Origin of the sequence: Paenibacillus xylanilyticus (assembly GCF_013359935.1) — a bacterium.
GTDB classification, from domain to species: Bacteria; Bacillota; Bacilli; order Paenibacillales; family Paenibacillaceae; genus Paenibacillus; species Paenibacillus xylanilyticus.
Genome location: NZ_JABMCB010000190.1, coordinates 403,701 through 519,043 on the forward strand (window position 1 = coordinate 403,701; position 115,343 = coordinate 519,043).

Below are 115,343 nucleotides of genomic sequence, written 5' to 3' on the forward strand. Positions count from 1 at the left end.
AGCACATCATAATATACGAAGGTGAACACGCACAGAAGCACAACGCCCCATCCCGCACGTTCAACCGACCTGAACCGCTTCAAATGACCCAACATAACCAGCAGAATACCCTCGATGAGCCAGCCCATGGACAGCCACTTCGCCCCAAACTGGAACGGGATCATCAGAATGGCAAAGGTCAGGGATGTGATGTAGAACAAAAGCAGCGTTTGCTTCTCCTGAACCATATTGCGCTGTACCCATCGGGCAAGCCCAAAATAAACCAGGCAGAATATAAGCGCCAGCAAGCCTTGCGCGTCATCCCAGCCTTCGGCGTCAAAGAGCACATACAGCATCAGGCAGCTGATGCTTGTATTCATGGCCAGCAGGGCAAAGTCCCACCAGGTCAATTTCACCCGATGCTTGAATGGATACGCGAGGGTAATGCCCAGATACAGCGCAAACGTAACAACAGCATATCCCATGCCCACAACGTGGCTTGGCGAAAGCCACAAAAGGATTAACATGGACGGTGTATTGAACAGAAAACTGATGTAATGCACGATCGGCCAGCGTTTGCCGAAGGATATGAGTACAATAATGCCGTTAAGCAGCAGCAAATAAATCATGGCCACGTACACAGAATTTCCGCTGAGACCGAAGTAGGCCATATACGAGAACAGGGGCAGATAACCACCCACCAGACCCAGCGAGCAGATCGTCCTGGACTGATATCTTAGTGACAGCAGGACAGACACCGCCGAAACGAGCACAGAAAGTCCAAGACCCGTATATAAACCGATAATATGGAGCAGAAAATAACTGTAGAAAATGGAGCCGAACAGAACGGAGATTCCGCCGCCAAGCAATCCCATTGCAAATGTCCGATGCTTGCGCCGAAACAGCCACTCTCCCCCGGCAAGCATCAGCACACCAAGCAGAAAGAAGGCGCCGCCTTTCATCTCATCATTGAACCAGGTAGAGTACGAATACTGGAATGCTGCGCCAACGCCGAGAATAATAAGCAGAATGGCAACCTTATTGATCCAGCTTAGTCCAATCTTCATCTCCATTCGGTTCTGGCGAATCCGGCGCTGAATGGTCTCTTCACTCAAGCCTTCCTCCGCCATATGTTCGTAGCCATGCTTCATCTGCTGACGTACCGCTTCTTCCCGTTCCCATAGCGTTTGTCGGTGTAATTCGATTCGTTCCTTTACCTCTGCAGCCAGATAAGCAATTCTCTCCTTAAACTCATCGGCATCTCCCTGAAGCTCTTCTGAAGCTTTGTTGAATAAGGCATTCATGTTTATTTTGGTACGATGTTCATGAGCTTCCAGCCGGTCATTATGTACACCCGTCTTTCCGCGAAAGTACGTCTCCATCTTCTCCTGTGATACCCTAATGAGGTTCAGTTTCTCATCCAGCATCTGTTCGGATAGAGCCATTCGAAGACGGGCATTCTCCTCCTCCATCTTGCGTGCACGCGTCTCCAGCTGATGCAGCTTCTGCTTATGAGCTTCAACCTGCTCATGAAGCTGTTCATTCTGCACGATCAGGTCATCGGACTGATAGTCCTGAAGCAGGGAGTTGTATTCTTTCACCAGCTGCCTCTGCTGTTCCTGAACCTGGCGAAGTCGATCTTTGAAGTCCTTCATAAGCTTCCTCCGTTGGTCGATGTTGATTTGTTTCCCTATATTTTACTATAGATATGCGATAAAATGAGCCAAAAGTTCGTTATATCCATTTATCCGCCTATATTTCATTACTACACAGCAAAAACCCCGGAAGCCATTCGCCTCTCGGGGTTTACATCAGAACTATTTTACAATCCGGACAGCTCTAAGCCGCTTCGTTCTCATTCGCTGACTCTGGCTCCATAATATCGGTAGCATCCGGATCCAGCCAATTGCTCAGCATGGTCCGCACATGCTGCAGATCGTCCTCCGACAGATCATAATACCATGTGCCACTGCGGGTTGCGCCTTCACCCTTCAGCATGTAGTTGCTGATCGTTGGCGCGCTGTCTTTCATATATAAGGACTCGGCAAAGTTCACGATGAAATCCGAGCTCATATTCGTTGTAAAATTCGATCCGGCAATCTTGATGACGTCCGGGATCTTGGTCAGATTTTTGACCTCTAACGCACGATTCATGAATGCACTTAAGAAAATCCGGTGACGCATCGTCCGGTTAAAGTCGGAGTCCTCCCGGTATCTTACATAACCCAGCGCTTCTTCGCCGCTATAGATGGGTTTGTTCGCTTCCACAAACAGCTTCTCATGACTTTTGAGTTTGTTCTCAATATTTTTCTTAATCGGCAGTTCAACGCCGCCAACCGCATCAACAATATCCTTAAGTCCGTTAAAATTAATCGCGGCATAGAAGTCCACTTTGTTTCCCAGCAAATTCTCCACCGTATCCATTGCCATCTTGGCTTCGCCATGGGCATAGGCTGAATTAATCTTCGACTTCACATCCCGCCCGACAATCTCGGTATAGGAGTCTCGCGGAATGGACAGCAGCAGCACTTTATTGTCGTCCGGACGCACGACGGAATAGATCATTGTATCCGAACGGCTTGGTTCATTATCCCGTTGATCAATCCCCAGCAGCAGCAGCGAGAACGGATCGGTATGTTGCACTACAGGGGCTTCCGCATCCTGGTCTCCAACCGGCTTGTAGGAATCGTCCAGCGCTTCCTTCACCGTACCTGAGGCAAATAGTTCAAATGCCAGCAGGACAAGCTGTTTTTGGTAGACATATCCGAGTCCTCCCAGCACGATCAGTACACTAAGGGTAATGATTAGGGGTTTCTTCCATCTCTTCTTCGGTTTCTTCGGCTTCCGGCGGGTTAAATGTGCAGCACTGTTATCCATCATGTCTCCTTTAATAACGGGTTCTTAGAATCATTTAACTATATTAATAACACGTTTTCAATAGATTACGTTATAATCTGCTATACAAGAACTGACACAGAGGGAGCGATGAAAAATGGAATATCGACGTTTGGGCAATAGTGGTTTGCGTGTATCTGCACTTGGACTCGGTACGAATGCCTTTGGCAAACGCGCGGATGACGAGGCTTCGACACGTATTATTCATGCAGCGCTGGATCAGGGAATCAACTTTATCGATACCGCCAACATCTACGCCGGAACCGAATCCGAACGCATTATTGGACAGGCCCTGCAGGGTCGGCGGGAAAACGCAGTGCTTGCCACCAAAGCCGGACTTCCCCGGCATGATGGTCCTCATGGGCGGGGTTCCTCCCGCTATCATTTGCAGCAAGAATTGGAACAGAGCCTCCGGCGTCTGCAGACGGATTACGTGGATCTGTATCAAATTCACACATTTGATCCGCATACTCCGCTGGAGGAAACCTTGCGAACACTGGATGACATGGTCTCCTCTGGTAAAGTTCGCTATATCGGCGCCTCCAACTATGCAGCCTGGGAACTCATGAAAGCTCTCGGCACCAGTGAATTGAAAGGGCATGTGCGCTATATTTCCACTCAAACCAGCTACTCCCTGGCAGATCGTACCCCTGAGCTTGAACTTGTACCAATGTGCTTGGATCAGGGCGTCGGCATCATCCCGTATTTCCCGCTCGCAGGTGGCATTCTGACAGGAAAATATAAGGGACAAGCAGGCATTCCTTCCGGCTCCCGTGCGGATACCGATCCATCCTTCAACCGGTTCCTGCTGGAGCATAATATCAGATTAGGAGAGCAGGTAAGCGAGAAAGCATCTGAATTCGGTTGCTCTCCAAGTGTTCTGTCGCTCGCCTGGCTGCTGGCTCGTCCAGCCGTTTCAACGGTTATTGTTGGCGCCACGCGTACCGAGCAGCTTGAGCATAACCTGGCTAGTTTGAACCTGGAGCTCACGCATGACATGATCGCAGAGTTGGATCAACTTAGCGACTCGTTCCGTCATGGTGAGCCTTTTGCCTCGTATCGACTGAATTAAAAAAATCAATAAAAAACCTCCCGGCTCATGGTCTTGGAGGTTTTCAATGTTGGTATGTAGCAGGTGTCAATTCATCTCACCTTGCTTCGCTAGGTATATCATTTTTATAAGCATGACAGCATCACTCAATTTATTATTCCGATTTATTTTTGATAAACTCTCGCATGATGTCCATATACTCTTCCTTACGATCACTTACCAGGTCAAAGAATTGTCTGTCGGCCTCTTCAACAAGCTGAATTCCCTGATTGGCCAGTTCCGTGCCTTCCGGCGTTGTGGTAATAATGTTCGCACGGGTATCGGTTCGGTGCCTACTGCGATGGATCAATCCCCGCTTTTCAAGCGCTCTAAGAACCTGGGAGGTCACATTCACATCCACGTTGGCAAAATGCGCAAGCTGAACCTGGGTAACGCCTTTCCCTTCTGTGTCCCTTTCATTCAGCCATAAGCAGCCATGCAAAAGTACAAATTGCGGCGGAGTTAGTCCCAATGGATCAAGCGCCCTGCGCACTTCTTTCTGCCACATCGTTGTGACCTGCCACAGCAGGTGTCCTGGACTTTCGTGTGCATTTTTATACTGTGAACTCATCTCGTTAATTCCTCCATCACTGTTGCCTTGAGACTTCTTTTATGCTTTGCACTCCAGAGAAAACAGAATGCTGTCTAATCGTTAACGTGAAGGGATGAATTGCTTCACCCATTGTCCGAACCCCTGCGGATTGCGGCTCTGGATCAGGACCGTGCCCTCACCTCTGAATCGGCATACCAGCCCTTCACCACTGGTTACACTGGATAACCACCCCTGCGATGCTTTTTCGATATGATACTCCATATATTGGGGCCAGGCAACCAAGTGCGCGTTATCTACAATTACTTCTTCTCCTGCTGCCAGATGAATGGCATGAATGGCACCGTAGGAAGACAGAAATACCGTGCCTTTCCCGCTGATCTCAATGATGAAGAAACCCTCTCCCGAAAAGAGTCCCTTTTTCAAATTCTGCATTTTGCTGTTCACCTGGATACCTTCTGTCCCGGCCAGAAATCCATCCTTTTGTACATAAAGCGAATAGGAACCATCCAATTCAACAGCTTCCACATCCCCCATGCTGGTAGGTGACAGCAAAATCTCTGCAGGCCCTCCTGCAGCGGTTAACTCCTGAAAAAAGAACTTCTCACCACTGATCATTCGTCCGAATCCGGCAAACATGCCGCCTTCTGCGGATCCTTTCAGCTGAACCGTTGGTGTCATGGATACCATGGCACCACTCTCTGCCTTGAATCGTTCTCCACGCTGCAAGCGAACCTTGAGCATGGCAAAAGCACCCTCATGCAATATCTCATAATTCATTGCTTGATCAGCTCCTTGTTCTCATCCGAATCAAAATGGTTTAATCCATTGTCCTCCAGCACGGCTGCTTTGTCCCCATACTCCTTCACGATATGCTGCTCTCCCCAATTGCATAGTGCATTAAGAATAGGTTCCAAACTTTGTCCATACTCACTCAGTTCATACTCTACCTTAGGTGGGACCTGGTTATAGACGATCCGATTCACGATACCGTCATCTTCAAGCTCACGCAGCTGCTGCGTCAACATCTTTTGGGTAATGGCGGGCATAATACGCTTAAGATCGCTGGTGCGTTTTTTGCCGTGCGTAAGATGACAGAGAATGACACACTTCCACTTGCCACCGATAACCTCAAGCGTAGCCTCGACCGAGATATTGTATTTTTTTCTGATCATAATATGCTTCCTCCCCTAATGGATTTGAATTGTAATCAAGCAAAGCTATATAGGCACCAAAAAGTACGTATGGTACTAAAAAGTACGTATGGTACTAAAAAGTACGTACTATTCATTTTATACCGAATAATTCATAATAGCATTTGCCGGTACGTAAATCTACATTCTGGGGAGTTGAGCAAGACATGTTACAAGATTCCAAACTCAGCACGTGGGCGCTGCTGGCGCTCGCCATCAGTGCGTTCGCCATCGGCACCACAGAATTCATCAGTGTTGGGCTGCTGCCCCTTATTGCGGGTGACCTGGGCATTTCCGTCACTACAGCGGGATTGACCGTTACTTTATATGCTTTGGGTGTGACATTCGGAGCGCCCATCCTGACCTCATTAACTTCAACCGTGTCACGCAAGACACTGTTGATGGCCATCATGGTGGTTTTCATTGCAGGTAACACGATGGCCGCACTATCCAGCGGCATTACATTGCTGCTGATAGCCCGAATCATTTCGGCACTGTCACACGGGGTATTTATGTCGATTGGTTCCACCATTGCGGCTGATCTTGTGCCTGCAAACCGCCGCGCCAGCGCGATTGCCATTATGTTCTCGGGACTGACCATCGCCACCGTCACCGGGGTACCCCTCGGTACACTAATTGGTCAACACTTAGGCTGGCGCGCTGCCTTTATTCTCATCGTTGTCGTGGGCATCATTGCATTGATCGGGAATATGATACTCGTTCCTTCCACCCTGCAGCGTGGAACACGCACGGCATTCCGCGACCAGCTGAAGCTTGTAACGGGTGGACGACTGCTGCTTGCCTTTGCCATTACAGCTGTCGGATATGGAGGTACATTTGTTGTCTTTACCTACCTGTCCCCGCTTCTGCATGACATTAGCGGATATTCCGAGAAAACCGTAGCAGCCATTCTGCTGTTATACGGGATCGCCATTGCCATTGGTAACATTATCGGCGGCAAAGCGGCCAACCGTAATCCGCTGAAGGCACTATTCTATATGTTTATCGTTCAGACCATCATTCTGGGCATACTGTACTTTACCGTCCCATTCAAGCTCGCAGCATTACTCACCATTATCGGAATGGGTCTGCTGGCCTTCATGAATGTACCTGGTCTACAAATGTATGTCGTGACACTTGCCGAACGGTATGCTCCTCAGGCTAAAGATGTGGCATCTGCCTTCAATATCGCTGCCTTTAACGCAGGTATCGCCATAGGTGCATATTTGGGCGGGGTCATCACCGATTCCATTGGTTTGGTGCACACGACATGGGTCGGTGCAATCATGGTTCTTGCTGCTGTACTCCTTACGGGATGGGCAAGAGCATTAGAGCGCAGGTCGCCTGCTGCATAATGGTCTGAATAAAAACAGGAAAGTTCGAAACACTGCGTTTTCAGACTGCTCAGGTTCGTGGGTTCATAACCCTGGTTTAAGGGAACCGGTTTCACATGGTATTGTATTATACTATAATACGTTGAGCCCTATTTAATCTACCCTGATTTAATTTTGCAGGATCAGATTAATGTTATTCGAGAATCACTAAACAAATTATGATATACACTAGGAGGACATCTCATGACAGCACAACATTTACAATCCACAGTCGCTCTGCATAACGGCGTTCAAATGCCTTGGTTTGGACTTGGCGTATTTAAGGTAGAAGAAGGTTCAGAATTAATAGAGGCAGTCAAAAAAGCGATCCAGCACGGCTACCGCAGCATTGATACTGCCGCAATATATGGCAATGAATCCGGTGTCGGACAAGCGATTGCCGAAGCATTGAAAGAGAACAACCTGAAACGTGAAGAATTGTTTGTGACATCCAAAGTATGGAACGCAGATCTTGGATATGAAGAGACACTCGCGGCTTTTGATACGACACTGAACAAACTGGGACTGGAATACCTGGATCTGTATCTGATTCACTGGCCAAAAGCAGGCAAATACAAAGGTGCATGGAAAGCGATGGAGAAGCTGTACGAAGCAGGCCGAATCAAAGCCATTGGCGTAAGCAACTTCCAGATTCATCATCTTGAAGATCTAATGCAGGATGCAAAAGTGAAACCGATGGTTAACCAGGTGGAATATCACCCTCGTCTTACTCAGGTGGAGCTCAAAGCCTTCTGTGAAAAGCATGGCATTCAGCTTGAAGCATGGTCACCGCTGATGCAGGGTCAGCTGCTGGACAACCCGGTAATCACTGAGATTGCTTCGGCCAAAGGCAAATCCGTGGCACAGGTCATCCTGCGTTGGGATCTGCAGAACGGTGTCATTACCATTCCGAAATCCACCAAGGAACATCGGATTGTGGAGAACTCTTCCATCTTCGACTTTGAATTGTCCAACGATGAGATGAATCGGATCAGCGCTCTCAATGAAGATGTTCGTGTGGGACCAGACCCGGATAACTTCGAATTCTAAAATGAAACACATATAAGCCTCCATACTCCTCGCCATATTGCGGGAGTGCGGAGGCTTTTTCTGATATGGACATATCATACTACTCTTATAGAGAAGCATAACCACAAAGAGGCCACTCCTGTGGCCGGGAGTGGCCTCTGCAATCACCTATTTAACTATTGAAGCTGCCACAACGCGGCAACATTGGAAGGTTCCCACCCCGGTAAGGAGGTATGGGACTGCAAACATTTATACGTCTTGCCGTTATACGTCACCAGCTGCCCTACCGTGTAGGCCGTATTAGCCTGCCAGGCGGAAACGCCGGGATTCGTCGTACTGGCAGCAGTTTTCACGGTCAGAGCACTGCTTGCAGCAGACACATTACCCGCAGCATCCTTTGCTTTCACCGTAAATGTATACGAGGTATCGGCCGCGAGCCCGCTAATTGCTGCCGTCGTTCCGTTGACAGTTGTCGCGAGCACCGATCCGTTGTACACCTCATACACCGTTACACCAACATTGTCAGTGGATGCCGTCCAGCTAAGCGTTATGCTGGAGGAGGTTTGCCCCGTCGAGACAAGGTTCGTTGGCGCAGTTGGTGCCTGCGTATCTCCTCCTGGCTGAGCTGTAGTGCTTACGGTTACGCTATTACTGGCTGCAGACAGATTACCTGCCGCATCCTTTGCTTTTACGGTAAAGGTATAGGAAGTGCCCACTGCAAGTCCATTGATGGTTGCGGTCGTTCCGGTAACGGAAGTCGCAAGATTAGCGCCATTGTAGATGTTATAACCGGTAACGCCAACGTTATCCGTCGAAGCGTTCCAGGCCAAGGTTACCGAGCTTGCCGTCACTCCTGTAGAGCGGGCATTGCCCGGTATGCTCGGTGCTGTCTTATCTGCGGGTGGAGTTGTGCCCCCGGTAGACAGATCCGATTTCAGCTTGTTTTGCAGTGTCTTGTTGCGGTCACCGCTTAGCTCCCAGAACATCGCCCCGCCAAGTCCCTTGCTCTTGATATAAGCAGTCTTATGCCCGATGGACTCCGCATCATCATAGCTGATAAAACGCTTGTTGGAGGCATTATAGAGATATGGCACTTTGGCTGTATCGTTCCAGTAACGCGTATACCCGTTTTTGTTAATGTAATTGGCCTCCAAGTCATAGAAGTCAAAGGAACCTGCTTCCCAAGTCCCTATGGAAGAACCACCCGAGCACGTCTGGTACTGGCCGTTATTGGCCTGTGCGCATCCATCCCAGCCGCGGCCGTAAAATGGAACCCCCAGCACCAGCTTGGCGGCCGGTACGCCTGCATTCAGATGACCTTGTGCTCCGGCAGTCACGTTAAAGGTATCCACGTCCGGTATTCCGGCGTTTGCAGCTGCAGGGTCGGCATTCAAAGGTGCATTGTGTGCGCTGATTTTCTGCCAAGCCCCGTTAAAATCATATGTCATGATGTTAATCCAATCGACAATGGAGGCGATGTTCGCAAGCTCCGTATTGGCAGCATAGGTTGGAGATGCTCCACTGGCAATCGTAAGCAGGTACTCTTTGCCGTCAACGGCTTCTGCCGCATCCAGCTTTTCGCGGATTTTGCTTAGGAGCAGGGTATAGTTCTGCTTATCTTCAGGACGTTTACTGTTACCGTCGAGCCCGCCTGATACCGGGTATTCCCAGTCGAGATCCACCCCGTCAAAGTTGTATTTCCGCAGGAAATCGACGGCAGAGTTCGCAAAGACCTCACGGGTTGCTGCTGTCGCGGCTACATCGGAGAAGCGGTTGGACCACGTCCATCCTCCAACGGAGATGATCGTTTTCAAATTTGGATTGATCTGTTTCAGCTTGTTAAGCTGATTGATATTCCCTGCATAGGGCTGATCCCATGTGTCGCCTGCAAATTGTTTGCCTGTATCAATCCATGGATCGCCAAGCACAATCGTTCCGTTCGGCACATTGATCGGCTGGCTTTTCTCATCCTGGCAGCTCCAGGTCACGGGATTGGGTCCTGAGGGATCCGGATTCCCATGAATCCCGTTCCAGCAAATATCGGCAAAGGCATAGTTGATATGCGTCACTTTGCTGGGATCAATATCGGTTACATTGTAGCTTCTTCCGTACGCAGCCCAGGCAGGATAGTAACCGACAATTTTATAACCATCTGCGGCTTCAGCCGTTCGTGATTGGAGCGTAAATGAAGGGATTATGACAGATAAGAGCAGGGACAGACCGAGGAAAAACTTTGCAGTTTTCTTAAAAACAGCGTGTGCAGTTATATTTGGCATTTAGTACACAGCCTCCTTTGTCATTTGCGTGCTAAAACCATTCAGGAAGGAACGATGGGCGTTCGAGAACTGATTGTTTGTATACGCATCCCAGTTAATGGACCAGGTCATAATGCCCTTAAGGTCCGGATAACCTGCTGGCTGGCGCAGGGTATAGGAGCCGCCGTATGATACACCTTGGATCAGATAATTTAAAGCCTTCTGAAGCTCGGCTGGTGTTGCATATCCTCCTCCTGCCGCCTGCTGGGATGCCGGTACACCAATCGCAATCTGATCTGGACGCAAAGGGCCAAAGAATGAATTGGCATTTCCGCCTACATTAAAGCCTTGAAGCAGCATCTCGGCCATGGCAACATGGAAATCTGCTGTTCCTTGAGCATAGGAGCGTCCATCAAGCCCTACCATGGAACCACTGTTATAGTGCTGTACGTGGAGTAAAGTCAGATCATTACGCAAGGCATGAATAACGGGAAGGTATGCTCCCCAAGGACCGCCATAAGACAAATAACCACCCTGAACATAAGCCGTCTCCGGTGCAGCCGTAAGTATAAAATCACCACCGAAATGCGACTTGACCGCCTTCACACCCTGAATAAGATTAACGATCTTGGGTGTTGTCGGATTACGGAAGTCGGTATCCCCTGCATTCAGAGACAGGGAGCTTCCTTCAAGGTCGATATCCAGGCCGTTGAAGCCGTAAGTCGAAAGGATGGATTTCAATGACTCCTCGAACTGCTGCTTCTTGCCTGCATCCGTGAGCTCAATCGTGCCGTTTGCTCCTCCCATGGAAAGCAGCACTTTTTTTCCCTGGCTCTGAAGGTAGGCAATATCTGATTTAAATTCAGCTACGGTGGCGTTATAGGGAGTAAATGCAAGGGTGCCGCTTCCGGGTGAAACCGGTTCGGCAAAGGAGACATTAATAATGTCGTACGCTGTGGACACGTTGCGAAGTCTAAGATTGGTAGAGCCATTGTCGAAGTTGTGCCAGTAGCCAATTAGCCATTTGCTGCCGATTGGCCCCGGATTAGGAGCTCCGGTGGAAGTCGTTACGCTGAGGGTATTGCTTACAGCGGACACATTGCCTGCAGCATCTTTTGCTTTTACTGTAAAAGCATACGTAGTGCCGCTCGTCAGCCCGCTTATTGTAGTCGTTGTAACTGTGGTACTCGCCACGAGAGCACCGTTTCGGTACACATCGTATCCGGTTACCCCCACATTATCCGTGGATGCATTCCAGGTAAGCCGGACCGAGGTCTCGGTAACAGAGGATGAGGTTAAGCCTGCAGGGGCCGAAGGTGGGGTTGTATCCGGACCTGGCGTCTCTCCTCCTTCGCCGGGGCCATCCCCTACATATGTCCACAGTGCAAGGACTTGAGGAGGCTCCCATCCGGTCAAAGCCGTATGGGACTGAATGCATTCATACGTTTTGTTTTGATATGTTACTAGGTCTCCCTTCTTGTATGCGGTACCTGCCTGCCACTCGGCGGCGGCGTCTGCTCTCGGTGCAAACCACGAAATGATCAGAAGAAATGCCAAAGCGATTATGATAACCGGGCGGAATCGAACAGCTTGATTCAAGCAAAATCCCTCCTGTATTCAGCTTGTTTTCACCTTCCTAAAGCTTCACGGATGCACTTACATGTGATCTGCGACGATAAGAGCCTGAACCAATAATCTATATATACGTTTTTGCTCACCCCTCTCTCTTGGCATCGGACCTTCCCTTGGCTCGTGTTTTTAGAATATGACATCCAGATTTTACAGGGAATTTACAGATCCTCATCTGTATTTAATCAGTAAAATGCAAATGAGATAAGGGATAAATTATTCTTTTGGGGGGCGAAAAATTTAACATGACGCAAAAAAAAGGCCGTCTGCCAAGTCCATGAAGGACTTGAAAGACGGCCTTGCAGCAGGTTCCTGCCATAAAGATCAAAGGCATGAACCCCAGAATCCGAATCAATAAGGTTAGCTAAAGGGAAGCCAGCCATCTGTGCCGGAGAGGATGTGAGACACCGTATACTCGGATGCCTGCTGTTCATTCAGAATGGTTGCCCACGGCACTCGCCCTGTTCTACTCCCTGCTCCCGGACCGGTACTGTTATATTCAGCGTACACCGCGCTGGCTTCCGCATCGGGCTTGTTCCAGTTATGCCAGCCCTCCTCCTTCACATGAGCACCAATCCAGCAGTTCAGGAAACACACCTTGGCATGATTTCGCCACGGCCTGCCGAGATATACCGATTGCGGAGGTGCATTGCTGGTAAGAGCACAATCGATGAAGACATAACCGTAACGGACGTCTTCTGGTGTAGAGGCCGCAGTAATCCAGCCATTCACCTTCTCCTCTGCTGCAGCATGATCAGATAAACGATTCTTGGCAAAGATTTCACAATCCTTGAATACGGCTGTAGCGGAGCCAAAAATAAAATCAATGTCACCTTCGATGTAACAATCCTCATAATACTGACGCAGTCTCCGGCGCTCCGCACCATCGCGCGGCCCTCCGAAAGAGGCCCGATCCATCGGCTGTTCCGGCAGCGGCCCGGTGAAGATGGTATCCTGATGACCGATAAAGCGGCAACGGCGGAAAGCTGCCCGGTCCCCATCCACATACACGGCAAGGGCCTGCCCAACATCCTTGCCGGGACCGGCGGAATTGACGAAGGAAAGCCCCTCTGCCGTAAAATCATCCGCGCCGATAAAAGCCGTATAGGAATGAAAGGTATAATAGAACTCCCCGTCAGGGAACTTCTTCAGCGCGTAATCATCATACGAAATAACCGTTTGGTCCGCTCCCTCACCGATCAGATGAACCATCGGCTTCTCAATGTGCAGCTTTTCATAATAGATCCCTTGCTTGATACGAACAATGGTCTTCTCGGCACATGGGTCTGGTATGGCCTCAATCGCAGCCTGAATCGAAGTGAAATCACCGCTTCCATCCGCTGAAACCGTATAATATCGGGTACCCTTAACTCTGGATATAGGCTCTCTCATGACAATTGGCCTCCTTATTTTAAAGGTCTGCACACGGCATGATGAATACGTTTACACAAAATTTCCCCCATCTTAGCAAAGTCCAAGTGGCTTGACAACATTAAAATACCTGTGACTACAATACAATCAGGATATACCACGGATAACGCGGAAGGAAGGAATACGCCATGATTATTGATGTACAACATGTGACTTGGAAAAGAGGACCGATCACCCTGCTGAATGATGTCAGCTGGCGTTTCAACGATGGAGAACACTGGGCGCTGCTCGGCCTGAATGGATCCGGCAAGACCACGCTGCTCAACATGATCACCGGTTACCTCTGGCCAACCGATGGTACGATATCGGTACTTGGACATCAGTATGGGGATGTGGACCTGCGCGAGCTGCGTAAATCCATTGGCTGGGTCAGCTCTTCTCTCCAAGAAAAGCTGCATGGCACAGACCGTACCCAATATGTCGTAATTAGCGGCAAACATGCCACGATCGGATTGTACGATAAACTTTCGGATGAGGATCTGGATCAGGCCCGGGAACTGATGCGTACGCTCGGCTGTCAGCATCTGTGGGATCGCGAATATCGTACCTGTTCTCAGGGTGAGAAGCAGAAACTTCTTATTGCCAGAGCTCTCATGGCGAATCCGCGCGTTCTCATTTTGGACGAGCCCTGCAATGGGCTTGACCTGTTCTCCAGAGAACGGCTTCTGGAGAGTATCAGCGAATTATCGCAGCGACCGGACTCTCCTTCCCTAATCTACGTGACCCACCATACCGAAGAGATCCTGCCTGTGTTCAGTCACAGCCTCCTGCTGCGGCGGGGTGAGGTCGTGAATAGCGGGTTAACCCCCGAGGTGATGAACGCTGAAGTGTTGAGTGACTTTTTTGAAGCACCTGTGGATGTGGAGCGACATGGAGAACGCGTCTATGTGAGGGCTGCGGAAAAATAACAGCTCCTTCTGTACATATACACAGTTAAGCACAGAAACAGCCCAAAAAAACTTATCCACATGTGGACAGTTTATTGGGCTGATTTGTGTTATTAGATCTATCCACAGCCTGCTGTGTGTTATTTACGTGCAGATAGGAATAAAAACAGCGGAATTCGCTGTCTGCGCAGATAGGTTTCCTCATTCACGAAATATTGGCGCTGTGGTGTAGACTCTCGCAAATGCTCCACGTGGAACCCTGCCTTTTGTAAGGCCATATAATATGATTCAATGGAGCGGTGCATCTTTTTCACGGAACCCCCGAGCCATTGCTGCTCACGATATCCCTCCACAAAATACTGATCAACAATCCAATTGGTTCGCGTCCCGGAGGGCTGCAAAGTGGATGTAATGACCGGATGTTCCACTGAAAACACGAATCTTCCATTGTCTTTCAATGCGCTGTATATGCTGCGGAACAAAGTATCCGTATCCTCTATGTAATGGATAGCCAATCTGGATATAGCCAGATCATATTGATTCGCTGGATACGTCCAATCTTCCATAAATGCATGCTCAATCTGCGCATTCATGCCCTTGACTGTTTCCTGAGCTGTACGGAGCATATTTTTCGAACCCTCAATACCAGTGTACTTCGCACCTCGATGATCTGAATCAAGCAATTCAGCCCCAAATCTCGCATCTCCGCAGCCCAGATCAAGAATGCTTTTGCCTGCTACGTCTCCGATCAGCTCCAGCATGACGGGCTTTTCCAATGTATCGTTGGCATTCTCCTGCCACTGGGGCGTTCCATATACTTCTCGAAGTTAGCCTCTTGATCATAAAAATCCGATCCCCGTTCACTCATTGCACAACCCTCCGTTTCTATTCTCCGAAAGAGATTATACCTATTGTCCAAGTGTTCTACCATAACCAAAAAGGCTGCTTCTGGACAGATCAGAAAACAGCCTCTTGCATATAGGAGTGAACTCAGCCGAATCGCTGCGTTTTGTACCATTTGGTTTCTCTACGGAACAGTTTATCCCCAATGAGAGAAACAAACGCCTTAACGGAGATGACCAGAAACAGCTGGGCATATGTGAAATAGGAAAGACAAGCCACAATAAAGTTTTGAGTATTGCTCTGTCCAATATCCGCTGAAAGTGCAAGGTTAATTTGCAGAACATAAATGTAATACATAAGTGCCCAAGCAATAACAAGGTACACATATACGTCTCCTGAAAACTGGAATGGAGAAATGACATTGGGATTAAACAATGCGATGACCTGATATACAAGGTTAGAGACAAAGATGATATCCGAAACAATAATGGCGATCATAAACCAGAAATAACTCGCAGCATAGTACAGGACATGCAGTTTAATTCTCCAACTCGTACGGTCGAACAGATGCTTAATATTATCAATAACAACCTGATAATTCCCCTTGGACCAGCGTTCGCGTTGTTTCATATAAACCTTCAGCTGCTCTGGCTCCTGTTGATAGGCCTCTGCTTGGGGCGCTAGCGCAATAAGCTGACCACGGGTAAGGATATCGAACGATACCGCGGTATCCTCTGTAATGGCATCCGGATCCCATCCACCAATTTCACGGATTAGATTTGCCTTGATGATATAGTTGGTGCCTGGAATGGTTCCTAGTTTAAATAACTCCCATAACCCCGTGTGATGGACACGTTGAACTGTTACAAGCTCCAGATTGATACATCTGGAGAGGAAATTCTGCCCCCGGTTGCGAGCCTTGTTGCGTCCAAATACAGCGCCTTGCTTCTCCGGATTCTCCAGAGCTTTCTGTGTCAGAAACATTAATGCATTCCGTTCAGGAGCGGCGTCTGCATCATAAATGCAGATCCATTCCCCCCAGGCCAGTTCGAGACCATCATTCAGAGCTCCGGATTTCCCCCCTATACCTTTACGCTCCAGGATCGTAAAATCCCGGTCAGCATAACTACTCTTCGCTTTAAGAGCCTTAAGCCGTTCTGCTGTATCGTCCGTACAATTATCTGCAATAACAATGACTTGAACTTTATGTTCCGGATAATTCAAGCGTAAGATATGCTCAACGGTAGAAACAATAACGAGTCCCTCATTATGTGCAGGCACCATAACCGTTACTGTCGGGTAATGATCCATATTCTCAGGAATTTGGATCCCCTTTTTCTCTTGTTTGTTAATGAACCGAATAGCCCCGGCCATGATAACGATAGATTCAGTAACGGATATCCATATACTAAGAATGGACATCAACAGCAGGAAATCAGCCATTCAACTTCCTCCGATCGTATTTCCTGTTGATTTTGCCTCGAAAACGCAGCGTTGCAACGGTTAAGATAAGTATAGTAATCGTAAAGAAACTGCTGACGATAATGCAGAGCGGAACAAACCATGTTAAATAATTCACTGGACTACGCCTCCTCCTGCATCTAGATGTATTCTCCAATGAGATCTGTCTCTGTGTTCCGTTCAAGGGCAGCAATAACGGCATCAATATCCTCATATTTGCTGAACTGTTCCTTCTGAAAAACAAGAGCGCCTGATCGAATGACCGTCTGCAGCTCATTTCCCTTTTTATCTATAAATTGCAGGTCCATCATGGCTTTTTTGATCCGCTCTGTAAGCACAGGCAAATACTCCACATTGGTCATCGGACAGAGAATGACGAATCGTCCACGATCTACAAAAAATTTATAATCCTCGAACCGAATTTGCTTCTGGATGGTATTCGACAACTCGAGCAGAAACTGCGCATACCGAACAGATCCAAGTGATTCCAGAACCAGTGGCAAAAATTCAATCTTGAACATGGCCATGCTGAATGCATACTGCTCGGAGTACCTTCTTGCCAGGTTACTTTGCTTAATAACGGTATCTGCAAGGGCCTCTTTATTGCCAAGGGTGGTATCCAGATCGAGCTCCGGATTGCGGTCCTGCAGCTCCTGAAGCCGCTCCATGACACGGGCACTGCGGACCAAGCTTGCTTTAATAAAAGCAGCAACTGCCACATTGGCTGGTATGAGCAGCCACCACGAAAACGTGAGCACACTCACATCGGCATAGGTCACAAGCCATACAAAGTAAGAAACCAGGTATACGAACCCGGCGACGACAGACACCCCGACAGGGATCACAAAGCCAAGGACCAGCGCGCCAAGTGACACAATGCTAAATATGACGTCCAGTGTGGTGAAGCTCTGATTCATGTAAATTTTAAGATAGATGACGAGCTGCTGAATTACTGCTAATCCGATCAAACTGGCATAACCCCATGCGATCCGACGAATAGGTGCTTTGTTCCTCATAGTTTCCTTCTCTCCGATGTTTTAAGTTAAGTTATGTCCCCACGTATTTCCGCCAAATTATGACATAGATAGACATTTGTATCCTACCATATCTATACCCATATAAAATGACAGAATGATTACTTTTTCAGGAACTTTCGTAATTCTGTCTCTCCAAGCAGGGGGAACAGATTATCGAACATATGGGTATTCCCTTCGAATACATATCCACCTGGATAATTCGGATCCTGACCGCGCATGGCGATCATATGGTTATACAGCTGTTTGGCCCATTTGGGATCACCTGTCCGTACAGCAAGCAATATGGCAAGTCCATAAACGGAGGGCGATTCATAGGCTACACCAGGTGTACGATTGATACGTTCATACTGTCCAGGCAACTGATGACGGGTTTCGAATTCCTTTTTCAGAAAAGCAATAAGCTTGTCCGGTTTCCGATTTGTCGAGGTTAAATGATTCGCCACGATGAGCTGATCGATCAGGTTTACCTTGTCGTCATATGTATACGCTTTGGTTACAACGTTGAACGTTTTGGGATAAAATATTCCGTCGTCCGGCATGCTTCTAAGCAGATACTCGTATTTCGCGTACGTCCCGGACTGCAGCATTTCATGTTGTTCCATCTGTTGGAGTGCCGGCAAATCTACATATACCAAACTTAATGTATCCGGAGAATACCCGCCTTTGAAATAATGGAAATCAACAAAATACCCTTCATTCTGAACCGATTGATTCAAGGTACGGGATATTTCGGCGGCGGTGGCCACTTTCGCTTCTCTGCCCTGCTCCCATTGGTCTGCAGCCTTCAATAAGGCGTCTACAATTCGAAAATCATCACCCAACGCATTGGTGGTCACATGAGCTTTCCCCTCCGTATCCAGCTTCCAGGCAATATATTTCTGAGGCATCAGGAAATAGGTCGTCAGCAGTTCATAACTCTGTTCAAATAATGTCTGATCATTCTTGGCAACCGCGTATTGCATCCACAACCCAAGTGATTCCGACAAGGCCTCTCTGCCGGCAACAATATCAGCTTGCTCGGAAGCAGCATCCTGCAAATAGGAAGCCAGTGTACCGTTCGGATTGGTCATATGATTCTGGACAAATGAAACCGTAGGGGATATTTCGTTCATCACGAGCCTCTCCTTCAGGAACAGGAAAGACAAGGCTCCAATGCTTGCTGCAGCAACGAGTATCACGACTAGCCATGTCCATCTTCTTCGCTTGATGCTCTTCATGATTTCCTCCTGTGCTATTAAATCTGTGGAGAAACCATTCTTCTCCTTGAAATGAGATCGGCTAAGGTCTGGGATGTAGGGATCAAGGATGTGGGGTCTGCTCATTCGAACTCATTCATGTAGGCCCGGCGGCCGCCCTTTTTGACAAACTTCCAGTCAACTTCAATATTGTGACGCATCCGGCGCAGAAGATTAACGGCCAGCTGAATCTCTTCTTCTGTCAGTCCCTCCAGTGCAACCTGATCGGAGTGCACACCTTCTCTTCGAATGAAGGCCCATGCGTCGAGCCCAGCCTCCGTTGGATATAATTGCTTGTTCTTCTTATTACCCAATGCCGCCTTCTTGACGATAAAGCCATCCGATTCCAGCTTGCTGATCGCTCTGGCTGCTGTGGTCCGGTCCACTTTGATCAATTCAGCCAGCTGGTTGGGAATGATGCCAGGGTTTTCGCATATGCGATACAGATACAGATACTGTCCACGGGAGAGGTTCAGATGTTGAAATTCGACATTGCTGATGGAATCCAAACAGCGCGCTATCATGCCAATCTCGCGCAGCACTTCTTTTTTCTCAGTCATTGTACGCACGCCCTCTTATCATTTTTGTTGCATTCGCAACATAATTAGTGATATAACTACATTTAATTCATCTTAAAAATGAACTATAATGACCTTATCATTTTGGAGTATCCTATTTTGCTTTTGTACCAGTTTATCATGCCTGAAGACATTACTATCGGCCAAAGGAGAACATTCATGAATACCACCGTTGTTGAAGTTGATAACCAGGAATTGCTCGACGCTTGCTTCGCAATCCGCACCGCCATCTTTGTGGAAGAACAGGGGGTTCCTGCAGAAGATGAATTTGATGCGTATGATGCGCTGGGCACGGAAGCCCGCCATATTCTAGTTTACGTGGACGGTGTACCCGCCGCATCCTCCAGGCTGCGTGTGGTCGAGAATGTTGCCAAGCTGGAACGAATCTGCGTAATGCTGGATTACCGCAAACACGGCCTCGGCCGGGTGCTGATCGACAAACTGGAACAAATGGCACTGGGTCAGGGGCTTGAGAAGGCCAAGCTGCACGCCCAGGTACAAGCCTCCGGGTTCTACGAGCGTCTTGGTTATGCGGCAGCCTCAGACGTGTTTATGGAAGATGGCATTCCTCATCTGTTGATGACCAAAATGCTGAAATAGATATCAAAAAACGCCTCTGCACTCACTTCTCAGTGAGATACGGAGGCGTTTTTGTCTGCTTATGCTTTACCGTGCCGTAAACTCATTTCAAGAATCGGTTATCCCAGTGCCAGACGGCCCGGCTGGGATTCAGCGGCATTATTTTTCATCTGTTTGCTGCGCAATTGCCCGCAGGCGGCATCGATATCGGTACCATGTTCCATGCGTACAGTTGCGTTGATGTTATTTTTCTTGAGTGTATCATAGAAGCCCAAAATGGATTCTTCCGTACTCCGCTGATATTGACTGTGCTCATCGACCGGATTGTATGGGATCAGATTCACGCTAACCATACTTTTACGGCTGGACAGCAGTTCAGCCAGCTCAGCCGCATGCTCTCGCTGATCATTAACATCACGAAGCAGAATATATTCGAACATGATGCGTTTGTTTGTGGTAGCCAGATAATAATCAACTGCGTCCATCAGCTGTTCAATCGGGAAGGCCCGGTTGATCTTCATGATGTGGGTGCGCAGTTCGTTATTCGGTGCGTGTAAGGAGATCGCCAGGTTGACCTGCAAACTGCTGTCTGCAAATTCCTTGATCTTGTCAGGCAGACCACTCGTGGAGACGGTAATCCGTTTGGCGGCAAGCGCCAGTCCTTTGCGATCCTTGATGACTTCGATGAAGTCACTCATGTTCTGGAAATTGTCAAACGGTTCGCCAATGCCCATCACGACAACGTTCGTCACCCGTTCGCCTTGACCAGCTGCATCGAGATATCGCTGCACATGCATGATCTGTTCCACAATTTCGCCAGCGGACAAGTCACGGCTTTTCTTGATCAACCCGCTCGCACAGAAGCTGCAGCCGATATTACAGCCCACTTGGGTGGTTACACATACGGTAAGTCCGTATTTCTGCCGCATCAATACGGTCTCAATCAGGTTGCCGTCCTGCATCCGCAGCAGAAATTTCACTGTACCGTCTGCCGACTCCTGCTTCACATGTTCACTCAGCGAGTTCATGGTGAAGTGCTCCGAGAGAACATCCAAACATTCCTGACGGACATCGGACATCGCGGGGAAATCATGTACTCGCTCCTGATACAGCCATTCCCAGATGCGGGAAGCACGGGATTTCTTCTGCCCGTGCTCCGGCAGCCAGGAACGCAGTTGCTCTAATGTTAATCCATATATGGATGATTTGTTCATTGTATAGTCCTCTTTTCGCAAAAAAGCATATGGCTTATCGGTCTTATCAAAAAACCTCTACTCTGTATTGTCCCAAAATTAACGAGGGAACACAAGGGCTTTTGCATTTCTTCCAAGAGGTTTTATCTATGGCAAATCTGCACAATGGACAACGTTCATCCCTACCCGATCTTCATGCTTAGAAGTGGATGATTCCCGATGTGTGCAGCAGAACGAGAACGACGAGGATGGGTGCCACGTAACGCAGCATGAACAGCCAGATCCGGAACCAGCCTGCATTCAGACCGGAAGCCTCCGCTGCCGTTTTCCAGAAGTATCCGGCAAAAATGGTAACCAGCAAGCCACCTACCGGAAGCATGATATTGGATGCCATGAAGTCCATCCAGTCAAACACACTCTTCGAGCCAATCGTCCATTCAGGCAGCAGACCAAGGGATAGAACGGAAGGAAGACCTACGATAAAGACAGCTAGTGAGATAATCCATACCGCACGGCTTCTGCTCCAGGACAGACGTTCCATGAAATATTTAACCGGGACTTCCAGCAAGGATACCGCCGATGTCATGGCCGCGATAGCCAGCAGGATGAAGAATAGTCCGCCGAACAGGAACCCAAGCGGCATCGCCGAGAAAGCAGCCGGAAGAGCTACAAAGATGAGCGATGGCCCCTGGTCCGGTGCAATGCCAAACGAAAAGGTCGTTGGGAAAATAATCAGACCGGCGATGAATGCATAGATCAGGTCACCCACACCGACAGCGACAGTTGCCGCACCGAGTGATTGATTTTTATCCACATACGAACCATATGTTATGAGAATACCCATCCCCAGTGACAGGGAGAAAAAGGCATGCCCAAGGGCAACAAGCGCCGATTCAGTCGTCAGCTGCGAGAAGTCAGGATTCAGGAAAAAGGAAACTCCTGCACCAGCTCCCGGCAGGGTTACCGCACGGATCATCAGGATAATGAGCAGGACGAGCATCGCCGGAATCAGTACCTTATTGAACTTCTCAATACCGTTGGATACCCCTTTGGCAACAATCCAGCCCGTAATCAGAACGGCAACCAGCTGCCACACAATCGGCATATAGCCGCCTACAAAGTCACCGAACTGTCCCGCATAATCCGAATTGTTATAAAGGGTGCCGCTGAAAGACGTAATTGCATATTGCAGCGTCCAGCCCGCAATGATGACGTAAAAGGAAAGGATGATAAACGGCGTCAGTACTTGCAATAAGCCTGCCGCAAGCCAGCCCTTATGTCCACCAGCCTTAATAAAGGCCGTAGCCGCACTCCCTCTGCCACTTCGTCCAATGGCAAGTTCCGCAAGGAGAACAGGCAGACCAATAAGCAGCAGACACACGATGAAGAGCAGGAAAAACGCAGCCCCCCCGTTTTCTCCCGTAATATACGGGAATTTCCACATGTTCCCCAGACCGACCGAACTACCGATGGCGGCTAGAATAAACCCGGCGCGCGAGAAGCGCTCACCTTTGCCAGTATTGTTTTGCTCCAGGTTTGGCTTACTAAAATTCATCGTATCTACTCCATCTGTTCTAAAGTTTTCCCGTTATTATATAACAGTCCTCGTGTCAGGTCATTCGAAAATCGAAATTTATCGAAATGTTATTTATTTACATCTAGTATCAGATAGATTCTTATTCTGCATTCCACCTCCATTACAGTATGGGACAAATGTGAACCCTCCAACCCTAACGCCAATCCTGTAAGTCATGAAGACTTCATCTAACTCTCCAGATTACCATTTACAGGCACAAAAAAAGGATTACGCTTGCCATACCCATGGCGGCAACGTAACCCTTCTCCAATCTTCATTTAGAGCGATTTAATCTCAAGCAACTCATATTTGATGACGCCCATCGGCGCATTTACATGAATGACGCTGCCCACTTCTTTGCCCATAATTTCCTTGCCGAGCGGGCTTTCGTAGGAAATCTTGTTGTTCGCAACATCGGCTTCGGCTGGGCCGACCACTTGGTATTCAATCTTTTCTGCAAATTCAATATCATTAAGCAGCACTGTTGAGCCAATGCTTACTTTGTTGGAATCCACATTATCCGAAGTAATGACTCTTGCCTTGGTCAGCATCTTCTCCAGAATCAAAATGCGGGTTTCCATAAATGCCTGATCATCTTTGGCTGAATGATACTCACTATTTTCCTTCAGGTCCCCGTAACTGATCGCAAGCTTCAGACGCTCGGCCAACTCTTTACGCTTCACCGTCTTCAATTCCCTCAGTTCGTCCTCCAGCTTTTCCAAGCCTTCCTGTGTCAAAATCACTTCATCATTAGCCATTTTTCCATCTCCTAATCCTGCTTTCTATCTATATTCTAACCTATATCCACTCCAAACGGTTAACATACCCGAGAAAAAGAAATTCATCCCTCGTTCATTTACGTTCTTCGCCATATAACTGTACCGGTACAATCAAGGCAATTTTACGTATCCTTTTGATCCTTCCGCTCCTACAATAAACTCATGGCCAGCTGCTTGCCTTTTATAGTGGCCAATGAATTGATGGGGGTGATTCTGCTTGAACACATTGGCACATTCGGATCTGATGTCCTATCTGAAAAGGATCGGCATTAATCATATTAAGCCACCAACACTGGAATTTTTGTCCGAACTCCATCGTGCACACGTACAGTATCTCTCTTGGCAAACGATAGATATTTTTGCTGGACGTCCGGAGGGTATTCATCCTGCGGATTCAGTCCAACTTATTCTGCAAGGACGCAGCGGATATTGTTTTCATCTGAACGGTGCATTCAGCATCCTTCTTCGTTCACTTGGCTATGCCGTACAGTGGCATCGGGCCGGAGTCCAGCCCCATGGCGAGCAGCCGCGAGTGAACTCGTTCCATCTTGGGCTGTCTGTACTTCTGCCGGAGACTGAATCGGAGGCTACGCACTGGATTGTGGATGTTGGTCTGGGCGGCATGCCATTCGAACCTCTGCCACTTCGTTTTGGAGCCTACGGTGCAGCACCCTTTACCTACAACCTAACATCTTCTGCTGTTGCTTCTGGGGGATGGCGTCTCGAATATGAACCGAATGGACCCAGTGAGGGCGTCGACTATGCCCCAGAAGTGGTTAACACCCTGGATGAGTTCATCCCAAAACATGAATTCTATAGTCGATCTGCCGAGTCGCCCTGGCACAACGTTTTCCTTCTTCGTCAAAGAGACGCTGTAGTTAGCAGCGAACTGCGCGGATGTATGCTGCGAACCCATAGTACAGAAGGTATTAAAAAGACCGAGATCCAGAGCTATACGGAGTGGAGAGACTTATTGGAGGCGACCTTCCATGAACCGCTTGTACGATACAGTGAACTGGAACGCAGAGAGATGTGGGAGCGCATTCGAACTGTACATGAGGTGTGGAAGAGAACGCAATCGGTTTAAGGAGAACAGAGGGTGGATGAGGATACAGATGGATAAAAAGGGAAGTTCACAATACGTGCCGAATATATCGTCAGGTGATAAATGATGATAACTATTCAAATTCTGCGTATTCCCGCAGAAATATCAAAGCAATATTGGGATACCTTCCTGTCACTCGTTTCGGATGAGCGGCGGCAGCAGGCTTCGCGTTTTATACATCAGGCAGATGGCTATCGTTCTGTATTGGGTGAGGTTTTAGCTCGTGTGACTCTGGGGAAGTTGACGGGAAGAAGGCCTGACGAACTTTCTTTTACTCGTAATGCCTACGGCAAACCATCCCTCACCAGCTATCCTGACCTGCCCTTCAATCTATCACATTCTGGTGATTGGGTCGCAATGATCTCGGGAGGCAGCAATTCACTGGGCGTGGATGTGGAGAAAATAGCGCCTATCGACATGAAAATTGCAGAACGCTTCTTCTCGCCAAGGGAGAGCCGCCATCTGGCAGCAGAGCCCGCAGAACAACAGATGGAAACCTTTTATCGACTGTGGACGCTGAAAGAAAGCTATATCAAAGCTGTTGGCATGGGATTATCCATGCCGCTGGACTCCTTTTCCATGGTGCGCAGCAGCGAAGGAATCTGGCATTGTCCCGAAGCCACAGCCTATCGTTTTCTCAGCCAGCGTCTGGATGAGGGTCATATGCTGGCAGCTGCCTGTTCCACAGAAATGGAACTCCCCACTCAACCTGATGTAATTACCATCGAAGAGCTATATCAAACTTTCCTGTGAAGGAGGGAAATCAATCCCTTCCTTCTTTTTTAATTTTCATTAAATAATACATTTCCCCTTTTAAAACAAAATTTTCAAAAAAAGATTAACACCTTGTCCATTTAATGGTACTATAGAACCACTTGGACGAGACATAGGTCAAACAGATCAGGCTTTTATAACTAGATTCTAACTTACATACTTTGTTGATCCTCGATTCTCTCTCCGATTCATTATTTTAGAAGGAAGTGGACAAATGCATATCTTTTTGCAAAACAGTGCCGGTGTGACCAAAAACGTCAAAGTTGGTTTTAGCTGGACAACATTATTTTTCGGGTTTCTCCCTGCTCTGTTCCGTGGTGATTTAAAATGGGCTGTTATTATGTTTTTAATCGCAGCTGCTCTCGGAGCCTTCACTTTCGGTATCGGGGCCTGGGTTAGCGGGATTGTATTCTCATTCGTTTACAACAAAATTTATATCAAAGAATTGCTTGAAAAAGGCTACCGGCCTGCAAATGGTGAGTCTCAAGCGGTCTTGGAAAGAAGCCAAATCATTGCTCAAGCAGTATAATTCAATGAATGTTTTTAAAGTAACTAGCAATAACGATATTTTAGAAATTATCTTGTAGATATTAAATAGCAATAATCTAGAAATGACAAAACCCCTGGCAAATTAGCCAGGGGTTTTTGGTATGCATTTACTAGATCTGCTGCCAGTGCCAGATAACCAACCTTCGTTTGCACCGACGAGTCTGGTGATAAAAGCGTCTTTCAGCACCGTCCCCATCCATGGCGACCATAAACATCGATCGGACGTAGACGATACTGACAATCGCCTTGGGGTGGAGTCTAAGCCTCATCCGCCAGCCTCTTGAACCACCCCTGGCATACCCGTTTCATCACAGAGACTTAAAGGCTTCAGGTCGGTCCACTGCTCGGCAATGTAATCGAGACATACCCGGCGTTTCGCCTTGCCCAGCATCTGAGTCCAGCCTGCGGGGACCTGAATGGATGCGGGCCACAGCGAGTATTGCCCCTCCTCATTGATTAATACCAGATAATTGCTGTCTTCTTGTTCAAAAGGGTTGCTCATCGGCTTATCCTCCTATTTAAGATGAACTTGGGGCTGGTTCAGCATTTCCAGCTTGGCTGTAAGCGTCTGGCATATTTCCGCCAGTGGTCCAGGCTGGCATAGATCCTTGTGACGGCAGGCAATATCATGCCGTTCCATGCGGCCTCCAATATAGGCATCCCACATCTCTGGATCAATGGGGTCAAACCAGTCTGGAATAATGGTTGAACGGAAGAAGATCAGATCTCCTTCGAATCGGGAAGGCGTGTAAGCCCCCAGAATCCGTACGGAATTTTCATAGGTTTTCCGCAGCTTCATAATCGTTTCTTCATCCAGACTGGCCAGTGCACTGCCTTCACTGCGCAGAATGCGCATGGCTGTTGCCATATCCAGCGGACCATCTCCAATACTGTCAGGATCATATCCACCCAATGCGAGCAAAGCGGTAAGAGCCTCCTCTTCATCCGGTTCCCCGCGAATCGGGAGATAATGACTTGGATAGGCGTCCAACATGGCCAGGAACTCCACCTCTTCTCCTTCGGACTGAAGCTGCACAGCCATGGCCTGAGCAACGTTGCCTCCAAGAGACCAACCCAGCAGGCGGTAAGGTCCCTCAGGCTGCACCGACCGAATATGGCGGATGTAATCTGCAGTCATGTCCTCCAGCGTAGCCGGAAGGGTCTCGTACTCGGCAATCCCGCGAGCCTGCAATCCGTAGATCGGGTATTCCATACCCAGATGTTTCATCAATCCGGCATAACACCAGCTTAACCCTCCTGCAGGATGGACACAGAACAGGGGAAGATGCGCTCCGTGTGTGCGAAGAGGCAGCAGCACCTGAAGTGAGCCTGTTCCCATCTCCGAATCCATTTCGAGTCGCTCGGCCAGTCCGGCAACAGTCGCCGTTTCAAACAAAATGCCAATCCCCGGCTCCTTGCCCATGGCCTCGCGAATACGGCTCATCAGACGAACAGCAAGCAGGGAGTGTCCGCCCAGTTCGAAGAAACCATCATCAATACTGACACTGCGCAATCCCAACACTTCGGCGAACAGATCACACAAAATCTGCTCTTGCGGGTTACGCGGTGCACGGCCACCGGAAGTCAACTGCATTTCCGGTACAGGCAATGCTTTGCGATCCAGCTTGCCGTTGGCGGTGAGCGGTATGCCCTCCATCGTCACAAACGCAGACGGAACCATGTAATCAGGGAGACTTGCTGACGCATGACGACGAAGTGCAGCAGATTCGGGTCCTGAACCGGTCTTCGAGGCTGGAACAATATACGCCACAAGACGTTTATCTCCCGGCTGGTCTTCGCGGACAATGACAGCAGCCTGAGCAACATCGGAATGTCGAACGAGTACAGCTTCAATTTCGCCAAGCTCAATGCGAAAACCACGGATTTTCACCTGTTGATCGGCCCGGCCCAAATAATCCAGCGAACCATCATGGAGTCTTTTCGCCAAATCTCCCGTCCGGTACATGCGGGTTCCTGCCGGACCATAGGGATCTGCAACGAATCGTTCTGCCGTAAGATCCGGTCTGCCCCAATAACCTCGGGCAAGGCCTGCCCCGGCCACGTACATCTCACCTATTACTCCTGCAGGCACTGGCTGCAGATGATCATCCAGTACATATACCCGAAGATCCGGAATGGCGCAGCCGATCCAGCTGCTGGCTCCTTCCGCGACGCTGCCTGCATGCAGCTCCTGATAACTGACATGAACCGTGGTCTCCGTGATGCCATACATATTAATCAGTTTTGGTGCAGCGTCTGAGTGGCGCTCATACCAATCTTCCAAACGACCAAGCTCAAGAGCCTCGCCTCCAAAGATCACATAACGAAGTCCAAGTTTCTGTCCCCATTCCGGATGTTCCCGATCTGCCTGCATCAGCTGGTAGAACGCCGACGGCGTCTGATTCAATACCGTTACCTTTTGCTCGGCAAGAAGCTGCAGAAATGCCCCTGGAGAGCGACTAATGTCATGCGGTACAACGACAAGCCGGCCGCCATGGAGCAGTGGGCCCCAAATTTCCCAGACCGAGAAGTCAAAAGCATAAGAATGAAATAACGTCCATACATCACTGGCTTCAAACTGGAACCAATGCTGTGTTGCCTCAAATAACCGGATTACATTGGCATGAGGGATAACCACTCCCTTGGGTTTGCCGGTCGAACCCGAGGTGTAGATCATATAAGCCGGATTTAGATGAGACACACGTCCATTGCGTTCACCATCTGCCGGATTTCGTTCATCCTGAACAGCCAGCCTCTGCATCGTTTGTAAATCATCCAAGTTCATAGATTGTACAGCTTCCATCAGAGGAAGCAGGGACTCCACTTCCGAATTCGTAATCATCACGCTCGGAGCTGCGTCTGTCAGCATATGCGTCAATCGATCCGATGGATAATTCGGATCAATTGGCAGATAGGCAGCGCCAGCTTTTAACACGGCCAGAATACCGACGACCATATCAATGGAACGGGGCAATGCCAGAGCAACCATCTGTTCGGGAGCTACACCTTCTGAGATCAGCAATCTTGCCAGCCTGTTCGCTCTTGCATTGAGCTCTTTATAGCTAATGACCGTTTCCCCTAAGCTCACTGCTGGTGCATCCGGGTTGACCGCTGCCTGAATTTCAAACCGTTCGGCAATGGTCAGCCTGGATTCAGATGCTTCATTCGCTGTAAACGTGCATTCCTGCTCCAAATATGTACGCTCTGTGGGTGTTATCACATTAAAGCGGCTAATTCGCTCATCCGTCTGCTGTACGGCCTCCTCCAGCACCTGGATCAATCGAACCACAAGTTCAGCCGCAGTAGACTCCCGGAAGAGGTCCGTGCTGTATTCCAGCACCCCTTCGATCCCTGCTGGGGAACCGTTATGCTCACGTTGTTCAGTGAACTCCAGGGTCAGATCGAATTTGGATGAGCCTACGCCGTGCATACTCGTTTGCGATGCAGCACCAGGCAGATCCAGCTGAATGTCTGGCGTATTTTGCAGAACCAGCATTACCTGGAAGAGCGGGTGCTTGGAGCGGGATCTGGACGGATTCAACACCTCAACCAAGCGCTCAAAAGGCAGATCCTGATGTTCGTAAGCCGCCAAGTCCACCTCACGCACACGCGCCAGCAGCTCCTGGAACGTGGGATCCCCTGAGGTATCTGCACGCAGCACAAGTGTGTTGATAAACATACCTACCACTTCGTCAAGTGCATCATCGCTTCGTCCGGCAATTGGCGTCCCAATCGCAATATCCGTACCCGCTCCCATACGTGTAAGCAGGACCGACAATGCCGTATGCAGCACCATGAAGAGACTGACCTTGGTTTCCCTAGCTATGGACATAAGCTGCTCATGCAGTTGCTGATGAATGGTAAAAGGGATCGTCCCGCCTCGGTAGGTGGAGACAACCGGACGCGGATAATCGGCAGGAAACGTCACTTGCTCCGGCAAACCATCCAGATGACGTGTCCAGAATTCAAGCTGCCTGGCAATCAGACTGTCCGGTTGACCTTCATCGCCAAGCAGTCTCTCCTGCCACACCGCGTAATCGGCATATTGAATGCGCAGAGGTTCCCAGGAAGGTGCTGATCCCTGAGCACGTGCCTTATATGCTCGAGACAAGTCTCGCATCAACGGCGACAGGGACCAGCCATCTCCGGCAATATGATGAAGCAGTAACAACAGCACATGCTCGTCCTCGCTTGATGAGAACAGCTCGGCACGAATGCCTGGTTCACTCGAGAGTTTGAAGCTGTAACGGGAAGCCTCCGTCAAAAGTTCATCCAGATCCTCCACAGCTTCTCTTATATGGAGATCCACGCGAACGTCTGTTGCATCCAGAATGGTTTGACTTGCTGAACCAAGCTCTGGCGGATATAGCGTTCTCAACGTCTCATGACGATCAACAATATCCTGGACCGCGGCTTGAAGCGCATGTACATCGAGTTTCCCTGATAACCTAGCCACGAGCGGAATATTATACGTAGGATTTGGGCCTTCCAGACAATACAGGAACCATAGACGCCGCTGAGCGAAGGAGAGAGGAATGTCACCTTGGCGTGGAACAGGCTGTATCAGGGGTCTGACTGACTTCGCCTGATCCAGCCTCTTGGCGAGGCCTGCTGCAGTCGGTGACTCAAATCCACTGCCAATATTCAGCTCCGCGCCAAATACATCCCGAATCCGAGCCGTTATTCGACCCGCAAGCAGGGAATGACCACCCATTTCGAAGAAATCATCGTCAATACCTACCCGAGCAACACCCAGAATCTCAGCGAACAGACTGCATAGGATCTCCTCCTGAGGCGTCCGCGCCTCTCGCCCATTCGCATGAGACAGCACGGAAGGAGCAGGAAGCTGCTTGCGATCAATCTTTTTATTGGGAGTCAGCGGCATTTCGGAAAGGTTCATGAATGCAGACGGCACCATGTAATCCGGCAGTTCATCTGCCACATATGCCCGAAGTGAGGACAGATCCACCCCCGGCAAATATGCGGATTCCGAAACAACATATGCTGCCAGCCGCTGATTTCCCGGTTGATCCTCACGTGCCATCACGGTAACCTGGGCTACGCCCGGATATCTGGAAATCACGGATTCAATCTCTCCCAATTCGATACGGAAACCCCTGATCTTGATCTGGTGATCTGCCCGGCCCAGATAGTCGATTGAACCATCCGGCAGCCACTTCGCCAAGTCTCCTGTTCGATACATGCGGCTGCCTGCTTGCCCGAACGGATTGGCTACAAACCGCTCGGCAGTCAGATCAGGTCTTCCCAAATAACCGCGAGCCAGCCCATGCCCTGCGATATACAGTTCCCCGGCAACTCCCGGAGGGACAGGATTCAGACCCTGATCCAGCACATACAGCTGTGTATTTCGAACCGGTCCGCCAATGGACGGTTTACCCGTTGATTCAAGCGCCATGGCGGCAGCTGTGGAATAAATCGTGGTCTCCGTCGGACCGTACTGGTTATTAACCCGGCAGCCCATTTCCTGCAAAGAAAGCTTCAGTTCCTCCGAGAGAGCCTCTCCACCGGTAATGACCGTCAGACCATCGAACGAGCCAGGCTTGCTGGTCACCAGAGATTGCCACAATGTTGGCGTGGCTTGCATGATGGTTGTTCCTTGCCCTCTCATCTGGGCAGCTAGCGCCACCGGATCAAGAATGGTTTCTTTGTGAGCCAGATCAAGCCTTGCTCCTGTCGTAAGGGGCAGAAACACTTCCAGAACAGAAATGTCAAAAGCAATCGTAGTGACTGATAACCAGTGATCCTGCGGACCAACCTTCAGTCTTGGCTTCATATCCTCCAGCAGATTCGTCAGCCCCAGATGGGTCACCGTCACACCCTTGGGTTTACCCGTTGAGCCTGAAGTATAGATAACATAGGAGGGATTCAGCGGCGACGCCGCTTTTGTCAGATCCTCTGGTTCTGGATTGCTCCCGGACTGGCGACTGACTTCTAGCACAACTTCCGGATCATCCATGACCAACAGGGGAACGTCAGTCATTTTCGGCAGACCGGACAGATTGTGATTAACCGTGACCAGACATGCCGGACTAGAATCCTCAAGCATGTAAGTCAGTCTCTCTTCCGGGTAATCAGGATCAAGTGGCAGATATGCTGCTCCCGTCTTATGAACAGCCAGAATGGCAACCACAACCTCCAGAGAACGCGGCAGAGCAATGGCTACAATCTGCTCAGGTCCCACCTGATAATGCTGGATCAGCTCATGGGCCAGATGGTTTGAACGCTCATTCAGCTCGGCATAGGTCAGAGATTCGCCTTCAAACGTTACTGCCGTGGCAGAAGGCGTTCGCCGAACCTGCTGTTCGAACATCGCTGCCGAATTCCGTTCAGGCACGGCGTGCTCCGTCTGATTCCATTCTTTCAGTACCTGATTACGTTCTGTCGGAAGCAGCACTTCCATTTGACCGACATACTGCTCTTCTATCCCTTCCTGCATCATCAAATCGAGCAGCTGCAAATAACGGAGCTGATGACTCAGCAATTCCGATTCACTGTAGACCGAAGGATTAGCGTCAAAATCAATACGAAGTCCATGACCATGCCCTTGGTCAACGACATGAATGGACAGGTCATCCACCGGACCCGTAGACAAGTTATGAATCATCCCGCGCTGCCCAGCGAAATTCAGCTCATGATGAAATGGCATGACATTGATCATCGGTCCAAACAATCGGCGGTTCTCTCCGAGCAGCTTCAGATCACGCCGCAGATCCTGATGCCGATAACGTTGGTGCTTACGCACAGCCCGAATCTCCTGCACAATCTGTTCAGCCAAGGAAGACAAACGCATGTCAGGTTCGACATTTAGCCGGAGCGGAAGCACGTTCATAACCATCCCTGGAACACGCAAGGATGCAGAGCCGAGCCTGCACATCACTGGCAAGGCCAGAACCACGTCTGTCGTACCGGTGATTCGATGCACATATATGGCTGCTGCCGCAATAAACAGGTCAGGCCAGGTCACCCCGTACCGGGCTGCTGCTGCCTGAAGACGATCGCGATCGGGCTGCGTGAGCTCAGTACTTTGCCGCAGGAAGTAGTCGGCTGTGCGTGATGCCTTCTCACCCAGGCTTACGACGTCCGGTTCATCCTTGTACCGCTCCATCCAAAACTTGTGATCCCGCTCTCTATCTAAAGATTCAAGGTAGGCTTCGTCTTCCTGAATGACGGAAAATAGCGGGCCGAACGCCCCTGTGCCCAGCGTCTTCACAGCGGTTCCACCTTGTATCCTTGCCGTATACAAACTTGCTACCCTTCGGGTAATTAGCGAAACGCCATATCCATCTATGGCAATGTGATGCACACGCTGGTACCAGTAAAAGCATCTCTCATCTACCTCGAACAACGCTTCGGTAAATACTGGTCCTGTTGCAAGATCGACGGGACAAGCCAGATCCCGCTGCATCCACGCCATGGCCGCCGCATGTGGGTCCTGTTCCCCACGAACATCCAGTACATGAAACGGCCAATCATCATGATTCTGGTTCAGCGACTGCCATGGGAAATGTTCGTTCTCACCGTAAATCATATTTAACGATTCCGCTTCCGAAACGGTTTGACGAACACTCTGCTCGAACTGTTTTATATCCACACTGCCGTGAATCACCACGTATTCACCTGTGTTGTACATGGGGTTGTCCGGATGCAGCTGCTGGGCAAACCAGATCCCGGACTGGGCGGCCGACATGGGCCACGTGCCATTCCGACGCTGCGACAAGTTCACCGCCCCGCTCAAAAGTAATCTCCGTTTGGCAGCGCCCTATGTGGCTGCGCATCCAGCAGTACTGTCCATGAAGCTAACGTTGGCTGCTCGGCCAGATCAACAAAAGTCACTTCTGCTCCTTCCATACGGAAACGCTCAGCAAGACTCATGATACGAATGGAATCGAGTCCCCAGATCTCAATCAGGTCATCATGCTCGCCGATCAGGGATGGTTGCTCCTGCAGCAGTTCGGCGACCTGTACTCTCAATGATTCAAGCCTCGCCGCAACCCCGCTGTCTGTACTTGTCCCTGACGTTTCCAATGCTGCTGCAGCATATAACCTTCCCTCCGAAATGGCTGCCTCGATTGGCTCCGCGTCTTGGACAGAGGAATCAAGCGATTCAAGCAATCGCTCGGTTGTCAACGTTACTGCGCAGCGTTCGGATGCATAGGTCAGCGCCATGCGGTGTTTTTCGGCTGAAAAATCAGCTACCGCATCTGCAACCAGGAATGCCTGAATATCCTGCATAAATGCCTCACAGGAGGTCATCAGACAACCGATATGTGCATAAATGCCGCATACCATCAGCTGGTCTCGTCCCTGTTCCTGCATCAGCCTAAGCAGCTCTGTCTTCTGGAAGGCGCTATAGCGCCATTTGGTCATAAACGTATCTTGAGGAGCGGGCGTCAGCGGTTCAATGATCTGTTTTTGCGTGGGTCCCCCGTCAATGCCTGCTCCCCAGAAGTCCAGCTGCAGGCCGCGCTGCTCCGGTGTCTGTCCACCCGGCTGGGCAGAATACACGACAGGAATGCCAAGTTCATGGCACTTCGAACGAAGCTGCCCAATATGATCGATCAGCTCCACTACAGGCGATTCCCCTGCTGTAAATGCATTCATGAAATATTGCTGCATATCGTGAATTAGAAGTACTGCACGTTTCAAATCCGGCATCCACGTTACCTTATTGACCGGAAGCTCCGACTCTACAGGCATTGCATATGGCTTAATCACTGGAAGTGCCATGAATATCCCTCTTTTCAGGTCATTTAGTTCAAGGAGTTTCATTGTTGCCATGCGTCATGATCGTTGTTATATGGATTGCTTCACAGTCAGCATCTCGCGTAAGGCTTTTTTGCTCACCTTGCCTACACCGGTCTTGGGAAAAGATTGCACAAATTCAATCCGGTCCGGGACTTTATAGCTTGCCAGGCCGCGATTGCGCAGAAAAGACTTGATCTCCGCTGCAGCAGGAATCTCACCGCTGGGCACGATAAATGCACAGGAGCGCTCGCCCAAATATTCATCCGGCATGGACACCAGCGCTGCATCATGCACACCGGGATGAGCAAGCAGATGGTTTTCGACTTCCTCGGCTGCCACCTTGTCGCCGCCGCGGTTAATTTGGTCTTTTGCCCGCCCCTCCACAATGAGGTATCCCTCTGGTGTAAGGCTTGCAATATCTCCAGTCCGATAGAACCCGTCTGTGGTGAAGGACCTCGCATTATGCTCTTCAGCCTGGTAATATCCGCGAATGGTATAGGGCCCACGGGTCAGCAGATGTCCGGATTGCCCCTGTTCCACTTCCATGTCCTCGTCATCCACGATCCGTACCTCATCATATGGGGACATGGGTTTGCCCTGTGTGTGTATAATGATGTGCTCAGGATCATCCAAACGGGTGTAGTTCACCAAACCCTCGGCCATGCCAAATACCTGCTGCAGGGTACAGCCCAGGACAGGTTTAACACGCCCAGCCGCCTCAGCGCTGAATTTGGCTCCACCAACCTGAAGCACCTGGAGAGAAGGCAGCTTGGTCCCTCGGGCAGCAGCCGCATTCAACCAGATCAGAGCAAGCGGTGGCACCAGTGCCGTGATGGTCACCTGGTGTTTTCTAATGAGCGGGAAGGCTTCATCCGGGCTCGACTCCCGTGACAGCACAACCGTACCTCCCGCGTAGAGCGTGCCCAGTATACCCGGTGAACTCAAAGGATAATTATGCGCTGCAGGCAGAACAGCCAGATACACGCTCTCCGGACTGAGTCCACAGACTTCCACGCTTCTCCGCAGACTGTAGATATAGTCATCATGGGTGCGAGGGATCATCTTGGACAGCCCGGTGCTTCCACCGGATAACTGAAGAAAGGCCACATCCGAAGAGTCAGGTCCATCCTGCAGCTTATCGGGATCGGGATCCATATACACATCCTCAAGCGAAGTGAACGGACCCGCCTCTCCCGCCACGATGATATGTCTGAGGCTGGGTACCTCTGCCTGTACTTCTTCTGCAAGTTTACGGTAATCAAATCCTCCATCCCGATCCGGGATCAGGTACGCCACAGCTTCAGAGAACCGGGCAAAGTACTCAATTTCACTCTTGCGATGCAAAGGCAGTGCGAACACCGGCAGGGCTCCCAGACGAAACAGAGCAAAAACGGCCTCCACAAAAGCCGCCATGTTCGGCAATTGGATAATGACACGGTCATACTGCCGTATTCCTGTGGCATACAACCCGGCAGCCAACCGATCGACGCGTGCGTTCAGCTCTGCATAGGTTAAGTGCTCTTCACCGCTGATCATGGCAGTACGATTGCCATATAACTTCGCACGCTGCCGAAGCATTTCTCCAAATGTAATGCCCTCCCAGCAACCTTCCTGACGATAAAGCTCTGCAAATTCCTCAGGCCAAGCCTGGTATCCTGACAGCATCCTTTATTCCTCCTTCGAACGGGATACGGGGGATTCCAGACCCATGGCAAGCAGCATGGTTCTGAATTTGGCAGAGGTCTCCGCCAGTTCCGCTTCCGCTGTAGAACCTGCTACAATGCCTGCCCCAGCGAACAATTTGAGGGCATTGCCATCCACTTCCGCACAGCGAATGGTCACGGCCCACTCCCCGTCGCCCTCACAATCACACCAGCCAACCATCCCGGTAAACAGCTCCCGATCAAACGGTTCCTGTGCTCCAATGGCCTCTCTAGCCGATTGTACAGGCGTTCCGCAGATCGCCGGGGTTGGATGAAGCGCAAAAGCCACCTCCAGTGATGATGTGCCTTCATCCAGCAGCTCACCATGAATCTCGGTAGACAGATGCCACATCGTGCTTGTCTGAATCAGGGAAGGCTCTGCCGGAACAGACAGCTGTTTGCACAGCGGACGCATCGCAGCTGCAACGGCATCAATGACAACGGCATGCTCATACCGATCCTTGGGAGAGGCCAGCAGCGCCTCTGCACGGCGGCGATCCTCCGCAGGATCATCACTTCGGGCAGCAGAGCCTGCCAGCGGATTTGCTTTTACCATGGTGCCTTTCCGAGTAACCAACAGCTCCGGGCTTGCTCCAATGAATGTACGATTGCCCTCTTTATTCACTTCAATTAAATCGCGTTTATTCGTTGTTATGATACTTCTCATCTCGGTCAGTTTACTCATTGGAACGGCAAATGTGTATCCGTGAGCGTTATCCCTGAACAAATTACGCAGCAGTTGATGCGTATTCACCATATGTTCTGAAGTCACATGCAGTTGGCGGGATAACACAACCTTATCGAGTTCACCCTGCTCCATCTGCTTCAGTACATGACCGACACTACGTTGATAAACCTCAGCAGCGGGCACTTCATCGATTACACAACCCGTAGCTGCCGGGTGTTTCTCATATGATCCGTTCGCTGCCGGGCTTGGAGGGTCTGCCCATTGTACCGTTTCCGGGATAAAAAGCTCGGGAGCAGATTGATTCGGATCAAAAGGTATCGCTCCTACCACGATGGGTTTCCGCACACCAGACTGCTGTGCTTCCTGAATCATTTTTTGAACCTGATCGATAACATAGGATACTCCTGCAACGTGTGCACCATCGGTATAATCCAGAGTTTCTGAATATCCTGATGAGTCGGAGATCACCTGCTGTTGAACTGCTGATACAGGAAATCTCATCCGTTCACCCTGAGCGAGCAAGGTATGCTGCGGTGAAGACCAGAAAAAGGACGTCCCCTCCCGGTATTGTTCCAGAAGGTGTAAGGCGGAGGTTGCAGTGACTGCATCCGCTTTTGACATATTTATCAACTCCTTATCTTGATTCAGGCACCGAGCGTGGCGCCCCCATCCACACACAAATCATGCATGGTAATATGTCTGGCTTGATCCGATGCCAAAAAGAGCACCGCATCCGCGATATCGGCAGGCAGTGCCAGCCTGTTCAAAGGTATCCCCAGACGATATGCCTGCGGTGAGCCTGCAATGACGGCCTGTGCACCCTGTTCATCCTGCCACAACGCCCGCTGCATGGGGGTGTCTGTCGATCCTGGAGATACAATATTGCACCGGATGTGCTGTTCCGCGTATTCGAGTGCGAGACATTTGGTGAACATGGTTGAAGCTGCCTTGGAAGCCGCATAGGCTGACATGTACATCCGGGGTACGCCGGATGCGTTCGAGCCAACGGTAATCACTGCTCCGGTATGGCGTTTCGCCATATTCCGTACGACAGCGCGGGACATATAAAATACACCGTGGGTATTTACGTCGAACGTTTTTGTCCATTCCTCATCACTCAAGGCTTCCACTGTACCTGTATGCAGTACTCCTGCGGCATTCACCAAAATGCCAATCGGTCCAAGTGCTGCTTCAATCCGCTGAACGGTATCGTCCACGGACTCGCGACTTGTGATGTCAGCAGGATAAGCAGCCGCTTGATGGCCCTGATTGTTCAGATCCACTACCAGCTGATACAGCTGCTCTTCCCGGATGTCTACTGCCGCCACAATCGCACCCTGCTCAGCCAGAGCCCTGGCTACCGCTTCGCCAATTCCCTGTGCCGCACCGGTAACCAGAGCCACTTTTCCATGAATCCCTGTATAACTCACGATGTGTACCTCCCCTGACTCACTGTACTGCTAAAAGTTGATGAACCCATTGAACCCCGTTCAGTCATCCGCTGACATCTCATCCAATCCAAAAGCGACCCAGTCTTTCAAACTGCCTGGTTCGAAAACTAGCCTTCTTCTGTCCTATGATTCCGGACTGCAGGCAAAACGGATCGTACGACTAATCAGAAACGGCAGCACCGAGACATGATTCTCTTCCTCAAATTCGGTATATTTAATATCCAGCCCCGGCTGTTTCAATGCAGATAAACGTTCCGTTAAGCTTGATGCCTTGTCATTGTTGCGTGCAGGATGTGTCTTCTCCTGTTCACCCATGCCAATCCAAACCTTGACGTTGACTGGCTTCTGCTCCAGACCTGTGATGAACTCCTGTTCCTCCGCCTGCATCACCTTCTGATTCCAATGAAGCGAAGGGCTGCCAGCAATGTAATAATGAAAAGCATCGGGCTTCGTGAACAGTGTGTGCAGAACGAACAATCCACCAAGAGAATGACCAAAAATGGCCTGTCTGCTGCGATCGATGTTGAACTGCTGCTCCATGTCCGGCTTCAGTTCTTCTTCAATAAATTGCAGGAATGCATCAGCTCCACCCTGCTTCGGCAGAGGTGTTCCATCCGACTTATGGGTATATTCCGTCGTGGCCTGCGGAGTATAATCGTAATACCGATGTGGCGAGAACGGACCTGCTGTCGGGTATCCGATCCCAACCACGATAGCCGGGACGGCTCCGGTTTTCTCGGGCCTGCGACCTTGTATACGAACCGCTTCCACCATCGTACCGAATACGGAATTGGCATCGAGCAGGTAGATCACCGGATATCCGGATGGCGGGGGTGCCTCTGCCGGTTGAAATACCATGATCTGATAGGCATGACTTCCTGCTCGTGATTTCATGGTCCATTGCTCGGCACGTGGAATCTGAACCGTACTCCGTGCCATCTGATCAAGGGTCCCAGAGGCTGATTGATTGGGCTGAAACGTCATTACGGATGGATCCTCCTCGTTGTTCAACTTACATCGTTATGTGTAAATAGATCGTATCGATTTGTTATGAGATTGATTCTCATTACCAATTATAGAAGAGTGCTTTCAGCTGTCCCATGGACGATATCCAGAATTCATTTTGATTATCTCCATATTTGCATATTCTTCTTAATGAATTGATGTCTTGCCAAAAACAAAAGCTCCCTCCTGTTGTACCTTGGAAAACGGGGAATAATATCCGATTCCAGGCACCCCAAGAGGGAGCTGCTTCATTTCTGATTATTGTGTCAACGCCTTCAGTGTATCGTCAATGACATGACCATAAGCAATCAATCCGCCGCCCAGCCATGGAGCCGGCTCAACTGCATACACTTGCCCTGCCTTGACTGCAGGCATGCTCTGCCACACTTTGGTATCCGTCATTTCTTTCATGCTGCCAGGACCCTGTTCCACGGTGAAAATATAATCTGCATCAATCTCGGGCAGCACTTCCGTGGATACGATTGCGCTGTTCTCCGACTCGACAAGTTTAGGCTTGCCGAGTCCCAACTGTTCATATACAACGTAGCCGCTGAAGTAGTTTCCACCCATCATGCTGATTCCACGTGGTGCAAAACGGATAATGGCCGCTTTCTTGCCTTCCGCTACCTTGGCAATTTCCGCCTTAGCTGCGTCTACCTTCGCGTGATATGTCTCGATGGCTTGTTTGGCCTCAGCCGTTTTACCGAGCAGATCGCCAATGACCTCCAGAGACTTCTCTACATCCCCGGATGCATTGTTAAACACATACGTTGGTGCAATCTTCGAATAACTCTCATAGACCCCGTTCTCGGCATAATTCGCTGTGTGCAGAATAATAAAGTCCGGATTGTATGCCATCAGCGCTTCAGGCGAAGGAAGCCCGCCCGAGAAATCGAGAGTAGGAACGCCGCTAAGCTGATCCTGTAAGTAAACATGTCCTTGGGTACCACTGGCCCATTGGGCAACCGGTGTAACTCCGAGCGTAAGCAGTGAATCTTCCAGATAAGGTGCAAATACACGCTCCACTTTGGCTGGAACAACAACATCATGTCCCAATTCATCTTTTACGGTCCGTTCACTCGCTGCATTTTCTGCGGCATCCTCTTCTTGTACAGCAGTTTCTGACGATGCTGTTGTTGAAGCTTCAGCTGTCTTCTGCTCCTGCTGTCCCGCTCCTGCATGTTCTGACTTGGAGCCACAGGCTGATAATAACCCCACCAATAATACCAGCACAATCAAGGCTGACAGCCGATTGTACACGAATTTGCTAACAACGGAACGTTGTCCGCTCTCTTTTTTCTGCTGATGCATGATATATCCCCCTTGATAAACATTCTCATTTAGATAGAAGGATTATATGTCAGGTGGCTCGTGAATCACCATGGACGTTATCCAGATATACATTTGGACAATATCCCGTGAAAATGAGCAGCGCTTCATCCAGCATGCGCATAACGCCTACTGCGGAGTAATCAAACCAGGGATCACCGGTGATCAGGTGAGTCTGATATTGACGTACAGCCTTGAGGTGCCTCCATACAGGCGAGTGCTGCAGGCTGAGCCAGTAAGCTCGCGAAACGGCCTCGGGACATACCATGATCAGAATCCGGTCCGGGTTCATTGAAGTCAGTTGTTCCAGCGTCAACGGCGTGTTGGTGCTGGCATCCGGAAAGGTCTCCAGCTGCAAGGCGCCATAGAGCACTTCCTCAATTCCGGAATTACTATAGAGATAGAGACGCTGGCCGTATACCCGGATAACGGCTACTTTCTCGCGCCCCACTTCCTTCTGTATGGAATCCCGTGCTTTTTCCACCCTTTTTTTGTATAGTCCGATCCACTGTTCTGCCTGTTCCTCCCGTTCCAGAAAGGCAGCAATCATGCGCAGTTGTGCACGCCAATCGGTTTGATGCTTGGGCACAAAACAGCAGGGTGCAATCTCGGCGAGTCCCGCCTGGTCCTCTTCACTGATCTGATCGGTACCAATAATGGCATCCGGCCGGATATGGACAAGTCGCTCTACATTCGCTTCGAATCTCCAGCTCGTATACGGGTCTGTCAGTTTAAGATGTGACTGGATGTCAGTACGGTGTGCGTTATAATAATACGCCGTCCATTTGGGATCGATAGGCGCAGCAATGGGCATGACATTGAGGGCCAGCAGCTGTCCGATGACGCTGGAGGAGCAGGTGGCAATGCGTTTTCTGGCGTTTTTGGCATAATCCGAAGGAGAAACACCAACTTCCTTTTTGAATTTGCGACTGAAATAGTACTCGTCACTGTATCCAACTCGGAGCGCGATATCACGCAATTTATATCCGGATTCCTTCAGATATCGTTTGGCACGATTGATGCGGAGATCCGTCAGATACTCCATCGCACTGTGACCGTAGGTTTTTTTGAAAAGATCCACAAAATACTTCGGACTGATATTCGCTCTCTGAGCAAGATCTGCGATAGACAATGCTTTGTCGTAATGCTCGTCCATATATGCTTTTACCTCTGCAAGATCCGTCTTGGGGCTGCGACTCATAACGGGTGTTCGCACAGCGCTGTGCGATTCATTCTCCAGTAACATGAGGCCACTCCTTTCGATCTGTTTGATCAGTTTGATATGAAGTGTACAGCGTACGTTGAAGGTAAGATATACTGATTCATCATTTATCGACAATGATAATCATTATCAATTAAGGTATCACATTCTTTTCATAACAGTCAATCCATATATGGAAAAATGTGCACCACTCCGGCTGTAACATCATCGTCATCCATTTATCCAAAAAAAGCTAACGACGTGTCTGGACACGCGTTAGCTTATCGTTCTAAAAGTTATCTATTGGTTTAACTTGCTTCCTAATCCCGGCTCCGCAGCTTGCTGAGCAAACGGATGATTTCGATATACAGCCATACCAGAGTAACCATTAACCCAAATGCACCATACCACTCCATAAATTTCGGAGCACCCTGTTCAGCACCATTTTCAATAAAGTCAAAATCGAGCACCAAATTCAATGCAGCCACAATAACGATCACGACCGAAATCCCAATTCCGATCAGACTATTGTCATGCAGATAGGGAACGGTAATTCCGAACAATCCCAGTACGAAACTGAGCAAATACATGATCATAATGCCACCGGTTGCGGCCACAACACCCAGCTTGAAGTTCTCTGTAGCTTTGATCAGTCTTGTTTTGTAAGCTACCAGCAGGGCAATAAATACAGCCATTGTGAGCAAAGCAGCCTGCAATGTAATTCCGTTGTACAATGACTCATAGGTGGCGGAGAGTGCACCCAGGAACATGCCTTCCGCAATAGCATAGATGGGAACCAGATAAGGTGCAGCTACAGGCTTAAACGAAATAATCAGTGCCAGAATAAATCCGACAATTGCACCCCCGATCGCCAGAGGCAGCACTTCCTGTCCGTTAAAGAACATCATCCACGTCGCAAATGCACTGCCCAGCAGGATCACCAGTGTTATAAACGCCTTGTTCACCGTGCCGTTAATCGTCATGTAACTCTGGTAACGATCATCTCCGTATCCACCGGAATTTTCAAATGTACTGTCCTTGAGTGTAGGGTTGCCACTACGACCGATCAAAACAATCACCTCTTCTATGTATTGGGTCAATCCTTGAAACCAATCTCTACGTTCTCTCATTGCTGTGACTAATGCTAATAAATCTTTTTATGTTCAAATGCAGACATCGGATGCAATCGGTCGATCACATCCTTGTCTATGGTTACAGCTTGTAGGACATATGTCCCGAACTGTATAATGCATTCTCAAGCTTGGTACAGGCTTTTTCTTTATTCTACTTCGTGCTGTGTGATTGGGTTAAATACTTATTTGTACAACACTTTGTCTACATTATATTTCGCCCGCATCGAGTTAATGATATAGGTCTCGTAAATTTCGCGGTCTACCGGATCTTCCACCAGGCAAACTTCAATGGTCGCCACTTCTTCCCGATGGTTCTTCATTGGAGAAACAGTGTCCTCAAAGTGTTTCTTGATCCGTGGTCTCAATTTCCTTGCTTTTCCGACAAATAACAACTCTCCATCGGCATTGTAAAACATGAAGATGCCACCCTTTTCGCGCGTGATCAGGTGGAAATCGGTAAATCCGTAAATATGGCTAAGCTGCGGGTTAACCTGCTTCGTGATGGTTACATCGGGTGTTGGTACGGTAATCTCAATCATTGGGCTCACTTCCTCATTATCTATAGGCTTACATCCTATCATACATTCTGAAAGGAAACCATTTCATCCTATAAGATGCACAATTCACGCTTTTTTCAACTATTACGACAATAATTTCAAAAAAAAGGTTAACTTCCCTGATTCAAAGTGGTACTATAGGGGTATGAGGAAGAAATTGGGCACTAAGACATATGTCTTTATATCTACTTCCCGTCTATTGTACCCTATGAAACGTGTTCTTTTTCATACTGAATTCTGTAATGTGCGCACGACAAGAGGACAGTTAGCAAGTAAGCAAGACTATAGCTTTTGGATTCATCATCAATACGACCCTTGCAGCAAGCAAATGTAGAAAGACATTAATTGTAGAATGTAACGTAGAAAAGAAGTAGATGTAGTCGTAGTTTTGAATTAGAAAGCCTGCACTTATAGTCAGTAATCAAGCAAAATAGACACACGTAGAAGAACCGATAGCTATCGATCCTAGAAAAGAATGGTCATGCCATGCAATCTTAGTAAGACATAACTTTATAACCGCAGATCTATATAGAATTGGATCAAGCTACACCCCCAGCCCGGCACGATGCCAGGGCTTTTTTACGTTGCGCACCCATATCCAACCACTTCTTCCCGGAAACAGAGGTATCGTGGTTCTTTCTGCGGGGTTTATAATATGGCAAGATAGCAAAAGAGGGAGTGATGGGATGTATTCCGATCTGCAACTGACGGAGGACCGCCCTGTATATATACAAGTCAAAGATTATATGAAGCGACTGATGCTCAAAGGCGGCCTGCAAGCGAAGCAAAAGCTTCCTTCCACCCGTGAACTCAGTACACTGATGAAGGTGAGCCGCAGCACCGTCCTGCTCGCTTATGCCGAGCTTGAAGAAGAGGGTCTCATTTATGCAGTCAAAGGCAAAGGCAACTACGTCAGTTCCACAATTGAAGCACCTGAGCCAACTACAGGTTGGCAGCTGAATTGGAACAACCGCATAAGTGACTATGCGATCCAGGCGGAACAATATGATCTGATGAAACATGGTTCCGGTGCGGAACGTGGCGAGATCTCATTTACAAGTATTGCCCCGGATGAGAAACTGTTCGATCTGCACAACGTGAAACGGGCCTTTCTCGATCGCATGTCGCTTGAAGGCGAGGTGCTGCTGAACTACGGATATGCGCAAGGATACCGACCTTTGATGAACTATTTGCTTCGGTACATGGAGAACAAGGGTGTAGATCTGAGCGGCAAGGATATTCTCATTACCAATGGATTTACGGAAGCCTTCGATCTGGTGCTCGGTGCGTTGCGCAAACAAAGTGGGAAAGCCCTGTGTGAGAACCCTACGCACCATACGGCCATCAAAAATCTGAAACTTCACGAGTTCCAGCTTACCGGTGTGGACATGGAGCCGGACGGACTGAATCTGCAGCAGTTGGAACGCGAACTTGCCGCAAGTCCGTACGATCTGGCATATCTGGTGCCTTCTTATCACAATCCAACCGGTACCGTGACTTCTCCTGCCAAACGGGCAGAGATTATCCGGTTAATGAATCAATACGAGGTTCCCATTATCGAGGACGGATTCAACGAGGAACTGCGTTATTCCGGGTCCCACGTTTCCCCCCTCATCGCTAGCGCGGGCAAGGGGAATGGATTGGTGTACCTAGGCAGCTTCTCCAAGGTACTGTTTCCAGGGCTCCGCGTGGGCTGGGTCATTGCGGATGCAGCCTTGATCGATTATTTGGAAAGCATGAAACGGGCTCGCAGCATTCATACCTCAACGCTGGATCAATCGCTGCTCTATCAGTATCTGAGCAACGGGAATTTTGAGAAGTATCTGAAGCGGGCCCGCACTGAATATAAGCGAAAATATGAACTGGTCGTGCGCTGCTTGCGCAAGCATCTGCCAATGTGCCAAATCTCCGGCGAAGGCGGTCTGCATTTGTTCGTACAATTCCCTCCGGAATACCGGACCAGGGAATTGCTGGCTGCCTGCAAAGTGAAGGGTGTGACCTTCACGCCTGGGGATACCTTTTATCTGGAACAAGGTCAGGGATTAAATACGATGCGACTGGGCTTCTCCAGGGTCAGCGACGAGAATATCCGCAAAGGCATTCGCATCATTGGTGAGACAGCTGCCCAGATGAACTGAAGCGCTGAACGACAGAATGGGAGGATTATACATGAAGGTTGGCGTGATTATGGGGGGTACATCTTCGGAGCGGGATATTTCCCTGCTCACAGGACAGGAGATGATCGCCCATCTGGACAGGGATAAATATGAGGTCGTTCCCATTGAGCTGAACAGCAAACGGGATCTGATCGACAAGTCAGCGGGCATTGATGTGGCCCTACTCGCTCTGCATGGCAAATACGGCGAAGATGGCACGGTTCAGGGCACACTGGAGTCGCTCGGTATTCCGTACACCGGATGCGGCGTCTTATCCAGCAGCGTGTGTATGGATAAGGACATGTCCAAACAGCTTATGCACCATGCAGGCATCCCTACCGGAGAATGGGTGCAGGTGAGCCATTTGGAAGAACTGACATCCACAGCGGTGCAGCAACTGACGTATCCGGTTGTGGTTAAGCCCAACTCGGGGGGTTCCAGTATCGGTACCCAAATTGTCCAGGAGCCGTCGGCTCTTTACGCTGCGGTCGAAGCGGCACTGCGCTGGGATGATACCGCCATGATTGAGCAATATATCGAAGGCGAAGAAATTACCTGCGCCATTGTGGATGGCAAAGTGCTCCCTATCATTTCGATTCGTTCGAACGCCGCGTTCTTCGACTATCGTTCCAAATATGATGACGGCGGTGCTGAAGAGCAGGTCACCCAACTCCCTGCCAACATCCACAAACGTGTGGAAGATGCCTCGCTCGCCTGTTACCGTGTGCTGAAATGCAGCGTCTACGCTCGGGTGGACATGATCATTCGGGACGGCATGCCATATGTGCTCGAAGTGAACACGCTGCCTGGTCTTACCCGTAACAGCCTGCTGCCCAAAAGTGCAGCCGCTGCGGGAATCTCTTTTTCGGGATTACTGGATACCATCATCGATCTGTCGTTAAAGGAACGGAATAAGGAGGCGAAGCTGTCATGAGCCTGGATGTAACGATACGCCATAGTTCAATGGAAGATCTGCAGGATATGGTCATTCTCATGGATCAGCTCGGTTACCCCACAACGTACGCCGAGATGAAGGAGCGTTATGCCCACATTGCGGCTGATGCAAATTTTAATACACTGGTTGCCGAGGTCCGTGGACGCGTGGTCGGATTGATTGGAATGCAGACATCCTACATGTATGAGAAAAATGGGAAGCACTGCCGCATCATGGCACTCATTGTGCATGACCAGTTCAGAGGGACCGGCATAGGCCGGCAGCTGATTCTGGCAGCAGAGCAATGGACCGTTGCCCAAGGCGTAGACTCACTCTCCCTGAACAGCGGAAACCGGTCCGATCGTGAAGCGGCACATGAATTCTATCGCCAGCTGGGCTTTACCGCCGGGAGTACCGGATTTAGCAAAAAACCGCAGGCTCTGCAGCATGCCTAAAGGTCGATAGCCATGATAATAAAACGCCTGTCCCCAACAATATTGCTGGGAACAGGCGTTTTTAGCAAATGTTATTGCTTATGGTCGATCGATAAAAATCCAACCCGTTTCTTTTTCCTTATCCACGGTTGCTCCAAGAGACTCGGCCATGAAGCGCAGTGGAACATAGGTCTTGCCGTTCTTGCCCACATAAGCGGATTCAACCATGGTCACTTCCTTGCCAGCGACTGTTGCGTTCTTGGAACCGACGGTCAGGACGATCTCATTCCCGGTAATATCGTCAATGACAACGATTGTATCCGAGCCTTTGGTCCACTTCACTTCTGCATCCAGTTCCTCAGACAGATAACGCAGAGGAACAAATGTTGTGTTTTTCACAGTAACGGCTCCGAAGCTTTCGTCTTCCGGATACAGCATAACGCTTTTCCGAGTGATACCAGCTTCATCTTTCAATAACTGATATATCACGGAATTGGAATCAAAGTTGCGCAGCATCTGTCCAGGCGTGATATCTTCCTTCATCAGATCGATTACACCACCTGCTGTATCAACAGCATCTACTGTTACAGGTCCACCGATATTCCACTGTTCACTATCCGAATACACGGTAACAGATTGAAGCGGCAGATCCTCTGATGCAGGCAGTGCCACTTTCAACTCGGCATTTTGCTTGCGAATATTCAGCTCACTGTCGAGATAGAAATCCAGCTTAAACGTTGTATTTGTGCCAAATACCGTCTTCAGCTCCGGCACTTCATTCAACAATTCGTTCAACCCTTGATCATAGTTAACCAGAAGCTCGTCGAGTCCGGTCTTGATCGTGGTGTACATTAATGCAACGGTTGCCTCTTTCGATTCTGGCATCAAAGAAGAAATTCCCGATGCGTCCACTTCGTCCATCTGGGACATTGCGTTCATTAACGGATAGAATACATCGTACAGATCTCCGATCAGATCCTTGAGTCCTTGCTCATCCTGGGCAACACTCGTCAGGAATGGTTTTACCATGGCAAGAATCTCTTCCCCAGTGATCTCCATGTGAAGCTTGGAGAGGCTGAGCGACTCACCGTTAACCGATTCCTGTACAGGCGTAACGGAGATGTTTTTCGGATTGGACAGATGCTTCAGGACAAAAGAAAGCAACTTCGGAGACAGCTCCTCAATCTGCTTTTCCAGAGCCTTGGTGTCCATCATCGGAAGCGTTTCTGTTCCTTCCAGCGCCTCCAAAGATATGTACAGCGGCTTTTGCGCTCCGTCCAGGTCGATCACCATTTGGGTCTCATCCATGGAAAGGTGGAAAGGCAGCTTGGTTCCTTGGAAACTTACCGAGCCTTCAATTGACGCCGTTTGGGCATCCTTCACTTTGGCATGATCAATATCCAGGGAAAGGGAATTAATAAGTTCAATGATTTCGTTGTCTTTCTCCGTAGCGAATTCTTTGGCCGGCTCTATGTTAACGTGCATGGACTGTCTCGATTCACCGGATTTTACCGTTGTACTGTTGGCCATGGCTTTACTAATATCCACCCCACCTACAGCCTGACATCCCGTAAGCGCAACCATCATTAAAACGAGTGGTACGGCGATCCACTTCACTAACCTGCGATTTTTGATACGATCTCCTCCTTAGGAAAAATGTGGTTCATTCCTATTATGAGGCCTTCAGGTAATTGTTGTAAACTGATGGATTGTAAAAATACCAAAAAAAGGCCGGAAATGTGTCCGACCTTTGGATAGAACTATATTTGAATGACCTGGTCAATCACTCTTCTGTTTCCTCGTCATTTTCTTCAGTCGGTTCATTGTCCTCTGGCGTTACAGGGGTTTCAAATTGATCCGGCTCATCCTCTTGAACGGCTTTGTTCTCTTCATTCTGATTCTGTGTCATATTGCATTCCCTCTCTTCTACCGGATTTTCATCAAGGCACCAGCCTGTTTCTATCAATAACCCGAATCAGAGCGGATCAAACATGATGCAACGTTAACATAAATTTATCTAGAAAATATAAAAGACGATTCCGTTCCCGGCTGCTGCGGCTGCCTGATATAAAGCCTGAACCTCGTTCAATGTCTGAACGATTTCCTGGAATGTCCCCTCCTTGTCCCAACCTTCCATGACCGGATAGACGCCCTCCGATATCATTTTATCCAGGTCAAAACGCGCCTTCAATTCATCCGGATCCAATTGCTCCAGGGCCATGTACGCTTCCAGCACCTGTTCACTCGAGAGCAAAAACAGATCCATATCCGAGTAGTTCCCCAAATATTGCTCACCTGACATTGGCACTACATATCCCAGGGGCGGCTCTCCATCCGCCAGATTGCCGGTTAACGTGAACTGAAGCATCTGCCACATTTTATCGATATCCAGGTCGACTGAACAATCATGCACACTGATCTCACCCGACTGGATTGATTCAATCAAATCCTGGGTGACCACCAGGTATCTGCCGGACATTCCCATATCATGATCCCTCCTATGTATTTACTTCTCTTGTTCCCCATTAACCTTGCTTGATGTAAAAGAATCGGGGTAAAAGGTGGAAAGGAACAATAATCTTCAATGAAGTTACATGTTCAATTATAGCAATCACATGTCATTTCAAGGAGGAACCAGACGGATGAAAAAATTCGATTACAGCTTAAATTATGAAGAGCTAGATCTGCGCAAGCATCCTGAACTGTACACTGTTGGACGGGGAGAGCAGGGTGTACTGATGGTTGAACCCTACAAGAGCGAGATTCTGCCCTATTGGCGTTTCAAGACACCCGAGATTGCGACAAAATCATCAGAGAAGATCTACGAGCTATTTTTGGAATACAAAAAAAAGGATGATTTCGTTGGTATGGATATGGCGCGAAAGTTCCTGCAGATGGGGTACACACGGGCCAGACGCTATACGAACCACAAAGGCGGACGCAAATATTCGAAGGAGGACGGTTTAATCCTGCCGTATCAGAATGACAAGGTCAAAGCGGAAGCTGCCGCCATTTTCAAGGCACAGTGGGAAATCGCCAAGACTGACCCGGATTACATTGAGATGAAGAAGCAGCATCGGGAAAAGTACGAATCAGAGAAGGAATAGGATTACGGGTGAAAATACATGATTCATACAGATGCTCCATTTGATATAATTCATTACGTCCAACTCACGATGAAAATAGGATGATACCCCTCAAAGGAGTCTCCATGAAACGACCGCCTTCGGCCCCTGCAAAAGGTTGGAGACCAGATGGATTAAAATCATAAGGCTATTGAAGAAGGTGATGACATGTTGTGGATGCTCGGAACCATCAGTATTATACTGAATACGCTGTGCACGGCAGGTGCCGGTGTTGGAATGGTGGTAGGATTTGTTTTTTTCCTGATCGGTTTCGGGGGAATGAAGAACAGGTCTCATACCCTCGGCAGTTTACTAATGAGCAAGGATACCCTGATGATTATGGGAACGATGGGTGTTGTGCTTGTGTACTTCCTCCTCTCCTCCTGGAATTTGAGAATGATGGGTGATACGACCTTTCCTGGCATGCTAGGTTCTGCGATCAGGGACGTCTCCGGGAGACAGCTGCTAAATGCTGGAATTCTGAACGCGCTCTGGACAACGATGAGCCTGTACTGGCTGCTTCCAAAAGTGTTCAACTTTGGCAGATTAGGCCTGAAAGTACAGCTGATTGCGCTCAGCGCGGCCGGGATCAACGTTCTTTATGGAATATTAAATGTTGTTACTACATAAACGCTGACAGCGGGGAATTTGCTGTCAGCGTTTTTTCATGAAGATTAGGCTCGGGCTCTTTGCGCTTTGTCATTCTTGGAACGCGGACTCAGCATCCCTCCAACAACACGCAATATCTGTCTTCGGGGTAAAATACGAGATAATTGAGCTGTCCAATAATTCGAGGCGCCTGGCACAGCGTAGGGCTTGCCTGATTCCAATGCCTTCATCGCCACTTCCACCACATGCTCAGGCGTATCCCGTTTCCCTACGGAGGCCTCTTCGGCATTCACGACATCAAAGAAGGAGGTCTCCGTCGCACCGGGACATAGTGCCAAGAACTGAACACCACGCTTTCTGTTCTCTTCATACAACGCTTCTGTAAAAGAAAGAACGAATGATTTGGTGGCACCATATACAGCCATGTACGGATCTGGTTGAAAAGCAGCGGTTGAAGAGACATTAATAATGGTACCGTTACGTTTTCTCAGCATACCTGGCAGGAAAAGATGGGTCATGTTCATGACCGCCAGAACATTCAACATAATCTCTTCCTGTTGCCGTGCACCCTCCACCTGCTCAAACCGCCCGTGTGTGGCAAAGCCCGCATTGTTGATTAAGGTATCTACCTGTATGCCCCGATTCTTACATTCGTCATAAATCTGCTGTGGCGAATGCGCTTCTGACAGATCCGATACGATAACCTCTGCTTTCACTTTATAGGTTCGTTCAATGCGTTCCGCCAGCTGTTTCAGTTTGGATTCCGACCTGGCCACAAGTACCACATGATTTCCCTTTGATGCCATCTCTAATGCAAAAGCCTGCCCAATTCCAGAGGAGGCCCCTGTAATCAGCGCCCACTGATGTTGATTATTTTTCATTGCTCATCCACCTTTTCGAACATTCGTTTTTTATTGGAAACATTGTTTCCTAATGAAAACATAGTATTATTATTTCTTGATTCTGTCAATTCACATTTGGAAAATTGACGATATCAGAAATAAAACAGTAAAATACTCATAAGAAACGTGGTTTCTGTTAGAAAACAAATATGATGCTACGAGGATGAACATAGATGAACGATCACCTGTCAAATTCCAAGGAGTCGATTCACACCGTGACAACTTTTCAGGAGGCGAGACTCCAGCACTCCGAAAATCTGCGGCAAAATATTGTGCATGCTGCTGCAGCGCTATTGCAAGAGCATGGACCCGAAGCTGTCACGGTACGACGTGTGGCAGAACGCATGGAGTGCTCCACCAAAATTATATATAACCTTTTTGGCAAGAAAGAGGGATTAGCCAAGTACCTGTATCTGGAGGGGTGCACCCTCCTGTCTCAATCCTTTGAAGCCGTGCCACAGCAAGCTTCTTACCAACAGCATTTCCGTGCTCTCGCTCAGGCCTACTGGAATTTCGGTATGACGCAATCCAGCTTTTATCAGCTGATGTTTGGTGGTTCATTCGCCGAATTCAAACCGGATGCAGAAAGTTTGGAGGGAACTGCAACAGCATTGAAGCAACTCACCAATCTGGTGGAAGCTGCGAAGGGACAAGGGTTGCTTCGTAAAGATAATTCGCTGCTTGCGATTCAAATGATCTGGGCTCCCTTGCACGGTGTTATTCATCTATACCTGGGAGGCCATATTGAGAGTGAGGAGGCTGCCAGAAGGCTATATGACCATACCCTGTCCATGATTGTTCAGTCACTTTTTAAAACGGACATGTGAGGATAGCCTGTAGCCCCGAAACACAAAAAGGAGTGAGAGTTCAGCTATTACGCTGGAACCTCGCTCCTTTTTTGCGTGTATAAATACACGATGTACTATATTCTCTGTTCAGCAAACTGAATTAACGCGCTTCTCCATTCTCGGCTTCCCAACGTGCAATTTCTTTACGTACGATTGGAGCAACCTCTTTACCGAGCAGCTCGATCGCTCTCATAACCTCATTGTGCGGCATCGTACCAAGAGGGGTGTGCAGCATGAAACGAGTGATGCCGACTTCTTTGCGCAGATAGATAATTTTTTGAGCTACCGTCTCCACGTCACCTACGTACAGCGCCCCTTCAAGGCTGCGTGCAGCATCAAACGTTGCACGGCTGTAGTGACCCCAGCCACGTTCGCGGCCCAGTATATTCATGACCGCTTGTGCAGGCGGGAAGAATTTCTCAACAGCTTCATCTGTCGTATCGGCGATAAAACCGTGAGAGTGTGATGCCACCGTCAGTTTGGAAGCATCATGTCCTGCATGTGCTGCTGCTTTTTTGTACAACTCCACCAGTGGGGCAAACTGAACCGGGCGACCGCCGATAATGGCGAGCACCAGCGGCAGACCGAGCAGCCCTGCGCGCACAACCGACTCCTGGTTACCGCCACTGCCGATCCATACCGGAAGCTTCTCCTGTACCGGACGCGGGTAGATGCCCAGGTTATTGAAGGAAGGACGATGCTTGCCTTCCCAGGTTACTTTTTCCGAATCACGCAGCTTGAGCAGCAGATCCAATTTCTCGTCGAATAACTCATCATAGTCGTTCAGATCATAGCCAAACAACGGAAATGATTCAATAAATGAACCCCGGCCCGCCATGATTTCTGCACGTCCATTCGAAATGCCGTCCAACGTCGCAAAATCCTGAAATACCCGGACCGGGTCTGCCGAAGACAGAACGGTTACGGCGCTGGTCAGCCGAATGCGTTTGGTCTGTGAAGCTGCTGCTGCCAAAATGACTGCTGGCGATGAAGCTGCATAGTCAGCACGGTGATGCTCACCCACTCCATATACATCCAGACCAACCTCGTCAGCCAGGACAATCTCCTCCACAACATCACGAATACGCTGCGCGTGACTGATGAGTTCTCCGGTGTTTACATCCGGATTTGTTTCTACAAAGGTACTAATTCCGATCTCCATGTTCTGTTCCTCCCTGTTTATGAAGCGATCCGTCGTTCATCTAACCTATTGTAAGTAGATCACCTTTTGTTATATATCTTAATATTGAACTATTTTGAAGAAAAACACAAGAGCCCTCTTCTTTCAGAGGGCATGATTATGACATATTATTCTCAATTCCCTATGAAATTGATGATTATTTCTTTTTCCCGATATACAGCAGGTGTGACGATATTCCCAGAATTGACGGATCTTGAGCCATCTCAATCATAAATTGGATCAGCTCATCATACTCGCCACGCTCCTTCCAATACTGCTGCTGCTCTTCAGTGAGCATGGCCCCAAGGCTGGATGATCCAATCAGATTTATCGTTTCAAATCCCTGTTCCTCCATAAACGGCTTAATATCCGGAATGTTGAAATAGTACGCTCCTGTAAATCGACCCTGATCCTGATGGTCGAATGTCCCCTTTTCAACAAAAGAACGAATAGCACTCATATGATCATTGGGCTTCCATTGCTGGGGAGACTGCAGCGAGGTAATGCCCATTCTCATTCGGCTCTGCATCGCGATAAAGACCACGCCATCCGGCTTCGTCACCCGGTGCAGTTCCTTCATAGCCGCTACCCGCTCCTGCTCCGCTTGCAGGTGATACAGCGGTCCCAGCATCAGCGATGCATCATACGTTTCGTCAGGAATTCCTTCCATACGGGTCGCATCCAACACGTGAAATCCTTCGAATTGACTCATCAGGTTGGACTCCTGAGCCTTCTCCCTAGCAATATCCACGGAAGCAGGTGTCAGGTCTGACAGTGTCACATGGTATCCAAGTTTCGCAAGTTCCATGGCATATTTCCCTGGCCCTGCCCCATTATCCAGAACAAGTCCTGCTGCGGGAAGATGTGCTCGGATGTAATGCATGTTAATGATGAATTCCAGCGGCTCCCGCTCCAGTCTTCCCCATTCGTCAAATCCGGAATAATAGTTAATGATTCGATCTCTTGTCATCCGTCCGACACCTGCCTTCTTCTCATATTGAGGCCATAAAACACAAATAACCTGCCACCTCAATTAAGAGGCGACAGGTTTGACCTTCGCGGTACCACTCTTCTTCATCCATGGACAGTGACATGGCAGATCACCAAAACCTGCTGTCCAAGGAACTCAGGACCGGATGACGGGGGTTAGCCGTCAGGACCTCCCCCACAGTCAGCGTGTGTGACTGATGGTTAATCCTGCCGCTCACAGGCGAGTTGGGGACAGGGATGGACTGCCTTGCACCATATCGGCAGTTCTCTGGGCCAGCCTTTATCCTTAATGCTCCTGATCATTGCGTTTTGCTGTTAAATTTCAGACAGTATATATCACCCATATATTTCCTGTCAACTCATTCAGATCAACTGCGCAGATAATCTCTTCAACTATGTAACACACGATGATGAACTAGATCTTTTTCACAAATTCAGACTTCAGCTTCATTGCGCCCAGACTGTCGATTTTGCAGTCAATATCATGGTCACCGTCAATCAGACGAATGTTTTTCACTTTAGTTCCCTGTTTAACTACCAGTGAGCTGCCTTTAACCTTCAGATCCTTAATGACCGTCACGGTATCTCCATCATTTAGCACATTGCCATTGGAGTCACGTACGACTTTGGTATCTTCGGCACTTTCGGTTTCGGATTCCAACGTCCACTCATGTGCGCACTCCGGGCAGATCAACAGATTACCATCCTCATACGTGTATTCAGAATTGCATTTCGGGCAGTTAGGCAAATTAGACATATGGTTTAAACGCTCCATTCATTTTTTGTGGCTTCTCGCAAGTATAAGGGATTCCTCATGTTCCTTCCAGCCTATAGGACACGTTAAAGCCATGATAGTCCTACTCCACGTTCGGTTAATGGATTTTAAACCAAATTTAAGGTTCACCTCTCCGTACTTTAAAACTAATCTTATACGATATACCTATCCGGAAGAGATTCCCGAACATATTTAAATTCAGATTCATGCTAAATTGCATAATTAGAGCCGGGTTGCAGCCCGTCCACGACATATTTCTAATCAAAGGAGTTCCTTTTCATGTCCATGTCCATGTCATCCTATGTTTTCCCTGTTCAAACCGCTTTTTTTATCTTTGTGATCATCTCCATGTTTCTGCTTGTTCCGTGGCTGATCTATGGTTATCGCAAAGACGGATTTTTTAGCTGGTCCCGGTTTGGCATCAGCTTTTCCTTTATCTTTTATATTCTGGCTGCGTATTGTCTTGTCATTCTGCCATTCCCGACGACACGAAACACATGCGCGCAGCAAGCAGCCGACACGGTATATTACAATCTCGTTCCTTTCGCTTTTGTAAAAGATATTATGAAAGAAACGCCGATTGTATGGTCTCAGCCAGCCACCTATGTCGGGATGATTCAGGGCAGAGCCTTCCTGCAAATATTGTTTAATGTCCTGCTCCTCATGCCGCTGGGTGTATATATCCGGTATTTCTTTCAAAAGAGATCCTACTGGAAGTATGCCTTAATTGGCGGATTTGGCCTTTCCCTGTTCTTTGAAATTACGCAAATCACCGGATTCTACGGTTATTACAACTGTCCCTACCGCCTGTTCGATGTTGATGATCTGCTGTCAAATACATCAGGGGCCGTGCTTGGATTTTTTGCAGCTCCTATACTGCTTGCGTTGTTCCCATCGCGTGCAAGCATTCAGGCGAAGAGTGAGCAGATTGTGGAGGAAAACAAGGTATATCCTATACCTCAGCTGCTCGCACTGATCATTGATGGTGTGGTCGTTGTTTTCATATCGAACCTGCTCTCCATCTTCAGTTTATCGAATACCAATCTCATCACCAGTGCAGCAAATACGACCATTGCGCTGCTCATTGTATTATTCTTCATTCCAACCGTTCGAGATGGTAAAACGCCAGGCTCCGCCCTCATGCGTTTCCGGTATGTCCGCAGGCAGACGGATAAGCCGTCCATGCGAGCCCTGTTTAAACGCTGGCTTGCACTCTACGTTCCATGGCTCATTTTCACCATGATCCGGCTCATTAACGACTATGCATTTTTAAATAATGATTCAGTGCTTGAGCCATACAAAGTATGGATTTCGGTCGGTATTATCGGCCTCTATATGCTTATGTTTGCAGCAATCTTCATCCATGTTGTGCTGGTGCTCTTCTCCAGAGGCGGCCGGGCATTCTATTGTGATCATGTATCCGGTATTAGAGCTTCCCGCAAGTAAATTTAGCAGTCCGTATTACAGTTTGGTGAGCAATCGTTTAGAAATTGGCAAAAGAAAGGCGTCTCCCGTCAGGAATGACGGAAGGCGCCTTTGATGTGTGTACCGTGACGTCACGAACCGTTCGTTTACACGCCAAGCAGTTCCCGCTTGGATGCTTCTGGATCATGCACCAACTCAATATCATGATTAAATATTAACGTAGCACGATCTTCCTTATAAGCAGGCCAGTTCACACCATCCGTCTCCGGACGGCCATGCTTGGCAAAGGAAAGCCAGGCATCCTGCACCTTGCCTGCCAGCTCTGCAGCCGCGGCATCCGGTTCGGCATTCATAAATTTCAACACAGGCAATGTATTAAAGGCGAAGAAGATATCAATGCTGTGGATCGACTTTTTCAGCAGCGGATGCTCCGGCATGACCCAATCGAAGCGGTACATCCATACAGGGGCGTATTTCTGTTGTGCAGCGGCATATTGCAGTGCTGACCGCCAGAAGAACAGATCGGTCATGACCTGGGCCTGTCCGTCTGCCGTTTTGGGATAGCTGTCCGCGATCGCTGCACGATTCTCCAGATCCGGCGTCATAAAGTCAACTGCTTTTACCATATTGATCTCTTCCGAATAGGGTACATGCGGCTGAATGAACAGTGAACCTTCATGCAGGGTAGTACCGATCAGAACAGGGATGCCCTGGGCAGCGCCCTCACGAACAGCTTCTAATGGAGATTTCGGCAAGGTTACGCCATCCAGCACGGGCTGGAATAACAAAGCCATGGCAGCACCGCTGTGTTTTTTGACCGCTTCGCCAGCTGCAATGATCTGCTCAGCCGGAATGGTTTTCAGCTTATGTAGATCATGCGGTTCCACGCCCAGTACCTTCAGCATCGCGCTGCGGATCTCCGCGGCTTGCTCTGCCGGCATGAATTGGGACGCACCACTCTGCATAATGGCCCGGTGGAACAATCCCTTGGCCGCCGGCATCGCCATTAGGGCCGCAATGCTCATGCTGCCTGCAGATTCACCGAACACCGTAACGTTGCCCGGGTCACCTCCAAAGGCTCCGATGTTGTCCTTCACCCACTGCAGGGCAGCAACCTGATCCAGCAGACCCACATTGGTTGCAAAACCATCGCCCAGCGGTGCCATATGCATGAATCCGAGCGGCCCCAGACGGTAGTTCATTGTCACAACGATAACGTTCCCCCGGAGGACCAGTTGTGTACCATCATACAGGGGCTGGCTTCCCGCGCCCGAGGTGAATGATCCACCATGAATCCATACCATGACCGGGAGTGGATCGCTGCTTTCTTTTTCAGGTGCCCAGATGTTCAGGTAAAGACTGTCTTCCGATTCAACGGGAGGCTCTCCGGCCATCCCCTCCGCTTGGTGATTTCTTGGCTGTATATTTTCAGGACCGAATTTCCTGGCCTCTCGGATCCCGTCCCAGGACTCGGGCTGAACCGGGGCTTGGAAACGCAATTCACCCACGGGTGGTTTGGCATAAGGGATGCCTTTCCATACCCTTGTTCCATGCAGATGCTCACCCTGAACTATACCGTATCTCATGTTAACTTGAAGTTCTTCCATGTGGCGTATACATCCTCTCTATTTTCAATTTTCTACTACTATTGAGTATAGAACTCCGCAAGACCAATTTACAAGTTTACCCAAAACAGCCCGGAGGATACGTTTCACGTGGAACTTTTACTTACACAGCGAAGACTCCGCTGCGAGTTTCGGCGAAGTCTTCTATGCCCAGCTAACATTTGAACATCGTATCCACTGCATACATCCATCTCAGATTGTTCACATGATTGGATGCTGTCTTACGAATCATTACCCTACATGTCGACCTTCACTTTCACTGGATACGGTATTGTATACTCTGCACCCTCGATCCAAGTCCCCGTCACATAATTCCGTCCCTTGACGACAACCCGATCAGCGTACACATCCACCTGCAGCCCTTGACTTCCCTCCAGACGCTCATCCTCATCCGTCCACAAGTATGCTACGGAAGCGGCATTAAACATCGTTGGCAGCTGACCGCCGGCTTCAACCATGGTGCGGGGTGCCTCCAGTTGCCAATGGGTATGACCTGAGAACAGAATCACCTGAGGATAGCGACTCAGAACAGACTTTACTTCGGCATCCTGGTTCACGCCATACCAGCCCTGATCTTTCATCGAACCGGCAACGGTATCCATCAGCGGCTGATGCAAAAAGACAAAAATCGGTCGGTCAGGAGAAGCCTGCTCGGACAATGTTGTTTCCAACCACGCTAGTTGTTCGGCAGACATATCACAATCCTTCGGATGGGGCTGCTCCGAACCCAGAAAGATATAATGATAACCATGGATCCAGTGGTCGTGATACGAACCCTTCATGCCTGTGGTGGCTGTGAAATCATTCAATCGTTTCTGCCAGATTCCCTCCGTTGTAATAGGAGCGTCACCAGTTGTATTATTCCCTTCACTCATACGCTCTGGATGACCCAGCACTTCACCAACCTCATACGGTGTCATCGTCGTGAGATTTAATGGAGGGTCCTGCCACAGAATGGCTCCGATATCATGATTGCCTACGGTATAACGTATCTCGGGCAGTGCATCCCGTTGAGTATCCAGGATACGCTGCAGCTCTTGGTATTCTTCCGGCAGACCGCGATCGGTCACATCGCCCACATGCATAATCCCACTGCTATCCTTCGCATACGATGTGATGTCAGCGAGCGCCTTCTCCAGATGACGATTGTAAATATGGTCAGCTTGATCTCTCACATGGGTGTCGGTGATAACCTGAAAGCTGACTAGTGGTTGTTCAAGATGATGTCCATTTCCCATTAGGAATCACTCCATTTCAGTCCGATAATACCAATCAGGATGAAGCCCATCCAGACCATTGACATTGCCTTCAGTCGTTCTCCCAGAAAGTAATGTCCCACAACCCCAATTAGCGTTATGCCTACCCCTGACCAGATCGCATAAGCAACACCAAGAGGCATATATTTCACTGCAAAATTCAATAGGGTAAAGCTTGCCCCATAACAGACAAACATAAAAATGGAAGGCCACAGGCGGGTAAAACCATCGGATACTCTCATCAGAATTGTGCCACTCAATTCCAGCCCTATGGCCAGTGCGAGCAATACCCATCCTGTGTAGGCATGGCTCGTCATCCAGTCACCCCAACTTCCAGCAGTTCATGAAATGAACGTACCGTACGGTCAGATAGTTGGATCTGTGCAGGGTCGCCTACAGCAATCTTCCATGCAGCTCTTGCAGCGCGTGCCATTTCCATATCACCATCGGTATCACCAATGACCACAGACCCGCTAACCGAGACACCCATACGCTCACAGGCCAACATGAGCATGTCAGGAAACGGCTTGCCCCGTCCAACCTGATCTGTCCCCACGACCACGGTGAAAAAGGAGTCGATTCCCATCCACTGCAGATGGCGCAGAGCGCTCTCCGTCTCATCTGCAGTAACTACGCCCATCTTCAACCCCTTATCGCGACACTGCTCCAAAAATGCACGTACGCCGGGAAGCGGCTGAATGGGACGTGCCTTGTTCATGGCATATTCCGCCTGCAAAAGACACTCCCTCACGATGATTTTGGCTTCTGCCCAACTCAGCCCTGCACGGTACCCATGCCACGTCAGCACGGCATACACTTCCTCCATCGTACCCATGGCGAGGGGCCCCCGCACATCATATCCATTCATTCGGCCCTGCTCATCATGGAAGGTCCCCCAGATCTGGGGGACCTCTTCCTCAGCAAACAGAAGACCGCGGGCGGCAAGCTCTTCTCTGAAGTTTTCCATTATGCAATCTGTCCAGAAGCCCCACATGACCGTAAAATCCAGCAGGGTTCCATCCTTGTCAAACAGAATCGCCTCAATCGGGGTAGACGAAATCCCCAAATTCAATTCAGACATCGTTTAAGCTCCTTATTTCACCCGATCCAGTTCCTTCTGAGCCTTCTCTTTGGCTTCCTTGAGGGCCTGTTCAGCAGGCATATTGTTAATCTGCACCTGGTCTGCCGCATCCTTCAACGCTTCGTTGATCTTGCCGCCAGTCGGATCCTGGAATGGAGCGGAAGCATGCGCTGCTTGTTGAAGAGGGACCTTGATTTGTGGATTTTCTTCACTGAACGCTTTGAAATCCGGATCTTCCTGCGCAGACTGACGGACGGCAATGTATCCTGTGTTCATGGACCAAGCCGCTGTGTTGGCAGTCTCCGAGAAATACGTCAGCCATTGGTATGCCGCTTGCTGCTGTTCAGGACTTGCTTCAGCCGGGATGCCGGCCATGATTGCACTCGCTATCGGTTTGCCTTGTCCTACACCTTCCCAGCCTGGTTGCTCCATGGCTGCCACGATACTGAAGTCCAGGTCGCCCTGATCACCGCTGGAGCCGGTGTAGCCTGCTGCTTTATTTTTCATGACATCATCAATCGTTTTGTACCAATATTCCCAGCCCTGTCCGCCAAAGTGAATGCCCATAATCTTGTCCTCGTGAATCCATTTGCGGAACAGTTCCCACGTCTCTACCCACTCCGGTGAATCGATCATCACCGTCTTGCCGTCATCACTCAGAATCTGTCCGCCCTTCCCAAGCACGGCGTCGATCATGTTATCACTGCCCCACATCGGCTCCCAGCCGTAGAAGGTGGTTTTGCCATTCTCCTGCTTGGTCATCTTCGCGGCAGCATCCGCCAGCGCTTCCCATGTCGTCAGACTTGCAGGATCGATCCCATTCTCCTTCAGGGTATCCATACGGTAATACATCACTTGGGTGGTTCCGTACATCGGCAGGAAGTACTGCTTGCCATCCACTTTTCCCTGGTCCAGGAACGTTTGGACATAGTCCTCTTTATTGAAGTCCTGATCCGCAGCAATCATCTCATCCCTGGATGCATAATATCCTTTGCGGGCCCAGTCCATATTGGCACTAAGTACGGCTGCGGGTACCTTTTTGGAAGCAATCGCTGCCTGCAGCTTCTGTTCGGTTTCTGTATAATCTGCTTGCACAATACCTTTGACGACCACTTCGTTCTGGGAGGTATTGAAGGCGTCAATCGTTTTCTTCATGTTATCCCCCAGGTTACCCCCCAGGCCGTACCAGAACTCAATCTCTACCGGACCGCTGGACGCCGAATCCGCCCCGCTCGCCGCTGCATCTGATCCTGTGCCTGAGCCGCTGTCCGCTGTGGAACCACATGCTGTGATCAGAGCAAAGCTCGCCGCCAGAACCAGTGACATGCCTCCTTTCCACCTGAGTTTCCATTTTTTCTTCCACGCTGTACTCGCCAGATTCCAATTCATTTTGATTCCTCCTATATAGATATGTTGTGAAAATCAGTTTTTGTTCACGCCAGCTGTCATGTTTACACTTTGCATGATCGTTTTCTGGGTAAACAGGAAGAGAATGAGCAATGGTGCGATGGTAAACGCACTGGCTGCCATAATCTGCGGCCAAGCCAGTCCATAGGCTCCGCCCTCCACGAAAAAGCTGCGCAGCCCCGCTGAAACCAGCTGCAGATTCGGATCTTTTGTAATGAGCATCGGCCAGAAATAGTTGTTGTACTGGTCGATAAATGTAATCAATACCATCACGGCAAATGTTGAGCGAACCAGTGGGGCTATGATGGTCCACAAAATGCGGAAGTGAGACGCCCCATCCAGCTGCCCGGCTTCCACCAGCTCATGAGACACCTGCATGAACGCCTGACGAATCAGGAAAATGGAGAACACACTGACACAGTTGGATACAATCAAGCCTGTATAGGAATCCAGCAATCGAAGCTCGCTGAGTACCAGATAACTGGGCAGATAAACTGCCGTACTCGGAATCATATACCCGACCAGAATAAGTCCTGTGAGTACGCCCTTTATTCGAAAACGCATATGGGTCAAGGCGTAAGCCATCATGCTGGAGTTGATGATTTGGAACAGACAGATTGCAGCAGCTACACCTGTGCTGTTCAACATGTAACGGGCAAACGGTGCCGACTGCCATGCATCCACATAATTGTTCCAGCGGAACGTCTCCGGCCAGAAGGTCGGCGGGAACTGCCAGATCTCATCATTGGTCTTGAAGCCGCTGATCACCATCCAGTAAAAAGGGAAGGCCATGCCCAGGCTGATTAACGCGAGCAGCAGATAACGGATTGCGGTACCCCATAATTTCCCCGCACGGGGAACCTTCTTCTTTTGCGTCTTCTCACGACTCGAACCTCTACTTGTTTGTTGTTTACTTATTGCGGTCATGTCCATTAGTAGTGCACCAGGCGTCTGCTGAGCAGGAACGATATGCCCGACAGCAGTACGCAGATCAGAATAATGACAACAGCAATCGCCGATGCCTCGCCTACGTTGAAAGATTCAAACGCAGACTGATAATACATATAGAGCAGTGTTCTTGTTGATCCGGCGGGTCCCCCCTGCGTCATTACATTGATCTGATCATAGGCCTGAAGGGACTGGATTGTCAGAATGATAGACAGGAAAAACGTGGTTGGCGAGATCAATGGCAGTGTAATACTTCGAAACTTGTCCCAGCTCCCTGCCCCATCTATGGAAGCGGCTTCTAGCAGATCGGATGGCAGGTTGCGCAGGGCAACCAGATAGAACACCATGGACCAGCCAATGGACTTCCAAAGGGTGACGATGAGAACAGCCACAAGTGCCCAGTCCGCATCCCGAAGCCAGCCAATGGGGGATACGCCAACCCAACCCAGCATGAGGTTGGCAAGTCCAACCTCCGGTTCAAATATCCATGACCATGCAATGGATACGGCTACCGTTGGTGTCACCCAAGGGGAAAACAGCAGCGTCCTGAACACTCCGGATGATTTGATCCGGCTGTTCATGAGCAGTGCCAGCGCCAGTCCACCAACAATGGTTGGCACAACACTCCCTAATCCGAACAATAAGGTCACCTTCAGCGATTGGTAGAATTCGGAGTTGGTTAGCAGATAGCTGTAGTTCTCCAAACCAACGAACAGTTTGTCCGGACTCATGAAATCCCAATCCGTAAAACTCAGATAAACAATGTATCCCAGAGGCCCGAGCCAGAAAACGAGCAGCGGGACCAGAGCGGGAAGGGTGAACAGAATTGCCTCTGTTTCCCTCCATAATTTCACACGCAATTCACACACTCCTCATCGTTCAATTTTTATTTAACATTAAGGATAAACTCGTTTAAAATTGCTCTATATTCTCTTCCGTACAAAAATGATTGTATAATACATTTGAAAAAACAAATTCCGGGTTATGTTAAAATCTCGGGAAGTCATGTAAAATATGAAAACGTAAAAGGAAATCCCATCCATATACCAGAGGTGAGATTGTGGGAAAAGATGCAGCCGGGGACCAGGATCATGTTGCGATGTCCTATCGGCGTGAGCTGAGGGAGAAAGTCATCAACGCGATTGCCCATACCATGGATTTATACGGAGTGAATCATTCCTTTGGCCAATTGTATGGCATTATGTATTTCGAGGATCGACCCATGACACTGGAAGAAATGAAGAATTCCATGAACATGAGCAAGAGCAATATGAGCTATGCCGTACGTTCTCTTACAGAGTCACAGATGATTTACAAACTGGAGGAAAAGCGAGAGCGGCAGGATCTTTATTTGGCGGAAACAGACTTTTTCCGAACGTTCCAAAACTTCTTTGGAGCCAAACTCCAGCGGGAAATCGACGTCATGCAGGAAAGCCTTCAGGAGGTTATTCCGGAGTTATCCGAAATTATTCTCGCCAGAACGACGCTGCCTGAGGAGCGGGAGGAAGCTCTGAGGGATTTACACAAGCTTCAGCACGCGGAGCAGTATTATCAGTGGCTGCAGGGGTTTGTAAACCAGCTGCGGGATGGCGGTTTTTTTTGAAAATGCTCCACAAGAAAGCGGACAAAGCAGTTGAAATTGCAGAAACGTGCAAAAGTATACACAATGTGATGAATAAAGCACCTACAGTTCGTTGCAATGACGCACATGTAAAATTACCTCTATTCGTATGTGATAGTTCGTTAAAACCAAAAAAGGTCACCCCTTCGGGTGGCCCTTTTAGTGTTCACTTCTACTGACGCTTATTTGTGTGCTGCGGCTTCAATATCTGCATAAGCCCAGTGTGTTGCGGGTACATCGGTAAATGTAACACTGGACATTCCAGGTGCCGGTGTACGCTTGAACAGCACATTTAACACTTTTACTGCTTCAGCTCGAGTCAATTTGTTGTCCGGTTTGAACGTACCATCCGTGTATCCGGTCATCAAACCAGCAGATTGCACATACGCGATTGCTTCAGCAGCCCAGAAGTCTGTAGATACATCTGCAAAGGATGCGCCAGGTTCACTAGCTGCTGCAGCATTGGATTGCTGCTGCATCCAGCGGTAAGCAATGGCTGCCATTTGCGCACGAGTGATTGAACCTTCTGGCGCAAATAGAGTCGAACTCATACCATTCATGATGCCTGCAGCCTGGGTCTGTTCAATGTTGCTGGCAGCCCAGTGAGTTGCAGCTACATCCGTAAAGGTAACGGAGTTCGCTGTCTCTGTTCCCTCCGACAGGTTCCGCGCCAGCATGGCTGCCATTTGTGCACGGGTCACGAATGCATCTGGACGGAACTCATCCCCAAAGCCATTAATATATGGTTTGTGTGTATCTTGCGATGCTTTCAGACCATCCACAACAACCAGCGTGAACGTGCTGAATTTGCTTACTGTAAATTCAATGCCTTCGCTGCCATCATTCAGCTTGACCAGCTTGCCTTGAATCAGCTCTTTGGTACCGTCACTGTGCTCAATGTACACAGCCAGGTTGTCCAACGCCTGCTGACGTGCAGCTGCATCTGTCGGCAGACTATCGCGCAGCGGCAACGTCAGTGTGACTTCACGACTTTGCATATTCGTTTCAATCTCTACCGGACGAGCCAATACGTTTACGTCTGCATTAGGTTTAATTTGCTGAATCAGCTGCTCTTTCTTCGCGCGTTCTTCCACTTCTTGGCGCTGGGATTCCTGCTTCATCGGAACGATGCGGAAATACAAATCTTGGTCGAAGCCTGCGGTAGAACTCGTTGGAATCGAAATGATTGCATTCTCTGTTGAGATCTCCAGCTTAAGTCCGCCGTCATTCAGCAGTTTTACCGCTGCTTTTGGCAGTTCAATGCGAGTCTCGGATACGGAATCTTTGGCGTCCGGAATAACGATGCGCGCTGTATCCATGCCAAGCTGTTTCGCTTTTTCTACGGACTCTCTTGCAGTCGCTTCAGACATCGTTACAAGATCCTTCACCTTACCGTCTGTATTGGTTGTACGTGTAATCGTTGTTTTCACCAAATTGGTCCCATTGGTACCATTCACATCAACCGTAAGTGTTTCCTGGTTTGTTGCTGGCGCCGATGTTACAGGAGTGGATGAAGATCCGCCACCGGTGCTTCCACCACTGCTTGGCGGATTGGTAACCGGAGTTTTGGGTTCAAAAAACTCGTCAAATGCGGATTGAACCTCCGTATAGCTTACATAACCATTAGCCGGTCTCTTGTCCAGCATCCATTGTGCAAGCTTTTCGATCTTAGACTCATCGCTCGACAACTCTGTCAATCTCGAAAAGTTCAATGGGAAATCCTCAAATTTCCCCTCTCCTGCCTGGTTGTTGAATTCTTCAATCTCTTGTTGAATCATCAGAAGTGTAACCAAAGTCTGACTCATCTCGCCCGTAGTGTCTACATTAAAGGAAGGAGAAATGGTCAAGATCATAACCATGCCGAGCACAGCCTGATCCACTGACAACTCCTCTTGTTCCATCACAAGGCGGGCCAAATAAGCAATCATTTTCTGATCTACAACAGATCCATCCACATACTTTTTGCTGAGCATACGGAATTCTTCAAACTCTTCAATGGAGAAATAATCATCTACTTGAGAAAGCTTCAAATAGAAATTATCCAAGTGATTTTGCATCTCAGACTGACTGGTTGCCTTGTAGGCAAGCACGGCTTCATATGCAAGCTCAACTGTATACCTCACTTGTCCTTCAACATCATAATCATACTCATCTGGAAGCAAATCAATCACAGCTTGGGCTACAGCTAATTGCTCTTCAAGGGTAAGATCATTGAATCCCGCAGGAAGTGTTACAAGCTCAGGGCTGTTGCGGATAATAGATAGAACATCATCTACATTTTCTGCATCCACCGCTTGGTTCAGTTGTTCCATTGGTGTCCGCAGCACATTTTCTGTAAAAGTTAACGTCGCCGATTCACCAGCAGGGACATTACCGTTAGCTTTAACCCGAACCAAGACGGTGTACGCCCCATCAATGCGCGGATTTTCTTCCGGCACGTAAGAGAACCACTGCGCACCACCATTCAATGAATATTCCATTGTAGAATCCGCACCGATTATGGTGTTATTGATATCATCCGCTTGAACATTAGGTGCAGGCGGTGAAACTGGCGGGGCAAAAAATGCATTAAAAGTTTCCTGGATTTCACTGTATCCGGTATATCCGCTTACGGGCCTTTTATCAATCATCCATTGGGCCAGTTCTTTGTATCTTGCAAATGTAATGCCATCTACTTTATCAAGATTGAGCGAGAATACTTCCATCAATTCTACCGTAGATGCATCCAGGTTATACTGCGTTGATTCCTTCTGTAATAAACGTAGACGTACCAATGCATTGTACATTTTGGTTTGGTTCGTCAGAGTGTTGATTGGTCCATACGTCGATAATTCGGTAGATAGCTGCTCACTATACTGATATACAGGTATAGAACTGCGCATTATATCAAATTTAATGTTGTATGCTAAAATTTGCTTATCTACTGCTGACAAATCACGATACTTTTTCCCGATACTGTAGAAGCTCTGGATGCTGGAATCCATATTCGCACTAAATACCTCAGGCAGACCCATCAGCATGCCAAAATACGTTGTAACCTTCTGCTCTACGCTCAGTAAATCACGGGTTTGAAGAATACCGCGTGGGTAATTAACCAGATCAATCACATATTGTACTTGATCTTTACTTACATATTCCTTGCTTCCGTTCATATAAATTAAAAACTCAGCCATAGATTCTTTTTCGTTATTAGTCCAGCTGCTAAAATCGGCGGGGAGGTTAACTCCCAATTGGGGATTTTGAACTGCTGTGAGTACCCCAGCCACATTCTGAGCCGTTTTTGCCAGATTTATTGGCTCAAGTGGGTCTGTTCCACTGTTTTCTGTAAAATTCAAGGTTGCAGCAAGACCTGCCGGGGTATTCCCGTTCGTTTTCACACGTACTTTAACAGTTACATTACCATTGAATACGGGCGGATTTGAGGAAATATATTCACTCCAGTTCCCGTCATCATTCTGACTATACTCCATCGTACCGTCTGCACCCAAGATTACATTGGCTTCATCATCCGCAGTAACTAGTGGTGCGGCTGGTGCGAAGAATGTATCCAATGCAGTTTGTACTTCTGCTACAGTGTTATATCCACCAATTGGTCTTTGATCAATCATCCACTGTGCCAGCTCAGCTCTCTTTTGCGCATTATCTATCATGGCAGACATCATGCCCAGATGTACTGGGAGGGGCAGAGCGCCACTGTCTGGACTTGTTTCAATGAACTGATTAAACATAATCTCTGTGAGGTAGAGGTTAAATAGAACACTTTCCATCTCTGCGGCATTAAAAGCTGCATTTATTCCATGATAATTTGACAGCTCACTTATCATGTAGTCAATCTGGGTTTCATAATTGATTGAATCCGCAGAACCTACCGTTGCATTTGAAAACTGCATCCAGCTTGCAAAGATCTGTTTATCGGCCCCCAATAACATGTCGTGCTTTACACCAGCATCATGCATCCGAATGGATAATTCACTTTGAAAGTTTTCTGTTGCTTGTCCAAATAAATGATACATATCGTTCAGCATTTGCTGCACAATGTTGTTATCTGTCTGTTTGGGATAAAGCACCAAGGAATACAGTACGTTGAAGAAATATTGGGCCTGGCTAATACTATCGTAGCTATAATCTTGCGGAAGCAAGTAAACCATCCCTCTTGCGATTTCCCCTTTTTGATTCTCGTCCATGGATGTATATCCATCTGGTATCGTTAAAAAACCATTTTGATCAATAATGCGTTGGACCTCAGCAATGTCTGCGTTCCTCTTAGCTTCATTGAGATCCCCTAGTGGTGAAGCCGCATTCGCTACTCCTCCTACACTAAAAACCTGTAAAAACAGAACCGCAATTAATAAACAACTTACCAGCTTTCTATAAAGCATAAACCTGTATCCTCCCCTTCTCTATTCCATTCTAATGTCCTATAGTTTAGGCCTATTGTAGTACACAACTCTGAACGGATTCTGAACAATCAATCCAGTAAATGGAAAAAGATCCTTTCTGGAGGTAAAAATCAGGTCGAATCTTAAATATTTTTCGTCATTATTCATCATTTTTCGATTTATATGTAATGATAGAGACCTACATTGCCCTTCTTCCTTTGCATCCAATCAGCATCTTTCCACCTTGCAAAATCCACGTGCTGACAGATAAAAATAATGGTCAGTAATTACGTATAACGCAACCATTTGTGTAAGCCTTATCAATCATCTATAATTTCGTTCAGATGCACAATATTGAATAATTTTGGAACAGGTATTGGAAATTAGATGATTAGCGCAGACTGAACGATGGAAAAGGAGGAACTGCATTGCTGCAGCTTACCGAGAAACAGGCACAGGAAATCGTCGACAAAATGATGCAGGATATCCCCTACAACATCAATATCATGAACGAGGAAGGCATTATTATAGGGAGCGGTCAGAAGGAGCGGGTAGGCACGGTTCATCAGGGGGCTGTTCGGGCACTAACTACAGGAAGTCGAATTGAGGTCTGGCAGGATGGTAGATTGGAGAAAATGGGCACCAATGAGCCGATTGGTATCAACAATCAGCATGTCGGTGTGATCGGAATTTCCGGCCATCCGGACGAAGTCCGTCCGTTCTGCAACATTGTGCGGACAACTGTTTCTCTCCTCATTGAACAACGGAATCAACTGGAGAACCTGGCCCATGAGGCCTCCCGCAAAAAGGCTTTCCTGGAACGTCTGTTGAATCATTCCGGTTCCTACTCCATGAAGTTCAGGAAAGAAGCATGGCAATATAATCTCGATCTGCAATTGCCAACGGTTCTTCTATATATGAGGGCCCTCGTGAATTCACCTGAATTTAATGAAGAGTTCGGCAAAGTTTTGCTGAAATTCCCCTCCTTCTCTATTGAGGACGAAGGCAATGCACACATCGTCATGATTCAGAGCGAATCAGACCTTGATCCCCTGGTTCAGCAATTACAACTGGAACAACCTCACTGCTTTATTTCTGTTAGCCGGAGAGAACCCAACATTGCCGTATGTTATGAACAGGCAAGGTCCGCCATGAATATTTTGTTGGCACTTCAGCCGGCTGCAACTCTTATCCGTTACGATGAGGTGCAATTTCTGGTGCAGTTCAGCAAAGCCCGCCTAACTTCTCAGGCCAATATCGTCAGCAGGCTGGAAGATCATGCGGATCTGCTGGACACTCTCCGCAGCTTTATCCATCATAATGGCAGCATGACTACAACAGCCACCGATCTTAATATTCATCGAAACACCCTGCAATATCGCCTCAAACGTATACAGAGCGTTACGGGCAGGGATCCACGAAACTTGCTCGAACTGATTGAACTTACCCATGGACTGCTCGCGTTCTATCAGTAGCACCAGCTCTAAACAGCAAAGAGACGGGCACACGATATCTGCATTCCTGCAGGAACCATCCCCCGTCTCAATCATTTTTTTCTTCAATTACTACGTTTAGATCTGGGATCACAAGCCCAATTTCAGTACCCTCGCAATATTCTCCATGGTGCGCTCCACATTCTCCGGCCCTTCACGAAGCAGCTTACCCAGATCGGCTGTTCCCGGGACAATACCGAACACGGCATCGATCCCCTCACTGTACAGTGTATCGATTCCTTCACCAACACATCCTGCGATGGCAATAACCGGTTTGCCTGCTTCCTTGGCTGCCTTTGCAACGCCGTATGGTGTTTTGCCGAATTTTGTTTGAAAATCGATTCCACCCTCGCCTGTAAACACCACATCTGCATGGTTCAGCTTACCCTGCAAACCTGTATATTCGATGACAATCTCAATGCCCTTACGCAGAACAGCCTTGGTGAAAATCAGCAATCCTGCACCCAGTCCACCCGCTGCCCCTGCGCCTGGAACATCCCGAATATCCTTGCCCAGCTGCTGCTTCACCACCTCCGCATAGTGGGAGAGGTTGGCATCCAGCAGCTGTACCATTTCCGGTGTAGCCCCCTTCTGCGGTCCAAACACCCTTGAAGCACCATGCTCCCCGTACAGCGGATTGGTCACATCACAAGCGACAATGAGCTCCACTTCCTGCAGACGTGGGTCCAAGCCGGATACATCGATATGGGCTAACTGGTTCAGAGCACCGCCACCACGGGCAAGCGGCTGACCTTGAGCATCCAGAAACTTCGCCCCCAGAGCCTCGGCCATGCCAGTACCGCCATCGTTGGTGGCACTGCCGCCGATTCCGATAATAATTTTGCGAATTCCGAGGTTCAGACATTCCCGAATGAGCTCTCCTGTTCCATATGTCGTCGTGCGGAGCGGATCTCGGGTGTCCTTGGTTACCAGATGAATCCCGCTGGCCGAAGCCATCTCGATGGCTGCCGTTTTACCGTCACCCAGAATGCCGTATTGTGCCATGATCGGCTGACCAAGCGGCCCACTCACCTCTTTACGGTGAATGGCACCACTGGAGGCATCTACCAGCGATTGCACCGTCCCTTCGCCGCCATCTGCCATAGGCACATGGACGTAACTCGCTGCCGGATAGATTTTACGCAATCCTTTTTCCATCGCGATACAGACTTCCTTCGCCGTCATACTCTCCTTGAATGAATCCGGTGCCAGTACAAATGTCTTCTCTCCCATTCTTCTCACCCCATCCTTGTTATTAGAGAATAAATCCGTATAATAATGTGGCTACAATCGCCATCGTTCCAACTACAATTGCTTCATATGGAATGACGCCCATCCGCTGCCGAATGGTAATCTTCATGCTGTCTGCCGAAACATGGAAGTAGTTACCCTCCCATGCACTTGTTGAATACGCTCTCATTATAGACGCTGGAACATTTAATAAATATTGATTAAAGGACGAAATTCATTATGCAAACGCACAACACCGGAGATATAGGGCAATATCGAGGCTGATTTTGACCAGTCGGCGAAAACCTTCCCGTGAAATACAGAAACAGCCTGTTGCCCAATATCAGCGGCAGCAGGCTGTTCAGCATTTATGCACCCGGCTTATAGTCACTTAATTTTCCTTCATAAACCAGCTTCAATCGATCACTCTGCCGGAAATCATCCGGGGTTACGAGCGCGGGCAGCTTGTTCCACAGCTTGATGCCAGAACGCTGGAGAATTTCAGCCACGAACTGGGAGCAGAAGTAGGAGTTGCTGAATTCCACGGGTTCCTTCAAGGTAATGCCGATCACACCCAGCAGATTGTACATGTATTTCTGCCGGCTGCGAATAAAGATCTGCAGCACCCGCTTCATCTTTTCCACTTCACGATCCGTAACCTGAAGCTCGTAAATGACACATGTCGTATTCGGATATTTGCTATATGTACCTGTCTGTATGTCTTCCTTCACGAAACCACCATTCAGTGGATTGTTTGGGTGCTTGCGGCCGAAGCTGTACAGCTCGGATAATTCCCGGTTAAAGGAAATCGAGGCATGATTATATGGTGCTCTCGTGTAGCTTTGAATGACTTTGGTAAACAATGTCCCTGTATTCGTAAGCAGGATATAGATCGAGTGTTCAGCTGTCATGACGAAATTTCCCCTTATCAAGTTGGCACTATTCCTTCATAATAACATAGGTACCCTATTATGGGATCTTACTTCTGGAATAAGCAGGTGATCGGTACGTGAGCAGTTCGCTCTTCACATTAACTCTCATTTTCACAGCACTACTCGTCATACATATCGTGTACAAAATCATTGCAAAGCTTCAGCCAGACAAGGATTATTCGGGCATTGGCAACAAAATCAAAACCTGGTGGGGCATGCTCGTCATTTTCTGTCTCGCCACCCTCTTCAATCCGATTGTCTCCCTAATCTCGCTGATGGTGCTCGCGTTCTTTGCGCTCAAGGAGTATTTCTCCATGATCCGCACCACACGCAAGGCGGATCGCAGACTTTTCCTGTGGGCGTATCTCGCCATACCGGTTCAGTTCTACTGGATCTATATTGGATGGTATGGAATGTTTATCGTCTTTATTCCACTGTACGTCTTCCTCGTATTGCCGCTGCCACGCCTGATTAACAAGGGAACGGTCGGCTTTCTGCGAAGCGTGAGTTCTACGCAGTGGGGGTTGATGCTGATGGTATTCGGGCTCAGCCATCTGGCCTACTTCCCGTTCGCAGCGCCGGAGTATGGTTCGAAGCTGGTGCTGTTCCTGGTTGTGTTAACACAGCTTAACGATGTGGTGCACTATCTGGTTTCTCTTTACTTGGGCAAACGAAAAGTGGTGCCAACAGCCAATCCCTTTTTGACGTGGGAAGGGTTCGCCTGTGCATTCATTGTAACCACCGCTGCCTCTTACTTCATTCACCCTTATCTGACTCCGTTTGATTGGCAATTCGGAATCTTCATCGGTGTGTTGATCAGCCTCGCCGGTTTCTTCGGAAGTCTGACGGTGTCTGTACTGAAGCGGGATTTGTTAATCGGGGACGACAACAAATTTGATGCACTCAAAAAAAGCTATTTGAGCCGGGTCGACAGCCTGACTTACACCTCTCCGGTCATGTTTCATGTGGTGCGTTATTTCTTTGACTTTATGTAGAACGACAAGGCTTATGATGTTAGGCACCTGTTTTGATATAACAAGAAAGCAGCCGTCTCCCGGCTGCTTGGACTTATTTTTTCAATTCAACTTCCTTCTCTGCCATGATCTCCTGACCGGCTTCGTTTTCGTATACAAGAGTGATTTTGCCCCGTTCACCCTTCATCTCATCCGTGTACTTAAATCCGGAGAATTGTCCGTTACCACTGATATAGAAGCCTTCTTTTCCATCTCCCCCGTGCTGAATGGCTTCTGCTGGCGTGTTCACAATGGTGATCTGGTTGGATGTCCACCGTAATTCAGATAGGGTGTACCCCTCAGGTACCTGATTCACGGAAAAATCAAAGCTCTTGTTGTTCTCCTTCGGCTTGTCCGACTGGTCAATGCTAATTGTAATGGGTTCGTCTGCGTTCGCAGATGAATCGGATTGAGCTGACAGTTTACCTTCATTCCCGTCAGCCGTATTCGCCGGGTCCTCTTTGCCCTGTTTGGCGTCCGAATTGGGAACCGAACTGTTCCCCGCTTCCTCAATAGGCTCCTTCGATTGCGGATAGGCGTGTTCCTGAACCGATTCATTGTTATTTTTCGCGCCACAGGCGCTGATCAGCAGCAGGATACACAGCATCGACACCAATAGAGCAGATTTATTTATATTCTTTTTCATCACTGGAACTCCTTCCACCTTGGTCTAATAGATCGAAACAACACATGCCTTAATAATCACTACACCATATCGTCCCTCATGAAGCTCCATTATATGTAAATCATTAATAAATTCTTTACCGCACCTGCCTCGGCGAACCTAGAAATGGACATGTGTTACCTTAGTAAGGTCGATCAAGAAATTCAATTCCATGTATGTTCTTCAAATAAAAATATTAATGCCTGAATTTCGGCGATGCCTCATTCGTCGTTTTTTTATAATATCAAGGAAAGGTAGCCCTCTGAAGGAGTTACCTTCTGCCAACTGGAACAAAAATAGTAAGGACGTGCGATCAATGATCAATGCTGAACTGAAAGAACAATACTATCAGGCTCTGGTGGCCAAAGATTCGGAATACGAAGGTTTATTTTATGTCGGCGTCAAAACGACGGGGGTGTTCTGTCGCCCAACCTGCCCTGCACGGAAGCCCAAATTCGAGAACTGTGAATTTTACGAAACCGCACAGCAAGCACTTCTTGCTTCATTTCGTCCTTGTCAGCGCTGTCGTCCCCTATCCCATCCCAATCAGGTGTCTGATGTAGTACGTATATTGGTCGAAGCGGTCGAAAACAATCCGGAAAAGCGGTGGAAGGGCCAGGATTTCAGAAACCTGTCCATTGACGAGTCTACGGCCCGCCGGCAGTTCAAAAAGCGTTTCGGAATGACCTTTGTGGAATATGCCCGCGCACGTCGCATGGGGCTCGCCCTGAAGAACATCCGCTCTGGTCGCACGATCATTGATACTCAATTATCCACTGGCTACGAATCCAGCAGCGGTTTCCGGGATGCCTTTTCCCGAATCATGGGTGCCGCTCCTACCCAAGTGGACGATGGACAGGTGCTGAAGGCCTCCTGGATCGATACACGTCTTGGACCCATGATGGCCGTCGCAGATGATAATGCCCTATATCTGCTTGAATTTGTGGATCGAAGAGGCCTGGAACGGGAAGTCGAGCGGCTGCGAAAGCGAACCAAGTCAGCGATTGTGCCTGGTGTAACCGAACCCATTCGCTCCATAGAACGGGAACTGGAGCAGTATTTCGAAGGGACTCTAACTGAATTCCATACCCCGTTGTTCTGTTTAGGAACACCATTTCAAAAGAGCGTTTGGGAACAGCTTGTTGCGATTCCACCGGGCGAGACAAGGTCGTATCAGGATATCGCCGTAGCACTGGGCAAACCGTCCGCATGCCGTGCGGTAGCGCAGGCGAATGGAGCCAATCAACTGGCCATTGTGATTCCGTGCCACAGGGTCATTAATGCAAGTGGTGATCTGGGTGGATACGGTGGTGGTCTAACTCGTAAGAACTGGCTGTTGATGCATGAGAAGTCTGGTTGTGACAGCAATCATTGAAACATGATCGGCAAAAGTAATTCAATTTGTAGAGATATAACGGAGGAGAGTCAACCTATGCAAACCCTTAAAGAGAAAGCAGAGCTGTTTCACCAGCTTCATGTAAAAGGTAATCCCCTTGTGTTGGTCAATGTTTGGGATGCCGGAAGCACACAAGCGATTGAGTCGACTGGAGCCAAAGCGATCGCTACCGGAAGCTGGTCCGTTGCCGCTGCCCACGGTGAACAGGATGGGGAAGAAATGCCCTTCTCATGGGTGCTTGCCAATCTGGCTCGCATCACATCAAGGACAAAACTGCCTGTTACAGTAGATATTGAGGGAGGACATGGAAGGTTTGCGTCAGAAGTGAAGGAAAATGTCCTTCGGGTAATCGAGCATGGAGCCATAGGCATCAACATTGAAGATCAATTTCCAGGGGGAACAGGTCTCTACTCGGTGGAAGAGCATGGTCAGCGTCTCAAAGCAGCTCGGGAAGCTGCAGAACTGGCAGACATTCCTTTGTTTATTAATGCCCGCACGGATATTTTTCTGCAAACTGCACCAGATCAGCATGCTCAATCCCACCTCGAAGAAGCAATCGTACGATCACTGGCTTATGCAGAAGCAGGAGCGAGCGGTCTATTCGTTCCAGGTCTGCAAAATCAACAACTGATTCAGGAGCTATGTGAGCGCTCCACGCTTCCAGTGAACGTGATGGTAACATCCGATGAGCCAACACCGAAACAACTCGCCAAACTGGGAGTATCCCGCGTAAGCTATGGACCTTATCCATATCAGCAAGCGATGGAATATTTGAAAGAACTGGGACGAAGCATCCTGCTTGAAACGAGCTGATAAGTTTCAGTGTCCTTAATGGTTTAAACGCGCAGAAAAACACGAGGCACGGGTGCACTCGTGTTTGTTCGTATCCATATTACCCATAGAGTCTTCCTTACGAAAACCTGATAACCCTCAATCTTTTCTGCCTTTCATCGTAAGGGGAGCATTCTTCATCATGGGATAGGTGCTTAAAATTAGTGCCCAACCAATCACTCCTGTGACAGTAAACAAAGCTAACCAGTTGACACTCGTGAACCACTGCACCCACACGCTGAGGTCAGATAGAACAATGGCCAATGTAAGGATCAAAGTCAACCCAAAGAACAAAATTAGAAAATTGCGCATTCCCAGCCTAATCCAGCAGACAGTTGAAAAGATGGACAATCCCAGCACGAGAAAGCCAGTCATCAGGTCAATCCACAGATAAGAGATAAAATGATACTCTTTGGAGTACAACGTGCCTAGTTGATAAAAGGTTACGCCGAGTGATCCATATGCCTGGAGAAGATGCATGATGAGATAGATCACATTCAGAATGACCATTGCCCCCACAACCATCCAGGCCGAGATAACATAAAAAGACTTCAGGAACTGAATTCGTGTACTGCCCAAACCGATCGCGACGGGATACAATGTGATGATTCCCGCTACGGCAAAAGCACAGATCCCTCCATACATGGGACCAAGCAATTGTGTGCTGTACGCAACATCAAATATGAATCCAATGGCCAGATATACTACAGTAAGCATAAGGGTGATGAATGAAAATATTTTTAAATACCAACCCATATCATCCAGAATCAGTCGATTTGTTCCTTTTACGGAGTTCATCCTTTAACCTCCTCGTGTTTCCGGGTCAAATTGACCAGATAATCCTGCAGTGTTGCTTTCTCGATGGAAAGACCATGTGCCTGCGCAATATCCTTCCATTCCCTGGAGTACGAAGCATCAATCATCACTTTCTTGGTTGACCCAAGTTGTGCAGATTCAATGATTTTCTCACCTTTGGTAACTAGATCAACGTCACTAATTAACCCTGTTAGAAGAACTCCTCTCTCGCGTATCTCTTCCATCTGCTGATGATACATGACATCACCCCGGTGGAGCACAATAAGTGACTCACATAAGGGCTGAATCTCCTCAATATGATGCGTAGAAATCAGAAACAAACGGGGATGATCTTCATAACTTTCCAATAAAGCATTGTAGAAATATTTGCGCTTCTCGGCATCAAGTCCGTTGGTCGGCTCATCCAGAATGGTAATATCAGCGTAACTTGCAAGGCCAAGAATCATCTGGGCGGCCGTTTTCATGCCTTTGGAAAATTTGACGATCTTTTTTTTGGACGGCAATTCAAACTGATCGATCAATCGCTCCGCGAATTCCTGATTCCACTGGGGATGGAAGTACTGCCCGAATCGTACCAAGTCATTCATGGTCCAGTTCCTGCCTAGAGGATGATTCTCCTGAATGTAGCAGAGATGTTTCTGAGCAGCCAGATTATTATACGGGTCTTCCCCCATCACTTGAATACGGCCGTCATCAGGACGGTTGTGCCCTGCAAGCAAGCTCATAAGTGTTGTTTTTCCGGCGCCATTCCTCCCCCAGATTGCACTAATAACCGGCTCATTTTCATGTAATGTAATGTTGTTCAAAACGGGCGTCTGATGATAACTATAGCTTACCTGATCAAAACGAATCATGAGTCACTCTCCTTATCTCTCTTGCCCTTAATCAGATCAATAATCATGTCTTCATTCATGTGAATCCGTCTGGCTTCCTCGAGCAATGGCTTAATATATTCTTCGTAAAAATGCTGTTTTCGCTCGATAAGCAGTGCATCTCTTGCCCCTTTGGCGACAAACATTCCAACACCTCGCTGTTTGTATATCATTCCTCTGTCCACAAGCTCCTGCAGCCCTTTGCGTGCTGTTGCAGGATTGATATTGTAGAACCGCGACAGCTCATTGGTCGATGGAACCTGCTCCTCCGCTTGTAATCTGCCTTCCACAATATCATCCATAATCATCATGGCAATCTGATGGAATATGGGCTGAGATTCATCCAAAGTCGATTTCATGCCAATCCAACTTTCATTATTTAGGTTAATTGGTTAGTTACTTGTGTAACTAACTATAGTACACAGAAATCCAAATGTAAATAGCCGAATAGCCTATAAATGCATTTTTTCTGGTTTGGTTTTCAAACACATGCAAAAAAACGCCTCTGAATGATTATTCAGAAGCGTTCTGATTTCTTATTGAACTAAGTACCAAATCCATGGTCAGCGGTTCTCATAATTGCGGGGTTTGGAGCGTCCGTACTTAAGTCAGGCTCACTTGCAGGAGTCAGTATGCTTACCACAATACTACATGTAGCTATCAGCAAAGCCAACGTTCTCTTCATTGAGTTTCTGCACCTCACTAATTATAATTTTGTACTGCTGCTTGGCAGCATCGGTCGCATAATCCCTATACTGTTCAAATAGTCCGATACCTCTAAGCATACCCCTGCCACTGCTAATTTCAATAGAAAACCTTAAACTATCGAGGACAAACCCCAACCCTTTATAATACTCGTCTTTCTTTAGATAATACGCTCCAAGATCAGCTAAAAGACGTAAATACCGATCATCTGTAACCTGCTTGCTTACCTTCCCGATCCGATTACTCTGCTCCTGATATGCGAAGTACGATTCATACTGTTCCAGCACATAATCAATATCTTCATCATAGCTATTAGCTGCAGTAACGATATCACAGAGCGCGGGAAATATTTCGTTTTCTTTGGTGGATATATAATTTAAATATGAGGGCAGCACTTCAAACTGCCCAGCCATCAATTGATAGATATAACGATTCCCTTCAGCCCATTCCTGGAACTGATTAATCACTAGTATTTCATCCGGATTGGGATCTTTCACCCAACTGTTATCTGCATATAATGATACATATTTCAATGCATTATCATAGTCCTTAAGGTGATAACATGCACTTCCCGCAGCCAAATCTGAATAGAGAATATAGAAGACGATTGGCCGTTTCGTTTCTTCCTGTTTCCTTCTGCCATTCAATTCATAATGGATGGTTGCCTTCACCTTTAACTTTTCTGAAAGCTCTTGAACCTTGTTCCATCGGTGTAATGCGCCAAAAGCATTAATTAGCTCATTCAGAGCGTCCAGCTGATAACGCTCGTCCAGACGATCTACATAATATTCGAACTTGGCGGCGATGATTAGGTTTCTTTGCTGGTCATTGGTGAGCCCCAATTTGAAGAGACGATACTGACATAGAGCGAGACGCTCCGAATGCTGCATTTTCTCACTCTCAGCAATGGTTTCATATAAAAGAATGGCCGGTTTAAATCTACCTTCGTGATAGAACTCCTCAGCCAAATCAAATAACAAGGGAATATAAGATAGATTATCCATCATTAATTGGATAACCTCTTCAATACAGTTTAACTTATCTAGCTCAGCACAACGATGAAGGAAGGGGCCCAGTCTTCGCCAGTCAGGGGTAGCGTGGACGAAACACTCATCTATATACAATTCATAGAAGTAACCCTCTTCAAGTTTCATAGCTGAAGTGATTCGATCCAACTGCTGCATCGCGATCGGGCGGTTCTTGTTCAATATATTACTAAGCGTACCCGAATTAATTCCTGACGTTTCCGAAAAAAGACTAATGGACATCTGCTCGCGCTTCAAATAATTCTCTAAATGATCGCGTATCGTGGTTGTCGGCTCCAAACGAACACCACCCTCCAAAATAAAAGCCATATACAGGATTAACGGTATGCAAAAGTAATTATATGTAATCGGAAAGAATGGGTCAATATAATAAATTCAACTAATTTGTATTAATTACAATTTAATCCTTTTAAAAAATAAACCCCGTGTCCTTATTTTATACCGGGATTGAACGGGCAGCAAATCAGGAAAAAAACAAAAAACACGAGCCATATGGATGCTCGTGTTTTCATATATTACAGCAGATTCTGCTGCTCTACTTTGAAACTTAATTAAGGCAGGATGTTGCCAGCAGCACGATAGATTTCGTACCATTCCTGACGTGTAAGGTGAACATCACCGGCTTTGACACAATCTCTAAGACGCTCTATATTCATTGTGCCTGTCACAGGCTGCATATGGGCCGGGTGACGCAGCAGCCAGGCAATTGCGATGGTGGTGTTGCTCACTTCATATTTGGCTGCGATCTCATCGATCTTGGCATTCAGTTCAGGGAACTTGTCGCTGCCCAGGAATACGCCTTCGAAGAATCCATATTGGAACGGGGACCATGGCTGAATGGTGATATCGTGCAAACGGCAATAATCCAGAATACTGCCATCACGGTTCACGGCTGCATCGTTCTCCATGTTCACGTTGATTCCGCTGGAGATCATCGTTGTATTCGTAATACTCAGCTGCAGCTGGTTGGCTACCAGCGGCTGTTTTACGTATTTTTTCAACAGCTCAATCTGATTCGGATTCTGGTTGGATACCCCGAAGTGACGCACTTTACCTTCGCGCTCCAACTGATCAAACGCCTCAGCTACTTCTTCCGGTTCTACCAGTGCATCCGGACGGTGCAGCAGCAGAACATCAAGGTACTCGGTTTTCAGACGCTGCAGGATACCATCCACGGAGTTCAGAATATGCTCTTTGGAGAAATCAAACATGCCCTTGCGGATACCACATTTGGATTGAAGAATCATATTTTCACGAACCTGGGGATTCATCTGTACCGCCTCAGCAAAAATCTCTTCGCATGCCCCGTTTCCATAAATATCGGCATGGTCGAAGAAGTTTGCACCTACCTCCATAGCGGAACGAACAAATTGTTCTGCCTCTTTGCTGCTGAGTGAGTTGATGCGCATGCAGCCTACGGCTACAACTGGAACTTCGAGTGAGCTGCTGCCAAGTTTTATTGTTCTCAAGGTGATTTCCCTCCATATTCGAATAATTGGTATATACTTGTCTTCCAGCTTTGATTGTGACACAGATCTGCAATCGGTTTCAATGGATTTTTAGACATCTTATATGGAAAAATGGTCGTTTTTTTCAATCCTTCAATAGTCTTACCGTTCTTCAGGCACAATGACTTCAATATGTTGAGGCAGGACACTGATCCGAATAGGCAATGCCGGGCCCTCTTCCCCATCCACATTGGTGCGAACGGATCCGCTGGAGCTTACACGAACTTCTTTTGCCGTAAAATAGTCGACGTCTTTATGGTCCTTCAGATGCCCGAACAACAAGGAGGTTCCCAGTGTCAGGCTGTTGAACACACTGATGTTGCGGATCACAAAACAATGAATCAGTCCATCATCCACCACTGCATCCGGAGACAGCTTCTCAAATCCTCCAACCGAGTTGGTCAGTGCCGCGAGAAACAAAGGGGAATCACCTTCCCACTTCAGCCCGTCATGTTCAATCTTCAGGGGATTGGCGGGTGAGTTCACAAGATCCTTCAAACCTTCCTTCAGATAGGCTAGTGAGCCCAGCTTCGACTTCTCTTCCGATGACACGGATGATAACGCTTCGGCCAAAGAGCCTGCTGCTACGACATTGGCGAAGAGACGATCATTGATTCTACCCAGATCCACCCGGCGTATCTGGTCTGAACCGAGCTGCTGTATGGCTTCTTGGGGATCGAGAGAAAGATGGAGCGCACGTGCAAAATCATTCACTGTGCCCAGGGGCACGATACCAAGCCTGGGACGATGATCCTGATCCATCATGCCATTAATGGTCTCATGCAGTGTGCCATCTCCGCCAATGGATATGACCAGATCACAGCCGCCTTGGCAGGCATCCAAACAATAGCTGGTTGCATCCCCTACCCCAGCTGTTTCATTAACTGTCACTTCAAACTGCTGTGATTCCAAAATGGCTTGAACTTGGGAAACGTACTGCTGTGCCTCTTCTTTTCCCGATGACGGATTGCTAATGATCATGGCTTGACGCATAACCGCCTCTCCCTCCACCTGCATATTTACTTCATTTATACCCCTTTCGGGGGGAAGTTGAATAAGGCACCAAGTAGACTCCGCATTTTTTTGGAAAAGATCGCCTGAGGGAGTACAGATAGAGGCTTGTTTCATATAGAATAGATGTAGGGTTGTCAGCTTCCCCTTAATTTCTTGTTCCTTTTATCGGCTGACGGGTTAATAACTAGAGAAATGTTGATGAATCATTCCTGATCGTAACTGACCTTTACTATTCATTGATCTACATAGAAGCGAGAAGAATTTTGATTATCGGAGGGAATTCATGCAATGAGAAGAGTGACGCTATTATTACTAATATTCATTCTGAGTATCGGCGCGTCAGGCCAAGCCTTGGCCTACGCAACAGTGGACTCAGGCAAAGGCATCATTGAAGACCCTGCACTGGAGAACGGATTGAAACTGATCTTGAACAAACCGGTAGATCTACCCCTGACCTCCGCCGATCTGGAGCAGCTTACCGTTGTTGACCTGAGTAATGCAGGCATACAAAGTCTAGCGGGACTGGAATATGCAACCAACCTGACCCACCTCCGCCTATACGGCAATGAGATTAGCGATCTGACACCGCTGCAGCACCTAAGCCAGCTTCGGGAAATCGACGTACGCAACAATTACATTACTTCCATCGATGCACTCGCTGAATTGAAAGAACTTGGACGGCTGTACATCAGCAACAACTCCATATCTTCCATAGAAGTGGTTCGTGGATTCACCCGTTTACATACGTTTCATGCTAGCGGCAATCAGATTAGCAGTCTCTCCGCTTTGTCTGATCTCGATGATCTGAAGTGGCTGGAGATCTCCAACAACGAGATTAGAGACCTGACTCCTGTAGCGAACCTATCCGGGCTGCAGAAGCTTAATGTAGCAAACAACCGGATTCAATCACTCGATGCGTTGACCGATCTGCCGAACACACTGTTGGAATTAAACGTGGCAGGCAACGGGATTTCCGACCTGACCCCACTGGAGCATATGACGCGTCTTCGGGCACTTGACATCTCGGGTAACCAGATCCAGAACATTAAGTCGATTGAAGGACTGGTGAAGTTAGCCGAGCTCAATGCCGAATCCAATCAGATCTACGATCTGGAGCCACTACGTCAATTAAACAGGCTGGAAGTGCTGAAGCTCGCGAACAACCGGGTATGGGATCTGACACCGATTGCCGATATTACTTTCACGCAGGCTAATGCGATGAATACCGTACAGGACATCGGAGCTTCCACTTCTGTAGCTCCGAACGTGCAGACTCCAGTAACGGAGCCGGAATCTCCAGGATTGACTGTACAAAACAATTACCTCGACGTATCGGGTGGGAGCAGTACCATGGGTCTGCTTAACCAGATGAATGTGCGGGAGCAGAAGCGTACTCCGCAGGGCCGTTTCCAACGCCTGATTGAAGGGTCCACTACTGCTTATGTCGGTGATCGCACATATGCACTGGAAGCCGCTCCTTTTATCCATGAAGGACGTACCTATGTACCCTTGCGGTTTGTGTCCGAGCAACTGAATGCCCGTGTAAACTGGGATCAGAGCAAAGAGGAAGCCGTGATCACACAAGGCGATAAAACCATCCGCTGGACCGTCCGCAACAAACAGGTGATTGTGGATGATGCACTCATGATGAATGATGCACCCTTGCTGATGGTAAACGGTACAGCATTCGTGCCTGTGCGCTTCGTTTCGGAGCAGCTTAACAGCACTGTCGGTTATATCGGAAGAAGCAAAACGATTCTGATTTTCGAAAATAGACAGATCGATAATAATGTACAGTCCTAGAAGGTCAAAAAAGCCTCCCTCATGTATTTCTCGTACGAGATACATAAGGAAGGCTTTTTCTGTTTTGCTTTACATTGCGTTATATTAATATCCTTGATGCCTTAAAACAAGTTAATATAGTCGTTCGGCTCAATCAAAAACTCAACAAGAAACCCTGAAATGGCTATCAGAACACCTATAAAAACATTAGTTTTTCGTTCACTTAATCCTGATTTCCCGCATAATAAAACAAACAATATTAGAAATAGTAAATACCATAAATTTTGCCTACCTACATTGCCTCCTAATATCTCCGAAAACCAGGTTGATAAGCTAAGTGCCAATAATATCAAAGGTTCCTAATTTTATTTTTTTCAATGTTAACACTTCCTTTTTTTAAGCAATTACTTGGCTGTGTTAACGACCGGATTTACGAAGATTGAAGCAGTTTTACACGTGAACTTAAGTCCTCTTTCCTGCTCCTTAATCCCGACTCACATTCCAGTTTGCCAGCATACCTCTCGCCATTTCCATCGTCGATTCTTCCCCTGTGGTTAAAGCAAATTTGGCAACCAGTGCCGGGTAAGCAGCCCACTGTTCCCGAATATGCTCAAACATCTGAGGCCATGTCCTTCCCCCTGCCTTCTCGTATCGCTTCAGCAGATCCCGCAGCCCATCATCTTGGAAAAGTCCATATAGGATTACAAAATCCTTACCCGGATCAGCGATCTCCGCTTCCGTCCAGTCGATAAGTCCGGTTACCCGCTGTGTATCATTGACGATGATATGCGGTGGGTGCAGATCGCCATGATTAAACGTCGAGTGCTTCGGCCAATAGCTGCCTACAGACAGCCACACCGTCCAGCGTTCCGCTAGTTGGTCCGGTACCGTAAAATTCTTTTTAATCTCCTCTATATTTGCCGCAAATTCTTTGCGGGTCTCCATAGGGGTCTTGATCCGAACTCCGCCCTTGGCCGCCTCCTCAGGATCAATGTTGTGCAATGCGGCAAGTGCAGCAGCCAGTGAATCCATGAACTCGTCAGACAAGGTCTCCTGCGGGAAGCGCCATGCATATCCTGCACCAGCAGGATCTACCACGGCAATCGGGTCACCATCCAGTAGTGGATAAGCGATCAGTTCGGGCGTGCAGATTCGCCAGTCCGGTACCTGTGCCGGAATACTCCCCCGGACCACGTCCAGCACTTTACGCTCATTCTGGGCTCGCTCCCATACGTCGTCACGCCGCGGCTGACGCAAAACCCACTTTTGTCCATCCTCATCTGTAGCGAAGGCAACCCTGAAATCCATCCCGGACTCGTTGATTTCCATCGATTCCTTACGGATTCGAAGCCCATTTTGTTCAGCCAGCAACCATATATTCTGTATAAAATCCACCTGTTCATATGACTTTGTCATATCCAAACCTCCCCTATTCCTTGGAAAAATAAAAAAATAAAAAACACAGACATTCCTGCCTGTGCCTTGATCTCGGATTAGGGGTATACCTAAATGTGTGCAGTCTCAGTAGTAGTACATCAAAGAACCACTCTCACGCAAGAGTGTCCACTACCATTAACGGCATACGTGTAAATAGGCAAACTTCTCCCGATGATCTGCACACAGGCAGTACAACAGCAAGCGCAAACAAGCGTTTCGCTACTATCTCAATCGGAAAAAATTTGCCACACGTATCCCTCCGTTCAGTAAGTTACCCCCATGGTAACACATTCCAATTCCTGGTTCCAGCATATATTGGATTATTTTCGTTACATGAATTACAAGGAGCCTAATTGGGATGGTTCTAAGAAACTCCCCTCTTCCGAAGAATCCTATAAATATCAATTGCTCCGTTAGCCTCCGTGCATATAGAGTATAATGAATAGGGTATACGATATATGTACGGTGCAATGCTTGTATATAAGCGTTTGTTTTCAATCCATTTCCCACTGATTGGGATACAATTCCGGGATTGATGCATTATGCTCCTGTATTCAAAACTAACGCAAAAGAGGTTAACGATGAGCAAGCAACAATTTAAAGATTATAAACTTAGTGAAGAAATTGTCAGAGCACTGGATAGTCTGGGCTATGAAACACCTACCGAGGTTCAGACTGAAGTTATTCCGGTAGCTCTGGAGAATAAGGACCTTGTAGTCAAATCCCAGACAGGTAGCGGTAAAACGGCCGCCTATGGCATTCCGATCTGTGAGCTGGTCGAATGGAATGAAAACAAACCCCAGGCTTTGATTCTCACACCAACCCGGGAACTAGCCTTGCAGGTAAACGAAGACATCACCAATATTGGGCGCTATAAGCGGATCAAATCCACTGCACTATACGGACAGTCTCCTTTCCATATCCAGAAGGCAGAGTTAAAACAAAGAACACATGTCGCCGTAGGAACACCGGGACGTGTGCTGGACCATATCGAACGCGGCACATTGCCGCTTGAACGCATTGCCTATCTCGTGATCGACGAGGCCGATGAAATGCTGAATATGGGCTTTATCGAGACAGTACAGGCCATTATTCAGGCCTTGCCTCGCGAGCGTGTGACGATGTTATTTTCCGCTACATTCCCTGAGGATGTTGCCCGTCTCTCACGCAAATACATGAATGATCCGGCAGAGATTGAGATCAAAGCAAGTGGTCTCACAACAGCAACAATAGAACATGAGGTTATTCGTGTGTCTGAAGTCAACAAAACCGCTGTACTGCAGGACCTGTTTATTGTGGGGAATCCGGACAGCTGCATTGTGTTCTGTCGTACGCAAGAGAACGTGGATAAACTGTTCCGGGTCATGGCTGACCTGGACTATCCAGCAGATCGGATCCATGGGGGCATGGAGCAGGATGAACGAATCGAAGTGATGAATGCGTTCCGAAGAGGACAGTTCCGTTATTTGGTCGCAACCGATGTAGCTGCGCGAGGGATTGATATCACGAATATCACCCATGTCATCAACTATGATATTCCGCTGGAAAAAGAGAGCTATGTGCATCGCACAGGCCGTACGGGACGTGCTGGCAAGACGGGTAAAGCCATTACGCTCGTTACCCCGAAGGATGGCAGACGCCTGGCTGAGATTGAATCCTATATCGGATTCGAAATTCCGGTTGTTCCAGCGCCTTCCGAGGAGGCTGTCGATCGTTCCAGGGAAGAATTCGAGAAGCGCCTGAAAATTGTACCTGAACGCAAAAAGGACAAGCGCGAGCAGCTGAACCAGCAGATCATGAAGCTGAATTTCAATGGCGGCAAGAAGAAGAAGCTGCGTGCCGTGGACTTTGTAGGTACCATTGCCAAACTGGAAGGCGTCACCGCAGATGATATCGGGATTATTACGATTCTCGATAATGTAACCGATGTGGAGATTCTGAACGGCAAAGGCCCGCTTGTGCTGCAAATGATGCAAAATACAACGGTCAAGGGTAAACAGCTGAAGGTTCGTAAAGGTAAGCACGCGTAAGCTCGGCAAATATATCGACCGGAGTTTAAGAGGGAGTGCCATGTGGCACTCCCTCTTACTGATTTTTACTGTCCGGGATTGGTGACATTCGCCTGTACAAACGCTGCAATGTCATTTGAGTATTCATCCCACTGGCAGCCTATATTTCTGATCCACGGATATCGCTTCAATCGTACAGCCAACCCGGGTAACTACATCCGGCTTCGCATCGTACATCGTATCATGCTACTCTTTTACCTCATAAGCGATATTTTGCAGTTCTTTGATATTATAGGTGTCATCCTGAATGCGCCATTCGCCTTGGTCCTGTAAAAAGGTGATATCACCTGATAACGGTATGTTTTTCAACTGTTTGCCTTCACGATCTGCAAAGACCAGATTTAGTTTGTATTCTACGAGGATCCAATCGTTCTTGCTCTCTTTAATCTCAACCAGTATATTTTCCGGATGCAGTAGAGCCTTTTCCTTGTCTGCCACCAGTAAAGGTAACGTTGCATACCGATTAGCCATATAGGACTCATAGTTCTTCTCCGTCAAAAACGGCTTCATCGTCTCCCCTTTGGCCAAGAGCCCCTCCACAGTAAGTGTATCTTCATAATCCGCGTAATCCACAGTCAATTCCGTTTTTTTATACTCCAATGACATGTCCAGAGCCTTCTGTTCATCCTGGGCTGTAGCTTTCTGGTTCGTCTCCATACTCGGCTGATTAGTTGGAGGTGTAGTTTCTTGAGCATGATCGATCGTCTCGGATTCCGTACAACCCATGATCATTGCCGATGAGAGCAGCACCGCACTCATAACACAGACTAACTTACGCATAGTTGATCAAACCCTTTCGCGTCTTCATTAATTCAATTATCACCTTTATTTGGTTAAAATGTCCAGTGCTTTGGCACTTTCGAATGAATTACGCATCCGGTTGCATAAAGCTGGTTCTCCATATTAGGGTGTGTTATAGTCGACGTGAAGTGATTTGGAGGGGATAACTATGCTAAACACAATCATGACGTCTGGACCCATTTTTGAAGGATAGCGCCTGCTGGTCCAATAACTGCGTATTTCCTTCACCCGTGAAGGTGTGAATGCCATGTCAGCATATCAAATCGTTCCCATGGTATATGATTCCAAGGAACAGATTCATTCAATTATTTTACTTGAACAACAATGTAAACAGCTCGATTCCATTCATCTGAAGGCAGACCTTGATCATATCAGCAAAAAAGATGGAGACCACGCTCTCCTATGTTATCGGGAAGGCAAACTGGTTGGACTCCTAAGTTGGTATCCCTCTGACGGTGTAACCGGAAATATTAATGCCATTGTGCATCCGCATAATCGCCGCAAAGGTGTGTTTCGCAGATTACTGATGCGTGCCATCGAAGATATGAAGCCACAGGGAATTAACCAGCTCAGCTATCGCGTACCTCAGAGCTTACCCTCTGGGTTTCGTACTGCTCAGTCGCTTGGGGCTGTTCATGATCGTTCGGAGTATTCGATGCAGCTTGTGAACATATCCTTTCCGGGTGTCGGACGCGTTGAGCTCACCTTGTCTGCTGCCGAAGCACAGGATTTTGAATTTATGGTCACCTGCTCAGCTCAGGCCTTTGGAGATTCGGAGGAATGGACACGTGACTATTTCACACAAACGGCAGAACCCAGCCGGGTAACCTATGTGGCCTGGAAAGATGGTTTGCCTGTTGGATTGATCCGAATCAATTCCATTAATGAGACAACCGCATTCATTCATAACTTCTGTATCCTGCCTGCATACCAAGGCCAGAAGCTGGGGCGTCAGGTTTTGACTCTGCTGGTGGAACTGCTTCTGAAGCAGAACTATATGGATATTCGCTTGTCCGTTGTAACTGAAAATGAACGTGCTCTGAATTTGTATCGTAGTGTTGGCTTCGAGGTGAATACCGAGTATCAATATTTCATCGGCAGCTTCTAACGAGTGATGCAGCGAGACGGTTTTCCCACCAAGGAAAACGGTCTTTTTGCGCTGCTGTTCCTCAGCGATTTGTAAATTTGAAGATCAACTTATATCCATCAAACGTTTCTCCGTATAACTCTTCATGAATATATAAGGAACATTAATAATTGTTCTTTCCACAAAAAAAACCACATTAGACTTCTCTAATGTGGCTTGTCTTCCTTACCTTTTGGAATACACAATTTTCTTGATACTGTCGATGGATAAAAAGAACTTTTCGGTTAGTTCATCCATGGACACACCTGCAGCAAAAAGGCGGCGAATGTGCTCATTCCGCTTGTTTACAACGATTCTGCTGCCCGAGTTTTCGCCCCACTTTTTGTGCGCATCCTTGGGCTTCGGAATGTAGACCAATCCCCCTGGGATGTGTCGTTGTATTTCCTTCAATAATTCTTCTGGCAAAATGGCATCTGCATTTATATATTTCATGTTGCTCCGCTCCTTAAATTTGGTCTTTAAGGCAGCAGAGTCACACGATGCACTTATATACATTTTTTGCTGGCGGAAGAAGGATCAAGGCTCTATGCAAACAACCGCCGTTGTCCATCGCATGAACTCTGCATAGAGCGGATCGTGAAACCTCTTATGAATCGAATCATGGTAGCCCCCCATTCCGGCATTCCTGCATAGGTGCTGCTTCATCTGCACTCTTAACCATTCGATAAATGCAATTGAATATCCTTTTAACGAAACTACCACCCTATAGGCATCATGAATACTGGTTTAAACTCTTCTCCAGCATCTCTCGGACAGCTTGCTGCAATGCCGGTGGCGAGATTACCTTCACTTCGGGACCATAGGCAAGGAGCTTACGGGCTGTAAACGGGAATTCCTCTGGTGGAACCAGCCCTCGCCATTCATTGCCTTGAATCGACTGGAACAGCACGTCTGAATGCGCAAGCCTCGTCCCAAACTCAGTGAAGTGCAGCACCACTTCTACAGCCTTCCTGTCATCTGAGGTCTTCAACCACGCTTGAAGACTAGGAATTGACTCATCTATGGAGTCCAGCAATTTCAGCTGCTGCATACGGTCCACGCGATACAACAACACGCGCTCCCTATGACGAGCGGGCATGTACCAATATCCATCATCATAATAAATGCCGATGGGATAAGCCTCTATTTTTTTATAACCGTTCCGGGAATGATACGTAAATTCAATTTCTCTTTTATCTATGGCTGCATTCAAAATCTCAGTCGTTAACGTCTCTGTGTGCTTACCCGGATGCTGTACAAACGTCACATGTTCCCTCATTCGCACAATCAGATCCTGTACATCCTGCGGCAGCGTGGAGAAATATTGTTCTGCCAAATGCTCGCGCATCGACCCATACGGGAAATCCGGCACCTGCTGCAAATATTCGATCATCATGAACAGACCCAGTGCCTCGTTCTGTGTAAGTTGAAGTGGTGGCAAAATTCGATTGGGCAGAACCTGGTAACCGCCATTCACACCCACCTCTGTATACAAAGGAAAACCCAGCGTCTGCAGCGCATCCAGGTCACGCTGAATGGTACGGATCGATACATCAAATCGCTCTGCCAGTTCACGGGCCGTAAATTTTTTTCTTGAATCCATCAATCTCATAATGGCGAGTTTCCGACTATTCATTATTTCAGCACCTAACTACGTCAATATTTGTCATAGTTCAAGTGTATCATATGAAACAGAAGGGAGCGATGAATAATGTCCAATAAAGTAGTGCTGTACATTGCGATGAGTCTGGATGGTTACATTGCAAGACGGGATGGTTCAGTAGATTGGCTGTTTGATGTGGAAGGCGATGGCGGAGATAACGGGTACGCTGCATTTTATCAAACGATCGGGACGGTAGTCATGGGGCGGACCACTTATGAAGAAGTGCTTACGCTGTCAGAGGATTTCCCTTATGCAGACCGGCCAACATATGTACTCTCCCGTTCGGAACAACCTCCCGCACCACATGTACAGTTTACGACCGAGTCCGTAGAAACCCTTATTCCCCGTTTAAAACAGGCGTCCGATGACGATCTATGGATTGTTGGCGGCGGCCTACTGGTTCAGGCTGTTCTGGAAAAGCAGCTGCTGGACGAGATTGAGGTTGCCATCATTCCCAAAATTCTTGGTGAAGGCATCCCCTTATTTCCAACGGGAACCGTACCGAGTCATCTGAAGATGATCGGGACTCAGACGTTGGGTCAGATCATATCCATCCGTTATCAAGTTCTGGTATAACAGAGATCCCGATAAGAAAAAGACCACGCTTTGCCGAAGGGCTTAAGGGTGGTCTTTGACTTATTGGAGCAATTTAGCATTCAGACTTCAACCAGAATTCCTTGCAGGTACCCCACTAACGTCTCCGCCGCCCGTCGGTGGGACAATTCACCCGGATGCGTTCGAGCCCCTATGGTCTCTTCCGTTGTATCAGGAAGCTGTATAACAGAAACCGTCCGGTCACCTGTCCGCTTCGTATAGCAATCAACCGCACGATAGATGGCAGGCATCATGGGAAATCCAAGCATGCCATAGGCCCAGACAAGATGTGCCTTTGGATTGCTCTTTCGAAGTTTGACCAAAAAGGAGTCCACCGCATACTCAAAAGCTGTCAAATCCTCCTCATGATAGCCCCCGTCTTCATTCAAACGCTGCTTGTATACCTCACCCGTGACCGGATCTTTCCATTCAGGTGTATGGAAAGCCCCCCCATCGTTACTGCCGAGATTAATCACAACGACATCCGGCTGCCAGGACTCAAAATCATGCCTGTCTCCGGCACCGAGCGCCTGATTCTTCTCACCAGTGAGCAGACCACAGACTTGCTCATAATAAGCGGGAATATTTCCATTCGGGTTGTTATCCCAGCTCGTGAGTACGCCCCAACCACTCTGGGAGATCACCCTGTAGTCTGCGTCCAATGCCTCTGCTGTCTTAAATGTATAGTTATGTATGGCGCTGAACCACATCGGAATCCAGTCTTCTTCCGCTTTGGCGCCTATTGCGCCTTCTCCAGATGTAATACTGTCACCAATAAACTCAATCTTATATGGCTTCTCTGCCACTGGCAGGAATGCTCCATCCGATTTCACGGCATACATCTGCAACGAGCAGCCTGGGTCGGCACTCATCGCCTGCACATCTTTAACGATACGCACATTTTTCACTGTTCCTTCGCTCATGCCCCGGAATACACAGACCCAGTATCGTCCTTCCGTGAGCATCTGCCTGCTTACAGGGACACCATTGATCAGGATGCTGATCCAAGGTTCGTATATGTCGTACTCCGACTGCACCTCCACCCATAGCTCGGAGCCTGTGACCTGGAGTTCAATTGCACTGCCTGTCCAAAATAACGTTAAAGGCGCCCGTTGCCCTGTCGTTCTGCCATGCACTTTCAGATTCTCAATCTCTGCCAGGGCATGCACCTGCAGCTTGTTATTTTCCTTCACCATGCATTCCTCCCTTATTCAGATTAATTCAGGCCATGCAAGATTTGAAGCGCTTCCTCTTTGGTTTTCACAAAGAAAACATGTTTGCCGTTATTGCACTCATAGATGAAATCCTTCAGGCTTTTGCTGTTGTATCCGTCAAAATCCCCAATGATGGCAAGCTTCACCTGATAGTTAACGTACTTTTGCAGAATATCGCCCGCGAGCTTGGTCTTCAGATCGAAAAAAGCTTCCACAATGTTCGATTTGTCGATAATGAGCTTGTAAGCTTCATTCGAATAATTCACGGAGGCCATCAAATCCAGTGCATCTTGCACATTATTGATGACCATGTCATCGCTCTCGATTATTGCAACCTTGGAGGTACCCTGTTGATCCACCGTAATTTTCACTTCACACGCTCCTTCGTATCTGATTTCTCTATAATATCTCGCAATTCCCTCATGAAAAGCAATTCATTTTTAAGCGAGATTTATTCTTTTTGTGCCCAGCTTCCTTGGATTTTGTCCCTTATTTGTAATTATTCACTGGAATTCCTCTGCTATAATGGATTTATTTCCTATGCAGCTACCTATAGAAAGAGGGATCATAACATGGACATGAAGTGGTTGGAATGGGCGAAACAGATTCAGGCTATTGCACAGACCGGTTTAACCTATGGCAAAGATGTATACGATATCGAACGTTACGAGGAACTGAGACGGATCAGTGTCGATATCCTGGCTAACTATACTTCTGTAAACAAGGAAAAGATATCACTCACCTTTGCAAGCGATTCCGGTTACGCCACACCCAAAGTAGATATTCGAGGTGTTGTTTTCAAGGAAAATAAAATCCTTTTGGTTCGGGAGAAAATCGATGGAGCGTGGGCTTTACCAGGGGGATGGAGCGACATAGGCCTGTCACCTTCAGAAGTAGCTGTAAAAGAAATCAAGGAAGAATCCGGATTTGATGTTGCGCCCGTACGGCTTTTGGCTGTACTGGACAAAAAATTTCATGATCATCCGCCCGAACCTTATCATATATACAAGATGTTTATTCAATGCGAAATTACAGGAGGAAAAGCGGAAACGGGCGTGGAAACCAGCGCAGTCCAATTCTTCGAAAGGCATGATTTGCCTGAACTTTCGTTGGAAAGGAATACCCCTGAACAGGTAAAGACCATGTTTGAGTTTCTGGATCATCCGGCCAAAGAAGTCATACTAGACTGAACATGTCAATGCTAAAATAGCGATTCTTCCGTTGCAAGGAAAAGTCGCTATCTTAGCTTGCCTCATTCATCTCGGTGGAAAGAATCCTCCACTTCCGCACCTTTAACCAGATTTCGTTTGGGAATAGAAACAACAAAGGTCGTCCCTTTTCCGCCTTGCTCCACAGATTCAATGGTAATATGACCTTCCAGAGATTGAACAATATCCCGCACATGGGATAAGCCGATGCCCGTCGCCGCAATGCCTACTTCATTAAATTTGGTGGTATAGCCAGGTTCAAAAATAATATTTCGTTTGGCTTCAGATACACCTTGGCCGGAGTCCGTAACGACAAATTGCACATCCTCCTCCTGTTCCAGTACCTGTATCCGAATGGTCCCTTCGGACCCGATCGCCTCCACTGCATTAGCGATCAGGTTGTTCATCACGGTTAAAAGCGGAATGTAAAAAGGGGAATCGCAATCATACTGTTGCTCCAACTCGATCTCAATTCTTTTGTTCAGCATCTCGCTATATTTCCGGTTGCCTTTGGTTGCGAAGTTCAGGACCTCCGACAGGCTCATGTTGACCGCCTTTTCACTATCGTATAACTTCAGCAGTCCTGCCAAAATGCGCTGCGAGTCCTTCTTCACCTCATGGATCTGCTGGGCGATCCCCAGTGTCCGGTGGCTGTATTGATTCATGTCCTGTTCCCTGAGATCCCGATACAGGTCATAGCTGTCAGCCGTAATGCCTTCAATCGTCTTCATCGATTTCTTCAGATAAAAGACTTCGCCGTACAGGCCGGAGTTAACATTCAGCATCTGCTCCATCCGCTTCTCCTGCTCTGCATGCAGCACTCGCATCTGCCTTACCGCAAGGCTGTTATACAGGCCGCTGACAAAGTAGCTGCGAAGCCCGCCCACAACGAACAGATACAGCCATTCTTTCATATCAAGGATGCTTGTTCCATTCAACACGCCACGAATGAAAAGCTCAGCGAGATTGGAGGAAAAATCAACACACGTGATTAAGCCACCCAGAAGAAGCGGTTGTATCTCATGAAACCTGTCCTTAAACTTGCTAAGACCATAGGAGAACACGATATAATAAATACCCGCTCCAACATTGTCATGCAAACTTTCCAGAACCGACATGGAGTTCACATCGTACAGCAAATCTGCAGATTGAACGATAAAGCTTGTAAAACCCGTCAGAATCCCCGTTTTAACATAAGACAGATGCGGCATGATCATGAGCAGAAACAATAGGATGCTTACGCCCAAGCCAATTCGAAAATAATCTTCCTGGAAGGGATTAATCTTAAATTGTGCTCCTATGGCCGTAGCCAAAGCGATCGCTGTCATTTGCACATTTTCATTTTTAAACCAATTACGCATATCTTTCTCCTACCATGATCCCGATTAGCGCTGCTTCCACTCACCCTGCGCTTCTGATGCTCATTATACTAGCATTTACATTTTTTATTAATTCATAAGGAATGATCCACTTTGCAGTTGAGTTATAGGCCGTGATGCATCATCATCAGCCCATAAAAAAAGCAGCCCTTGGGGGCCGCTGGACATTCTTCATTTCAAAGTCTGCAGAATGTTTTTCATTTTGTTGTAATGTCCGCTTACCCGGTCAACCATGTAGTTATACATAAGCTGGTTCTCCGCAAGGTTCGCCATTTCAATATCAATGTCCACATTATTGCCATTGTTGTTCATCGTTGTCTCATTGTTTTCCACAATCCGGTATGGAACGATAGAAGAATTGAGATCCTTGGCAGGCAGATGCTTCGGATGTGTCCGGTGCATGTCCAGCTCCCTGGTTGTACCGTTTTCAACGATACGCCTCAGCGCTTCCTCAAACTCCACCGATTTCTTTTTGTAATTGGGTGTGTCTGCATTGGCAATATTGTCAGTGGTGACCTTGTGCTGCACGTTCAGCACTTGCAAAAGAGATTCATTGCGTCTTGACGTGTTGGTTTCAATCACGGCTCAGTCTCCTTCAGAGCATAATGATGCAGTCCCAATTATCATAAGAAAAAAAGTTGCCCTCTGTCAACATTCACTCAATTCTTACATATAAAACTCAACACAACATTAGCGATTCAGCTTCTCAAAAATCTCCGCTAACTTCTCCCGGTCCTGTGCTGTTAACTTTTCAAATAACGCTCTGCGCAGCTTTTGTCCCTCCATGGATGCTCTGCCAAGAACTTCGGAGCCATCCTCGGTGATATCCAGGTAATTATTGCGGCGATCGGATTCATCAACGACCCTGACAGCCAGTTTCTTCCCGACGAGCTTATCGGATAAATAACTGAGAGTCGGCGGGGTAAGCCCCAGTACTTTCGCAATATCCGATGGTCGACTTCTTCCGTTTTGCTTCAAATGGGAAAGCACAAGAACATGAGATACGCCGAGGTCCTCATTGAATGATTTGTTCCACTGTATAATCAACTTGTTGGTGAAGGTATCCATATTGTGTATGATTTCAAAAATCGTTTTCTCTTCCATAACTGCCTCCTCATAAAAAAGACAGCCCCTAATGAAAATTAAAGGCTGTCATTATTCTACACACTATTGTGCGGAGTATCCACCATCAATAACCAACTCGGAGCCGGTAATATAGGAGGAATCATCCGAAGCCAGGAACAGCGCCGCATTGGCAATATCAATAGCTTGTCCCAAACGCTGCAAAGGCGTTGCCTGGATCAGCCGACCCAGCAGTTCTTTGGACGTGTTCAAAGATTGGGTCATTGGTGTTTCTATAATCCCTGGGAACAGGGCATTCACACGAATTCCCTGACGACCAAAGGTCGTAGCAGCCGCTTTGGACAGCGCACGCACTGCACCCTTCGATGCAGAGTAGTGATTGAAGCCTTGTCCGATCATTGCAGTGTACGAAGAAATGTTGACAATCGAGCCTTTCTTTTGGGCTGCCATGTAAGGAGTGACATGTTTGATACCTGCAAATGGACCAAAACCAATAATGGAGAGCATTTTCTCCCAATCTTGCGGATTGATATCCTCAAATGGTTTTTCGGATGAAATACCGGCATTGTTGACCAGAATATCTATTTTGCCAAAGCGCTCGTTGACGGCCTTCGCCAGTGCCTGCCAATTCTCATCCGAAGCCACGTTCAACTTCATCCCGTACACATTCTGCTTCTGACTGGCTGTCTCCAGCGCTGCATCATTAATATCCGCGGCAATAACGATAGCGCCTTCCTGTGCAAAAAGATCCACCATACTTTCGCCTATTCCTGATGCTCCGCCTGTAATAATGGCTACTTTATTTTCTAATCTTCCCATGTCATTTGCTCCTCACTTTAATTGAATGAATTGGTGTTTAATAAGAAGCCTGCAGCGCACTTCAAATACTATTTAGATATAAAACTATTAGATGTCTAAATAATAGCACTGGATTACTCCTTATGCAACGTCCATGTCCCAATATACTTATATTGGAAGAGGCCGAAACTAAAAAATACCCACCCAACTCTCATTTCCATGAAAGGATTGGATGGGTATTGGAATTAATTTTATATTGGACCATCGATGTTGGGACGGTGATTGTCCTCAGCGACCAAACTACGGACAAAGGTGTCAAAGTCGGGAGCAAGCCAGGTGATTTTATAATTATCTTCCTTATCCACATGAACAACCTCGGGCTCACCCGCATTATCGGATGCACGGTAATCCAGCATGATGATTTCAGAATCCGATGGGCACTTGCATAGTACAACACCAATCTCCGGATATCCTCCCTGCTCAATGATGAACCTGCTGCCCTCTTCACCGCACAGAGAATGCTTCTTCTCCTGGCCGATGCCGAGCATCCCCGAGATTTCAATGAGCTTCTTCTCTGCGGCTCCCGCTTCGCTAACAGGGATATACCGATAATGGGGAACCCCGCCGTTATGTACCTTCATCATATCGACATAGGCTCTTGGCAATTTGAAGACCAGCCGCTCCTCTACCGACTCGATCTGTTCTTCCGTAGGGGAAGGCAGTACCCATTTCTCCAGTGCTTCATTGCTATCATCCCAAAAATCGGTGGATTCCGTGTCTGTAATACTTAAGTGTAAGTGTTCAACTGGGGATTCGGGAGCAGACGGAACTTCCTCCTCAGCAGGCTTCTCAGCCGTTTTACTCTGGATCCAGCCAAGGAATTCCTGTGTATCTTCATCTCCCGGCTCCAGGCGGTCTGCCGTTTCAAAAGCTGTACGGGCATCCTCATATTGCTCCAAATAGTAGTAAGCCAGTCCGATGCGGTAATGCCACAGCGGGTCATCCTTCCCTTCTTCCTCTACCGTCAAGAACTGCTCAACAGCCTCTTCATAACGTTCCAGATTGTTCAGCGCTCTCCCCAAATGATTGATCAGCACATAATCCCTGCTATCTGCAGGAATGTCTTGAACCGCATTCACGATCTCCAGGAATTCGTCCTCTTCATGCCACTCCTCCAGCTGTTCCAATAGCTCTTCTCTCATTCGGCTGCCTCCCGTTCATTCACTCTACATTACTTGTTGAAAATTATACCACTTATCCGATCACCTTCTCCAGCAATGTGCTGTCTACATATGCAGATGAAATAGGTGCCATTCAAGTCTTCTCAGTCAACTTGGATGGCACCTGTTTTTCCAGATAAATCATAGGAAGGATGGAACAACCGTTTATTGCTTCCGAATCGGTATCCACATCTCGCTTCTGTATTGCGGAGAAGTGGTATCCTTGTGCTCATTCCAAAGGATTTCCGGTCCCTCGCTCAGCTCATAGTCCGAGGAAGGAAACCACTCGGAATAGATTCGTCCCCACACATCCTGGAGCGTCTCCGGAAAAGGACCAACGGAAGTAAACACGGCCCACGTCGAGGCAGGCACTTCCAGGCATGCCAGACCCTCGGGAGCCACCTGAGTGGTCGCTGCACCGATATAATGATCCAGTTCCCCTCTCTCCTCCATCCGTCCTTCGCTAAAATGGGCCGAAGCACTAATGAGCCCGAGCGGCTGGACATTGGATAGCCCTTTAATCGTCTCGATCAACTCCGGCGTAAGCAGCTGATACATCGCAGCGATGTCCGGGTTTACCCCGTTAAACACGATCGGCACCCTTTTGCTAATCCCTACAATCCGAAAGGCCTCTTTGTCTTCAATACGGTAATTCATTTCGCTTCCTCCTTGAATGGTCAATTGAAATGTCATCCGGGGGAAGGCCTTGAGCGATGGCCCATGATTCCGTGCTTCGGAAGGTGTGATACCATGCATGCCTTGAAACGCCCTGGCGAAGGAATCCGGAGAGGTATATCCATATTTAAGGGCAACATCAATGACCTTGCTGTCATTCCGGCTTAATTCGAGTGCCGCCAGCGTCAAGCGCCGACGACGGATATATTCGGACAAGGTAATACCGCTAAGAAAGGAAAACATGCGTGTAAAATGATATTCCGAGCAGCAAGCGATTCGTGCTACCTCTTTCATATCGAGTGTTTCTGTCAGATTAGCCTCAATGTAGCTCAATCCCTCATTCAGTCGTGCCAGTGTATTCATGTCATTCCCTCCCCCGTTGATCCAAGCATAACAAAACCTTACTTCTCACATCCGACATTCCCTGCACCATTCTGCATGCCTCGCTATTCATTGGCAGGCGTCCAAACAGGCGGCGAATTCTCCATTTTACAGTTATGCCGTTCCTCTTACTTGCCCTTCACATATTTTATAGAAAGATAGTTTTGAACATCACGGATAAGGAGAGAGATCGAATGGGAGCCAGCCCGAAAAGCCTGATTAACAAGCAGGGCGTATCTATTATTGCCTGCACCAAACGCCAGAGCTATATCAAAAACCTGTTTCATAACTTCAGCCGACAGAAGCATCCCAAGAAAGAAATGATCATTATCGTTAACAACGATAACATCCCTCTTGCTCCCTATCAAAGCTTAGCCAAAAAAACTCGAAACGTACATGTTTCTCGTCTTCCGGAACGGACCTCTCTTGGTGCTTGCCTAAACTACGCGATTAAGAAAACAAAATATAACTATATCGCCAAGTTCGATGATGACGATTATTATGCTCCCTATTATTTGACTGAAAGCCTGCAGACCTTTCAGCGAACCGATGCCGATGTCATTGGCAAGCGGTCACACTATCTGTATTTACGCGGCTCCAAGAATCTAATCCTTCGTTTTCCTCAGGATGAACATCGCCCTGTTACCCTGATCCCTGGCGCAACTCTTGTCTTCAAACGGGATGTACTCAGCCAGGTGCAGTTTCCGAATCGAAACGTCGGTGAAGATGATCTGTTTTGCATAAGAAGTAAACGGAAGGGCTACAAAGTCTATTCGGCGGGGAGACATAACTTTGTTGCGATCCGCAGGAAAAACTCATCCGATCATACGTGGGTCATCAGCGATAAGGAGCTGCTCTCGCATAGCAAAAAAATTCGGACGGTTAAGCACTACAAGAAATTTGTACAGAAGAAACCAAAGGGCGTATTCTAATGGCTACTTCAGTTCGATCACATCGTCAGAATGCCGTTTCCATCTTGGTCTGTACCAAGCGGCGACAATGCATGCACAACCTTTTTCATAACTACAGCCGGCAAAATTACAAGAATAAGGAGCTTATCGTCATTTTAAATAATGACAAGCTGAAGGTGAGCGAGTATATAAAGGCTGCCAATCAACATAAGAACGTAAGAGTACTCTCCTTGCCAGAAAATGTATCGCTGGGTCATTGCCTCAATCATGGGGCTGCACTGGCTAGACATGGCCTCATTGCCAAATTCGATGATGACGATTATTATGCGCCAGGCTATTTAACGGATAGTGTGCAGACCTTACTAAAGACCAACGCAGATATTGTAGGGAAACGGGCCCATTATATGTACCTAAACAGCAGGAAACTCCTTCTGCTTCGTTACCCTGCCAAGGCGAAACAATATGTCCCCCTAATTCAAGGTGCAACCCTTCTCGCCAAACGAAATGTAATCACCGAAGTTGGTTTTCGTGATAAAAATCGAGGAGAATGCGTAACGTTTTGTTCCGACAGCCTTACAAAAGGCTACAAGATTTACGCGGGAAGTCCATCCAACTTCCTTGCGATCCGGAGGAGAAACTCCGCTGATCACACGTGGATTGTGAGTGATAAAGACCTTCTGACGAAAAATGTGAAGGTGCTGAAAGTGAAAAATCCGAGAAAGTTTGTATGTGAACACTAGCTTGCATGAGCGGATAACAGGTTGGTTGCGGATCAAATAAAGAATAGAATGAAATCGCAAAAGAAGAGCAGCTAAGTGCTGCTCTTCTTCAACTTCTAATTTAATAAGCTATCTCTATTTTATTCACACCAGATACTCCGCCATAATCTGCTCCATATCAAAGGGTGTAACCCCTTGCCCTACGGAATAGACCGTATCAGCTTGATCCAGCGTATCCACCAATTCACCTCTTGCCTTGGCATGGAGCATGAACAGGTCGTACAGATCCGGCTTGCGCAGTCCAGTCATGGCTTTGCCCATCAAGACCATTCCTTTTTCATTGCCTTCCACATTGTTGTAGTAATCCGGGTGTCTGGTTAGCGCCAGATCAGTCCAGATGACTGTACGGTCCACCAGATCAAGGATAACAGGAATCGCAATCTGTGTATCCGCAGTAATGTCGATTTTGTTAGCCACTGTAGAAGGCTCGAAAATCTCGCCCGATCCCGGCTTCTTGCGCATCATCCAGCCCACGAAGCACTCCGGAAGGTCACAATACGGATGACTGGTGAACGACAGCAACGAAGCAACTACATACCGGCCACCATAGTTAACGATCGACGGAATATGCAGATCAATGAACTCACATGCCCCCTTCGGTGCGGATACGATATCTCCGCTGTGGACCGCTTGGTACATGGCTGAACGCAGATTCGTATAGGATATGTGCTCGACGTAGTTCCAGTTCTCATCATACATCACTGCAGACAGGTCGATATCGACACGTCCCGTGTCCTGGCTGTTAACCTTGCCCTCTTTCCACCAGTTGAAGAAACGGATCGTATCTCCCTCTCCCATCGGTACCCGGCTCCCCCGAACAATAGTATGAAGAGCTTTGCTTGCTGATCTCTGGGAAAAGGGCACAAGGTAGTTGTGGAGCTGCGGATCGATATACGTTTTCCCCAAGGAAGGAAGGTCGGCAAAACGCTGAACCAGTGCCTGCTCACACAATAGCACAACCTCGCGACAGGTGGTCTCATCAATTACCTGAAGTTCATTCCGGATGGCGAAAGCTTTGGCGACATTTCCCTTCGGGAAGAACACTCGCATATCCTGCGGCTCATTACGCCGGGCAAAGTGATGTTTGACCTGTAACAAAACAGGGGTCGAGATGTTCTCCAGAACTTCAGCAAATGCCAGCAATACATATTCCTGCTCTTCCGTGGACCGCAACAAGTGATCCAGTCTTCTGGCGAACTCACCAGGGCGCTGGGACAACAGATCCATCAGACTCCAGATATTCTGATATTGAAAGGCAAGCTCCACACTCCCGTTAAAGGTCGAAAACGGCTTGTCATTGCGCAAAATATCAAAAGCTTCTTCACAGCGCGAATACCGGAGTTTATATTCGGAAGGGTGAAGAATCTCGCCCAAACGAATCCATCGGTCCTTATATCGCAGCATATCCTCGGTGATCTGTCCGCACTGCTCCAGCAGCCCAAGCAGCAGGCGTCTCTCACGCCGTTTGAACTTCCGGAAGGCAGTGGCTGCAGCCAGGCTGACATCACCATCCGACCAGGCGACAGCCAGACGGAGCACGTCCGTTGCCGTTTTGAAATAGGGGCCGATTCGTTCTATTCCCGCCTTTTCATGCTTCAACAGAGCAGCCACCACAAATCCCACATTCTCCTTGAATGGAATTTCGGAAGGCAATATGGCATCCACTTCATCCGGGTCCGCTTGTTCCAGCACGGTATCAATATCTTCCTTGTCAGTTGGCGAAATGGAGCCCTTCGCTTCGATCAGTTGGCGGATCAAGGTTTGAAACTCCTCTTGGTTTCCCAGGCGGATTACTTTCAAGTCTTTCTTCTCGATGAAAGGCAATCGTTCCACAGGTTCACGATCGGGATAGACCAAGGTCAGATAGTGAACGATTGCGTTGAGATACAGATCCGCTTCATCCTCTTGCATCACCTGCATGGGGAATCCGGAATACATCGGTTTGTACTCCACATGTGCTCCGACCATAATTCTCAGATCAGCCACCAACTGCATATATAACGTTTCAAATTGTTCCTTGGATAGGCTTCGTACTGCTCGCATTAACTCATCCGAGAAGGTATATCCGAGTGCTTCCATATTTTTAAGGGCAGTGGCCAGATAAGCCTTCGGCAGCTGTTTCTCCCCTTCTTGTTGTCCGATAATAAGTTTGTTCGCTCTTCGCAAATAAATGGTATTGTTCATGATAAAAGAGTCCAGGAAAGCCATACCCCTATTAAACATAATGGTTTTGGCTGAGAAGGAAGGAATATGATAGCCTGGACGCCTCCTCTCTGAAATGAAATCCTTCAGGGAAGCTGCGACCCTATTTCATCCAATTGAGTTAGAAGGAAGGATCGCAATAGCCTGAAGGCCAGAGGTCCGAAGTTCGTGACCCGAACCTTTGGTGAACCCATCATCTCTGATTCCACGATCTCCCAACAGGGTGAAAGTATTACGACTCCATAAATCCTTAGGCAATATAGCTTGTGAAGAGTACAGATCGCTTGATGAACTGCCGAATGTAGGAAAAGTCCGGTAGGCGTCGAATACCATTATTTAAGACTTAACGACATAAGCGCACGAAGCGAGGTTATGACAGATGGAACTTCAAATCCTGTACAACGAGTATATGAATATCAAATTCAAACTTGGATTGCCGCCTGTAAGGACGGAGACCTTTGAATACGGCTTATATGAAGACAATAGTGCAGCACTATTCTTGGCGGGACATCCGGAGGAGACCTTTACTAGTTGGTTGTACGACTTACAACCGAGAGATCCCCATTATGTCCCTGAGCCAGATTGGGAGCCAGTTCTCGCAGATGTTTTTCACCAGATGGATGTATACGATGAATTGACCCTGTATTATCTGCTGTTTACCATGAATACCACGCTGTCCATCAACTCATACAACGCATACAGTGCGATGAATGATTTTATGAAAAGCTATAGCTACTTTCAGCTGTCTCAATTAAATGGGGTATCCAGCTTAAATGAGGGAGAGAAGCGCCAGTTAAGAGACTTTTTCTTCTTTTCCTACCTCTACGCGCATCCGGTTAATGAGAAGACCCTCCACGCATGCTCATTCAGCGGGCAGGACTTGGTGCATACAAAAACCAATATTCAATTGGAGCCTTACTTCTCGGCGTTTCATGACCACTATAGTGAAAACTATGATAAATACAGCGGCCAGATCGTCATAGCGCCACATGAAATACAAGCCTGCAAGCGCCTTACAGTGGAGCTCCTACGATCCATTGAAGGTAAAACAGCCAAGTTGAGCATGCCTTCTGAGGAACGGTTAGAGGCTGTCGTACAATTGATTAATGACGTAGATCAGATGATACGGATGTATACTGAAAATAACACTGCTCTGTTCGACATCATGAGGGACTTTCTGGCTGAAGATCATTCCACGGCATATCGCGACCATTGCTTCACTATGCTGCTTCAGAATTATGGTTTGTATATTCTGTACTTTCGGTTTGAAGAGATCCATGCACTGGTGAATTATTTCAAAAGCACCCCGCAGTGGTGCGGGATCATCATCAATAAAATTTTCACGGACACCATTTTCATTCAGAGGATGATGAGACAGAAACAGATTGAGATCACGGCGTACCCGGATGTCATTTCATTCTTTGATGAGGAAGCAAAAAAAATCTACATATAGCCTCTTAATCATTGTACCTGATCCAAAATGAAACACAGAAAAGCCTTTGCCGACTCGCAATGTCAGCAAAGGCTTTTTCAATCGTATTACATATTGATCATATGGTTACTATCTGCATTTTTGCGATCCACGTTTCATTCGTTTACACAGAAGCAAATTTCTTCTCATCCGTTAGTCCAAGCGCCTTAGCGGTGGTCTTGTGAACCTTGCGAAGAAGCTCCGGATTCTCCACCAGTGACTCGCCGTACGAAGGAATCATTTCCTTGATCTTCGGCTCCCACGAGTCCATGTGCTGCGGGAAGCATCGTTGCAGAATCTCAAGCATGACCTGCACAGCAGTCGAAGCCCCTGGCGATGCGCCGAGCAATGCCGCAATTGAGCCATCGGCAGCAGTAACGACTTCTGTACCGAATTGAAGCGTCCCTTTGCCGCCTTGAACCGTATCCTTAATGACTTGCACGCGCTGGCCTGCCAGGACCATATCCCAATCCTCGCTTTTGGCATCTGGAACAAAATCACGCAGTTCCTCCATACGCTGCTCTTTGGACAACATCAACTGTTGAATCAGATATTTGGTCAGTGAAATCTCTTTGACACCTGCCGCAAGCATGGTTAAGAGGTTATGTGTTTTGACCGACGTGATGAGGTCGGCATTGGAACCCGTCTTCAGGAATTTGGGCGAGAAGCCGGCAAATGGGCCAAACAGCAATGATTTCTGGTTGTCGATAAATCGGGTGTCCAGATGTGGAACAGACATCGGCGGAGCTCCCACCGAAGCTTTACCGTATACCTTGGCATGATGCTGCTCGACAACCTCCGGATTCTTGCATACCATGAAGAGCCCGCTAACCGGGAACCCGCCAATATGTTTGCCTTCCGGAATGCCGGATTTTTGCAGCAAATGCAGGCTTCCTCCACCCGCACCGATAAAGACAAACTTGGCCGTATGGCGCTCAACTGCGCCACTGCGCAGATTTTTCACCGTTAACTCCCAGGCTCCATCGCTCTTGCGTTTTATATTTTTCACACTATGTTGGTAGTGGATATCCACGTTATGATCTTTCAGGTGATCCAGCAGCATGCGCGTTAAAGCACCAAAGTTAACATCCGTACCGGAGTCGATTTTGGTTACCGCGATCGGCTCTTTTCCCTTACGACCTTTCATCATGAGAGGAATCCATTTCCGCAGTTTCGCTGGGTCATCCGAGAATTCCATACCCTCAAATAGAGGATGGTTTGATAAAGCCTCAAAACGTCTTTTCAAAAACAGGACATTGCTCTCTCCGTGTACATAACTCAAATGGGGGAGCGGCATAATGAAGTCCCGCGGATTACGAATCAGATTGCTATTGACGAGATAGGACCAAAATTGTCTTGAGACTTGAAAATGCTCATTCACCTTAATGGCTTTGCTAATATCTACGGTTCCGTCCGGTCGTTCAACGGTATAGTTCAATTCGCATAGTGCAGAATGGCCGGTTCCGGCATTATTCCATTCATTGGAGCTTTCCTCTCCTGCACTGGCGAGTTTCTCATAAACCTTAATATTCCAATCTGGTGCCAATTCTTTCAGCAAGGTCCCCAAAGTTGCACTCATAATTCCGGCACCAATCAAGATAACATCTGTACTCGTTTGTCCCTGGCTCATGTCTACCGTCCTTATATCCTATATTTGCCAAAAGGATGTAAGCGTTATCGATTTGGCATTTGCAGCGAGCCCGTTCTTGAACTGGCCCAAACCTCTCTGAACGAAATTAACCTTGGTCATAGTGTATCAATATTACGGTTAGATTGAAATATGCAATTTTAAGTGACTTGATCTACATGTTAGTATACTTTAGTTTCATTCTTACCGCTAACCCGCTTATAGGGGTGAAAGATTTATTTTTTCAAGATAATAGAAAACATGGCAGAGCGTAACGCGTTCTCTGATGAAAGACTTTAATTCAAGCTACACCTTTTACCTGCTTTAATTATATAAAAAGCTTATTTCGCATGATGATATCATGGAAATAAGCTATTTAAATCCGTTGTTCTCCCTCGCATCACGTCATTTCTTCCATTTTCCTTGGTCATTCGGGAAGCTACCTTTGAATCAAAGTTGCCTATTCAGAAGATCGAAATGAGTTCCTTGGTATATGGATGGCGCTCTTCTGCAAGTAGCATGTCCGCACCAAAGCGGTCAACGATCTGTCCTTCTCGCATTACGATGATGCGCTGGCTCATGCGGTGTACGGCAGCCAGATCATGAGAGATGAACAAATATGACAGCCCCAGTGATGTCCGTAGGTCAGTCAGTAATTGCAGCACAGCGCCCTGCGAGATCACATCCAGGCTGGCTGTCGGTTCATCGAGGACGACTACTTCCGGCTCAATACCAATGGCACGCGCAATGGTGACACGCTGACGTTGTCCACCGCTCAGCTCATGCGGATAACGTTCAGCCAACTCACTTGGAAGCTCGACAGCATCAAGCAGCTGCCGCACATAAGCGTCCTTTGAGGTATAGGCAAAGTGAGATAACTTGATATCCCTCCCGAGCTGCTCATAAGGATCGATCAGTGAATCCGCAATCTTGAGTTTGGGGTTCAGCGCTGCAGCAGGGTTCTGGAATACGATCTGGATCTTCCGACGATGAGGGCGCAACCGGCGGCCATTTAGCCGCGCAATGTCTTGTCCACCGAGCACAATCGAGCCGGTATCCGAATCCTCTATCCTCAGCAGACAGCGTGCCAGCGTACTCTTGCCACATCCGCTCTCACCAACGAGACCGAGGCACTCGCCTCGATTCAGGGCAAAGGAGATGTCGTTCACGGCTGGATGATCTGCGCCAGCATAGGTTCGGCTGAGACGTCCCACTTCCAGTACTGGCGTTGTAGACGACTTGCAATGGTCCTGATCTTTCACAAAGGATCCTCCATCCTGAATTAATCCGGTATGTTCTTCATGTTCAGGCGTATTCATTGCGTTTCCGCCTCCTTCAGTCCAGACTTCAATGAGCGGCTCAAAACAGGAGCCGCCTCGATCAGCTGGCGGGTATATTCATGCTGCGGATGATCGAGAATCCGGTGCTTCCCGCCGGATTCAACGATCTTCCCTTCCTTCATGACCGCCAATCGGCTGGCATATCTGCGCACATGGCGCCAGTCATGCGTTATGAATAGGATGGCGCAGCCGGTCTCCGCCTGCTTGCGCGCAAGAAGTTCCAATACACGGTGACCCGAGACGCTGTCGAGCGCTGTCGTCGCCTCATCCGCAATCAGCAGACGGGGGGACAGCAGTAGCGATGTCGCAATTGAAGCGCGCTGAAGCTGCCCACCACTTAGCTGAAACGGATAACGGCGGAGCAGCTCTGCGCCGAGGCCAACTGATTCCAACGCTTCGACAGCGCGGTCACGGCGGACGGCAGAAGATTTTTCTCCGTGGACTTTCTGGTATTCGTCAAAATGTCCGCCAATGCTGCGGAACGGCGTAAACGCCCCCTGGTAGTCCTGAAAAATATACGAGATGCGGCTTCCCCGCAGGGCGCGCATCTCCTTCGGCTTCCGTTCAAGTAGATTGCTACCTTCAAACATGATCCGTCCCGATGCATGCAGGTTTGGCGGAAGCAGTCGACCGATTGCCTGTGAGAGTAGACTTTTGCCGCTGCCGCTCTGCCCGACCAGTGCCATGAATTCGCCTTCGCGAACGGCTAGCGAGACGTTATTTACAATCGTACGGTCACGGCTGGCAATGCTCAGTTCCTCAATGGAGAGAATCACGGCTGCACCTCCTTTTTCACATCGAATCGGTCTCTAAAATAGTCACCCAGCATGTTGGCGAGCAGTACCACCGAGACAATCGCAAGACCCGGATAAACCATCAGCTCCGGTCTGGACTGAAAGTACGGCCTGGAGTCATTCAGCATCGCCCCCCACTCCGGTGTTGGTGGCTGAGCCCCCAATCCAATGTAGGACAGCGAGGAGATTAGCAGAATGATCTTGCCTAAATCGAGGCTTGCCAGCACGAGAACATGCCCCGCAATATGTGGAAGAAGGTGCTTGGTCATAATTCTTGCGTCTGACAGCCCGTTCGTCCGGGCAATACGGATGTAATCCTTTTGTGACTCGGACAGGACGGTACTGCGAACAAGGCGTGCATAGCTGACCCATTTGACGATAACGATTGCCAGCACCAGATTTCCGATCCCCGCGCCAAGCAGACCGCTCAGCACGATCGCAACGATGGTGTCGGGAAAAGCGAGGAAGCCGTCAGCGATCCGCATGAAAAGCTTGTCGATCCACCCTCGCTTGTATCCTGCTATCAGACCAAATGGAATCCCGATGAGCAGTGCCGCGGCGAGCGCCAGCAAACTGTAGCCGAGTGTCTGCCCACCGCCAAGCAGCAAGCGTGTCAGGACGTCGCGGCCCAAATGATCGGTGCCGAGCGGGTGCAGTGCACTTGCTGCCTGCAATCTTCCTCGCAGATCGGTCAGTGTAGGGTCATGTTTCAGATATACGAAGGTATACAAGGAGGCCCCGATGACGAGCAGCGCGAAGAGCAGGGCGATTATTGCCTGCCAATTATGTTTTTTTGATTTAGCGGCCAAAGGACGCAAGAGTATCGTTTTCATCGGTGAGCCTCCTTTTCCTTGAGCTTCATTTCTGGATTCAAATATCGATAAGATAGATCTACTGCTGTATTCACGAGGAATACGATGATTGCCATAATCAAAATGTAACCTTGAATCAGCGGATAATCGCGCTGACGAATGGCGTCGACAACGAGTTTGCCGATACCCGGATAGGCGAACAGCACCTCGATAACGACGACTCCGCCAATCAGGCTGCCGAGGCTGACGCCGAATACGGTAATGACCGGCGGCAGACTATGCCGGAAAGCATGCAGCAGGAAGATGCGGCCTTCGGACAATCCCCTCGCCCGGGCCGACCGCACGAACTCTTGGCTCAGTGAATCGAGCAGACTGGAGCGCAGAAGACGCACATAAACGCTGGAGATGGCAAGTCCCAGCGTCAGAGATGGCAAAATAAGTGAACCGAACCCATCCCGACCCATCGTTGGCAGATTACCAAAGCGCACACCGAACAGATCGATTAGAATCAGACCCAGCCAGAAGCTTGGCACGGCCGCACCGACAATGGAGAGCATACGACTGCCCCGGTCGATCCAGCTGCCACGATGGAGCGCAGACAGTGATCCGAGCGGAATCGCTACAGCCAGCATGACCAGCAGCGCGCCGATCGTCAGTTCCGCCGTAGCCGGCAGTGCACGCATCAAAGTCTGCATAACAGGCTGCCCCGTTGAATACGATACACCGAAATCCAGCCGGACGAAGTCAAGCAACCAGTTCCCGAACTGGACCGGCAGTGAATCATTGAAGCCCATTTCCTCCCGCACGGCCTCAACCTGCTCCTGACTGACGGACAGTTCGTCCACATTGAGAATGGTCAGCACCGGATCGCCGGGAGCGAGACGAATGAACAGGAAGCTCACAAACATAATGAAGAGCAGAAATATAAACACTTCAAGAAACTTGCGAAGCAAAATGCGAAACATTACATCACATCCAGCTTATTGGTAATCATGTAATACTCACTGCGAGTTGTCACCCAGTTCTTAATCTTCTTGCCGTTGTAGGCAACGATTGTTCCCGGATGCAGGACGAATGAGTTCAGTATGTTGTCATGTACGTAGTTGGCTGCCTTTTCGGCAAGCTCCGCGCGCTTCTCCGGATCAACCGTAAGGTTCAGCTCATCAATAATTGCAGTCAGTTCCGGATCTTCGGATCCGCTGAAATTGAGTGCGCCATTTGGATGATACGTCGCGTTCAGATAGTAACCAGCGTCACCGCGTGGTGCTGTCAGGTTACTGTAGGTCGCCAGATCCCAATCACGGTTGGACGCCATGTAATCTTCTGGTGTGTCGATCTGGCGAATTTGCATATCGATACCAATCTTCTTGGCGTCAGACTGGAAGACCTGAGCAATCAGCGGCAGATCGGCACGAGCCGAATATGTAAGCAGCGTCAGCTGCAGTGGCTTGCCGTCCTTGGTCATAACCCCGTTCTCCAGTGTGTAGCCTGCTTCCTTGAGATAGTTTACCGCAACGTCAGCACCTGATTGTGATGCTGTCTTATCATAGGTGGGTGCGAACGGCAGAGACGGCAGGAACGGTCCGATAGCCGCCTCACCATAACCGAGCAAGATCGTATCGACAATACCCTGACGATCAATCAGTGCATCCAGCGCACGGCGGACATTCAAATCCTTGATGCTCTCACGCTCCATGTTCATCGTCATTTGGTGGACACGAAACGTGGATGTGGATTCAACAGTCATGCCGTCGATTGCTTTCAGAGAATCCAGACTTTCAACTTCCGGGCGATAAACGATATCGACCTGTCCGGATTTAAGCGCAAGCGTACGGGCATTGGCATCTTCGTTGAACGAGAACGTTACCGAGTCGAGTGGTGAAGCACCGTCCCAATATTCATCGTAGCGGTCCAGTTCAAGCTTGCTGCCCGGGGTAAATGAAGTCAGCTTGAACGGCCCGGTGCCGATCGGCTTATTTACGATGTCCGGCTCGCTTACATCGATAATCGCCGTATTCGGATTAACCAGCTCGGACGCAAATTCCGGGAATGGCTGGGTCGTTGTGATCTCCAGTTTGTCACCTTCAGCTTCAATGGTGTCGATCTTGAGTGCATTCTGAATTGCAGGGCTTTCCTGCAGTGCACGTTCCAGTGATGCCTTGACGGAGTCTCCAGTCATTGGCTTACCGTTCTGGAACGTCACATCATCACGCAGGTCAATCGTCCAATGCTGGCCGTCTTCACTCTCCCAGCTCTTGGCGAGCCATGGGGCGACGGTCAGATTCTCTTCGTCGAGACGAACCAACGTTTCCGTGATGCCCGCACGAAGTGGAACATAGCTGGAATCAACATGCGGGTCCAGTGAGCTGGTGGAGAAGTTATATAGGAAGTGAACGTTTTTGTCGGTGGAAGGCTGCGCAGCGGGACTCGTTTCGGAAGATCCACAGGCACTCAGCAGTCCGGCGCCTAGGACCAGGGAGGTCAGCGCCAGCAGCGGCGTCTTTTTATTCAAGGTAATGCCCCTCTCTATGTATCATTTTCTTAATCGTAATTATTATTATTTAAACAATGAGTTTTATCATATCGTAATGATTACGTTTTGACAAGAGTTATATTGGTGTTATAACGAGAAAAAATCCGACTCTCGGATGAGAGCGGATTCTTCATGTTTTTTGTTACATAAGAGAGACTTTATTAGCAGGCATTTCCTTTACGATCCGGAATTGTTTACAGGTAGAACCATGCAAGATTACTCGAAGAGTTACAACCCAGTTTCGTAGTCTTCCAGCAAATGTGACCAGTAGACTTCGACATTCTTCATTGCTATTGGATCAATCTTCTCAAAATAACCACGAAGTGCTCTAGCATACTCATCTGAGGTATATGTACCTTCCAGTCTCATTTTAGTTGCCAATTCACTTCTAATTAGATGAAACAAAAAGAAGGTTCCTAAATTCTTGTTGAGCATATATACGTTGGACTTATCCAATGATGATGTCGTGAAAAACATATCGCTCCCTTGTTTTAAATAGAGACCATACGAGTCACGCATACCATAACTTGCAAAGTAGCCAATCTGAATATATTCCTCTCCTTCAATAGCTTTCACTTGGAAAGCTTCAGATTCATAAAAGGAAAAATCATCATATTGTTCTGGGACTCCTATGTCGATTAAAAAATGAGCATTCTCTTCACTTATGCCCCAATCTTTTAGATTAGTAAAGTCATAATTAATTATTTCCGTGTCATAGTAGTCCTTTATCTCTACGATATCAAAATCCATGCGCTCACTCCTCTAACTTTTAAAATGCTTGAGCTAGAGCCATACGATTGATCTAAAAAATCACTGCTTCACCCAGGCTTCCAGTCCCTGATCACTTATATCAATTGGTGCCTTCTTAGACATGTATTCGGCATGCGCTAGAGGAAAAGCATAGCCACCTGTAATAATCTCACCATGCTGTCTTCTAATGGTTCCTCCTCTTTCGATTAAAAGAATCAAAGGTTCATACAAATCATGAAACTCCGACGCAATTTCATTTCCGGAATCAAATAATAACAACCATTCCAAATATGCTTCACACGTTCCTTTTAGGAAACTGTTTTTCAAATCCTTTAAATGAGGACATTTTTCAGTTATATCCAGATCAACGTCATATCCAAGCGCACGAGAAGCGTTGAAGAAAGGATACGATGTTTTCAAACGGTATGTAGTGGTCAATATTGCTGCTCTTCTAATATACTCCTGTAATAAGGCCATGTTTGATGGCTCATCTGTTCTAGCGGAAGTACCCCAATTAATGCTGTTTATTCTTTCTATACCTTTACATAATTGATTCATTAATACCTCCTCCTCTAGAGTCAACTATTCAATCTAATAACTTCCCACATAAAGCTACCAACCTCAGAATATATATAGAATTGTACTGAATCAAGGTCCTGTATTTCCCATGGACTTTCCTCATACCAACCTTCATGGGCATAGTGTTCTTGTAGAATACCATTGTCAGTAGACTCATAATGGCACATAAGATCCAATAATGTCTCAAGATATCCTTCGTATCCAACATAGTAAGTATCATTAACTTTTTCTTCTCTCATAGCTTAACTCTCCAACGCTTGTAAAGGACCTTATTTCTGCTCTAACAGAGTGAACTTAGGCACTCCCTTTTTATGCTAATCTCCCTCTCTAAATGAGATCATACCTACACGTTCAGGGATCTTACTCCGGGATTTATATCGATTTTTTTCAAAACGGCATTTTCTGTCTGAACATCTTGATCTGCGGAGTATATTAATTTACCCAAAATTACCCGGTCATGAATGCATCAATGGAGCTCCAAATCTCAAATCAACCCTGCCATATCCTTCTCAATAAAGTCTCCATCCAGTAAATCATAAGGCCAATTATAGATATCAGGGTTCTCTCTGCAATGCGAGTTAATGACAAGTTGACCGTCAGACCGCAGAAAGATCACTCCAGATTCACTATCTGTCAATGCAATATCCTCATCCAACCTGTCTGTTAGAGTATTAATCGCTTGAAATATGACTTGTAATCCCTCTTCGGGTGAACGTGAAAAAACAGAAATATTGATACAGTAATTAATATTTAAATTTAACTCCTCTCTCGTAAAATTCACTAATTCATCATCGTCTTGTACAATAATCGAGAAATTTGGATTGGTGATTGAGTAATAATCCTCTTTAGATTTCATATGAGTCTCCTGTGAAAAATCTTTTAGAGAACTCAACAATAATTCTGCTAATTGTTTCGTGTCTTTTTTATAAAATAGGTACAATGCTAAATCCATACTATTCCCTCCAGAAGAGCAGATCTATTTTCCCGTCTCTAATAATAAATAATTCCTGTAGCCGTCTTAAGTCTCCGTTTGGGTTAGTTTTCCCC

Annotated in this window: 104 protein-coding genes and 2 pseudogenes (2 of these 106 cut by a window edge); 28 read left to right on the forward strand and 78 right to left on the reverse strand. The window is 48.0% G+C overall.

Translation table 11 applies throughout. The annotated features are described in order from the left end of the window. Together HP552_RS18785 and HP552_RS18790 are read right to left on the reverse strand one after the other, a co-directional pair. A protein-coding gene (locus tag HP552_RS18785) for a DUF2339 domain-containing protein (RefSeq protein WP_175396921.1) crosses the window boundary here: on the reverse strand, positions 1 to 1,634 show its 5' portion. It extends 955 nt beyond the left edge of the window; 1,634 of the gene's 2,589 nt are visible here — the first part of the coding sequence; it begins with the start codon at positions 1,632 to 1,634; its stop codon lies off the left edge, out of view. Between the two features lie 184 nt (positions 1,635 to 1,818). Beyond that, positions 1,819 to 2,859, reverse strand: coding sequence for an LCP family protein (locus tag HP552_RS18790; RefSeq protein WP_312884312.1), 1,041 nt, complete (start codon positions 2,857 to 2,859; stop codon positions 1,819 to 1,821). Between the two features lie 112 nt (positions 2,860 to 2,971). Between HP552_RS18790 and HP552_RS18795 the strand changes: the two genes are divergently transcribed. Beyond that, a complete protein-coding gene (locus HP552_RS18795; protein WP_175396922.1) occupies positions 2,972 to 3,946 on the forward strand; it encodes an aldo/keto reductase in 975 nt (324 codons plus the stop codon). A gap of 133 nt (positions 3,947 to 4,079) precedes the next feature. Here HP552_RS18795 and HP552_RS18800 read toward each other — a convergent pair whose 3' ends face one another. From HP552_RS18800 to HP552_RS18810, 3 genes are all read right to left on the reverse strand, one after another. Continuing rightward, a complete protein-coding gene (locus HP552_RS18800; protein WP_175396923.1) occupies positions 4,080 to 4,535 on the reverse strand; it encodes a MarR family winged helix-turn-helix transcriptional regulator in 456 nt (151 codons plus the stop codon). Positions 4,536 to 4,616: 81 nt separating this feature from the next. After that, a complete protein-coding gene (locus tag HP552_RS18805; protein ID WP_175396924.1) occupies positions 4,617 to 5,294 on the reverse strand; it encodes a TIGR00266 family protein in 678 nt (225 codons plus the stop codon). Continuing rightward, the gene (locus HP552_RS18810; RefSeq protein ID WP_175396925.1) at positions 5,291 to 5,689 is read right to left on the reverse strand and encodes a winged helix-turn-helix transcriptional regulator; all 399 of its coding nucleotides are present in this window, start codon (positions 5,687 to 5,689) and stop codon (positions 5,291 to 5,293) included. Before HP552_RS18810 ends, HP552_RS18805 begins: the two co-directional genes overlap by 4 nt. 185 nt (positions 5,690 to 5,874) lie before the next feature. On the opposite strand from HP552_RS18810, the gene HP552_RS18815 reads away from it, so the two are divergent. After that, a complete protein-coding gene (locus HP552_RS18815; protein WP_175396926.1) occupies positions 5,875 to 7,062 on the forward strand; it encodes an MFS transporter in 1,188 nt (395 codons plus the stop codon). Between the two features lie 222 nt (positions 7,063 to 7,284). Then, positions 7,285 to 8,130: an aldo/keto reductase gene (locus tag HP552_RS18820; RefSeq protein ID WP_175396927.1), complete on the forward strand. Its 846-nt coding sequence runs from the start codon at positions 7,285 to 7,287 to the stop codon at positions 8,128 to 8,130. 155 nt (positions 8,131 to 8,285) lie between these two features. Here HP552_RS18820 and HP552_RS18825 read toward each other — a convergent pair whose 3' ends face one another. The 3 genes from HP552_RS18825 to HP552_RS18835 all read right to left on the reverse strand — a co-directional run bounded on the left by HP552_RS18825 (position 8,286) and on the right by HP552_RS18835 (position 13,385). Beyond that, on the reverse strand, positions 8,286 to 10,385 hold the full coding sequence (locus tag HP552_RS18825) for a glycosyl hydrolase family 18 protein (protein WP_175396928.1): 2,100 nt from the start codon (positions 10,383 to 10,385) through the stop codon (positions 8,286 to 8,288). After that, positions 10,386 to 11,963, reverse strand: coding sequence for a chitinase (locus HP552_RS18830; RefSeq protein ID WP_175396929.1), 1,578 nt, complete (start codon positions 11,961 to 11,963; stop codon positions 10,386 to 10,388). It lies immediately after the preceding gene. Positions 11,964 to 12,353: 390 nt separating this feature from the next. Then, positions 12,354 to 13,385, reverse strand: coding sequence for a pectinesterase family protein (locus tag HP552_RS18835; RefSeq protein WP_175396930.1), 1,032 nt, complete (start codon positions 13,383 to 13,385; stop codon positions 12,354 to 12,356). Between the two features lie 167 nt (positions 13,386 to 13,552). Here HP552_RS18835 and HP552_RS18840 point away from each other — a divergent pair, with 167 nt between their 5' ends. Beyond that, positions 13,553 to 14,332: an ABC transporter ATP-binding protein gene (locus HP552_RS18840; protein ID WP_175396931.1), complete on the forward strand. Its 780-nt coding sequence runs from the start codon at positions 13,553 to 13,555 to the stop codon at positions 14,330 to 14,332. 119 nt (positions 14,333 to 14,451) lie between these two features. Here the strand turns inward: HP552_RS18840 and HP552_RS18845 are convergent. From HP552_RS18845 to HP552_RS18870, 6 genes and pseudogenes are all read right to left on the reverse strand, one after another. Next, positions 14,452 to 15,179, reverse strand: a pseudogene (locus HP552_RS18845) (class I SAM-dependent methyltransferase). A 122-nt stretch (positions 15,180 to 15,301) separates the two neighbouring features. Then, positions 15,302 to 16,597, reverse strand: a complete 1,296-nt coding sequence (locus HP552_RS18850; protein WP_175396932.1) for a glycosyltransferase family 2 protein — start codon at positions 16,595 to 16,597, stop codon at positions 15,302 to 15,304. Beyond that, positions 16,590 to 16,733 (reverse strand): hypothetical protein, encoded by a 144-nt coding sequence (locus tag HP552_RS18855; RefSeq protein ID WP_167301716.1) that lies wholly within the window; start codon positions 16,731 to 16,733, stop codon positions 16,590 to 16,592. Before HP552_RS18855 ends, HP552_RS18850 begins: the two co-directional genes overlap by 8 nt. Positions 16,734 to 16,755: 22 nt before the next feature. Then, on the reverse strand, positions 16,756 to 17,631 hold the full coding sequence (locus tag HP552_RS18860; RefSeq protein WP_175396933.1) for a diguanylate cyclase domain-containing protein: 876 nt from the start codon (positions 17,629 to 17,631) through the stop codon (positions 16,756 to 16,758). Positions 17,632 to 17,750: 119 nt separating this feature from the next. Next, a complete protein-coding gene (locus HP552_RS18865) occupies positions 17,751 to 18,869 on the reverse strand; it encodes a glycosyl hydrolase family 8 (RefSeq protein WP_175396934.1) in 1,119 nt (372 codons plus the stop codon). A gap of 101 nt (positions 18,870 to 18,970) precedes the next feature. Then, the gene (locus HP552_RS18870) at positions 18,971 to 19,447 is read right to left on the reverse strand and encodes a MarR family winged helix-turn-helix transcriptional regulator (protein WP_175396935.1); all 477 of its coding nucleotides are present in this window, start codon (positions 19,445 to 19,447) and stop codon (positions 18,971 to 18,973) included. Between the two features lie 177 nt (positions 19,448 to 19,624). Here HP552_RS18870 and HP552_RS18875 point away from each other — a divergent pair, with 177 nt between their 5' ends. Then, positions 19,625 to 20,065 carry a GNAT family N-acetyltransferase gene (locus HP552_RS18875; protein ID WP_175396936.1) on the forward strand — a complete coding sequence of 147 codons (441 nt, stop codon included), beginning with the start codon at positions 19,625 to 19,627 and terminating at the stop codon, positions 20,063 to 20,065. 98 nt (positions 20,066 to 20,163) lie between these two features. Here HP552_RS18875 and rlmN read toward each other — a convergent pair whose 3' ends face one another. The 3 genes from rlmN to greA all read right to left on the reverse strand — a co-directional run bounded on the left by rlmN (position 20,164) and on the right by greA (position 23,571). Next, positions 20,164 to 21,258, reverse strand: coding sequence for a dual-specificity RNA methyltransferase RlmN (gene rlmN, locus HP552_RS18880; protein WP_175396937.1), 1,095 nt, complete (start codon positions 21,256 to 21,258; stop codon positions 20,164 to 20,166). Positions 21,259 to 21,436: 178 nt separating this feature from the next. Further along, positions 21,437 to 22,792, reverse strand: coding sequence for a sodium-dependent transporter (locus tag HP552_RS18885; protein WP_175396938.1), 1,356 nt, complete (start codon positions 22,790 to 22,792; stop codon positions 21,437 to 21,439). Between the two features lie 299 nt (positions 22,793 to 23,091). Continuing rightward, complete coding sequence (greA, locus tag HP552_RS18890; RefSeq protein ID WP_175396939.1) at positions 23,092 to 23,571, reverse strand: transcription elongation factor GreA; 480 nt, start codon at positions 23,569 to 23,571, stop codon at positions 23,092 to 23,094. Between the two features lie 238 nt (positions 23,572 to 23,809). Here greA and HP552_RS18895 point away from each other — a divergent pair, with 238 nt between their 5' ends. The 3 genes from HP552_RS18895 (at position 23,810) to HP552_RS18905 (ending at position 26,000) form a co-directional block, all read left to right on the forward strand. Continuing rightward, positions 23,810 to 24,679 (forward strand): arylamine N-acetyltransferase family protein, encoded by an 870-nt coding sequence (locus HP552_RS18895; RefSeq protein WP_376768964.1) that lies wholly within the window; start codon positions 23,810 to 23,812, stop codon positions 24,677 to 24,679. Positions 24,680 to 24,763: 84 nt separating this feature from the next. Further along, positions 24,764 to 25,450 (forward strand): 4'-phosphopantetheinyl transferase family protein, encoded by a 687-nt coding sequence (locus tag HP552_RS18900; protein WP_175396940.1) that lies wholly within the window; start codon positions 24,764 to 24,766, stop codon positions 25,448 to 25,450. A gap of 235 nt (positions 25,451 to 25,685) precedes the next feature. Beyond that, complete coding sequence (locus HP552_RS18905; protein ID WP_175396941.1) at positions 25,686 to 26,000, forward strand: DUF2628 domain-containing protein; 315 nt, start codon at positions 25,686 to 25,688, stop codon at positions 25,998 to 26,000. A gap of 130 nt (positions 26,001 to 26,130) precedes the next feature. Here the strand turns inward: HP552_RS18905 and HP552_RS18910 are convergent, their stop codons facing one another. The 12 genes from HP552_RS18910 to HP552_RS18965 all read right to left on the reverse strand — a co-directional run bounded on the left by HP552_RS18910 (position 26,131) and on the right by HP552_RS18965 (position 43,835). Beyond that, a complete protein-coding gene (locus tag HP552_RS18910; RefSeq protein ID WP_175396942.1) occupies positions 26,131 to 26,289 on the reverse strand; it encodes a hypothetical protein in 159 nt (52 codons plus the stop codon). Beyond that, a complete protein-coding gene (locus tag HP552_RS18915; protein ID WP_175396943.1) occupies positions 26,286 to 26,522 on the reverse strand; it encodes an MbtH family protein in 237 nt (78 codons plus the stop codon). The genes HP552_RS18910 and HP552_RS18915 overlap by 4 nt, the downstream gene beginning before the upstream one ends. A gap of 12 nt (positions 26,523 to 26,534) precedes the next feature. Further along, positions 26,535 to 33,758 (reverse strand): non-ribosomal peptide synthetase, encoded by a 7,224-nt coding sequence (locus tag HP552_RS18920; RefSeq protein ID WP_175397089.1) that lies wholly within the window; start codon positions 33,756 to 33,758, stop codon positions 26,535 to 26,537. Between the two features lie 14 nt (positions 33,759 to 33,772). After that, the gene (locus HP552_RS18925; protein ID WP_175396944.1) at positions 33,773 to 34,768 is read right to left on the reverse strand and encodes an isochorismatase family protein; all 996 of its coding nucleotides are present in this window, start codon (positions 34,766 to 34,768) and stop codon (positions 33,773 to 33,775) included. A gap of 66 nt (positions 34,769 to 34,834) precedes the next feature. Continuing rightward, on the reverse strand, positions 34,835 to 36,451 hold the full coding sequence (locus tag HP552_RS18930) for a (2,3-dihydroxybenzoyl)adenylate synthase (protein ID WP_175396945.1): 1,617 nt from the start codon (positions 36,449 to 36,451) through the stop codon (positions 34,835 to 34,837). A 3-nt stretch (positions 36,452 to 36,454) separates the two neighbouring features. Beyond that, entirely contained in the window at positions 36,455 to 37,798 is a 1,344-nt protein-coding gene (gene dhbC / locus HP552_RS18935; RefSeq protein WP_175396946.1) for an isochorismate synthase DhbC, read from the reverse strand. A gap of 23 nt (positions 37,799 to 37,821) precedes the next feature. Beyond that, on the reverse strand, positions 37,822 to 38,607 hold the full coding sequence (locus HP552_RS18940; RefSeq protein ID WP_175396947.1) for a 2,3-dihydro-2,3-dihydroxybenzoate dehydrogenase: 786 nt from the start codon (positions 38,605 to 38,607) through the stop codon (positions 37,822 to 37,824). A 144-nt stretch (positions 38,608 to 38,751) separates the two neighbouring features. Next, on the reverse strand, positions 38,752 to 39,612 hold the full coding sequence (locus HP552_RS18945) for an alpha/beta hydrolase (RefSeq protein ID WP_175396948.1): 861 nt from the start codon (positions 39,610 to 39,612) through the stop codon (positions 38,752 to 38,754). Positions 39,613 to 39,891: 279 nt separating this feature from the next. Further along, positions 39,892 to 40,944: an ABC transporter substrate-binding protein gene (locus tag HP552_RS18950; protein ID WP_175396949.1), complete on the reverse strand. Its 1,053-nt coding sequence runs from the start codon at positions 40,942 to 40,944 to the stop codon at positions 39,892 to 39,894. 49 nt (positions 40,945 to 40,993) lie between these two features. Next, the gene (locus HP552_RS18955; RefSeq protein WP_175396950.1) at positions 40,994 to 42,208 is read right to left on the reverse strand and encodes a helix-turn-helix domain-containing protein; all 1,215 of its coding nucleotides are present in this window, start codon (positions 42,206 to 42,208) and stop codon (positions 40,994 to 40,996) included. A 275-nt stretch (positions 42,209 to 42,483) separates the two neighbouring features. Then, positions 42,484 to 43,233: a Bax inhibitor-1/YccA family protein gene (locus tag HP552_RS18960; protein WP_175396951.1), complete on the reverse strand. Its 750-nt coding sequence runs from the start codon at positions 43,231 to 43,233 to the stop codon at positions 42,484 to 42,486. A 245-nt stretch (positions 43,234 to 43,478) separates the two neighbouring features. Then, complete coding sequence (locus tag HP552_RS18965; protein WP_175396952.1) at positions 43,479 to 43,835, reverse strand: nucleotide excision repair endonuclease; 357 nt, start codon at positions 43,833 to 43,835, stop codon at positions 43,479 to 43,481. Between the two features lie 704 nt (positions 43,836 to 44,539). On the opposite strand from HP552_RS18965, the gene pdxR reads away from it, so the two are divergent. From pdxR to HP552_RS18980, 3 genes are read left to right on the forward strand one after another with little or no spacing between them, the layout of a single operon-like run. After that, complete coding sequence (gene pdxR / locus HP552_RS18970) at positions 44,540 to 45,991, forward strand: MocR-like pyridoxine biosynthesis transcription factor PdxR (RefSeq protein ID WP_175396953.1); 1,452 nt, start codon at positions 44,540 to 44,542, stop codon at positions 45,989 to 45,991. A 31-nt stretch (positions 45,992 to 46,022) separates the two neighbouring features. Beyond that, the gene (locus HP552_RS18975; RefSeq protein ID WP_175396954.1) at positions 46,023 to 46,943 is read left to right on the forward strand and encodes a D-alanine--D-alanine ligase; all 921 of its coding nucleotides are present in this window, start codon (positions 46,023 to 46,025) and stop codon (positions 46,941 to 46,943) included. Further along, complete coding sequence (locus tag HP552_RS18980; RefSeq protein ID WP_175396955.1) at positions 46,940 to 47,398, forward strand: GNAT family N-acetyltransferase; 459 nt, start codon at positions 46,940 to 46,942, stop codon at positions 47,396 to 47,398. The genes HP552_RS18975 and HP552_RS18980 overlap by 4 nt, the downstream gene beginning before the upstream one ends. A gap of 78 nt (positions 47,399 to 47,476) precedes the next feature. Here the strand turns inward: HP552_RS18980 and HP552_RS18985 are convergent, their stop codons facing one another. The 3 genes from HP552_RS18985 to HP552_RS18990 form a co-directional block, all read right to left on the reverse strand. Next, complete coding sequence (locus HP552_RS18985; protein WP_312884313.1) at positions 47,477 to 48,994, reverse strand: copper amine oxidase N-terminal domain-containing protein; 1,518 nt, start codon at positions 48,992 to 48,994, stop codon at positions 47,477 to 47,479. A 166-nt stretch (positions 48,995 to 49,160) separates the two neighbouring features. Next, positions 49,161 to 49,286 (reverse strand): hypothetical protein, encoded by a 126-nt coding sequence (locus HP552_RS35430; RefSeq protein ID WP_281366101.1) that lies wholly within the window; start codon positions 49,284 to 49,286, stop codon positions 49,161 to 49,163. Positions 49,287 to 49,394: 108 nt separating this feature from the next. Next, on the reverse strand, positions 49,395 to 49,862 hold the full coding sequence (locus tag HP552_RS18990; RefSeq protein ID WP_175396956.1) for a DUF1877 family protein: 468 nt from the start codon (positions 49,860 to 49,862) through the stop codon (positions 49,395 to 49,397). A 157-nt stretch (positions 49,863 to 50,019) separates the two neighbouring features. On the opposite strand from HP552_RS18990, the gene HP552_RS18995 reads away from it, so the two are divergent. Both HP552_RS18995 and HP552_RS19000 read left to right on the forward strand, forming a co-directional pair. Next, positions 50,020 to 50,484, forward strand: a complete 465-nt coding sequence (locus tag HP552_RS18995) for a DUF4385 domain-containing protein (RefSeq protein ID WP_175396957.1) — start codon at positions 50,020 to 50,022, stop codon at positions 50,482 to 50,484. Between the two features lie 186 nt (positions 50,485 to 50,670). Continuing rightward, entirely contained in the window at positions 50,671 to 51,132 is a 462-nt protein-coding gene (locus HP552_RS19000) for a hypothetical protein (RefSeq protein WP_175396958.1), read from the forward strand. Between the two features lie 44 nt (positions 51,133 to 51,176). Here HP552_RS19000 and HP552_RS19005 read toward each other — a convergent pair whose 3' ends face one another. Beyond that, positions 51,177 to 51,992, reverse strand: a complete 816-nt coding sequence (locus HP552_RS19005) for an SDR family NAD(P)-dependent oxidoreductase (protein WP_175396959.1) — start codon at positions 51,990 to 51,992, stop codon at positions 51,177 to 51,179. Positions 51,993 to 52,186: 194 nt separating this feature from the next. Between HP552_RS19005 and HP552_RS19010 the strand changes: the two genes are divergently transcribed. After that, entirely contained in the window at positions 52,187 to 52,840 is a 654-nt protein-coding gene (locus HP552_RS19010; protein WP_175396960.1) for a TetR/AcrR family transcriptional regulator, read from the forward strand. A 121-nt stretch (positions 52,841 to 52,961) separates the two neighbouring features. Here the strand turns inward: HP552_RS19010 and HP552_RS19015 are convergent, their stop codons facing one another. The 3 genes from HP552_RS19015 to HP552_RS19025 all read right to left on the reverse strand — a co-directional run bounded on the left by HP552_RS19015 (position 52,962) and on the right by HP552_RS19025 (position 55,788). After that, the gene (locus HP552_RS19015) at positions 52,962 to 54,023 is read right to left on the reverse strand and encodes an LLM class flavin-dependent oxidoreductase (RefSeq protein ID WP_175396961.1); all 1,062 of its coding nucleotides are present in this window, start codon (positions 54,021 to 54,023) and stop codon (positions 52,962 to 52,964) included. A gap of 175 nt (positions 54,024 to 54,198) precedes the next feature. Next, complete coding sequence (locus tag HP552_RS19020) at positions 54,199 to 55,011, reverse strand: class I SAM-dependent methyltransferase (protein WP_175396962.1); 813 nt, start codon at positions 55,009 to 55,011, stop codon at positions 54,199 to 54,201. A gap of 435 nt (positions 55,012 to 55,446) precedes the next feature. Continuing rightward, complete coding sequence (locus HP552_RS19025; RefSeq protein ID WP_175396963.1) at positions 55,447 to 55,788, reverse strand: zinc ribbon domain-containing protein YjdM; 342 nt, start codon at positions 55,786 to 55,788, stop codon at positions 55,447 to 55,449. Positions 55,789 to 56,085: 297 nt separating this feature from the next. On the opposite strand from HP552_RS19025, the gene HP552_RS19030 reads away from it, so the two are divergent. Further along, positions 56,086 to 57,252 carry a VanZ family protein gene (locus tag HP552_RS19030; protein WP_246310955.1) on the forward strand — a complete coding sequence of 389 codons (1,167 nt, stop codon included), beginning with the start codon at positions 56,086 to 56,088 and terminating at the stop codon, positions 57,250 to 57,252. A 125-nt stretch (positions 57,253 to 57,377) separates the two neighbouring features. Here the strand turns inward: HP552_RS19030 and HP552_RS19035 are convergent, their stop codons facing one another. From HP552_RS19035 to HP552_RS19065, 7 genes are all read right to left on the reverse strand, one after another. Continuing rightward, positions 57,378 to 58,838 carry a carboxylesterase/lipase family protein gene (locus HP552_RS19035; protein WP_175396964.1) on the reverse strand — a complete coding sequence of 487 codons (1,461 nt, stop codon included), beginning with the start codon at positions 58,836 to 58,838 and terminating at the stop codon, positions 57,378 to 57,380. A gap of 254 nt (positions 58,839 to 59,092) precedes the next feature. Further along, a complete protein-coding gene (locus HP552_RS19040; RefSeq protein ID WP_175396965.1) occupies positions 59,093 to 60,094 on the reverse strand; it encodes a metallophosphoesterase family protein in 1,002 nt (333 codons plus the stop codon). Continuing rightward, positions 60,094 to 60,429, reverse strand: a complete 336-nt coding sequence (locus HP552_RS19045; RefSeq protein ID WP_175396966.1) for a DMT family transporter — start codon at positions 60,427 to 60,429, stop codon at positions 60,094 to 60,096. Before HP552_RS19045 ends, HP552_RS19040 begins: the two co-directional genes overlap by 1 nt. Further along, positions 60,426 to 61,193, reverse strand: coding sequence for an HAD family hydrolase (locus HP552_RS19050; protein ID WP_175396967.1), 768 nt, complete (start codon positions 61,191 to 61,193; stop codon positions 60,426 to 60,428). The genes HP552_RS19045 and HP552_RS19050 overlap by 4 nt, the downstream gene beginning before the upstream one ends. A 12-nt stretch (positions 61,194 to 61,205) precedes the next feature. Further along, complete coding sequence (locus HP552_RS19055) at positions 61,206 to 62,582, reverse strand: ABC transporter substrate-binding protein (protein WP_175396968.1); 1,377 nt, start codon at positions 62,580 to 62,582, stop codon at positions 61,206 to 61,208. Between the two features lie 33 nt (positions 62,583 to 62,615). Beyond that, a complete protein-coding gene (locus tag HP552_RS19060; RefSeq protein WP_246310956.1) occupies positions 62,616 to 63,533 on the reverse strand; it encodes a carbohydrate ABC transporter permease in 918 nt (305 codons plus the stop codon). Continuing rightward, positions 63,533 to 64,408 carry a carbohydrate ABC transporter permease gene (locus HP552_RS19065; RefSeq protein ID WP_175396969.1) on the reverse strand — a complete coding sequence of 292 codons (876 nt, stop codon included), beginning with the start codon at positions 64,406 to 64,408 and terminating at the stop codon, positions 63,533 to 63,535. The genes HP552_RS19060 and HP552_RS19065 overlap by 1 nt, the downstream gene beginning before the upstream one ends. Positions 64,409 to 64,647: 239 nt before the next feature. Between HP552_RS19065 and HP552_RS19070 the strand changes: the two genes are divergently transcribed. Beyond that, positions 64,648 to 65,151, forward strand: coding sequence for a GbsR/MarR family transcriptional regulator (locus HP552_RS19070; RefSeq protein ID WP_175397093.1), 504 nt, complete (start codon positions 64,648 to 64,650; stop codon positions 65,149 to 65,151). Between the two features lie 200 nt (positions 65,152 to 65,351). Here the strand turns inward: HP552_RS19070 and HP552_RS19075 are convergent, their stop codons facing one another. After that, entirely contained in the window at positions 65,352 to 69,548 is a 4,197-nt protein-coding gene (locus HP552_RS19075; protein WP_175396970.1) for a DUF4073 domain-containing protein, read from the reverse strand. Positions 69,549 to 69,976: 428 nt separating this feature from the next. Here HP552_RS19075 and HP552_RS19080 point away from each other — a divergent pair, with 428 nt between their 5' ends. Further along, positions 69,977 to 71,023, forward strand: coding sequence for a CdaR family transcriptional regulator (locus HP552_RS19080; RefSeq protein ID WP_175396971.1), 1,047 nt, complete (start codon positions 69,977 to 69,979; stop codon positions 71,021 to 71,023). 108 nt (positions 71,024 to 71,131) lie between these two features. Here HP552_RS19080 and HP552_RS19085 read toward each other — a convergent pair whose 3' ends face one another. The 3 genes and pseudogenes from HP552_RS19085 to HP552_RS19095 form a co-directional block, all read right to left on the reverse strand. Next, positions 71,132 to 72,274 carry a glycerate kinase family protein gene (locus tag HP552_RS19085; RefSeq protein ID WP_175396972.1) on the reverse strand — a complete coding sequence of 381 codons (1,143 nt, stop codon included), beginning with the start codon at positions 72,272 to 72,274 and terminating at the stop codon, positions 71,132 to 71,134. 22 nt (positions 72,275 to 72,296) lie between these two features. Further along, a pseudogene (locus HP552_RS19090) lies at positions 72,297 to 72,434 on the reverse strand (GntP family permease); the annotation flags it as partial. 205 nt (positions 72,435 to 72,639) lie between these two features. Beyond that, entirely contained in the window at positions 72,640 to 73,182 is a 543-nt protein-coding gene (locus tag HP552_RS19095; RefSeq protein ID WP_175396973.1) for a hypothetical protein, read from the reverse strand. A 98-nt stretch (positions 73,183 to 73,280) separates the two neighbouring features. Between HP552_RS19095 and HP552_RS19100 the strand changes: the two genes are divergently transcribed. Continuing rightward, entirely contained in the window at positions 73,281 to 74,198 is a 918-nt protein-coding gene (locus HP552_RS19100; RefSeq protein ID WP_175396974.1) for a phosphatidate cytidylyltransferase, read from the forward strand. A 73-nt stretch (positions 74,199 to 74,271) separates the two neighbouring features. On the opposite strand, the gene HP552_RS19105 is transcribed toward HP552_RS19100, so the two are convergent. Continuing rightward, entirely contained in the window at positions 74,272 to 74,862 is a 591-nt protein-coding gene (locus HP552_RS19105) for a hypothetical protein (RefSeq protein WP_175396975.1), read from the reverse strand. Between the two features lie 334 nt (positions 74,863 to 75,196). Here HP552_RS19105 and HP552_RS19110 point away from each other — a divergent pair, with 334 nt between their 5' ends. Both HP552_RS19110 and HP552_RS19115 read left to right on the forward strand, forming a co-directional pair. Continuing rightward, entirely contained in the window at positions 75,197 to 76,255 is a 1,059-nt protein-coding gene (locus tag HP552_RS19110; protein ID WP_175396976.1) for a bifunctional transcriptional activator/DNA repair enzyme AdaA, read from the forward strand. Positions 76,256 to 76,312: 57 nt separating this feature from the next. Next, the gene (locus tag HP552_RS19115; RefSeq protein ID WP_175396977.1) at positions 76,313 to 77,089 is read left to right on the forward strand and encodes an isocitrate lyase/PEP mutase family protein; all 777 of its coding nucleotides are present in this window, start codon (positions 76,313 to 76,315) and stop codon (positions 77,087 to 77,089) included. 117 nt (positions 77,090 to 77,206) lie between these two features. On the opposite strand, the gene HP552_RS19120 is transcribed toward HP552_RS19115, so the two are convergent. The 6 genes from HP552_RS19120 to HP552_RS19145 all read right to left on the reverse strand — a co-directional run bounded on the left by HP552_RS19120 (position 77,207) and on the right by HP552_RS19145 (position 83,047). Next, positions 77,207 to 77,905 carry a hypothetical protein gene (locus HP552_RS19120; protein ID WP_175396978.1) on the reverse strand — a complete coding sequence of 233 codons (699 nt, stop codon included), beginning with the start codon at positions 77,903 to 77,905 and terminating at the stop codon, positions 77,207 to 77,209. Continuing rightward, positions 77,902 to 78,777: an ATP-binding cassette domain-containing protein gene (locus tag HP552_RS19125; protein WP_175396979.1), complete on the reverse strand. Its 876-nt coding sequence runs from the start codon at positions 78,775 to 78,777 to the stop codon at positions 77,902 to 77,904. The genes HP552_RS19120 and HP552_RS19125 overlap by 4 nt, the downstream gene beginning before the upstream one ends. Further along, positions 78,774 to 79,154 carry a GntR family transcriptional regulator gene (locus HP552_RS19130; RefSeq protein ID WP_175396980.1) on the reverse strand — a complete coding sequence of 127 codons (381 nt, stop codon included), beginning with the start codon at positions 79,152 to 79,154 and terminating at the stop codon, positions 78,774 to 78,776. The genes HP552_RS19125 and HP552_RS19130 overlap by 4 nt, the downstream gene beginning before the upstream one ends. 288 nt (positions 79,155 to 79,442) lie before the next feature. Continuing rightward, entirely contained in the window at positions 79,443 to 80,825 is a 1,383-nt protein-coding gene (locus tag HP552_RS19135) for a transcriptional regulator (RefSeq protein WP_175396981.1), read from the reverse strand. A 272-nt stretch (positions 80,826 to 81,097) separates the two neighbouring features. Further along, positions 81,098 to 82,015, reverse strand: coding sequence for an aldo/keto reductase (locus HP552_RS19140; RefSeq protein ID WP_175396982.1), 918 nt, complete (start codon positions 82,013 to 82,015; stop codon positions 81,098 to 81,100). A gap of 141 nt (positions 82,016 to 82,156) precedes the next feature. Next, entirely contained in the window at positions 82,157 to 83,047 is an 891-nt protein-coding gene (locus HP552_RS19145) for a diacylglycerol/lipid kinase family protein (protein ID WP_175396983.1), read from the reverse strand. Between the two features lie 309 nt (positions 83,048 to 83,356). On the opposite strand from HP552_RS19145, the gene HP552_RS19150 reads away from it, so the two are divergent. Beyond that, on the forward strand, positions 83,357 to 84,871 hold the full coding sequence (locus HP552_RS19150) for a leucine-rich repeat domain-containing protein (RefSeq protein ID WP_175396984.1): 1,515 nt from the start codon (positions 83,357 to 83,359) through the stop codon (positions 84,869 to 84,871). A gap of 462 nt (positions 84,872 to 85,333) precedes the next feature. Here HP552_RS19150 and HP552_RS19155 read toward each other — a convergent pair whose 3' ends face one another. Next, positions 85,334 to 86,266 carry a macrolide 2'-phosphotransferase gene (locus tag HP552_RS19155; RefSeq protein ID WP_175396985.1) on the reverse strand — a complete coding sequence of 311 codons (933 nt, stop codon included), beginning with the start codon at positions 86,264 to 86,266 and terminating at the stop codon, positions 85,334 to 85,336. Between the two features lie 602 nt (positions 86,267 to 86,868). Here HP552_RS19155 and HP552_RS19160 point away from each other — a divergent pair. Continuing rightward, entirely contained in the window at positions 86,869 to 88,317 is a 1,449-nt protein-coding gene (locus HP552_RS19160) for a DEAD/DEAH box helicase (RefSeq protein ID WP_175396986.1), read from the forward strand. A gap of 225 nt (positions 88,318 to 88,542) precedes the next feature. On the opposite strand, the gene HP552_RS19165 is transcribed toward HP552_RS19160, so the two are convergent. Beyond that, positions 88,543 to 89,136 (reverse strand): hypothetical protein, encoded by a 594-nt coding sequence (locus HP552_RS19165; RefSeq protein ID WP_175396987.1) that lies wholly within the window; start codon positions 89,134 to 89,136, stop codon positions 88,543 to 88,545. Positions 89,137 to 89,404: 268 nt separating this feature from the next. Here HP552_RS19165 and HP552_RS19170 point away from each other — a divergent pair, with 268 nt between their 5' ends. Continuing rightward, entirely contained in the window at positions 89,405 to 90,265 is an 861-nt protein-coding gene (locus tag HP552_RS19170; RefSeq protein WP_175396988.1) for a GNAT family N-acetyltransferase, read from the forward strand. Between the two features lie 204 nt (positions 90,266 to 90,469). Here HP552_RS19170 and HP552_RS19175 read toward each other — a convergent pair whose 3' ends face one another. Both HP552_RS19175 and HP552_RS19180 read right to left on the reverse strand, forming a co-directional pair. Beyond that, positions 90,470 to 90,736: a CD3324 family protein gene (locus HP552_RS19175; protein ID WP_175396989.1), complete on the reverse strand. Its 267-nt coding sequence runs from the start codon at positions 90,734 to 90,736 to the stop codon at positions 90,470 to 90,472. A 280-nt stretch (positions 90,737 to 91,016) separates the two neighbouring features. After that, positions 91,017 to 91,919 (reverse strand): helix-turn-helix transcriptional regulator, encoded by a 903-nt coding sequence (locus tag HP552_RS19180; RefSeq protein WP_175396990.1) that lies wholly within the window; start codon positions 91,917 to 91,919, stop codon positions 91,017 to 91,019. A gap of 75 nt (positions 91,920 to 91,994) precedes the next feature. On the opposite strand from HP552_RS19180, the gene HP552_RS19185 reads away from it, so the two are divergent. Then, positions 91,995 to 92,522, forward strand: coding sequence for a dihydrofolate reductase family protein (locus tag HP552_RS19185; protein WP_175396991.1), 528 nt, complete (start codon positions 91,995 to 91,997; stop codon positions 92,520 to 92,522). A gap of 80 nt (positions 92,523 to 92,602) precedes the next feature. Here the strand turns inward: HP552_RS19185 and HP552_RS19190 are convergent, their stop codons facing one another. Then, positions 92,603 to 93,736, reverse strand: coding sequence for an SGNH/GDSL hydrolase family protein (locus HP552_RS19190; RefSeq protein ID WP_217506478.1), 1,134 nt, complete (start codon positions 93,734 to 93,736; stop codon positions 92,603 to 92,605). A 20-nt stretch (positions 93,737 to 93,756) separates the two neighbouring features. Next, entirely contained in the window at positions 93,757 to 94,125 is a 369-nt protein-coding gene (locus HP552_RS19195; protein ID WP_175396992.1) for a DUF4180 domain-containing protein, read from the reverse strand. A 201-nt stretch (positions 94,126 to 94,326) separates the two neighbouring features. Here HP552_RS19195 and HP552_RS19200 point away from each other — a divergent pair, with 201 nt between their 5' ends. Then, entirely contained in the window at positions 94,327 to 94,944 is a 618-nt protein-coding gene (locus HP552_RS19200; RefSeq protein WP_175396993.1) for an NUDIX hydrolase, read from the forward strand. A 62-nt stretch (positions 94,945 to 95,006) separates the two neighbouring features. Here the strand turns inward: HP552_RS19200 and HP552_RS19205 are convergent, their stop codons facing one another. From HP552_RS19205 to HP552_RS19230, 6 genes are all read right to left on the reverse strand, one after another. Then, positions 95,007 to 96,323: a sensor histidine kinase gene (locus HP552_RS19205; RefSeq protein WP_175396994.1), complete on the reverse strand. Its 1,317-nt coding sequence runs from the start codon at positions 96,321 to 96,323 to the stop codon at positions 95,007 to 95,009. A gap of 189 nt (positions 96,324 to 96,512) precedes the next feature. Next, on the reverse strand, positions 96,513 to 96,923 hold the full coding sequence (flgB, locus tag HP552_RS19210; RefSeq protein WP_175396995.1) for a flagellar basal body rod protein FlgB: 411 nt from the start codon (positions 96,921 to 96,923) through the stop codon (positions 96,513 to 96,515). Between the two features lie 108 nt (positions 96,924 to 97,031). Further along, entirely contained in the window at positions 97,032 to 97,445 is a 414-nt protein-coding gene (locus tag HP552_RS19215; RefSeq protein WP_175396996.1) for a MarR family winged helix-turn-helix transcriptional regulator, read from the reverse strand. A 63-nt stretch (positions 97,446 to 97,508) separates the two neighbouring features. Continuing rightward, on the reverse strand, positions 97,509 to 98,243 hold the full coding sequence (locus tag HP552_RS19220) for an SDR family NAD(P)-dependent oxidoreductase (RefSeq protein ID WP_175396997.1): 735 nt from the start codon (positions 98,241 to 98,243) through the stop codon (positions 97,509 to 97,511). 230 nt (positions 98,244 to 98,473) lie between these two features. Then, positions 98,474 to 99,424 (reverse strand): SMI1/KNR4 family protein, encoded by a 951-nt coding sequence (locus HP552_RS19225; RefSeq protein ID WP_175396998.1) that lies wholly within the window; start codon positions 99,422 to 99,424, stop codon positions 98,474 to 98,476. 183 nt (positions 99,425 to 99,607) lie between these two features. Then, positions 99,608 to 100,480 carry an AraC family transcriptional regulator gene (locus tag HP552_RS19230; RefSeq protein WP_175396999.1) on the reverse strand — a complete coding sequence of 291 codons (873 nt, stop codon included), beginning with the start codon at positions 100,478 to 100,480 and terminating at the stop codon, positions 99,608 to 99,610. 212 nt (positions 100,481 to 100,692) lie between these two features. Here HP552_RS19230 and HP552_RS19235 point away from each other — a divergent pair, with 212 nt between their 5' ends. Together HP552_RS19235 and HP552_RS19240 are read left to right on the forward strand one after the other, a co-directional pair. Then, positions 100,693 to 101,430, forward strand: coding sequence for a glycosyltransferase family 2 protein (locus tag HP552_RS19235; RefSeq protein ID WP_175397000.1), 738 nt, complete (start codon positions 100,693 to 100,695; stop codon positions 101,428 to 101,430). Then, a complete protein-coding gene (locus HP552_RS19240; RefSeq protein ID WP_175397001.1) occupies positions 101,430 to 102,149 on the forward strand; it encodes a glycosyltransferase family 2 protein in 720 nt (239 codons plus the stop codon). The genes HP552_RS19235 and HP552_RS19240 overlap by 1 nt, the downstream gene beginning before the upstream one ends. 123 nt (positions 102,150 to 102,272) lie before the next feature. Here HP552_RS19240 and HP552_RS19245 read toward each other — a convergent pair whose 3' ends face one another. Continuing rightward, positions 102,273 to 104,372 (reverse strand): TerD family protein, encoded by a 2,100-nt coding sequence (locus HP552_RS19245; protein WP_175397002.1) that lies wholly within the window; start codon positions 104,370 to 104,372, stop codon positions 102,273 to 102,275. Positions 104,373 to 104,769: 397 nt separating this feature from the next. Between HP552_RS19245 and HP552_RS19250 the strand changes: the two genes are divergently transcribed. Beyond that, a complete protein-coding gene (locus HP552_RS19250; RefSeq protein ID WP_175397003.1) occupies positions 104,770 to 105,843 on the forward strand; it encodes a hypothetical protein in 1,074 nt (357 codons plus the stop codon). A gap of 142 nt (positions 105,844 to 105,985) precedes the next feature. Here HP552_RS19250 and HP552_RS19255 read toward each other — a convergent pair whose 3' ends face one another. The 11 genes from HP552_RS19255 to HP552_RS19305 form a co-directional block, all read right to left on the reverse strand. Further along, entirely contained in the window at positions 105,986 to 107,491 is a 1,506-nt protein-coding gene (locus HP552_RS19255; RefSeq protein ID WP_175397004.1) for a malate:quinone oxidoreductase, read from the reverse strand. Positions 107,492 to 107,952: 461 nt separating this feature from the next. Further along, positions 107,953 to 108,807 (reverse strand): ABC transporter ATP-binding protein, encoded by an 855-nt coding sequence (locus HP552_RS19260; protein ID WP_175397005.1) that lies wholly within the window; start codon positions 108,805 to 108,807, stop codon positions 107,953 to 107,955. Then, the gene (locus tag HP552_RS19265; RefSeq protein ID WP_175397006.1) at positions 108,804 to 109,604 is read right to left on the reverse strand and encodes an ABC transporter ATP-binding protein; all 801 of its coding nucleotides are present in this window, start codon (positions 109,602 to 109,604) and stop codon (positions 108,804 to 108,806) included. The genes HP552_RS19260 and HP552_RS19265 overlap by 4 nt, the downstream gene beginning before the upstream one ends. Further along, the gene (gene nikC, locus HP552_RS19270; RefSeq protein WP_175397007.1) at positions 109,601 to 110,455 is read right to left on the reverse strand and encodes a nickel transporter permease; all 855 of its coding nucleotides are present in this window, start codon (positions 110,453 to 110,455) and stop codon (positions 109,601 to 109,603) included. Before nikC ends, HP552_RS19265 begins: the two co-directional genes overlap by 4 nt. Continuing rightward, on the reverse strand, positions 110,452 to 111,399 hold the full coding sequence (nikB, locus tag HP552_RS19275; protein WP_175397008.1) for a nickel ABC transporter permease: 948 nt from the start codon (positions 111,397 to 111,399) through the stop codon (positions 110,452 to 110,454). Before nikB ends, nikC begins: the two co-directional genes overlap by 4 nt. Further along, on the reverse strand, positions 111,399 to 112,946 hold the full coding sequence (nikA, locus tag HP552_RS19280) for a nickel ABC transporter substrate-binding protein (protein WP_175397009.1): 1,548 nt from the start codon (positions 112,944 to 112,946) through the stop codon (positions 111,399 to 111,401). Before nikA ends, nikB begins: the two co-directional genes overlap by 1 nt. Positions 112,947 to 113,195: 249 nt before the next feature. Beyond that, the gene (locus tag HP552_RS19285; protein WP_175397010.1) at positions 113,196 to 113,717 is read right to left on the reverse strand and encodes an SUKH-4 family immunity protein; all 522 of its coding nucleotides are present in this window, start codon (positions 113,715 to 113,717) and stop codon (positions 113,196 to 113,198) included. 60 nt (positions 113,718 to 113,777) lie between these two features. Next, positions 113,778 to 114,275 carry a hypothetical protein gene (locus HP552_RS19290; protein WP_175397011.1) on the reverse strand — a complete coding sequence of 166 codons (498 nt, stop codon included), beginning with the start codon at positions 114,273 to 114,275 and terminating at the stop codon, positions 113,778 to 113,780. Positions 114,276 to 114,295: 20 nt separating this feature from the next. Continuing rightward, positions 114,296 to 114,535 (reverse strand): hypothetical protein, encoded by a 240-nt coding sequence (locus HP552_RS19295; protein WP_175397012.1) that lies wholly within the window; start codon positions 114,533 to 114,535, stop codon positions 114,296 to 114,298. A 245-nt stretch (positions 114,536 to 114,780) separates the two neighbouring features. Beyond that, positions 114,781 to 115,248: a hypothetical protein gene (locus HP552_RS19300; RefSeq protein WP_175397013.1), complete on the reverse strand. Its 468-nt coding sequence runs from the start codon at positions 115,246 to 115,248 to the stop codon at positions 114,781 to 114,783. A 1-nt stretch (position 115,249) separates the two neighbouring features. Further along, positions 115,250 to 115,343: the final stretch of a WXG100 family type VII secretion target gene (locus HP552_RS19305; protein ID WP_175397014.1), read on the reverse strand. The gene runs 1,172 nt beyond the window's last position; the window shows 94 of its 1,266 coding nt (coding positions 1,173-1,266); the start codon falls outside the window, past its right edge; the stop codon is at positions 115,250 to 115,252.

Coding starts and splice junctions, on each gene's coding strand:
- HP552_RS19215 (WP_175396996.1), bottom strand. CDS start 97,445: ATGGAAGAGAAAACGATTTTTGAAATCATACACAATATGGATACCTTC.
- HP552_RS35430 (WP_281366101.1), bottom strand. CDS start 49,286: ATGACACAGAATCAGAATGAAGAGAACAAAGCCGTTCAAGAGGATGAG.
- greA (WP_175396939.1), bottom strand. CDS start 23,571: ATGGCTAATGATGAAGTGATTTTGACACAGGAAGGCTTGGAAAAGCTG.
- HP552_RS19040 (WP_175396965.1), bottom strand. CDS start 60,094: ATGGGAAATGGACATCATCTTGAACAACCACTAGTCAGCTTTCAGGTT.
- HP552_RS18975 (WP_175396954.1), top strand. CDS start 46,023: ATGAAGGTTGGCGTGATTATGGGGGGTACATCTTCGGAGCGGGATATT.
- HP552_RS19285 (WP_175397010.1), bottom strand. CDS start 113,717: ATGGATTTTGATATCGTAGAGATAAAGGACTACTATGACACGGAAATA.
- HP552_RS19180 (WP_175396990.1), bottom strand. CDS start 91,919: ATGAATAGTCGGAAACTCGCCATTATGAGATTGATGGATTCAAGAAAA.
- HP552_RS19095 (WP_175396973.1), bottom strand. CDS start 73,182: ATGACAGCTGAACACTCGATCTATATCCTGCTTACGAATACAGGGACA.
- HP552_RS19000 (WP_175396958.1), top strand. CDS start 50,671: ATGTTGTGGATGCTCGGAACCATCAGTATTATACTGAATACGCTGTGC.
- HP552_RS18955 (WP_175396950.1), bottom strand. CDS start 42,208: ATGTTACTGGAGAATGAATCGCACAGCGCTGTGCGAACACCCGTTATG.
- HP552_RS18905 (WP_175396941.1), top strand. CDS start 25,686: ATGCATATCTTTTTGCAAAACAGTGCCGGTGTGACCAAAAACGTCAAA.
- HP552_RS19055 (WP_175396968.1), bottom strand. CDS start 62,582: ATGAATTGGAATCTGGCGAGTACAGCGTGGAAGAAAAAATGGAAACTC.
- HP552_RS19075 (WP_175396970.1), bottom strand. CDS start 69,548: ATGCTTTATAGAAAGCTGGTAAGTTGTTTATTAATTGCGGTTCTGTTT.
- HP552_RS19260 (WP_175397005.1), bottom strand. CDS start 108,807: ATGAATACGCCTGAACATGAAGAACATACCGGATTAATTCAGGATGGA.
- HP552_RS19070 (WP_175397093.1), top strand. CDS start 64,648: ATGTCCTATCGGCGTGAGCTGAGGGAGAAAGTCATCAACGCGATTGCC.
- HP552_RS19025 (WP_175396963.1), bottom strand. CDS start 55,788: ATGTCTAATTTGCCTAACTGCCCGAAATGCAATTCTGAATACACGTAT.
- HP552_RS19005 (WP_175396959.1), bottom strand. CDS start 51,992: ATGAAAAATAATCAACATCAGTGGGCGCTGATTACAGGGGCCTCCTCT.
- HP552_RS18825 (WP_175396928.1), bottom strand. CDS start 10,385: ATGCCAAATATAACTGCACACGCTGTTTTTAAGAAAACTGCAAAGTTT.
- HP552_RS19120 (WP_175396978.1), bottom strand. CDS start 77,905: ATGAACTCCGTAAAAGGAACAAATCGACTGATTCTGGATGATATGGGT.
- HP552_RS18995 (WP_175396957.1), top strand. CDS start 50,020: ATGAAAAAATTCGATTACAGCTTAAATTATGAAGAGCTAGATCTGCGC.
- HP552_RS18990 (WP_175396956.1), bottom strand. CDS start 49,862: ATGGGAATGTCCGGCAGATACCTGGTGGTCACCCAGGATTTGATTGAA.
- HP552_RS19130 (WP_175396980.1), bottom strand. CDS start 79,154: ATGAAATCGACTTTGGATGAATCTCAGCCCATATTCCATCAGATTGCC.
- HP552_RS19105 (WP_175396975.1), bottom strand. CDS start 74,862: ATGAAAAAGAATATAAATAAATCTGCTCTATTGGTGTCGATGCTGTGT.
- HP552_RS19245 (WP_175397002.1), bottom strand. CDS start 104,372: ATGAACAATACCATTTATTTGCGAAGAGCGAACAAACTTATTATCGGA.
- HP552_RS18810 (WP_175396925.1), bottom strand. CDS start 5,689: ATGATCAGAAAAAAATACAATATCTCGGTCGAGGCTACGCTTGAGGTT.
- HP552_RS18820 (WP_175396927.1), top strand. CDS start 7,285: ATGACAGCACAACATTTACAATCCACAGTCGCTCTGCATAACGGCGTT.
- HP552_RS18965 (WP_175396952.1), bottom strand. CDS start 43,835: ATGATTGAGATTACCGTACCAACACCCGATGTAACCATCACGAAGCAG.
- HP552_RS19045 (WP_175396966.1), bottom strand. CDS start 60,429: ATGACGAGCCATGCCTACACAGGATGGGTATTGCTCGCACTGGCCATA.
- HP552_RS19255 (WP_175397004.1), bottom strand. CDS start 107,491: ATGAGCCAGGGACAAACGAGTACAGATGTTATCTTGATTGGTGCCGGA.
- HP552_RS19250 (WP_175397003.1), top strand. CDS start 104,770: ATGGAACTTCAAATCCTGTACAACGAGTATATGAATATCAAATTCAAA.
- HP552_RS18800 (WP_175396923.1), bottom strand. CDS start 4,535: ATGAGTTCACAGTATAAAAATGCACACGAAAGTCCAGGACACCTGCTG.
- HP552_RS19200 (WP_175396993.1), top strand. CDS start 94,327: ATGGACATGAAGTGGTTGGAATGGGCGAAACAGATTCAGGCTATTGCA.
- HP552_RS19010 (WP_175396960.1), top strand. CDS start 52,187: ATGAACGATCACCTGTCAAATTCCAAGGAGTCGATTCACACCGTGACA.
- HP552_RS19160 (WP_175396986.1), top strand. CDS start 86,869: ATGAGCAAGCAACAATTTAAAGATTATAAACTTAGTGAAGAAATTGTC.
- HP552_RS18870 (WP_175396935.1), bottom strand. CDS start 19,447: ATGACTGAGAAAAAAGAAGTGCTGCGCGAGATTGGCATGATAGCGCGC.
- HP552_RS18885 (WP_175396938.1), bottom strand. CDS start 22,792: ATGAATTTTAGTAAGCCAAACCTGGAGCAAAACAATACTGGCAAAGGT.
- HP552_RS19190 (WP_217506478.1), bottom strand. CDS start 93,736: ATGGTGAAGGAAAATAACAAGCTGCAGGTGCATGCCCTGGCAGAGATT.
- HP552_RS19225 (WP_175396998.1), bottom strand. CDS start 99,424: ATGAGAGAAGAGCTATTGGAACAGCTGGAGGAGTGGCATGAAGAGGAC.
- HP552_RS19125 (WP_175396979.1), bottom strand. CDS start 78,777: ATGATTCGTTTTGATCAGGTAAGCTATAGTTATCATCAGACGCCCGTT.
- HP552_RS18835 (WP_175396930.1), bottom strand. CDS start 13,385: ATGAGAGAGCCTATATCCAGAGTTAAGGGTACCCGATATTATACGGTT.
- HP552_RS19165 (WP_175396987.1), bottom strand. CDS start 89,136: ATGCGTAAGTTAGTCTGTGTTATGAGTGCGGTGCTGCTCTCATCGGCA.
- HP552_RS19145 (WP_175396983.1), bottom strand. CDS start 83,047: ATGCGTCAAGCCATGATCATTAGCAATCCGTCATCGGGAAAAGAAGAG.
- HP552_RS18875 (WP_175396936.1), top strand. CDS start 19,625: ATGAATACCACCGTTGTTGAAGTTGATAACCAGGAATTGCTCGACGCT.
- HP552_RS19050 (WP_175396967.1), bottom strand. CDS start 61,193: ATGTCTGAATTGAATTTGGGGATTTCGTCTACCCCGATTGAGGCGATT.
- HP552_RS19035 (WP_175396964.1), bottom strand. CDS start 58,838: ATGGAAGAACTTCAAGTTAACATGAGATACGGTATAGTTCAGGGTGAG.
- HP552_RS18805 (WP_175396924.1), bottom strand. CDS start 5,294: ATGAATTATGAGATATTGCATGAGGGTGCTTTTGCCATGCTCAAGGTT.
- HP552_RS18925 (WP_175396944.1), bottom strand. CDS start 34,768: ATGGCACTTCCAGTGATTAAGCCATATGCAATGCCTGTAGAGTCGGAG.
- HP552_RS19235 (WP_175397000.1), top strand. CDS start 100,693: ATGGGAGCCAGCCCGAAAAGCCTGATTAACAAGCAGGGCGTATCTATT.
- dhbC (WP_175396946.1), bottom strand. CDS start 37,798: ATGTCAAAAGCGGATGCAGTCACTGCAACCTCCGCCTTACACCTTCTG.
- pdxR (WP_175396953.1), top strand. CDS start 44,540: ATGTATTCCGATCTGCAACTGACGGAGGACCGCCCTGTATATATACAA.
- HP552_RS18865 (WP_175396934.1), bottom strand. CDS start 18,869: ATGAAGAGCATCAAGCGAAGAAGATGGACATGGCTAGTCGTGATACTC.
- HP552_RS19295 (WP_175397012.1), bottom strand. CDS start 114,535: ATGAGAGAAGAAAAAGTTAATGATACTTACTATGTTGGATACGAAGGA.
- HP552_RS19030 (WP_246310955.1), top strand. CDS start 56,086: ATGTCCATGTCCATGTCATCCTATGTTTTCCCTGTTCAAACCGCTTTT.
- rlmN (WP_175396937.1), bottom strand. CDS start 21,258: ATGAACAAATCATCCATATATGGATTAACATTAGAGCAACTGCGTTCC.
- HP552_RS19115 (WP_175396977.1), top strand. CDS start 76,313: ATGCAAACCCTTAAAGAGAAAGCAGAGCTGTTTCACCAGCTTCATGTA.
- HP552_RS18795 (WP_175396922.1), top strand. CDS start 2,972: ATGGAATATCGACGTTTGGGCAATAGTGGTTTGCGTGTATCTGCACTT.
- HP552_RS19300 (WP_175397013.1), bottom strand. CDS start 115,248: ATGGATTTAGCATTGTACCTATTTTATAAAAAAGACACGAAACAATTA.
- HP552_RS18900 (WP_175396940.1), top strand. CDS start 24,764: ATGATAACTATTCAAATTCTGCGTATTCCCGCAGAAATATCAAAGCAA.
- HP552_RS18915 (WP_175396943.1), bottom strand. CDS start 26,522: ATGAGCAACCCTTTTGAACAAGAAGACAGCAATTATCTGGTATTAATC.
- HP552_RS18790 (WP_312884312.1), bottom strand. CDS start 2,859: ATGATGGATAACAGTGCTGCACATTTAACCCGCCGGAAGCCGAAGAAA.
- HP552_RS19110 (WP_175396976.1), top strand. CDS start 75,197: ATGATCAATGCTGAACTGAAAGAACAATACTATCAGGCTCTGGTGGCC.
- HP552_RS18840 (WP_175396931.1), top strand. CDS start 13,553: ATGATTATTGATGTACAACATGTGACTTGGAAAAGAGGACCGATCACC.
- HP552_RS18850 (WP_175396932.1), bottom strand. CDS start 16,597: ATGGCTGATTTCCTGCTGTTGATGTCCATTCTTAGTATATGGATATCC.
- HP552_RS19015 (WP_175396961.1), bottom strand. CDS start 54,023: ATGGAGATCGGAATTAGTACCTTTGTAGAAACAAATCCGGATGTAAAC.
- HP552_RS19150 (WP_175396984.1), top strand. CDS start 83,357: ATGAGAAGAGTGACGCTATTATTACTAATATTCATTCTGAGTATCGGC.
- HP552_RS19230 (WP_175396999.1), bottom strand. CDS start 100,480: ATGAATACACTGGCACGACTGAATGAGGGATTGAGCTACATTGAGGCT.
- HP552_RS19020 (WP_175396962.1), bottom strand. CDS start 55,011: ATGACAAGAGATCGAATCATTAACTATTATTCCGGATTTGACGAATGG.
- HP552_RS19085 (WP_175396972.1), bottom strand. CDS start 72,274: ATGGGAGAGAAGACATTTGTACTGGCACCGGATTCATTCAAGGAGAGT.
- HP552_RS18945 (WP_175396948.1), bottom strand. CDS start 39,612: ATGACGTTTCAGCCCAATCAATCAGCCTCTGGGACCCTTGATCAGATG.
- HP552_RS18980 (WP_175396955.1), top strand. CDS start 46,940: ATGAGCCTGGATGTAACGATACGCCATAGTTCAATGGAAGATCTGCAG.
- HP552_RS19205 (WP_175396994.1), bottom strand. CDS start 96,323: ATGCGTAATTGGTTTAAAAATGAAAATGTGCAAATGACAGCGATCGCT.
- HP552_RS18860 (WP_175396933.1), bottom strand. CDS start 17,631: ATGAGGAACAAAGCACCTATTCGTCGGATCGCATGGGGTTATGCCAGT.
- nikB (WP_175397008.1), bottom strand. CDS start 111,399: ATGTTTCGCATTTTGCTTCGCAAGTTTCTTGAAGTGTTTATATTTCTG.
- HP552_RS18930 (WP_175396945.1), bottom strand. CDS start 36,451: ATGCTGTCAGGATACCAGGCTTGGCCTGAGGAATTTGCAGAGCTTTAT.
- nikC (WP_175397007.1), bottom strand. CDS start 110,455: ATGAAAACGATACTCTTGCGTCCTTTGGCCGCTAAATCAAAAAAACAT.
- HP552_RS19155 (WP_175396985.1), bottom strand. CDS start 86,266: ATGACAAAGTCATATGAACAGGTGGATTTTATACAGAATATATGGTTG.
- HP552_RS19175 (WP_175396989.1), bottom strand. CDS start 90,736: ATGAAATATATAAATGCAGATGCCATTTTGCCAGAAGAATTATTGAAG.
- HP552_RS18815 (WP_175396926.1), top strand. CDS start 5,875: ATGTTACAAGATTCCAAACTCAGCACGTGGGCGCTGCTGGCGCTCGCC.
- HP552_RS19290 (WP_175397011.1), bottom strand. CDS start 114,275: ATGAATCAATTATGTAAAGGTATAGAAAGAATAAACAGCATTAATTGG.
- HP552_RS19060 (WP_246310956.1), bottom strand. CDS start 63,533: ATGGACATGACCGCAATAAGTAAACAACAAACAAGTAGAGGTTCGAGT.
- HP552_RS19185 (WP_175396991.1), top strand. CDS start 91,995: ATGTCCAATAAAGTAGTGCTGTACATTGCGATGAGTCTGGATGGTTAC.
- HP552_RS19240 (WP_175397001.1), top strand. CDS start 101,430: ATGGCTACTTCAGTTCGATCACATCGTCAGAATGCCGTTTCCATCTTG.
- HP552_RS19220 (WP_175396997.1), bottom strand. CDS start 98,243: ATGGGAAGATTAGAAAATAAAGTAGCCATTATTACAGGCGGAGCATCA.
- HP552_RS18910 (WP_175396942.1), bottom strand. CDS start 26,289: ATGAGGCTTAGACTCCACCCCAAGGCGATTGTCAGTATCGTCTACGTC.
- HP552_RS18950 (WP_175396949.1), bottom strand. CDS start 40,944: ATGCATCAGCAGAAAAAAGAGAGCGGACAACGTTCCGTTGTTAGCAAA.
- HP552_RS19170 (WP_175396988.1), top strand. CDS start 89,405: ATGTCAGCATATCAAATCGTTCCCATGGTATATGATTCCAAGGAACAG.